Raw genomic sequence first — 112,516 nt, 5'->3', positions numbered from 1 at the left:
GCGCGTGCTGACCGGCGAGGAGGAGGCGCGGCTGGCCTACGTGGCCGCCCGCCAGTGGGCCGGCCCGACGGCCGGGCCGCTGCTGGTCCTGGACATCGGCGGCGGCACCGTGGAGATCGCCTCCGGCACCGGAGACCAGCCCCGCGTCGTGCACTCGCTGCCGCTGGGCGCCCGCAGGATCACCCGGGACTGGCTTCCCGGCGGCGCCGCACCGTCCCGACGCCGCCTCGCCGAGGTCCTGCAGTACCTCCGCCGGTCCCTGGAGGCCGTCCCCGACCTGCCGCAGGCCGTGCGGGGAGGGCGGGTGCTGGCCGGCTCGAAGACCTTCGAGCAGCTCGCCCGGCTCGCCGCCGCCCAGAGCAGGACACCGCGCACCAGACGACGACTGACGTCGGCCCAACTGCACACGGCCGCCTCCCTGCTGGCCGACGCGAAACCGTCCCACCGGGCCAAGCTGCCGGGCATCTCCCGGCACCGCGCCGAACAGTCCCTGGCCGGAGCCCTGATCGCGCAGGCCCTCATGGAAGCCTGCGGGGCCAAGAGCGTCGAGATCTGCCCGTGGTCCACCCGCGAGGGGCTCCTGCTCGAACACCTCGGCGTGGCCCCCACCCCCGCCGGCCGCCCCCGCCTCGCCGGCTGAGCCCGACGGACCTGGTCTGCGAGTGGCTCTGCCCTGCTGCTGGTGGTGCAGGTCTTACACGTCGTCGACCCGATTCCGGCTCCGCAAGCGAGGGCGTAGCCGGCCTTCGGGTCGCCCTGACGGCAAGGCCGTCGTCGAAGCCGAGCTTGCGGGCGACGGCCGGCGGCAGGGCGCCGACGGAGGCGGACCGGTCGACGATGACGAGCACAGTGCCCTGCTCGGCCTGCAGTCTGCCGAATACCTCACGGAATCAGAGCTCGTTGTCGGGCGGTTGCGTCACGAGGAACCGGGCGGTGAAATCCCGGCTCCGTTCGCCGGTGTGAGGGGTACGTCAAGGCGTGCTGCGAGCACGTCGTACGGGATACCGAAGGTTTCGAGGACGGTGGCTCCTCCAGGGCCGACACAGAACGTCGCGAGGTCGGTGTAGACGCGGTCGACGCACCCCAGTCCGGTCAGCGGGCAACTGCATTCCCGCACCAGTTTGGGCGAGCCGTCCTTCGCGAAGAGCGTCATCATGACGAACACCTTCTTGGCGCCGATCGCGAGGTCCATGGCACCCCCGACGGCAGGGATCGCGTGGGGCGCACCGGTGTGCCAGTTGGCCAGGTCGCCGACAGCGGAGACCTGGAAGGCGCCGAGCACGCAGATGTCGAGGTGGCCGCCGCGCATCATCGCGAAGGAGTCGGCGTGATGGAAGTAGGCCGCCCCGGGTAGCTCCGTGACGGGGATCTTTCCGGCGTTGGTGAGATCGGGGTCCACCTGGCCGGGCGTGGCTGCCGGGCCCATGTTGAGCATGCCGTTCTCGGTGTGCAGCACCACCCCGGATCCTTCGGGTAGGTGGTCGGCGACGAGCGTCGGCTGTCCGATACCCAGGTTGACGTAGGAGCCGTGCGGGATGTCGCGCGCCACCAGGGCGGCCATCTCGTCCTTGCTCAGTGGCCCCCGGTCGAGGTTCTCCACCAGCGAGGTCGCGTTCATGCGGGCACCCCCGCCTGCACTACGCGGTCGACGTAGATGCTCGGTGTCACGACGACCTCCGGGTCGATCGCACCGACCTCGACGATCTCGCGGACCTGGGCCACCACTGTGCCCGCGGCGGTGGCCATGACCGGTCCGAAGTTGCGGGCGGTCCTGCGATAGACGAGGTTGCCCATGCGGTCGGCCCTGTGGGCGGCGATCAGTGCCACGTCGCCCTTGATCGGGTGCTCCAGGACGTAGGTGCGGCCGTGTATCTCGCGGGTCTCCTTCCCCTCCGCCAGGGGTGTACCGACGCCCGTGGGTGAGAAGAACGCGCCTATGCCCGCACCGGCCGCGCGCATCCGTTCGGCGAGGGTGCCCTGGGGCACCACTTCGAGCTCGATCCGTCCCTCGCGGTAGAGCTGGTCGAAGACCCACGAGTCGGACTGGCGGGGGAAGGAGCACACGATCCTTCGTACCCGCCCCTTGGCCAGGAGCGCGGCCAGGCCGGTGTCGCCGTTGCCGGCGTTGTTCGACACCACGGTCAGTTCGGTCGCTCCCTGCCGGATGAGCGCGTCGATCAACTCGACCGGCATGCCGGCCATGCCGAACCCTCCGACCAGCACGGTCGAGCCGTCCCTGATGCCGGTCACGGCCTCATCGGCATCCGTACATACCCGAACAGTCATCGGGCTCCCTCCGTCACGTTCTCCAGGACGACCGCGAGGGCCTGTCCGACACCGATACAGATCGCGGCGACGCCCCACCGCTTTCCCGACGCGCGCAAACGTGCGGCGAGGGTGCCGAGGATCCGGCCGCCGGAGGCGCCGAGCGGATGGCCGATCGCGATCGCACCCCCCTTGGTGTTGACGATGGCCGGATCGATGTTCCAGGCATCCACGCAGGCCAGCGACTGAACGGCGAAGGCTTCGTTGAGTTCGACCGCAGACACGTCCGACCAGGAGATCCCCGCCCGTTTCAGCGCCCGCTCGGCTGCCTCGACCGGCGCGAACCCGAACATCTGCGGCTCAAGTGCCGATACTCCGCGGCCCGCTATGCGCGCCAGCGGCGCGAGGCCGATGCGGGACGAGGCCTCCTCCGACCCGATCAGCACGGCGGACGCGCCGTCGTTCAGGGGTGAGGCGTTGCCGGCGGTGATGACTCCGTCGGGGCGGAACGCCGGTTTGAGGCCGGCCAGCTTCTGCGGCGAGGCCGCCGGCCGGATGCCCTCGTCGCGGGAGAGACGGACCTCGCCGTCCAGCACGACGGGAACCACCAGGTCGTCGTAGAAACCCGAGTTCCAGGCATCGTCCGCGAGCTGGTGCGAGTGGGCGGCGAACTCGTCCTGCCGTTCGCGGGTGATGGCGAACCGCTCGGCCAGCTGTTCGTTCGCCTCGCCCAGGGGGACGGTCCACTCCTTGGGCATGCGCTCGTTGACCAGCCGCCACCCCAGGGTGGTCGACACGGCCGGCAGGTCGCCGGCGGGGAAGGCCCGTGACGGCTTGGGCAGGACCCACGGCGCACGCGTCATCGACTCCACCCCGCCGGTGAGGACGATGTCGGCGTCCCCGCTCTCGACGGCCCGCGAGCCGATGATCGCCGCGTCGAGCGAGGAGCCGCAGAGCCGGTTGACGGTCGTGGCCGGCACCGACGTCGGCAGCCCGGCCAGCAGGACCGCCATCCGGCCGACGTTCCGGTTGTCCTCGCCCGCGCCGTTGGCGTTGCCCCAGTACACGTCGCCGATGAGCGCGGGGTCGAGCGCCGGTGACTTGGCCAGGACTCCTGAGACGGCGACGGCGGCGAGGTCGTCGGGTCGGACCTCGGCGAGGGCTCCACCGAGCCGTCCGAAGGGGGTTCTCACTGTGGTGTAAACGAAGCTGGCAACCATGGGGCTCAACGTAGGTTCGCTGATTGATCTCGTCCAATACACAGTTCTGCTTGATTAATCAGTGGAGGAGATAAGGTGTGGTCATGGAGCTCCGACAGGTCCGTTACTTCCTCGCTCTCGCCGAGGAGTGCCACTTCGGCCGCGCCGCGCAGCGCCTGCACGTGGCCCAGTCGGCCCTCTCCCAGCAGCTCAAGCAGCTGGAGCGACAGCTGGGCACGCAGCTGTTCACCCGGTCCACACGGCGCGTGGAGCTCACCGAGGCCGGCCGCCATCTGGTCAGCCATGTGCGATCGATCCTGGCCGAGGTGGAGCGGGCGGAGGAGCAGATGGCTCTGCTCGCCACCGGCCGTACCGGACGTGTCTCCATCGGGTTCGTTGGCACCGCCACCTACGACGTCCTGCCACGGATCGCCCGCACGGTACGCGCGCAACTGCCGGGCGTGTCCCTGGAACTGCGCGGTGAGCTGCTCAATCCCGAACTGGTCGACGGCCTGCTCGCAGGCAGCTACGACCTGGCCCTCCTGCGCACCGACACTCCGGTGGACGCCGCCGTCGAGGTCACCACCCTCCGGTCCGAACGGCTGGTGGCCGTCCTGCCCACCGGCCATCCGCTGGCAGGCCGCCGTGAGATCCCCCTCGCGGCACTCGCCGACGAGCCGATCGTCGTCCACCCCTCCCGTGACCGTTCCTCCATGCACGGCCGGGTCCTCGCAGCGTGCGCCCGGGCCGGCTTCGAACCCTCCGCTCTGGTCGAGGTCGGCGAGACCGCGACGCTGGTCGTGTTCGTCGCCGCGGGCCACGGAGTCGCCCTGGTCCCGGAGTCGGTGCAGAGTCTCCGCCTCGACGGTGTGACGTACCTGCCGCTCGTCGAGACAGAAACCGTCGACCTGGGTCTGGCGCGTCGAGCGGGCCCGAACTCACCGGCCGCGGAACAGGTCGCAGCGGTCATCGAGGCATGCGTGAGGCGGTGAGCAGCCGATCGAGCCTCGACGGCGGCGGCCCGGAGAGCAGGGCAGCAGGGCCTCATTTTGAGGCCCTGCTGCCCACTGCGCGGCTCTATCGGTGGCGAGGAGGGTCGGGCGACTGTACGGGCGTCACCCCGGGCGCGTTTCTCACGTCTGCCCCGCGAGGGGACGCGCGGTCCCGCCGACACCCTCGTGACCTGGGGCCACTGCCGCTTCCGGTGTGTGGGGAACCAGCCCGACCAGCAGGGCGCCGATGACGCCGGGTACGGCGAGTGCGTAGAAGTTCCACTGGAACGCCAGCCCGGCTCCGATGATGAGCCCGAGCAGCGGAGGGGCGAGCATCGAGCCGAGGCGGCCGAACCCCAGCGTCCAGCCCATCGCTGTGGCGCCCATACGTACCGGATAGTGCTTGGAGACATAGGCGAGGACGAACGACTGTGTGCCCATCGCCCCGACGCCACCCAGTGCGACGGCCGCGTACAGCACCGTCGTGGGCAGTCGCAGGCTGAGCAGTATGACGGCCACGCTGGACACGAGGTAGGTCGTGGTGATGATCGGTTTGGAGCCGAATCGGTCCGCCGCCAGGGAAATGACGATCGTGCCGACGACGGCTCCGATGTTGAACACGAGGAGGAAGCCGAGCGAGGAGCCCGCGGAGTAGCCGGCGCGACGCATGATCTCCGGGAGCCAGGTGTTGAAGCCGTAGATCATGAAGAGGCACAGGCATGTCATCACGAGGAAGCACGCCGTCGCTCCGACGTAGCTGCGTGAGAAGAGTGCCCGTACCGGCGACATGCTGTCCGAGTCCCTACCGCCGGACGGGCTCTGCTCGGGCGCCGGTACGCCTTGCTGCGTGTCGTCCGAGGTGATGTTCCAGCGGTCCGCGATCCTGTCGGCCTCGGCGTGCCGCCCCTTCGCCCGGAGGAACGTGATCGACTCCGGCAGAAACCTGATGGCCAGCGGCAGGACGAGGAGCAGCGGGAGGAGGCCGAGGAGGAACATCACCTGCCAGCCGAACCGGGGCAGCACGAAGATTCCGGTGAGGGCGGCGATGATGCCGCCTACGGGGAAGCCGCTGAAGAGGGTCGCGAAGACCAGGTTGCGCGTCCTGGGGTGCGAGTACTCGCCGACCAGCGCGCTCGCGGTCGGCAGCACGCCGCCGAGACCGAGGCCGGCGAGGAAGCGGAAGAGGCCGAACACCTCCGGGGAGGTGGCCGTCGCACACAGGCCTGTCATCACCGAGAACCAGATCAGGCAGCCGATCAGCATCTTGCGTCGGCCCAGAGTGTCGGTGAGCGTGCCGACCGTCGTGGCTCCGATGAGCATCCCGACGAGAGCGAATGAACCGATCAGACCGGCACCGGCGGGAGTGAGGCCCCACCCGGGTTCGTGGAGCAGGGACGGAATCACCGCGCCGTAGACGACGACGTCGTACCCGTCGGCTACCACGGTGATCCCACAGATCGCGAGTACCAGCAGTGTCACTGGGGGCCAGGTGGTGTTGCCACGACTTCCTCTGCGGCTGTCTTCGTGCATGACGGTTCCTCTCACATGGCTCTGCTGTTGCGGTGAGGGTTCTCTCGCTCGGGCGAGGACGGCGGCTCTTCCCGATGTTCTGGCGGCGTCGTGTGTTACTCGCCTCGCACCGCTAAGTGTGCACACTGCTACAGGCATGTAAAGAGTTACGTGCAGGAAATCGCTCTACGCCCTCACATTGGTGCGATGTGACGAACGTGAGTGTATGCACATCTAGAGTTCACACCGGGCTGCTCAGGGCGAACACCTCACGCCTCGGCGCCGGCCCCCCGGGCTCGCGAGATACCGCGGCCGGCCAGGACGACCGCCGGCACCAGCAGGTGGGTCCGGGCATCGGCACCCACGACGGACAGGGCCGCGATGACGCGGCCTTTTGAGTCGGTGATCGGTGCCGCCACCGAGTAGGCGTCCGGGCTCATCTCCTCGCGCACGACGGCGACGCCGGTCCGCCGGCATTCCGCCAACGCCGCACGCAGTGCGGCGGGATCGGTGATGGTCCTGGGTGTGAAGCCGGTGAGGCCGTGCCGTACGACCTCGCCGAACAGCTCCTCGCCGGCGTGGGCCAGCAGCATCTGCCCGACGGCGGACGCGTGCAGGGGCAGCCGTCCTCCGACCCCGGAGACCACCGGAACCGCTCCTGTCGTGGAGATCCGTTCGACGACGAGGGCGTCGGTGCCGTCGAGGACGGCCAGCTGTACGTGCTGGTGCGTGGCGGCGTGCAGGTCCTCCATCACCGGCATCGCCCGGACGCGCAGCGGTAGCCCCCGTGGGTTGAGGCTGCCCAGCTCCCACAGGCGCAGGCCGATGACGTAGGCGCCACTGGGGACACGTTCCAGTGCTCCCCACGCGGTCAGTTCGCCGGCCAGCCGGTGCGCGGTGGCGTGGCTGAGGCCGGTGATCCGGCATATCTGGGCGAGCGTCAGCTCCGGGCGTTCCGGCGTGTACGCCCCCAGGATCGCCAGGGCCCGAGAGGTGACCGTGCGCCCGCGGTCGTTGCTGTTGGCCGTTTTGGCTCCCTACTCGATGTCCATTCAGCGGACATCGTACTGACTCGGGCGAGGCCGATCGCGGAATCTCACCACCAGGCGGCGAGGCCCTCCACGGGATGACGCGAGGGAGACGCCGCTGCCGTCGGCTGCGGAGGTCGCCGCCGGTCCCACTCACCGATGAAAGGAGGCCGGGCATGCGCATGACCGTGACGCCGCGGGACCGCGGCGGTCATGACACCGACTCGGCAGACAGGCCGTTGATGCGTTTCGAGCACGAGACGCTGCCTCAGAGGGTGTGTTTCGCCTCGGGCGAGGCGGCGTCGACGCTACGGGCCGAGGTGGCGCGGCTCGGCGCCACGCGGGTGATGGTGATCGCGGCAGCGGCGGAAGAGGAGCTTGCGCAGCAGGTCACCGCCGGCCTTCCGGTCGCGCTGCGGTGGAGCGAGGTGGTGATGCACGTTCCCGTGGAGGTCGCCGAGCGGGCACGTGCCGCCGCGGCCGTGCACGAGGTGGACTGCCTGGTCAGTGTCGGTGGGGGCTCCACCACCGGACTGGCGAAGGCGATCGCGTTGACCGCGGACGTGCCCATAGTGGCCGTCCCCACCACCTACGCGGGCTCGGAGGCCACGAGTGTGTGGGGTCTGACCGAGCGAGCGCGCAAGACCACGGGGGTGGACGCGCGAGTCCTGCCCCGCTCGGTGGTGTACGACGCGACGCTGACCGTGTCCTTGCCGGTGCCGATGAGTGTCGCCTCGGGGCTGAACGCGCTGGCGCACTGCGTCGACGCGATGTGGGGCCCACGCGTCGATCCGATCGACCGGGCGCTGGCAGGGGAGGGGATCCACGCGTTGGCGACCGGGCTGCCCGCGGTGATGGCCGACCCGGCCGGCCTTCCGGGCCGCGAGCGGACGCTGTACGGGACGTATCTGTCGGCCGTGGCGTTCTCGTCGGCGGGATCGGGGCTGCACCACAAGATCTGCCACGTCCTCGGCGGCAGGTACGACCTGCCTCACGCCCAGACCCACGCGGTGGTGCTGCCGTACGTGCTGGCCTTCAACGCACGCCGCGCCCCGGAGGCCGAGCGGCGGATCGCGGCCGCGTTCGGAGCGCGGTCGGCGATCGAAGGGCTCCAGCGCCTTCGGCACGCCGTGGACGCGCCGAAGGCGCTGCGCGACTACGGGCTGAAGGAGTCCGATGTCGACGACGCGGTGCAGGCGGTCCTGGACGTGGTGCCGGCCGGCAATCCGCGTCCGGTGACGGCCGGCTCTCTCCAGCGCCTGCTGCGTTCCGCCTGGCGGGGGGCGGACCCGAGCGCGATGACCGATGGCATGGAGGACTGATGTTGACGAGTGAGCAGAACCGGACTGCCGAGCAGCAGGAGCGTGAGCAGGCCCTGGTCGAGCAGGTCGTGGCCTCGTTCGAGACCGCGAAGGACCCGCGCCTGAAGCAGCTGACGCAGGCGCTGACCCGGCACCTGCACGCGTTCCTGCGCGAGGTGCGGCTGACCGAGGCGGAATGGGCGTCCGCGATCGAGTTCCTCACCGCGGCAGGGCACATCACCGACGACAAACGGCAGGAGTTCATTCTGCTGTCGGACGTGCTGGGGGCGTCCATGCAGACGATCGCGATCAACAACGAGGCCTACGCGAACGCGACGGAGGCGACCGTGCTCGGGCCGTTCTTCGTCGAGGGCTCACCCGAGATCCCGCTGGGCGGGGACATCTCCTTCGGCGCCGCCGGGCAGCCGTGCTGGGTCGAGGGCACGGTCACCGGAACCGACGGCGAACCCGTGCCAGGTGCGCGCATCGAGGTGTGGGAAGCCGACGAGGACGGTTTCTACGACGTGCAGTACGACGACGACCGCGTGGCGGCTCGGGGTCACCTCGTCGCCGACGAGAGGGGCCACTACCGGTTCTGGGCGATCACCCCGACGCCGTACCCGATCCCGCACGACGGACCCGTCGGTGCGCTGCTGGCCGCGGTCGGCCGTTCCCCCATGCGCGCCTCGCACCTGCACTTCGACGTCCGTGCCGACGGCAAGCGGACCCTGATCACCCACATCTTCGTCCGGGGCGACGAACTCCTCACCTCCGACTCCGTGTTCGGCGTCAAGGACTCGCTCGTCCACGACTTCGTGGAGCATCCCGCGGCGACCCCCACCCCCGACAGACGCGACGTGGCAGGCCGTGCCTGGTCCAGCGTCCGCTTCGACATCGTCCTCGCTCCCGCACAGACAGGAGTCTGCGAATGAACAGACACGACAACCAGCACACGCCCGACCTGCGCGTAGCCGTGATCGGCGGAGGAATCGGCGGTCTCGCGACCGCGGCCTTCCTGCACCGGGCGGGGATCGGGGCGACCGTGTACGAGCAGGCTCCCGCCCTGACCGCGGTCGGTGCCGGTCTGGTCGTCTCTCCCAACGCCGTGCGGCTGCTGGGCAGCCTCGGTCGACTGGATCTCTTCCGGGAACGCGCGGTGCCGCTGCGGGCCGGATGGGAGTTCCGGCGCTGGGAGGACGGGCGCGTGCTCTTCTCCCAGGACCTCGGCGAGGAATGCGAACGGCGCTTCGGTGAGCAGAGCTACGTCGCGCACCGCGCCGATCTCCTCGACGCGGTGCGGTCGGCCGTCCCCGAGGCGTCGCTGCGTCTGGGCCTGCGGCTCGCCGGTCTCCACCGGCTGGACGAAGGCGTCGAGCTGACCTTCACCGACGGATCACGGGAGGTCGCCGACGTCGTCATCGGTGCCGACGGCGTGCACACCACCGTCGGTCGGTTCGTGGCCGAAGCGGAAGCACCGCGTTTCTCGGGCATGTGCGCCTACCGCTCCCTCGTACCGGCCCAGAGCGCGCCGGCTTTCGCACGCCGTCCGGTACAGACCCTGTGGCTCGGCCCGGACCGCCACCTCGTGCACTACCCGATCTCCGCGGGCACACAGATCAACATCGTCGCGTTCGGGCCCGCACACGACTGGACGACGGAGTCCTGGTCGGCCGAGGGCCGGATCGAGGACCTGCGCGCCGAGTTCGCCGGATGGTCCGAGGGTCTGACGGAGCTGCTCGCGGCGGCGGAGCGCGTGGGGCGGTGGGCGCTGCTCGACCGGGATCCGCTGCCCCGCTGGACGAACGGGCCCGTCGCGTTGCTGGGCGATGCGGCGCACCCGATGTTCCCCTTCTTCGCGCAGGGGGCGGCGCAGGCGATGGAGGACGCCGCCGTCCTGGCCGGCTGCCTCGCCGACCAGCCGGAAGACCCCTCTGCCGCGCTGCGCCGCTACGAGGACGTCCGTCGTCCGCGGGCCACCCGGGTGCAGCTGATGAGCCGGGGCAGGGCGGAGAGCAACCACCTGCCCGACGGGCCTGCACAGCGGGCCAGGGACGCGTCGTTCGCGAACGAGGATCCCTTGGCGCACAACGGCTGGATCTACGGGCACGACGCGGAGCTGGCCCTGCGAGAAGCACCGGTGTGAGTGCTCGGTCCGCGTCGCCGGAGTGGGGACGCCGGGCCCGGGCCGAGGCGGCCTGCTGGTGAGTGAACTGGTGGGTAAACGTCGTACGCCATGCCAAGGGCTCCGTACGCCTCCGCGTGGAGGAACTGATTCTCGACCAGCCATCAACGTCCTGGCAGTCGCCGACTCGCCGCTGAGTTTCACCGCCGGTGCAACGGAGGTCTTCAATGCCGACAATCGAGACGGATCACTTGGAGATCCGTCAACTCGTCGAGAGCTGGGCGCTGTGGCGTGACGCAGGCGACTGGGAACGGTTCGCCACCGTCTGGCACCCGGCAGACGGCTGGATGACAGCCACCTGGTTCCAGGGCCCGGCGACGGACTTCATCGCCGTGAGCCGGGAGGGATTCGACAACGGGGTCAGCATCCTGCACTTCCTCGGCGGACACACCGCCGACGTAGTGGGTGACCGCGCCATCGCCCAGACCAAGATGACCATCAACCAGCGGGCCATGGTCGACGGGGTGGAGGTCGACGTCGTCTGCACGGGACGTTTCTACGACTTCTGCGCCCGCCACGAGGGCGCGTGGAAGATCGTGCGCCGACAGCCGATCTACGAGAAGGACCGCCTCGACGTGGTCGATCCTTCCGCGTCGCTCAACCTGGACCCGCAGTTGCTGCGCCGCTTCCCGGTCGGCTACCGCCACCTCGGTTACCTGCAGACCAAGGCCGGCTTCACGGTGAAGGCCGGGCTGCCGGGCCTGACCGGTGACGTCGTCCAGCGTCTCTACCGTGAAGGGGCGCAGTGGCTGGCCGGTGCCGGCACTCCAGGCGATCCCCACTGACCCCAAGGAACGGTCCGCATGCAACGCTCAGAAAACTCCGTCGCCCGACGCCTGACCGTGGGTATCTTCCCCGGCGCGGGCGCCGTCCATCTCTACCACGCCCTCGACTCCGGGTACTTCCAGAAGGCAGGACTGGAGGTGGACCTCGTCCAGGTCGTCTCCTCCGACCAGCAGATGGCCGGCTGGAACGACGGCGACTACGACATCATGCACACCTCCCCCGACCACCTCCTGCGCGGACTGCTGACGCGGGACCCGGTTGCCGTCCAGGCCGAGGGTATGGGCGAACTCGCCGTGCACCGGCGTCCCGGCTCACCGTTGCCGACGGACCGGTGGGCGGTCGACAACGCGCAAAGCGCCTTCGCGTTCGTCCTGCGTGCCGTACTCGCCGATGTCGTCGGCGCGCCGGTCACCGACGCGCAACTCGTTTCGGTGGGCGGCACTCTGCAGAGGTTCCAGGCACTGCCGACAGGCGCTGTGGACGGGACCACTCTCCATCCGCCCTTCGACGTCCTTGCCGCGGAGAAGGGATACCCGCGTCTCGGCGGCCACCTTCAGGTGGCACCCGACATCCTCACCGGTGTGGTGGTGGTGCCGCGCACAGCCGCCACCACGCCGCACATCCGCGCCTACCTCGACGTCTGCCGCGCGAGCACGGCAGAGCTTGTGACCTCCGGGGCGTCGGGCACAGAAGCTGCTCTGGTGCGACACGGCTTGCCGAAGTCCGCCGCCCAGGCTGCGGCACCCGGCCTCCTCGGGCCCGCAGGATTGTCCACCTCACCCGACGTGACCCTGCGCGGCATCGAGGCGGTGGCCGACCTGCGCCGCCGTTTCACTCCGGCCTGGCAGCCCTCCTGCCCGCTCCAGTCGCTGATCGGCCCCGGAGCGGAGCGCTGAGCTTCCCGACGGCACGGCGACCGCGACCACGTTCGGGTAGTGGATACAGTGCAGCCCCGCCCTTGGGGCGGTCATAGAGGGAAGAACCGGCAGGGAATGCTCCCTGCCGGTTTCGGCGTACCACCACTGCATACACCTGGGTAGACTCCGGGTATGAGCAGGAGGAGGGGCGAGACCCCTGAGGAACCACGGTCGGCGGACAACGGAAGCAATGCGTCGCAGGTCCCGTTCGAGTCGACGGGCGGGATGCCCGGGCCGGCCGTGGGCGGACGCCGACTCGCCCTTGACGTCCACGGACGCCTGCGGCAGATGATCCTCAGCGGTGAACTGCCGCCGGGGTCTGCGCTGCTCCAGGCCGAGATGGCACGGAAACTGGGCGTCAGCCGCACGCCGATGCGCGAGGCGTTCCGGCTCCTCCAGGAAGAGGGGCTCATCGACGCGCAGCCCGACCAGCGGGCGAGGGTGCGGGCGGTGGACCCGGAGGACCTCGACGGCGTCTATGGGGCCCGCATCATGCTCGAAGCGCTCGCAGTGAGCGTGACGGCCAAGTCGCTTGCGCCCGGGGACCTCCAGCGCATGGCGGAAGCACTGAAGCGCATGCAGGAACTGGCGGGGGACGACCGGCTGGACGAGTGGCATGCGGCGCACAGGGAATTCCACCGCATTCCGACGCAGGCTGTGGGACCGCATCTGCAGCGAATGCTCGAGTCGCTCGGCGAGCACAGCGAGCGCTACATCCGGCTGGCCCAACTGGGCGTACCCAGCTCATGGGCACGGGCGCACACAGAGCACGAAGCACTGCTGGAGGCGCTGCGACTGAGCGACCAGGACGAAGCGGTGCGTGTGATGGCTCGCCATCTCGCGCGCACCGCCTTGAACGTGCTGGCGGACGTCGCCCCGGAGTACGAACCCGCGGCCACGCGCACTGCGCTGGGGATCGCGGGCAACGGGCAGTCCTGACGTCAGGTCTGCCCGGCGGGCGGGCGGTGGCTGACGGTGCCTTCCGGTGCCCTGCTTCTTGAACCGACCCGCCCGGCCCGGTACTGCTGGTCGCCTGGCCTCGCTATGGGGGGTGACGACATTTCATCGTCACCCGGAGGCCCCCGTCGGACCGACCGGGGCCGGGTTTCTATGCGTCCCAGTCGCCGGGGCCCAGAGTGAGTGCGACCCGCCCGAGGCTGCTGTCGTCCTCCATGTAGCGGTGGGCGTCGGCGGCCCGGGCGATGGGGAAGGTGCGGTCGACGACAGCGCGGAAGCCGCGCTCGACCTCGGTCCACAGCGCGTCGACCGCGGCGGCGTTTCCGGTGCGTACGCCGATGATGCGGTGGCAGTCGGAGTACAGGCGCCGCAGATCGACCTGGACCTTGCCGCCGAGGAACGCACCGGAGGTGACCACGGTGCCGCCGCGGGCCAGTGTGTCGAGGGTGGCGTCCCAGATCGCCGGGTCACCGAGGTTGTCGACGGCGATGTCCACGCCGTGACCGCCGGTGGCCTCGCGCACGCGGTCGACGAGGTCGGGGGCGGTGGTGTCGAGTACGACTTCGGCGCCGCCCGCGGCCAGAGCCTTGCGCTTCTCCGCCGAGCGGGAGGTGGCGATGATCCTCGCGCCGAGGTGCTGGGCGTAGGCGGCGGTGGTGGAGCCGAGGGCGGAGGCGGCGCCCTGGACCAGTACCCACTGCCCGGGGCGCAGCCCCGCCTGGGCCAGCTGGTTGGCGGCCACCGCGCCGACGAGTGCCAGGGATGCCGCCATCGCGGCGGGAATGTCGTGCGGCACCCGGTGAACGTTGCGCGCGGGCACCGCGCAGTACTCGGCGTACGCACCGGGGCGATGGGTGCCTATCACGCCCAGGTCTGGACAGACTTCCTCGCGGCCCTCCACGCAGAAGGCGCAGCTGCCGCAGGCGACTGCGGGAAACACCGCCACGCGGTCCCCGACCCGGACGGAGTCCACACCGTCTCCCACAGCGGCGACGACGCCCGCATGGTCGGCGCCCAGCACGTGGGGCGGCTCGATCTTGGCGTAGGGATGGTTGCCCGCGCGGGCCGTGAGGTCGAGCAGGCGGCCGATGCCGACTGCAGCGACCTGGACGAGGACCTCGCCCGGGCCGGGCCGGGGCGTCACGATCGTGGCCTGCTCCAGCACGTCGGGTGGTCCGAATTGACGGAACACCATGGCCCGCATCACGTCGGGCACGGGCAGCAGGTCCGGCCAGCCCAGTTCAGTAGCCGTGTTGTTCATGACGTCACCACCGTGTTCTCCAGGCGGCCGATCCGCTCGATCTCGACGACGACCTCGTCCCCGGCGGCCAGGAACTCCCCGCGCGGCGCTCCGACGCCGGCCGGTGTGCCGGTGAGGATGACGTCCCCGGGCTCGAGTCGGGTGAGGCGGCTCGCCGCCGCGACTACTTCGGCTGTCGGCACCATCATCTGCGCCGTCGAGGAGTCCTGCTTCACCACACCGTTGACACTCAACCGGATCCGCAGGTTCTGCGGGTCGGGGATCTGCCAGGCGGGCACGACTCCCGGGCCGAGCGGGCAGAAGCCGTCCTGGCCCTTGTGGCCGACCCAGTCGTAGGTGAACGGTTTGCCCACCGGCTTGGGGGCGGTGAGCCGGTCTCTGGCCGAGATGTCGTTCGCCGCCAGGTAGCCGGCCACGTGATCGAGGGCCTGCTCGGGCGAGAGGTTGCGGCCGGTGCGGCCGATGACGACGGCGAGTTCCGCCTCCCAGTCGACACGGGCGCCCGGGTAGGAGGGCAGCGGTACAGGGTCTCCCGGTCCGGTCACGGTCGTCGTGGGCGGCTTGAGGAAGAAGAACGGATCACCCAGCTCGTCCGGCGGCTCCACGCCCATCTCGGCACAGTGGTCCCAGTAGTTGGCGCCCGCGCAGAGCACCTTGCCCGGGTAGGTGAGCGGGGGAGCGAGCCGGGCACCGGCGATGACGTCCGAAGCCGCCGGGGTCCATTCCCGCAGCAGCGGTGCGAGAGAGTCCCATCGGCTCAGCACCTCCATCAGCGACCGGCCTTCCGTCCCGGGCGGCCCTTGGACGATGCTCCCTCCGACGCTCACGCCGACGGCGAGCTTCTCCGAGTCGTCCATCCGGTACTGCACCAGCGACCATTCAGGAAATTGCATGATTCCTCCGACACGCGGCTCTCTCAGGGAAACAGAACCATAGTGGATACACATTGGTCGCGGAAGGGAGGGTTGCGCGATACATGACGAGTGCTGACGGGGGGTGATTGCGCGATCAATGGGTTGAGGTGTAAAAGATTCCGCCCGGTACTAGACGTTCCGCTCTGTAGGTGTACACACTTGTCGTGGTGTGGCGCGTGAGTGACGCGGATCCACCGGAACCATGAGGAGTACACAATGTTGCGTGTCAAAGGCCTCCTGCACTACGGACTCCAAGTGCCTTCGCTGGATGCGGGTGCGAGCTTTTACCACGCGTTCGGGCTGGAGACGGCGGAGCGCGGCAGCGCGGTGGTGATTCGTTGCGACGGCCGGGAGCAGGATCAGACGGTGCTGATGGAAGGGCCGGTCAAGAGGCTCCATCACGTGGCCTTCGCGGTGGAACCGGATTCCCTGCCGGAGTGGCAGCGCCACATCGAGGGCATGGGGCTGAAGCTGCTGGACGCGCCGGCCGAGGTGCCCGGCGGGCTGTGGCTGCGGGATCACGAGGGCAACCTGATCAACCTCCGTGACGAGGGGATCGCCTCCTGGCGCGAGTTCGGCACCACGGACGCGCAGGACGCCAACGTCGGCGACCGCGTCCGGCGGGTCGACCAGGCCCGCTGGCTGAACGCGGACGCGAAGCCGCGCCCCCAGCGCCTCGGGCACATGCTGATCTTCAGCTCCGATCTGGTCGCCTCCGAGGCCTTCTACACCCGCACGCTCGGGCTCCGTCTGTCGGATCGCATCCCCGGTATCGCCACCTTCCTGAACTCGGGCCCCGGCGATCACCATGTCTTCGGTTTCGTCCCGGCGGCCCACCCCGGCCTGCACCACTCCAGTTGGATGGTGTCCGACATCGACCAGATCGCCATGGGCGCGCAGAACATGTCCGCGGCGGGCTACTCCAAGGGCTGGGGGCTGGGACGCCACACCCTCGGCTCGAACCTGTTCCACTACATCCAGGACCCCTGGGGCAGTTGGATCGAGTACTCCGGCGACATGGACCGCATCACCGAGAACTGGAAGCCGAACGACTGGGACTGCCCGGCCGCCGTCTGGAGCCCCGAGATGCCGGCCGAATTCATCACCAACCAGGAAGAGAAGCCTGCCTGAGTTTCGCCGTTCCCGACCGCCGGACGCCCCGGGCATGCAACAGGGTTCCTCGCAGCCTTCTTGGCCGCCGCCACCGCGCCGTCGATCCTCGACCTCGTAGGGGCCGGACGGAGTTCAGTCGCTGTCGTCGATCGGCGGGGTGAGGTGCGCGGTGACGAGTTCGGTGTCGGCCTCTATGGGGCCGGTGTCCGTCGCTCCTCCGGGGTGTCCGAGCGGTTCGGTGTGGCCCGGCAGCGGTTCGGCGAAGAAGCGGGGGTTGTCGGTCACGTGGGCCTGTCGGTCGTCGGCCGGACGGACAGGACTGTCACGGGGACTCTTTGACGAGTTGGCTCCGGGCTCCTGACGTGTTCATCTGGGCCCAGATGCTCGGTCTGCAGCCGTAGCGTCCAGGGTGTCGGTCGACACGGGCCCGCAGTGCTCCTTGGTGCCCCGCGCGGTGTGGCACGGCAGAGGCATGAACATCATGGTGACGCTGTGACTTCAAGTCAGGATGCCCACCGCACTCCCTTCCCCGTCTCAGCGAGTGCGAGGCCAGGCTGTGATCCTGATCGGTGTCGGTCCCCACAAGTCGTCCCACACCGCTGTAGCGGTCGACCCTGTCGGCCACCAGGTGGCCCAGCGGCGGTTCGTCGTCAACGCCGGCACCTTCCGCCGGCTGCTGCGCCCAGTGGTCCGAATGCCGCTTCGCCATCGAAGGCGCCCGGGGTCTGGGCCGTACGCTCGCGCGCTGCGAAACCTACGCCACCTTGAACTCGATCTGGGTGATGGCTGGTCCGTCGCCGGTGACCTGGCCTTCGCTGATGGACTCTGTCCAGGAGCCATCCTTTTGGAGCTTCGCCAAGACCGTGGGGGAAAGGCTGACCGTGATCTGGATGCCGCCCCCGGAGGACGGGGCACGGTCTATGCGGATGTCGTTGCTCATACTGGCGAAGTTACATCCAACGCGCCGGTCAGCATGGGTAGTTGGCGTTTTACCCAAGGTCGCGAGGTTACGGGCTGGTAGGTCCTGTCAACAGGATATCGGTCGTCCGGCACGGCCAAACTCCAGCATCAGCCGACCAGTTCACGGCATACGGCCGCGACAGCAGTGTCGGTTGAATCCGGCTTCTTGGCGCGGACCGGAGGCATCGTGCCGAAGCGGTGGAGTATGTGCTCAGAAGAAGCCTGCTCTGTTGCCGCTCTGCGGCACGGCGTGGCTGTGAACAGGAACTGAGCGTCACGCGAGGGCCTAGAGCCAGTCCCGCCGCTTGAAAATCACGTACAGACTCACGCAGACGACCCCCATCAAGCCGATCGCGAAGGGGTATCCGAAGCTCCACCCCAACTCGGGCATGTCCTCGAAGTTCATGCCGTAGATGGTTCCGACCAGCGTCGGAGCGAAGAGGATCGCCGCCCAGGACGAGATTTTCTTGATCTCCTCGTTCTGCTCGAACCCCGCCTCCGCCAACGCCCGCATCTCCGCGTTCTGTTGCTGGGTGACCAGCGTGGCGTTCACCGTCAGGATGTCCGTCAGGGCCTGGCGGAAGCCGTCGACGCGTTCGCTGGTGTGGGTGACGTGGTCGGCCACGTCACGCAGGTAGCGCTGGAGTTCCTCGTCCGTGCCGTACTTCGCGAAGCCTGCCATCAGGCTGTGCAGCATGCCGACCAGGGGGCGGGTGGCGCGCTGGAACTCGACCATCTCGCGGGAGAGTTCGTAGATACGGCGGGAGACTTCCGGGTCGCCCCGGAAGACCTCGGTCTCGATCTCGTCGACGTCGTTCTGGACGCCCTCGACGACCGGTGCGTAACCGTCGACGACCGCGTCCAGGATCGCGTACAGCACCGCCTCCGGGCCCAGCTTCAGCAGCTCCGGGGTCTCCTCCATACGGCGGCGTACGGCCGACAGGTCCGGGGCAGCGCCGTGGCGGACCGTGATCAGGAAGTCGGGGCCGATGAAGACGTGCAGCTCGCCGAAGTCGACCTCCTCGACCGCGTCCAGATAGCGGGCGGCGCTCAGGACGACGAAGAGTGTGTCGCCGTAGCGTTCCAGCTTCGGGCGCTGGTGTGCCTCCAGCGCGTCCTCGACGGCGAGTGGATGCAGGTCGAACTCGGCGGCCAGGGAGAGGAGTTCGGCCTCTGTCGGGCGGGCCAGGCCGATCCACGCCATGCCGTCAGGTTCGTCGCGCAGCTCGCGGAAGGTGTCGGCGAGGGTGGCGGGCGTCGAGACGCGCACGCCGTCGCGGTAGAGGGCCGCGTGCACGATGCTGTCGGCCGGTTCGTCCGGCGCCGGGGGAAGCGGGCCGCTGCGCGGGACGGCGGACTGCGCGGGCGGTGCGGAGGGCGGCGTCAGGGCGCGCCGCCAGGCGGACTTCCGCCCGTTCTTCGAGGCTTGGCGGGCACGTCGCTCGGACATCGCGGCTGCTCCTGTCTCGACGGTGCTCGAACGTGCGTTCAGGTGCGGCTGGGTGGATCACGGAGCAGGATATACGGGTCAAATGACGTGGGCTCCCCGGGCCGGGTAGACGTTCGGACGGGGTGCGGTAAGGATTGCGGACCGAAACTGTCCGCAAGTAGGGCTAGCGTACGAAACATGCGGAACACGACGAAGGCAACCTCGACGGCCCCGGACACCGCTCTGGAGGAGCCCCCGAGGGCGGCTCGGAAGGCGGCTCCGAAGCCTGGCCCGGAGACGACTCCGAAGTCCGGCCGGACGAGGGACTCGGCAACAATCGCGGCCCAGGCTCCCGTTACCCCCGGTTCCGGCCCCGCCACCCCCGCCCCTCTCCTCGGCCCTCGTGCCCTGAACCGTGCCACCCTTGCTCGGCAGTTGCTTCTCGACCGGTCGTCGATGTCCGCCAAGGACGCGCTCGCGCACCTTCTCGGGCTCCAGGCGCAGAACGTGAAGCCGCCGTACTACGCGCTCGCCGCCCGTCTCGACGGGTTCGGGCCCGAGGAGCTGTCCCGGCTCATGGCCGACCGGGAGGCCGTCCGCATCGTCACCATGCGTTCGACCATCCACACCCACACCGCCGACGACTGCCTCACCCTGCGACCGCTCGTCCAGCCTGCCCGGGACCGCGAACTCGCCTACTTCCGCAAGGGACTTGTGGGCGTAGACCTCGACCGGCTCACCACCCTCGCCCGCGACCTCGTCGAGGGCGAGGACGGGCCGCGCACGATGAAGCAGCTGCGCGAGGCGCTCCTCGCCGAGTGGCCGGACGCCGACCCGCAGGCTCTGGGCGTCGCTGCCCGTTGCCGGCTCCCGCTCGTTCAGGTCACCCCGCGTGGCCTGTGGGGCCGCAGTGGACAGGTCGCCCTCACCACCGCCGAGCACTGGCTGGGCCGGCCGGCCGAGGAGACCCCGGCCCCGGACGCGACCGTGCTGCGCTACCTCGCCGCCTTCGGTCCGGCCTCCGTGAAGGACATGCAGACCTGGGCCGGTCTGACCCGGCTGCGCGACGCCTTCGAACGGCTCCGCCCGCGGCTGCTCACCTTCCGCGACGAGCACGGCACCGAGCTCTTCGACCTGCCCGACGCTCCCCGCCCCGACCCGGACACCCCCGCCCCGCCGCGCTTCCTGCCCGAGTTCGACAACCTGCTCCTCTCCCACTCCGACCGCACCCGCGTCGTCCCCGCCGACCTCAAGGGCCGTACCTGGACGGGAAATCAGGCGCACTGCACCCTGCTCGTCGACGGCTTCCTGGCGGGCCTGTGGCGGCTGGCGGACGGCACGCTCACCATCGAGTCCTTCGGCAGGCTCACAAAGGACCAGCGGGCGGCGGTAGTTGGGGAGGCGGAACGGATGCTGGGGGTGCTGCACCCGGATGCCGCGTACGGCATCCGGTTCGGGACCGTCGTACGAGGATGACGGCCGGAAACGTGGATAGGGGGCGCTGCGGACCGCTCGTGGCCGGTCCGCAACGCCCCCTGGCATTCACCTGAGGGGTACTCAGGAGACTGTGGTGGCTGTACCTCTGGTGGTTACGACGCGACCTCGGCCGCTACCAGGTTCGAGAAGGTGGTCAGCCGGGTGTAGACCCCGGGGTAGCCGGCCGCGGCGCAGCCCTCGCCCCAGGAAGTGATGCCGGCCAGGACGCCGCCGATCATGAACGGGCCGCCGCTGTCGCCCTGGCAGGTGTCGGTGCCGCCGGCGGTGTATCCGGCGCAGACCATGTCGCTCGCGATGTAGCTGGAGCCGTACGAGCTGGTGCAGCTGGCGTTGGAGACGGTCGGGACCGTCGCCGTGCGCAGCTGGTTGGAGGAGCTGCCGTTCGAGGAGGTGGTGCCCCAGCCGATGATGCGGGCGGTGGTGCCGGCCGCGTACACGCTCGTCTGGGACGAGGTGACGTAGGACGCCGTGGTGTACGGCATCGAGGTGGCGAGGGTCAGCACGGCCACGTCGTCGCCGTTGGTGGCGTCGGTGTAGCTCGGGTGGATCCAGATGTCGGTGACCCGGCTGACCGTGCCGTTCGTGCCGTTGCGGTAGGTGCGGCCGCCGACGACTCTGACGCTGCTCGTGGTCTCGTCGACCATACAGTGGGCGGCGGTCACGACCTTGGTGGCCGAGACGAGGGTGCCACCGCAGAACTGGTTCTGCGAGGAGTCCGTGATCTGCATGACGTAGGGGTACGCCGACGCGGTGGTCGTGGTACCGCCGACGATGGGCTGGGGAGCGGCGACTGCGCTGGGGGAGGCGATCAGTGCGGTCGTGGCGGCGGCAGCGGTGGCCACCATGACAGCGGCGGCCTTCTTGGCCTGGGCGAGCCCGAACATGGGGTTCTCCTCTTGGGGATTGCACCGGTGGGGGGACGCGCGGGTGTGGGGGGTGCTGCACGGGGCGTTGGTGCTGACCCGTGTGCCCGGCGAGCGGCACAACCACAAGGTAGGAGCCGGATAAGGTCCCTCCCAATGAGGGAACCCCCTAGGCGAGTTGGGGGAGGGAAAACCCTCGGTCGTACGGGGTGGACGGCGCGGTACGGTGAGACCACAAGGTGGGATTCCGCGCAGGCGCACGGCCGTACGGCGTCCACGCGGGAGCAGTTGTCACCCGTGTGCGGGGAAGCGGTACGGCCGTGCGTGGGCGTCAGTTGGGGTGGCGTCCCGCTGCCAGCCGGACGATGTCCACCCGAGACCGGATCCCCAGCTTCCGGTACACCCGGGTGAGCGTCGCCTCGACCGTCTTGACGCTGATGAAGAGACGGCCGGCGATCTCGCGGTTGGTCGCGCCCTCCATCACGAGCGCCGCGACCTGACGCTCCATCGCGGCGAGCCCGTCGAGCGCGGCGACGGCCTGCGGCTGCTGCATCAGCGGCTGGGGTGCCGGGTTGGGCACGGTGGCCGCGTCCACCCGGCGCAGCCAGGGCAGCGCGCGGGAGCGTCTGAACAGCCGCGCCGCTTCGTCGTACGACGTCGGGGCCGGGATGGGCGCGGAGGTGGGCCCCGCCAGTCCGGCGCGCAGTTCGGCCAGGGCGAGGGCGGCGCGCGCCTCCTCAAGTCCGTAGCCCAGCTTGGCCAGTCGGTCCTGGGCGGACGTCAACTGGGCGAGGGCCGCCTCGTGTTCGCCGCGCGCGGCACGCACCTGTGCCTCGGCCCGGTCGAGCACGGCGAGCACGCTCTCCCGCCCGAGTCGCAGCGCGTGGGCGCGGGACACATCGATGACCTCCTGCGCCTCGTCCGTCTCGCCGACGCGGACGAGAGCCTCCGCGAGGTCGCCCTGCCAGCGCCCCCGGGCCGGGTCGTCGACGCCGAGATCGTGCTCCAACTCCCGTGCCCGGCGCAGCGACTGCACGGCGCCCGGTGCGTCCCCGGCGACCAACCGGGCGTATCCCAGGGCGGCTTGGCCCCGGGAGAGGTAGAGCAGGTCGCCGTTCTCCTCGGCGTGCTCGACCGCCTCCTGGGCCAGCGCCAGCGCCCGGTCCACGTCGCCGCCGGACGCCTCGGCCAGCGCGGCCAGCATCGCGGAGGCCACCTCGCCGATGCCGGTGTCCCGGGCCAGCCGCAGGCTCTCCCGGGCCAGGTCGAGCGCCCGGCCGCAGTGCCCGCAGCGCAGCTCGGTCTCGGCGAGGCCGCGCAGGAAGTGGACCTCGCTCTCGACCGACCCGCGCCGGCGCACCTCGCGCAGCAGGGTGGTGGCCGTGGCCCGTGCCTCGGGCAGCTGGTCGCTCATGATCAGCCAGCGGAACCGGGCCGAACCGATGCCGTTGTGATGGACGGTCACCTGCGGGTCCTGGGGCTCCTTCAGCGCGCGCTTGATGGTCGCGGGCGCCTCCGGGTGGCCCATCAGGGTCTCGGTCTGGGCCTGGAAGGCGAGCGACATCAGCTCGGTGTGCCGGTCGCCGCCCCGCGCTGCGAGCTCCGCCGCGCGCGCCGCCTCCTCGCGGCACTCGGCGAAGTCGCCCTGCACGAGCAGCGCCCGCCAGGCCAGTTGGTAGTGGATCAGGCCGAGCAGCCGTGGGTCGTCGCCCGCGTCGGCCAGCGCCTGCGGGAAGACGGCGTCGACCTCCGTCATGGCGTGGCCCGCCGTGTCGATCACGATCATCCAGGCCCGCACCCGTTCCTCGGGCACCGCGGTCCGGGCGAGCACCTGGCGGGCGATCTCCCGTGCGAGGTCCAGGTCACCGGCGGTGATCGCGTCCTCGGCGGCCCGCAACCGGTGCTCGTCCGGGCTCGGCACGCTGTCCGCCGGAGTGTGCCGGACGGCGAGCAGTCCGAGTGAGGAGGCCACCGAGGGCGCTCCGCGGTCCCTGGCCAGCGCGGCGGCCTCGGCGAGCCGGGCGGCCACCTCCGGATCCGTGCCCTCGGTGGCCAGGGCGAGGTGCCGGGCCCGCTCGATGGGGTCGGAGGCGGCGGTGGACAGCGCGGCGTGCGCGGCCCGGCGCTCCTGGGCGCTCGCCTCCGCGTACAGCGCGGCCGAGACGAGGGGATGCGCGAACCGTACGGCCGACCCCTCGGGCTCGGTCGCCAGCAGTCCGAGCGCGGTGGCCTGGGCGGTCTCGGCCTCGGCGTTCTCGCGGCCGGCCTCGTGCAGCAGGGCCAGGGTGGGGCGGGCGCCGGCGCTCACCACGAGGAGGGTGCGGCGGGCGTCGTCCGACAGCATCTCCAGGCGGCTGAGGACCAGGGCGCGCAGCGAGGTCGGCACCGGCAGCGGTTCGCCCGGGCGCGGGGGAGTGGGGTTCTCGGCCAGGGCGCGGCCCAGTTCGAGGGCGTACAGCGGGTTGCCGGCGCTGGTGCGGTGGATCTCCCGCACGGTCGAACGCGGCAGGCCCGTGTAGCCCCGGACGTCGAGGAGCGCGGACACCTGGGTGCGGGTCAGCGGGTTCACCCGGACCGCGAGGGTGTCGGGAGTAGACGCGCGTAGATAGCGGTCGTACTCCTGTCCGTCCGTCCGCCCGGCGAACACCATCCGGACGGGGTCGTCGCCCAGCCGGCGGGCGGCGAAGCCGAGCAGTTCGGTGCTCGCGGTGTCCAGCCACTGGAGGTCGTCGGCGACGACGAGGACGGGGCCCTTGGCGGCCAGCGCGCGCAGCGCGGACAGTACGGCCAGACGCAGCGCGAGGCCGTCGCGCTGGAGTGTGGACTCGCCCCGGCCGGTGAGCGCCGACTCCAGGGCGACACGCTGCGCTACGGGCAGCCGGCCGGACACCTCGTCGAGGGCGAGACCGAGAAGATCGGCCAACGCGAGGAAGGGGAGATGGGATTCGGACTCGGTGGCGGAGCAGCGCAGCACGGTCCGTGCCGATTCGCCGTACTCCGCGGCCAATGTCCGCAGGACGGTCGACTTTCCTATTCCGGCCGGTCCGTGCACCAGCACGCTTCCGCCCCGCGAAAGCTGCTCGCGCGCTCCGATGAGTGCTTCGTCCCGGCCTATGAGCAGGTCAGAGCGGCATCGGGCAGACTCCTGGAGGTCCCGTCGCACGGTCACCGCTCCCCTCCTGTGTCGTGTGGGCCCCAATATTAGGCAACAGATCTTTGAAAATCGGACCGGCAGCGTGGTGAAGCACGTAACAGGACGGTTGAGGCATGGGGAAATTCACCTCACTTGCAAGTGAATAACCCGTATGCGTGTGCGGAGCGTGACGGGCTGGGTCGGGTCGAGTCTCAGGGCAGCAGCCCCGCCCGCCGGGCCGCCACGACCGCCTCCCAGCGTGAGTGGGCGCCCAGTCTGCGCATCGCCGAGCGCAGATAGCCCTTCACCGTCTCCGGGCGCAGCCCCAGCCGGTCCGCGGTGACCGCGTTGGTCGCCCCCGAGGCGATACACGTGAGGACGTCCAGTTCACGGGGCGCGAGCCCGACCTCGCCCGGAGGCGGCCCGGGGGACAGCAGCCCGCACGCGTCGAGCAACTCGCTCCGCAGTGTCGGGTCGGCGATACGCGAGGCCAGCGCACGCAGCGCCGCGTGCGCCTCCCGCACCTGCTCCCACGCCCCGTCGCCCGGCGTCCGGTCACCGACGGGCTCCCGCCGCACCGTCGCCAGCAGCTCCCGCGCCTCGTCCCGTACGACGAGCGCCTGCTCCACGTCCCGGGCCGCCTCGACCGCCGCGTTGATCGTGCGGTCGCCGAGGGGCTGGGCGGTGCGCAGGGCGCCGTACAGGACTCCGCGCACCCGGCGCCGTACGACGACGGGGACCGCGACCACGGAGCGCAGGCCCTCGGCGGCGACCGGGATGTCGTACTCGTGGCTGATCTGCCGGGAGACGGAGTAGTCCGTCACCACGCACGGGCGGGCCATGGCCACCGCCTTACCGCCCAGACCGTTGCCGGAGATCACCGCGAGTGCGCGCAGCGACTGGGTGGAGTTGCCGCTCAGTTCGCTGATGCGCATGTGCCGGCGCCCGGACTCCACCAGGCCGCCGAAGGCGACCGGTAGCCCCGTCGCCCGTCGTAGCCGGGTCAGAGCCCGCTGGACCTCTACTGCCTCGGCTGTGTCTGCTGCCACGTCATCGCCCCTTCGTCGCGGCCCGCTCGTGGTGTGTATGCCGGTCCTACGTGGCGCTCACCCCCTTTCGGGGGTAGTGAGACCAGCATCACGGATTACACGATGTCAGAGTGCCGCCCGGCAATGGTCCGGGACCGAGGAGGACGGATGACCACGGTGACCGACAGCTTCCGCGAGGCGCGGGACTTCCTGCTGGCCCACCGGGAGGACTACGCCGCCGCGTACGAGGGGTTCGACTGGCCCCGCCCGGAGCGCTTCAACTGGGCCCTGGACTGGTTCGACGTCATCGCGGACGGGAACGAGCGCACCGCCCTGCACATCGTCGAGGAGGACGGCTCCGAGGCCAGGCTGTCCTTCGCCGAGATGTCCGCCCGCTCCCACCGGGTCGCCAACTGGCTGCGCGGGCGCGGTGTCCGCCGCGAGGACCGCGTCCTCGTCATGCTCGGCAACCAGACGGAGCTGTGGGAGACGGCCCTCGCCGCGATGAAGATCGGGGCCGTCGTCATCCCCGCCACCCCGCTGCTCGGCCCCGCCGACCTGCGCGACCGCGTGGAGCGCGGCCGGGTCGCGCACGTCCTGGTCCGCGCCGAGGACACCGGCAAGTTCGACGAGGTGCCCGGCCGCTACACCCGGATCGCGGTGGGCGGTGCCGGCGAGGGCTGGCAGTCGTACGAGGACGCGTACGACGCGCCCGCGGAGTTCACGCCGGACGGGCCCACCCACAGCGACGACCCCCTGATGCTCTACTTCACCTCGGGCACGACAGCCCGCCCCAAACTGGTCGAGCACACCCACGCGTCGTACCCCGTCGGGCATCTGGCGACCATGTACTGGATCGGCCTCAAGCCCGGCGACGTGCACCTGAACATCTCCTCGCCCGGCTGGGCCAAGCACGCCTGGTCCAACCTCTTCGCGCCCTGGATCGCCGAGGCGACCGTCTTCATCCACAACTACACCCGCTTCGACCCGGCCCGTCTGATGGCGGAGATGGACCGCGCGGGCGTCACCACGTTCTGCGCCCCGCCGACCGTCTGGCGCATGCTCATCCAGGCCGACCTGACCCAGCTGCGCACCCCGCCCCGCGAGGTCGTGGCCGCCGGTGAACCGCTCAACCCCGAGGTCATCGAACAGGTGCGCCGCTTCTGGGGTGTCACGATCCGGGACGGCTTCGGCCAGACGGAGACCGCCGTCCAGGTCTCCAACAGCCCCGGCCAGCCGCTGAAGACGGGCTCCATGGGCCGCCCGAGCCCCGGCTACAAGGTCGTTCTCCTCGACCCGGTCTCGGGTGAACCGGGCGTGGGCGAGGGCGAGATCGCGCTCGACCTGTCCGACCGCCCGGTGGGTCTGATGACCGGCTACCACGGCGACGCGGACCTCACGGCGGAGGCGATGGCCGGCGGCTTCTACCGCACCGGGGACATCGGTTCGCGCGACGAGGACGGCTACATCACGTACGTCGGCCGGGCCGACGACGTCTTCAAGGCCTCCGACTACAAGATCTCCCCCTTCGAGCTGGAGAGCGCCCTGCTGGAGCACGAGGCGGTGGCCGAGGCGGCGGTGGTGCCCGCGCCGGACGCACTGCGCCTCGCCGTACCGAAGGCGTACGTCGTCCTGGCGGCGGGCTGGGAACCGGGACCCGACACCGCGAAGGTGCTGTTCGAGCACTCGCGTGAGGTTCTCGCCCCCTACAAACGCCTGCGCCGCCTGGAGTTCGGCGAGCTGCCCAAGACCGTGTCCGGCAAGATCCGCCGCATCGAGCTGCGCGAGGCGACGGCGGCGGGTTCGGCGGACGAGTACCGCGAGGAGGACTTCCGGTGAGCGACCTTTCCTACACGCACGGGACGAGCGGAACCGTCCTCCTCGGCGACACGATCGGCGCCAACCTGGACCGGGCGGTCGCCACCTGGCCGGAGCGCGAGGCACTCGTCGACGTGCCCTCGGGGCGGCGCTGGACGTACGCTCAATTCGGCGCGGATATCGACGAGTTGGCGCGGGCGCTGGTGGCCGGCGGGGTGGCCAAGGGCGACCGGGTGGGGATCTGGGCGATCAACTGCCCCGAGTGGGTGCTCGTCCAGTACGCCACCGCACGCATCGGCGCGATCATGGTGAACATCAACCCGGCGTACCGCACGCACGAGGTCGAGTACGTCCTCAAGCAGGCCGGCGTTTCGGTGCTCTTCGCCTCGCTCCGCCACAAGAGCAGTGACTACCAGGCAATGGTGGGGCAAGTACGCGGCAGGTGCCCGGAGTTGCGTGAGGTCGTGTACATCGGCGACCCGAGCTGGGAGGCGCTGCTCGGGCGCGGGAACCCGGACCACGGTCCCTACGAGGACCTGTCCTGCGACGACCCGATCAACATCCAGTACACGTCCGGGACGACGGGCTTCCCGAAAGGGGCCACGCTCTCCCACCACAACATCCTCAACAACGGTTATTTCGTCGGGGAGTTGATCGGCTACACCGAGCAGGACCGGGTGTGTGTTCCGGTGCCCTTCTACCACTGCTTCGGCATGGTGATGGGCAACCTCGCGGCCACTTCGCACGGTGCGTGCATCGTGATCCCGGCCCCGTCCTTCGAACCGGCGGCCACACTACGGGCGGTGGCGCAGGAACGCTGCACCTCGCTGTACGGCGTCCCGACCATGTTCATCGCGGAGCTGAACCTCCCCGACTTCGCGACATACGACCTCTCCTCCCTGCGCACCGGCATCATGGCGGGCTCGCCCTGCCCGGTCGAGGTGATGAAACGGGTGGTTGCCGAGATGCACATGGCCGAGGTGTCCATCTGCTACGGCATGACGGAGACCTCCCCGGTCTCCCTCCAGACCCGCCGGGACGACGACCTGGAACACCGCACGGGCACGGTCGGCCGGGTCCTCCCGCACGTCGAGGTCAAGGTCGTCGACCCGGCGAACGGCGCGACCCAACCACGCGGCGTGGCAGGGGAGTTGTGCACCCGCGGCTACAGCGTGATGCTCGGCTACTGGCAGCAGCCCGAGAAGACGGCCGAGTCGGTCGACGCCGGCCGCTGGATGCACACGGGTGACCTGGCGGTGATGCGCGAGGACGGCTACGTCGAGATCGTCGGCCGCATCAAGGACATGATCATCCGGGGTGGCGAGAACATCTACCCGCGCGAGATCGAGGAGTTCCTGTACGGCCATCCGAAGATCGCCGACGTCCAGGTGGTCGGCGTGCCGCACGAGCGGTACGGCGAGGAGGTCCTCGCCTGTGTCATCCCGCACGACGCGACGGCCGAACCGCTCACCCTGGCCGAGCTGCGCGCCTTCTGCGAGGGGCGGTTGGCCCACTACAAGATCCCGAGCCGCTTGCAGGTGCTGGACGCCTTCCCGATGACGGTGTCGGGGAAGGTGCGCAAGGTGGAGCTGCGGGAGCGGTACGCCGTCGCCGTGGAGGACGCGTGACGGTGGTGCTTCAGGGCCTGCGCATACAGACGCGGGGCCAGCGGTCCAGGCCGGCCTCGGCCTCCGCGGCGCGGATCTTCCGCAGCCCCGGGGTGAGTTCGGCTTCGCCGAGGGGGTGAAAGCCCAGGCGGGCGTAGTAGGGCGCGTTCCACGGGACGTCGGTGAACGTGGTCAGGGTGAGACCGCTCAGGCACTCGTCAGCGGCGCGCTCGGCGGCGTACGCGAGGAGGGCCTCGCCGATGCGCCGGTGCGCGAAGTCGGGGTGGACGGAGACCTGTTCGACGTGGAGGGCGCCGTCCACCGGTTCGGCGATCAGATAGGCGACGGGACGGTTCTGGTCGTCCACCGCGACCCAGGCGTGACCTGCCTGCCGGTGTCTCTCCAGCACGTCGAGGGCGGGCGGCTCGTCGTCCGAGATCTCCGCGATGCCGGGCAGGTCGAGGTCGCGGAAGGGAGAGCCGGCGGCGCGTTCGAGGGCGCGGAGCACGGGGAGTTCGTCGGATGTCGCGGGGCGGATGCGCATCCGCCGAGTATCCGACGGAGGTGACCCCCGGGCACCTGGATATCCGGGTGGGTACGGCCGTTCAGGCGCCCGTGGCGTCGAGGTCGTCGGCCGGGCTGTTGACGGGTTGCGGGGTGCCGGTGAGGTCGAGGACGAAGAGGGGGACGCCGAGGGAGTCGGCGCGCAGGCGGGCCTCGCTCTCGTACCCGGCGAGGGAGAAGTAGACGCAGTCCGAGGACTCCGTCATGGCCGTCAGCCACAGGCACTCCACGTCCCGCAGGGACGCCGGGCGCACGCTCGGGTCGACCTGGGCCAGGACTCCGCGGGCGGCGAGCCCGACACCGGACGGGGGCCGCTGGTCCGCGCGGCGGATGTCCTCGTAGCCGAGCCAGCGCAGATAGAGGGCGGCGGCGGTGACGGCGTCGCGTGCGGTGCGGATGGTGACGGGCTGGAAGGCGCGCCGGGGGCGGGCGGCGGAGTGGGGGACGCGCAGGGCGCCGGGGAGCCGCGCGGCGCCGGGCGCGGGCCGTCTGTCCTTCGCCGGACCGTCCTTTGCCGACTGCGCGTCGCTCGCCGGGGTGTCCGTCGCCAGGGGGTCCGGGGCCGGCCGCGTCACTGGGATGCGCAGGACCGTGCCGCAGGAGCAGCCCAGTTCGGGGTGGGGCCACTGGTCTCCCCGGCCGCAGGAGGCGCAGTGGACGGTGACCCACTGCTCGTCCCAGACGCGGTGGGTGACGGCTGTCGCGGTCGCCCCCTCGTCGAGCGACGGCCGGACCGGCTCTCCGCAGGTGCACGGATAGGACGGCGCCGCGTACAGATGCTCGCGCAGGCAGGCCGGGCATCGCACCGGCATGCTCTCGGCCATGGCCCACTCCACTAGGTGATGTCGGGGTCAGCGGTCCCATCGTGCTCCACCCGACCCCCGCTTGTCCGTCTCTTGACGACGTTTGGCAGCCCACCTACATTGTTTCCAGATAGTAGAAAGTAAATTCCATCATACGGAAAAATCAGAGACGAATTCCACTCTCCGCGGGGCGCGACGGGAGTACGAATCCGAGGAGTTGCTCTATGGCTCGTATGACCGCTGCCCGCGCGGCAGTCGAGATCCTCAAGCGCGAGGGCGTCACCCACGCGTTCGGTGTTCCCGGCGCGGCGATCAACCCCTTCTACGCGGCCCTCCAGGCCTCCGGCGGCATCAGCCACACCCTCGCCCGTCATGTCGAGGGCGCCTCGCACATGGCCGAGGGCTACACCCGCACCCACCCCGGCAACATCGGTGTGTGCGTGGGTACTTCGGGGCCGGCCGGCACCGACATGATCACCGGGCTGTACTCCGCGACCGGCGACTCGATCCCGATCCTCTGCATCACCGGCCAGGCACCCACCGCGGTGATCCACAAGGAGGACTTCCAGGCCGTCGACATCGCCTCCATCGCCCGGCCGGTCACGAAGATGGCCGTCACCGTGCTGGAGGCGGGCCAGGTCCCCGGCGTCCTCCAGCAGGCCTTCCATCTGATGCGGTCGGGCCGCCCGGGGCCGGTGCTGGTCGACCTGCCGGTCGACGTCCAGCAGACGGAGATCGAGTTCGATCCGGAGACGTACGCACCGCTGCCCGTCCACAAGCCGACCGCGACCCGCCCCCAGATCGAGCGGGCGCTCGCGCTGCTGAACGCGTCGCAGCGGCCCCTCATCGTGGCGGGCGGCGGGATCATCAACGCCGACGCCTGCGAACTCCTCGTCGAGTTCGCCGAGTTGACGGGCATTCCGGTCGTCCCCACCCTCATGGGCTGGGGCGCACTGCCGGACGACCACGCTCTGAACGCCGGCATGGTCGGCCTCCAGACCTCGCACCGCTACGGCAACGCCACCTTCCTGGACTCCGACTTCGTCCTCGGCATCGGCAACCGCTGGGCCAACCGCCACACCGGCAGGCTGGACGTCTACACGGCCGGCCGCACCTTCGTCCACGTCGACATCGACCCCACCCAGATCGGCCGCATCTTCGCCCCCGACTACGGCATCGCCTCCGACGCGAAGGCCGCGCTGGAGCTTTTCGTCACGGTGGCAAGGGAGTTGAGGGAGGCGGGCAGCCTCCCCGACCGCTCCGACTGGGCGGCGGCCACCCAGGAGCGAAGGGCCCGCCTCCAGCGCCGTACGCACTTCGACGACATCCCGATCAAGCCGCAGCGCGTGTACGAGGAGATGAACAAGGCCTTCGGCCCTGAGACGCGGTACGTGACGACGATCGGCCTCTCGCAGATCGCGGGCGCCCAGATGCTGCACGTCTACCGCCCCCGGCACTGGATCAACTGCGGCCAGGCGGGCCCTCTCGGCTGGACGATCCCGGCCGCACTGGGCGTCGCCGTCGCCGACCCGGAGGCGTCCGTGGTCGCGCTCTCCGGGGACTACGACTTCCAGTTCATGATCGAGGAGTTGGCCGTCGGCGCCCAGCACCGCATCCCGTACGTCCACGTCCTGGTCAACAACTCCTACCTCGGCCTGATCCGGCAGGCGCAGCGGGCCTTCGACATCGACTTCCAGGTCAACCTGGAGTTCGAGAACCTCAACTCGCCCGAGTTGGGCGCCTATGGCGTCGACCACGTCAAGGTCGCCGAGGGCCTCGGCTGCAAGGCGATCCGCGTGACGGACCCGGGCGAACTGGGCACGGCCTTCGAGCAGGCCAAGAAGCTCGCGGCCGAACACCGGGTGCCGGTGGTCGTCGAAGCGATCCTGGAACGCGTCACGAACATCTCCATGTCGACGACCAACGACATAGGAAACGTGGTGGAGTTCGAGGACATCGCGACCGAGCCGGGCCACGCGCCGACGTCGATCAGGGCGCTGCGGATCTGACGCCGAGGGCTGGTTGCCGAGGGTGGCTGAGAGAAACGAAGTGAGGGAGTGCCCGATGGGCACTCCCTCACTTCGTTTCCCCCGTGGTTCCCCCGATTTTCCCCCGTTCACACCGGACCCGCCGCCCCCGTGCCGGCGGGCCCCGTGTGCTCACAATGTGCCCGCACCCGGGGGTGGTTGAAGCCCCGGGAGCCGTCTTCAGAGCTTGATTTGAGGGTTGCGTAGGCGCCCGTACGCAGACGGCCGTACGGGCGCACGAGACGGGGTGGGATTCCGGGCGGCGCCAACGCCTGGGCGCGACAGGACAGTTGTCAGCGGTGGCGCCGCCCGGAAGCGTGGGGTACGGGCGGTCAGACCTCGGCGCCCGACAGCCGTTCCACGGCCCGTAGCAGGGCCGAGTGGTCCAGGCCCCCGTCGCCCTGCGTACGCAGGGACGCGACGAGTTGGGCCACCACCGCGCCGACCGGCAGCACGGCGCCGACCGCACGGGCCGCGTCCGTGACGATGCCCATGTCCTTGTGGTGGAGGTCGATACGGAAACCCGGTGCGAAGTCGCGGTTGAGGAAGTTGTCCTTCTTGCGTGCCAGCACGGTCGAGCCGGCCAGCCCGCCGCCCAGCACGTCCAGCGCAGCCTTCAGGTCCACGCCCGACTTCTCCAGGAAGACCACGGCCTCGGCGCACGCCTGGATGTTCACCGCGACGATCAGTTGGTTCGCGGCCTTCACCGTCTGGCCCGAGCCGTGCGGGCCGCACAGCACAACGGTCTTGCCGAGCGCCTCGAAGACCGGCTTCGCGGCGCTGAAGTCGGCCTGTTCGCCGCCGACCATGATGGACAGCACGGCCTCGACCGCGCCCGCCTCGCCGCCCGAGACGGGGGCGTCCAGGACGCGGATGCCCTTCGTCGCCGCCGCCTTCGCCAGGTCCACCGACGTCTGCGGGGTGATCGACGACATGTCGATGAGCAGGGTGCCGGGCCGCGCGTTCTCCAGGATGCCGCCGGGCCCGTACGCGACCGCCTCGACCTGGGGCGACGCGGGCACCATCGTGATCACGACGTCGGCGTCGCGCACGGCCGCGGCGATCGAACCGGCCGCGGTGCCGCCGGCGGCGGCGAGGCGGTCGAGCTTGTCCTGTTCCAGGGTGAAGCCGGTGACGTCGTAACCCGCCTTGAGCAGGTGCTCGGACATGGGGGAGCCCATGATGCCGAGGCCTATCCAGGCGACCTTGGGAAGATTGCTCATCATGAAGTACCTCTCTGCTGCCTACTGACTGCTGCCTGCTGCTCCGCGATGTCAGGGGGCTCGGCGCGCTTCGCGCGGCAGCCACTCGAAGGCCTCGGCGCTCGGACGGTCGCCCGGCTTGTACTCCAGGCCGACCCAGCCCTCGTAACCCGCCTTCGTCAGCAGGCCGAGGAGCTCCTCCAGGGGGAGGGAGCCCGTGCCCGGCGCACCGCGTCCGGGGCTGTCGGCGATCTGGACATGCCCCGTCCGGTCGGCGTACCGCTGGATCACCGACGGGAGGTCCTCGCCGTTCATGGACAGGTGGTAGAGGTCCATCAGGAAGCGGGCGTTGCCGAGGCCGGTCGCCTCGTTGACCCTGTCGACGACCTCCACGGCGGCCGGGGCGCTCACCAGCGGGTACCGGGGCGACTCCGGCTTGTTGAGTGCCTCGACGAGGAGGATCGCGCCGATGCGGCTCGCGGCCCGGGCCGCGAGCGCCAGGTTCTCCAGCGCCAGCGCGTCCTGCTCCGCCGGGTCCACACCCTCGACGCGGTTGCCGTACAACGCGTTGAGCGCGCCGCAGCCGAGCGACTCGGCGAGATCCGCGGCCACCTCGATGTTGGCGCGGAACCGCTCGGACTCGTCCCCGGGCAGAGACAGGGCGCCCCGGTCCGGGCCCGGCAGCTGTCCGGCGTAGAAGTTCAGGCCGGTGAGGCGGACGCCCGCGTCCTCGATCGCGCGCCTCAGCGAGTCGATCTCGGAGCGCGCGGGTGCGGGGGAGTCGGGCCAGGGCCACCACAGCTCGACCGCGGTGAAACCGGCCGCTCGGGCCGCCGCCGGGCGCTCCAGGAGCGGGAGTTCGGTGAAGAGGATCGACAGGTTGACGTTGAAGCGCTGTTCAGTGAATCCCATGGCCGTCGGCGCCTCCTCGTGCCGCTGCTGACTGCTGTTACCGCACCGGGCGGCTAATTCCGCATTGTGGAATATAGTTTCTGATTACTGGAAGATTGCCGCTGGGTGTCCGGGCTTGTCAAGAGGGGCTCCGGGGCTGCGGCGGGACGGGCCGGTTGTTCAGGTCCACGGACAGGAAGATGTCGTTGGCGACGGGGTTGCGCATCTCCTCGGCGAGCTGGCCGATGAGTCCGGCCGTGCGGGCGAGCAGGGCGAAGGCGCGGAGCAGTTCCAGCGGAAGACCGAGGTCGGCGAGTGCGGCACCGCACACCCCGGCGCCGTTGAGCGGCAGCGTGCGGCCCAGCACCTGGGGGTGGACCCGGCCGATGGCCGCGAACAGCGCCAGGTGCGGGCCGAACAGCCCTTCCTCCGTGGTGAGTTGGAACAGCCTCGGAGTGCGGGGATCACCTTGTTTGTGGACGTGGTGCCCGAGGCCGGGGATGATTCCCCGGACTTCTCTTCGTGCGCGTACGGTGGCCAGGGCGAGTTCGTCCCAGCCGGCCTCGTCGGTCGGGTGGCCGTCCTCCAGCGTCGCAAGGGCGTCGTGCAGGAAGCGGCCGCAGTCCTCGGTCACGCCGAGGAAACGGGAGCCGCCGCCGAGAAGCCCTGCGGCGATGGCTCCCTGGATCGAATCGGGGGCCGACAGGTAGGTCAACCGGGCCGTTATGGCGGTCGGGGTGAAGCCATGGTCGGCGAGCGCGGCGAGCACCGCCTCGAACACCCGTGTCTCCCCGGAGGTGGGGCGGCGCTGCGTGGCCAGCCAGAACGCCAGCTCGCCGAATCCCACCTCGCCCATCACATCGGCCGCGAGGTCCTGCCCGAGCAGGGTGATGCTGTCCAGGGAGGACGCACCGAGGGCGGTCGGATACTCGGGCGGATACCCGGGGTTGCTCGGCTTCTCAGGCATCCTCGTCCTCCGGATCGTCCCCCGCTGCGTCCCCTGCGTTCTCCACTCCGTTCTCCAGCCACTTGCGGAGTTCGGTCCCGTGCTCGTCCAACTCGGGTGGGGGCAGGCGGTAGGCGGCGGGGGTCTCGGAGAAGCGGATCGGGTGCCGGGTCGTGGGCACCGCCCGGTCTCCCTCCCCGACCTCGACGACCGGGTCGAGCCCGAAGCGTTCCGCCATCGCGAACCCGCCCTCGATGGTGTTGATCGGTCCGCACGGGACGCCGGCGTCGACGAGTAGCTCGAACCACTCCAGGGCGGACCTCGTCCTCAGCCGTTCGAGCAGGAGCGGCCGGAGTTCCTCCCGTCGCTCGGTACGGTCGGCGTTGTGCCGGAAGCGGGGATCGTCGGCGGTCCCGGGGATCCCGAGCACCTCGCAGAGCTTGCGGAACTGCCCGTCGTTGGCGGCGGTGACGATCAGGTCCTGGTCGGCCGTCGGCAGCGGTTCGTAGGGGAAGACGCTGGGGTGCGCGTTGCCCATCCGGAAGGGCACGGTGTCGCCGGCGACGTAGGAGGAGCTGTGGTTGACCAGCCCGGTCAGCGCCGACGACAGCAGGTTCACCTCGACGAGCTGGCCCCGGCCGGTGGCGTCGCGGTGCCGCAGCGCGGCGAGGATGCCGATGACGGCGTGGTTGCCCGCCATCACGTCGAAGACCGAGATCCCCGCCCGGTACGGCGGTCCGTCCGGATCACCGGTCAGGCTCATCAGTCCGGAGATCGCCTGCACCATCAGGTCGTAGCCGGGTACGTTCCGGCCGGGTCCGGCTCCGAAGCCGCTGATCGACGCGTACACCACCCCCGGGTTCCCGGCGCTCACCGAGGAGTGGTCGAGGCCGTACCGGGCCAGTCCGCCCGGTTTGAAGTTCTCGATCACGACGTCCGCACGCCCGGCGAGCTCCCTGGCCAGCCGCGCGTCCACCTCGTCACGGAAGTCGAGGGCGATCGACCGCTTCCCGCGGTTGATCCCCAGGTAGTAGGTCGACACGCCGTCGCGCACCGGCGGCGTCCATGTGCGGGTGTCGTCCCCCTTAGGGCCTTCGACCTTCACCACGTCGGCCCCGAGATCGGCGAGCAGCATCGTCGCGTAGGGACCGGCGAGGATGCGGGAGAAGTCCGCCACCAGCAGTCCGTCGAGCGGTCCGCGGGAGTCGCCCGATCCGCTGCTCATGGGCTACGCCCCCTCGTTCTGCACGGCGACGCCCTCGCCGCGGTACTCGCTGTAGGTGTACGGGTTCGAGATCGGCTCGTTGGCCGGGATCTCCGGCTCCACCGCCTCGCGCCAGGCGTCCTCACCCATCGTGGTCCGCGCGTACTCCACGGTCGCGGCGACGGCGGTGCGGGCCCGCTCCAGGTCCACGCCGATCAGGTCGTGCGCGTACTTCACCACGGTTCCGTTGACGAGCACGGTGTGCACGTCGGCGCGGGTGGCCTGGTAGACCACGTGCCCGTAGGGGTGCAGGATCGGGTACATCGCCGGGGACCGGTCGTTCTTGAGCAGGACGAGGTCGGCCTTCTTGCCCGGGGTCAGGGAGCCGATGGTGTCGCCGAGGCCGAGCACTTCGGCGCCGCCGATCGTGGCCCACTCCACGACGTCCCGGGCCCGCAGGCTGTGGTGGACCACCGTCTCCCCGGCCGCGTGGGCCCGCATGTGCTCGCGCGTCCGGTCGGCCGACAGCGTGGCGCGCATCGCCGAGAACAGATCGGCGCTGAACCACACGCTGGTGTCCATCGACAGCGACACGGGGATGCCGTGGCGCCGCAGCCGCCAGGTGGGCGGGTATCCCTGGCCCGCGTTGTGCTCGCTCTCCGCCGACACCGAGACCGTGCCGCCGGACGCGGCGATCCGCTGGTACGAGTCGTCGCTGAGCGTTGCCGAGTGGACATAGGTGACGTCGGGCGTCATGAACCCGTGATCCCACATCAGCCGGATTCCGCTGTCGCCGGTCGCGCCCCACACTCCGGCATGGGTGGTGACCGGCAGGCCGAGTTCACGGGCCGCCTCGAACGCCGCCTTCTCGGGGAACGCGGCGTCCCCCGTGACGTCGAAGGCGAGTTGCAGGCCGAGCATGTCGTCCCGCGAGGCGAAGTTGCGGTCGACGAACGACCGGAACTCCGGTGCGGTGGTCCACTCCCAGGGCGCACCCAGCAGGTTGCCGTAGGCCAGTACGAAGCGGCCCGGTACCGAGCGCAGGGATTCGACGGCCGCGTCCCCGTGCTCGGGGGTCTGCAGTCCGTGCGACCAGTCCACCGTCGTCGTCACACCGGCGTCGAGAGCCTCGATGCCGGACAGCAGGTTGCCGGCGTGGATGTCCTCGGGGCGGAAGATCTTGCCCCAGGTGAGGTAGTAGAAGACGAAGTACTGCGACAGGGTCCAGTCGGCGCCGAGGCCGCGCAGCGCCGTCTGCCACATGTGGCGGTGCGTGTCGACCATGCCGGGCATGAGGATGCCGCCGGCGCAGTCCACCACCACGGCGTCGTCCGGTGCCCGAAGGTCCCGTCCGACCTGCTCGATCCGCTCGCCGCGGACCAGGACGTCGCCGCGGTCGAGCAGGCCGATCGCGGGGTCCATGGACAGTACGGTCGCGTCGCGGAACAGGACCGGGCGGCCCGGGGCGAAATCTTCGGGGCGCGGTTCTTCGATCGTCATGCGGTCACCTCGTTGTGGATGGTGGTGGCGTCCGGGCGCTGAGGACCCGCGAGCGGGCGATGAGCGGTACGGACGCGGCGGCCGGGCCAACGGCCCCCGGGTTCATGGCCGGGGCTGGAGCACGAAGTCGAACTCGGCGCGCAGATAGGGCTCGTCGACCGTGCCGCCGTCGGGGGAGGCACCGGCGGGCTCCTCGGTGAAGCGCACGATCAGCTCGTCCTTCGTGCCGAACACGACGTCGGTGTCGAGGAATTCGGAGCCCTGCCGGAACAGGTGGGTGATGAGCTTCTCGTGGCCGGGGTGGTCGATCAGGAAGTGGATGTGTGCGGGACGGAAGTAGCTGATGTCGGTCCCGCTGATCAGGTCACCGACCGGGCCGTCCATCGGGATCGCGTAGCCGCGCGGGGCGATGGTGCGCACGCAGTACGTGCCGTCCGTCCGCGTCCGGTACTTCGCGCGCAGCCGCGCCTCGTCGATCTCCGGGAGCTGTGCCTCGTACGTACCGTCGGCGTCGGCCTGCCACACGTCCAGGACGACGTCCGGGAGCGGTGTGCCGTCGAGGTCCAGCACGCGGCCGGTGACGAACAGCGGGGTGCCCGGGATGCCGTCGGACAGGTCGGCTCCGAACGCCGCCGTGGGCGAGCCGTCGATGTGGAACGGGCCGAGCACCGTCGCCGGCGTCGCGCCTGCCGGGAAGCGGTGGTTGAGCTGGACGACGAGCGTGCTCAGGCCGAGGACGTCGGAGGCGAGGATGAACTCCTGACGCTTGTCGTCGCTGATCCGGCCGGTGGCGGTGAGCCATTCGACGGCCGCCGCCCACTCCTCCTCGGTGAGTCCGACCTCGCGGGCGTACGCATGGAGGTGCCGCACCAACGCCGTCATCAACTCGGCGAGCCGGGGCGAGTGGGCGGTGGCCCACCGTTTCACCGCGAGGTCGGTGAGATTGTCCTCCGTCACGAAGGCCATGGAATCCTCCTTGATTCATTCCGGCCTGACCGCTGTACGGACAATCGTCCGTACAGCGGTCACCCTGGCGCATGGTTGATGCCTAAATCAAGTCCTCGTAGCGGGATTGGCTCAGAACGGATGGGCTCAGAACATGGTGTTGTCGTTGGCGGAGGTCGCCGGCACGTCCTGCAGCACGTCCCAGTGCTCGACGATCCTCAGCTGTCCGTTCTTCTGCTTCTTGACGCGGAAGAGGTCCACGACGGACTGGCCACGGTCTTCGGGGGTGAGGCGGTAGTGGGCGTGGACGGCCACCATGTCGCCCTCGGCGATGACGCGCTTGCGTTCGACGACCAGCCCCGGGAACTGCTGGAAGAACTGGGTGAACTGCTCGCGCAGACCGGCCGAGCCGCTGGGGATGGTGGGGTTGTGCTGGTGGTACTCCGGGGCCAGGTACCTGACCGCGTCCGGGTTCTTGTCGACCAGGAGCGTGTCGAAGTAGCCGGTCGCCACCTTCTCGCTGAGGGCCGTCTGCCAACGCGGGCCGGGCTGGTTCGTCTGCGGCCGGCTGACCGTGCCGAACATGTCGTTGCCGTTGACGGTGGTCGCCGGCACGTCCTGCAGGATGTCCCAGTGCTCGGCGATCAGGTGGCTCTTCGGGTCGAAGCGGAACATGTCGACCAGGGCTGTGCCGCGGGTGCCGGGCTCGTTGACCACGTTGGCGTGGACGATGACCATGTCGCCCTGGGCGAGGACCCGCTTGACGTTGTACTTCAGGTCCGGGTACCGCGCGGTCTCGAAGCGGACGAAGTCCTTGAGCGCCTCGGTGCCGTCGGCCGCGTTGGGGTTGTGCTGGATGTAGTCCGGGCGGATGTAGCAGTCGGCGGCCGACAGGTCGCCGTGCTCGAAGAGCCGCTTGAGCACGTGGACGGCGACGCGCTTGTTGCGCTCCTGCGTGTGAGGGCTCGTCTGCCACTCGCCCGCGGAGGCCGCGCCCTGTGACGGTGCGGAGGCGGTGGCGACGGGGGCGAAGCCGGCCATGGCTCCGACGGTCGCCGCGGCCACCAGGGTGGCGACGGTCCTACGGGACAAGAGGGTGCTGCGCATGACGGTGTTCTCCAATGCTGTGCGGGGAAGAGGGCGGTGCGGATCGGCGGTTCGGATCACGCGGAGGTGAAGGTGAGGAGGAACTCGATGGATCCCTCGTCCTCGACAGTGATCCCGCCGAAGTTCGGTGCGTCGATGCCGTAGTCGGCGAAGGTGAGGGGGATGGATCCGTTGGTGCGGAAACCGTCGGCGGTGCGCTGGGCGGTGAGCTCGAAGGTGACGGAGTTCGTCTCGCCGTGGATGGTCAGATCGCCCGTGGCTTCTGCGGTGACCTGCTCGTTCACGGCCGGCGCCGAACCGAAGTCGGCGGGTTCCGTGAGCTCGAAGGTGGCCGCCGGGAACTGCTCGGTGTTCATGATCCGGCCGCGGAACTGGCCGTCACGCTCGGCGGAGTCGCTTTCCACCGAGGCCAGGTCGACGGTGATGGTTCCGCTGACGGCGCTGTCACCCTCGATCTCCAGGTCTCCGGTGACCTCCTCGGTGCGGCCCACGGCCGTGACGTTCTGCCCGAAGAGGACCTCGTCGACGCGGTAGCCGGCCTGTGAACCGCTGCCGACCCGCCACGCGCCCTCGACGCTCCCACTCGCCTGCTCTCCGGAACCGGAGGAGTTGCCGGAGGAGGTGTCCGACGCCGATGGCGGGCTGTCCAGGGAGAGTGCGGCCGGTGGTTCGTCCTGGATGTAGTTGATGTAGAGGTACGGACCGGCCGTGGTCAGTACGGCGACGGTCACCACGCCGGCGATCAGCCAGCGCTTCCAGTGCCTGCGGATTCTGCCTGCCATCGCGTTCTCCCTAAGGTGTTGGAAATTCAACTGAAGTTTCAAGTACTGGGCTATGGGTTGCCCCGGGTGGTGAGCATGGTGCGGGGCCTGAGGGGGCTCAGCCGTGGGCGGCGAGCGAGACGTGCTCCCACTCCGCCCAGGTGGCCAGCTTGCGCGCGTACAGGTCCTTGACCATCGCGATCGGCGGCCTGCCGAAGAACACCCGCAGCGGCGGGTTCTCGGCGTCGACGATGCTCAGCAGCGCGGGGCCGACGGCCTTGGGGTTCCCCAGGTCGGACAGGTCCAGGCCCTCGGCCAGCGCCTTGCGGACCCCGTCGTAGAGCGGGTCGGGCTCGGAGTTGGCCGCGGACGCGCCCGGCCAGTCGGTGGGGTAGGGGCCCGGCTCGACCATGGTGACCTTGATGTTCTGTCCGGCGACCTCCGCGGCCAGCGACTCGGAGAGCCCCTCCACGGCCCACTTGGAGGCGTGGTAGGCGCCGAGGCTGGGGAAGGCGAGCACGCCACCGACGGAGGTGACCTGCACGATGTGGCCGCCTCCCTGTGCGCGCAGCACCGGCAGGGCGGCCTGGGTCACCCACAGGACGCCGTAGAAGTTGGTCTCGAACTGATTGCGTACCTCGGCCTCGGTCAGTTCCTCGACCATGCCGAAGTGGCCGTAGCCGGCGTTGTTGACGACGACGTCCAGCCGGCCGAAGTGGGTGTGGGCCTTCTCGACCGCGGCCGACACGGCGGTCTTGTCGGTGACGTCCAGCGGCAGCGCGAGCAGCCGCTCACCGTATGCGGTTGCCAGGTCCGCCAGGGACTCGGTGTTCCGGGCGGTCGCCGCGACCTTGTCGCCGCGCTCCAGTGCGGCCTCGACGAACGAGCGGCCCAGGCCGCGGGACGAACCGGTGACAAACCAGGTCTTGGACATCGGAATCCTTCGAATGGAATGGGGGTGGATCGGAAAAGGGAGAGGAAAGGGAAAGTCAGGGCAGGAGTCGCTCGGAGACGTCCCAGAGCCGCGCGGCCGCTTCCGGGTCCAGGGCGTACGGCGCGACCCCCGTGTTGGTGCCGGGCCGGTGCGGGGGAGCCTCGTCGCAGTCCTCGAAGTACCGGCCGCTGATGCCGTCGAGTGCGGGTGACGAGGCCAGCAGCACGGAGGTAGCGGCGCCCTGTTCGACCGTCTTGAGGGACAGCTCGGGCGGCTGGGTTCCTTCACCGATGAGGGCCTGGAGGTGGGCCCCGAACCGCGCCATCTCGGCGTCCCCGACGTGGCGCATCAGGTTGGTCCGGATCCCTCCGGGCATCAGCGCGTTGACCGTGATCCCGTCGTCGGACCAGCGCCGGCCGGCCTCGACCGCGAACAGCACGTTGGCCGTCTTGGACTGTGCGTACGCCAGCCACGTGTCGTAGGGCCGGTCGATGAAGTGCAGGTCGTCGAAGAGAACCGGCGAGAAGAGATGCCCGCTGGAGCTCACCGACACCACGCGGGCACCGTCGGCCGCGGCGAGCGCACTGTGCAGGCCGGTGGCCAGAGCGAAATGCCCGAGGTGGTTGGTGGCGAACTGCAGTTCCCAGCCCTGCGGCGTCCGGATCTCCGGAGTCGCCATCACTCCCGCGTTGTTGACGAGCATGTGGAGCGGCCCCTGCCACTCGGCCACGAACCTGCGCACGGATGCCGGATCGGCGAGGTCCAGCGGGATGACCCGCACGTTTTCGGCGCCCGTGGTGGCCCTGATGCCCTCCGCGGTGCGATGGCCGGCGGTCGTGTCGCGCACGGCCAGGGTGACCTCGGCCCCGGCGCCGGCGAGCGCGCGGGCGGTCTCCACACCGATGCCGGACGCGCCTCCGGTGATGACGGCACGGCGGCCCGTGAGGTCAATGCCCGTGATGACCTCGGCGGCCGTGGACCGGGCGGTGAACGATGTGCTGATACGTGCACTCGTGGCCATGTCTCGCGGTACTCCCCGTTTGCTAAGCTCCGAACCGGAGGGGCCTCCGATTGTGGCTCGACTCTAAACGGAGGGTCCTCCGATTGTCCAGAAGGAAGGAAAGCTGTGACCGCCAACACACGCGGACCACGCGCCGACGCGTTGCGCAACCGGCAGCGATTGCTCGACGCCGCGGTGCACGCTTTCTCCGAGCGGGGCTCGGACGCGTCACTCGAAGCCATCGCCAAGGCGGCCGGTGTGGGCATCGGTACGCTCTACCGGCACTTCCCCACCCGTGAGGCACTGGTCGAGGCCGCCTACCGCAACGAAGTCGCCCGGGTCTGCGACAGCGCCACGGAGTTGCTCGCGCAGTTCCCGCCGGACAAGGCGATGCGGCTGTGGATGGACAGGTTCTTCGACTACCTGGCCACCAAGGACGGCATGGCGGAGGCGTTGCGGGCGGTCGTCGCCTCCGGCGCGGATCCGTTCGCCGAGAGCCTCGACCGGATCAGCACGGCCATCAGCACGCTGCTGGAGGCCGGAGCCGAGGCGGGCGTCCTGCGCTCGGACGTGGACCCCCTCGACGTCGGGTTCAGCCTCGGGGGCGTCCTGCTGATCACCAGCGACAAAGGGCTGCGCGACCGGGCGGGCCGCATGCTCGACCTGCTGTTCGACGGGCTCCGGTATCGCGCCGGCTGACGCGTGTGCGGTCGGCCGATGCGTGCGCGGACGGGGCGGCTCAGGGGACCTGGTTGTCGAACAGCACCATCCCGGCCGCCGTGTTCGAGGCGGGCACATGGTAGGTCTCGTGCACGCGGCGTAGCCGGGGGCCCAGCGCGCCGCGCATGATCAGCCACATGATCAGCTCGATGCCCTCGGAGCCGGCCTCACGGATGTACTCCTCGCGGGTCAGCGCGGCCAGTTTCCCGGGGTCGTGCTCGATCGCGTCGAGGAACATCCGGTCGAAGTCCTGGTTGATCAGTCCCGCGCGGGCGCCCGCGAGCTGGTGGGACATGCCTCCGGTGCCGAAGACGGCGACCTTCAGGTCCTCGGGGAAGGACCGGATCGCCTCACCGAGCGCACGGCCGAGGGCCAGGCATCGCGCGGCGGTGGGCTGCGGGTACTGGATGACGTTCACCAGGAGGGGAACGACCGCGCACGGCCAACTCTCCCCGGGATCGGGGCAGTACACCGACAGGGGCACGGTCAGCCCGTGGTCGACGTCGAGTTCCTGGAAGACGGTGAGGTCGAAGGAGGCGTCCATCAGGCTCTCGACGAGGTGGTCGGAGAACTCCGGGGCGCCGCGGACGACCGGAACAGGGCGGCTGCCCCATCCCTCGTCGGCCACTCGGTACGACTGGGCCGTCCCGAGCGCGAAGGTCGGGGTGATGTTCAGGTCCAGGGCGTTGGCGTGGTCGTTGTAGATGACGACCGCGACATCGGGGGTGTGCCGGGCCATCCACTCCCGCGCCGGCGCGTATCCGTCGAACAGGGGCTTCCAGTACGGGTCTTCCGTCTTCCCGTGGTCCATGGCCGCACCGATCGACGGTACGTGCGAGGTGGCCAGTCCCCAGATCACCTCAGCCAAAGTTCCGCCCTCCCGCTCTCAACGCGTCCGCGAACTCCTCGGTGGTCATACCGGTGAACACCCCGCCGAGGTACTGCATGGACTTCTGGTCGAGCACGGCGAGCTTGAAGACGTAGAAGATGGAGCCGCCCAGCTCCATCATCCGCGTCCAGTCCCGTCCCAGGACGGCGTCGCGTTGCTGTGCGTCAAGCCCGTACGCATCGCAGTACGCGGCTTCGTCGGCCTGGAACCGCGTGCGGTTCCCGGCGTCCTTGAGGGACCCGCAGAGCCGGTTCAGCGCTCGGCCGCGGCGGCTCTCGGCGGCGTCGAAGACGTAGGTGCCGGGGACCTGGGGTGTGGTGCTGGACATCCCGTTTCTCTCCCTTCCCTTTGCCTTGTTCTGCCGTGCCGGTGATGAAGGCGCACCCCGGCACGGCCGTTCGTACCGTCCGGTCCGGCGGGACGGTCATGGCGCCTTCTCCTGCGGGTGGGTCGCGAGCGCCTCCACGGTGATGTCCATCCACTTCCACATCGGCAGCGAGACCAGCGCGTCGTGCAGCTCCGCCGGATCGGCAGCCTCGTACAGGCCGATGGTGGCGTTGCGTCCTGGAACCCGCCAGAGCCGCTTGAGGATTCCGGCCTCGCGGAGCTGCATGGCCCGTTCCCGCTCGCCCTTGCGCAGGGCCTCGCGGACGTCGTCGGGGGTGTCCGGGGGCAGGGTGTTCTCGGTGCGGACCAGGAATTCCATACGGCGTCCTCTCAACGGTCGGGTCACGCTGCCGCGATCCGCAGCAGCAGTTCGGCCAGTTCGACGGGGGCCGTGACCATGGCCTCGTGTCCCGTGGCGATCTCGTGGACCGGCCAGCCGCGGGCGGCGGCCCGCTCGGCGTGCGGGGTGAACACCCGCATCCAGTCGGTGCATTCGATGAAGACACCGGGGACCTGGTCCGCCTTGCCCGTGAGCCGCAGCGGCTCGGTGTAGGTCAGCCACGGGTGCGGAGTCAGCCGGGGGCCGAGCCAGTCGAGGTCCGACTGCTCCTCGACTCCGAGCACACTCAGCGAGCGCACCGGAATCAGCCAGCCGAAGCCGGGTCCGGACACGGACTCCCGGTAGTGCCCGGCGATGCGGGCGGGCAGCAGGTCGATCGCCGCGTCGCCGTCGTCGCCGACGAAGGCGTCGAGGTGGACCCGCTTCGCCAGCCGCTCCGGGATCCGGTCCGCGACCCCGGTGACGACCTGGCCGGCGTAACTGTGCCCGACGAGCACCACGTCCCGGGCGTCGTGGGCCTCGATCAGCGCCACGACGTCCTGGACGTGCGTGCCGAGCCCGACCTGCGGACAGAGCAGATGGGCACGGTCGCTCACCCCGGTCAGCGTGGGGGAGTGCACCTCGTGTCCGGCAGCACGCAGCAGCGGTGCCACGCGCTGCCACACCCAGCCGCCGTGCCAGGCTCCGTGGAGCAGGACGAAAACGCTCATACGGACTCCTTGGGGCGGGCGGTACGGTCGCCCTGCTGTCCGCGCTGTTCGCGGGCGAGCATCTTCATCAGCGCGCGGCGACCGCGGAGCGCCGCGAGGTCGGATTTGATGCTGGACTCCGCGGTGCCGCCCGGGTCGGTGGCGTACATCAACTCCTGTGCCTCCAGGGCGTCTACGTCCTCCTGCATCACGGCGAGCTGCTGCTCGTGCTGGAACGCCGTCAGCTCCTCGTCGTCGATGAGGTAGTCGCGGCCCAGGGCGTAGAAGTCGTGCGTCTCGTTGCCGCGCGCGGGCGTCATCCCGTACAGCACCCGCATGTGGAAGCCCTCCGGTTCCTCGGTGCCGGTGGCCGCCACGCGGATGTGGAGGATGAAGACCCCCGGGGGGTGGAACTCGCCGTCCTGCCAGCGGTCCACCGGCGAGGTCAGGCCGCAGGACTTCTCGTAGAAGGGAGGAGCCTCGATGCCGACCATGCGGCGGCTGAAGCCGACCCGGTCGCCGTCCACGGTCACGTCGATCGGGGTGGCGGCGACGGCGGCGTTGCCGATGCTCGTCGGGTGCAGGAACGTCTCGTGGGTCAGGTCGAGCAGGTTCTCCAGGAGCAGCACGTGCCGTGCTTTCAGCGGTACGACGCCGTGCACATGGGTCCACTCCGGGTCGTTCAGCCACGACGTGTCGGGCAGCAGGCTCTCGTCGGCCAGCTCCGGGTCGCCGGGCCAGATCCAGATGGCGCCGTCCCGCTCGACCAGCGGGAACCGGCGCAGCGCCGCCTTGGGCCGGTCGGTCTGCTCGGCGACCCCGACGCACACGCCCCGGCCGTCGAAGCGGTAGCCGTGGTAGTCGCACTGGAGTGTGCCCTCGTCGTCCAGGTGCCCCAGCGACAAGGGGTACTTGCGGTGGGGGCAGCGGTCCTCGACGGCGGTGACGGTTTGGTCGGGCAGCCGGTAGAAGCAGACCGGCAGGTCCGTGATCCAGCGTTGCTTGAGCGTCCGGCCGATTTCGTCGGACCAGGCTCCCAAGTACCAGCCGTTGCGCACATGTGGGGACATGGCAGCAGTTCCTCTCTCTTCAGTCAGAGGTCCAGGACGAGACGTCCGCCGCGCGCACGGGAGACGCAGATCAGCATCGTGTCGCCCGCGGCCCGCTCGTCCTCGGTGAGCAGGGAGTCGCGGTGGTCGATCTCGCCCTCGATGACAGCGGTCTCGCAGGAACCGCAGATGCCTTCCTCGCAGGAGGACAGCACCGAAACGCCCGCCTCCTCCACCGCCTTGAGGACCGACAGCTGCGGCGGAACGGTCAGCGTCATTCCGGATGCCCGCAGCTCGACCTCGATCGGTGGGTCGCTCTCGCCGCCGACGGGCTGCTGCCCGGTCACCGCGGCGAACCGCTCCACGTTCAGGGACCCCGCCGGCCAGCTCGCGCAGCGTGCCTCGACCGCGTCGATCAGCCCGGCCGGGCCGCAGCAGTAGACGAGGGCGGAAGGGTCGGGATCACCGAGGAAGCCGGCGAGATCGGGCAGACCGTGCTGGTCCTGCGGCCGTACGTCGACGCGCTCGCCGTACGGCTCCAGTTCGGGCAGGAACGCCATGGACGCCCGCGTCCGGCCGCCGTAGAGCAGGGACCAGTCGGCCCCCGCCGCCTCGGCCTCGGCGATCATCGGGAGCAGCGGGGTGATGCCGATGCCGCCGCCGATGAACAGGTAGCGCGCCGCGGGCCGCAGCGCGAAGTTGTTGCGCGGACCGCGCACCCGGAGTTCGCCGCCCGCACGGACGTTGTCGTGGATCCACTGCGATCCGCCGCGTCCGTCGGGCTCCCGCAGCACCGCGATCCGCCAGCGCGAGGTGTGCTCCGTCGGCCCGCAGAGCGAGTACTGCCGGGTGAGGCCCGTGGGTAGGACGACGTCGATGTGCGCTCCCGGCTGCCAGACCGGCAGAGGTCCGCTTTCGCCCTCGCCTTCGCCGGAGCGCGGCCCGAGTTCGAGCGACACGACTCCGTCCGCCACGTTCCGCCGGGACTGCACGACAAGGGTGCCGTCGAATCCGGCTTCGGTGGTGGTGAGCGTGTCCAGGACAGCGGCTGACGGGTCCGTCATCGATCATCTCCTCAGGGGTACGCGATCGACGCTATGCGCTGTGAAACGCGGGGTCGTCGCTCGGATGACCGGAGCCCGGCGGCACATGGTCGTGTCCGGGATACGTCATCCGTCGCGGGTCAGCCGGCCGTGCGGTCCGCGGGGGACTGGTCGAGGTGGATCCGCACCGGACGGCCGGTGCTCCACAGGGCCTCGACCACGGCGTGCAGGTCACGGGCGTCGACGCGCCACATCGCCTCGCCGTAGAGGGCATCGCGGGTGACGTCACCCCGCGACAGGGCACCGGCCAACAGGACGTGCCGGCCCGGCGTTCCGTCGTCCCCGTCCGGGAAGGCCACGTAGAGGGACGTGTCGCGGAAGGGAACCCAGACCTGGATCACCCCGGGCTGCTTCACGGTGCTCACCGTTGCCTCCGGGCTCGCTGCCGCCTCCGCCGTCACGCCAGGGTCCCTGTCGTCTCCGGGTAGAGCCGTACGTACGCCTCGGCCATGGTCGCGTGCGTCAGGCCCAGGTTCGGGCCGGCGTTCCGCTTCAGCTGTACGCCCCGGCGCTTGGCGAGGTCGGTGTAGTAGTCCCACATGTGCTGCTGGGCGGCCAGGCACTCCATCGCCTTGCGCTTCTTGTCGAAGACGGAGGTGATGTCCAGCAGGACGTTCGGCTTGAAGTCGCACTGCTCCGGCTGGTGCGGCTCGAAGAAGAACACCGGGGGAGCGCCGAGGGGTTCACCGGGCGCCTCGTAGCCGATCGCCTGGGCGAGCACACGCGCCTGGAGCGCCATCCGGGAGGCCGCCGGGTGGTCGCCGTTGTACGGGTCGGCCGGCGGGTGGGTGAGCACGACGGTGGGGTCGGCCTCGCGGTAGACCCGGACGATGCGGTCCACCAGCTCCGGCGTCTCGATGAGCGGATAGTCCCCGGCGTCCAGGAACTCGATCTCCGCACCCAGCGCCGCGGCGGCGCTCGAAGCCTCCGCCCGGCGCAGCTCCTTGATCTCGTCGAGGCCGAGGCCGTCCCGCCAGGCGCGGGCCGACTCCCCGCGCTCACCGAAGCTCAGGCACAGCACCTTGGCACGCTGCCCGCGTTCGGCGGCCAGGGCGATGGCGCCGCCGGCCCGCCAGACGAAGTCGCCGGCGTGGGCGCTGATCACCAGCAGTGACCCTTCGGACGGGCTGGAGGTGTTGGGGGGCATCGGGGCTCCTTGGGCTTGCGGAATGAGAGTGTGACCGTCAGGTTCCGGCCGCGTCGGAGTCCTGGGCCGTCTTCCTGGCCCAGGCGACTTCGAGCTTGCCGGTCGGGGTCCGTGGCAGGGCATCCGTGAGGACGACGGAACGCGGCACCTTGTAGCCGGCGAGGCTCCGGCGGGCCCAGTCGCGCAGTTCCTCGCCGGTGACGGCGGTGCCCGGCGGGACCGCGACGACGGCTGCCACCCGCTCGCCCCAGGTCTCGTCGGGGACGCCGACGACGACGCAGTCCGTCACACCGGGGTGCGTGAGCAGGACGCTCTCCACTTCCTGGGGGTGCACCTTCTCCCCGCCCGTGTTGATCACGCCGGAACCGCGTCCGAGGAAACGGATGGCGCCGTCGGCCTCGATGCGAGCCAGGTCGCCGGGGATCGCGTACCGGACCCCCTCGATGGTGCGGTAGGCCTTCGCGCTCTTGTCGGTGTCCTTGTAGTAGCCGAGCGGCATGGGCCCGCAGTAGGCGAGGACACCCGTCTCGTCGCTGCCGGGCTCGAGGAAGCGGTCATCGGAGCCGATCACCCGCGTCGCGGGAACGGGGCGGAAACGCGAGGGCAGATCCTCTACCGAGGAGGTGATCGCGAAGGCGAAAGGGCCTCCTTCGCTCGATGCGATGGCTTCGGTGATCGTGACGTCGGCACGCTCGTGCAGCGCTCTTTTGAGGGGATCGCTGAGCGCGGTGCCGGAGCTGATCATCCCGCGCAACGAGCGCAGGTCGTGCGGCGTCCCGGCTTTCTCAGCCCGCAGGAGTTCGTCGACGAGTGGGCGGCACACCGCGTTGCCCGCGATGATCGCCGTGTCCACCTGCTGCTCGGCGATCATGTGCCAGACATGTTCCGGGTCGAGGCCGCCCGATCGTGCGGTGACCGCCCGGCCTCCTGTCATCAGGGCGCCCATGGTGTTGAACAGCCCGGTGGCGTGCATCAGGGGTACGACGGGCATGGTGGTCGGCGCGCGGCCTTCGTGGCGTGCCTTGACGGCGATGGCCACGGCTTCGTCGAGGGTCGCGGGGAGTTCGGTGACTCCGAGCGGGTGGTAGTACGGGACCACGTGCGCGCGCAGCAGATCGCTCAGCTGCCACATGACGCCCTTGGGCTTGCCCGTGGTCCCGCCGGTGTACATGAACAGCTGGTCCGTTCCGGGCCGTCGCTGCGGCTCGCGCGGCGCGTGCGCCGTCAATAGCTCCTCCAGTTCGGGCACGACGGGCCCGCCCGGACCGTCCGCGGGCGGCTCGCCCACCCTCACCAGCAGCTTCAGTGTGCGCACATGCTTCGCGGCATGCGTGACCCGGTCGGCCAGGGCACCGTTGAAGACGACCGCGGCCGCGTCGGCGTCGGTCAGGAGTTCGGAGAGTTCCTCGCCCGTGTAGCGGTAGTTGGCGTTCACCGGCACGGCGCCGAGTTTGAAGGCGGCGAAGACGGTCTCCAGGTAGGCGGCGCCGTTGTACAGGTAGCAGGCCACGGTGTCGCCCTCGCCCACCCCGGCCGATTCCAGTGCGGCGGCCAGCCGTGACGCGCGCTCGTCGAACTCCCGGTACGTGGTTTCACGACCGGGCTCCGTGATGGCGACGGCATCGGGCAGCGCGCGGCAGACCGCCTCCCAGATCGTGCCGATGGACACGTCCACGTCTCGGACCTCCTCGTCCTCGATGGCTTGCGCGAAGCGCACGGCCGAACAGGCCGCTCGTACGGCCCCGTGGATCCTTCGGGGGAGTAACGATCCACGGGGCTCCCCCTCAACCTAGGCAGGCGGCCTCACCGTGGGGAACGCGCGCAATGACTGAACCGGCTCGGCCCTTCGACCTGCCGATGAACAGGTCGAATGACGTAGACCCGCCCCGAATCCACCGGGCTACGATGCAGCGGGGCTGGGTTCGCCGCTCGTCAACGACGACGATACTGAGGAGATCGGTCATGTCCGGATCGCCGTCGCCGTCGCCGCTCGTGGGCTGGGACGATGTCGCCGCCGTCGCACCGGACGGTCTCGCGGTCCTCGACTGCGCGGGCCGCTTCGTCCGGCTGAACCCGGCGGCGGTCGCGTTGTGCGGCGCGGGCGAGGAGGCCGAACTGCTCGGTACGCCGGCCCCGTTCGCGCTGGTGGCGGGGGGCGCCACGTGTCAGGCGGGGCTGCTGGAGTACCAGTCGGACGAGCAGGTGGCCCACTGGATGCCCGCCTCCGGAACCCGGCGCGAGTTCGCCTACCGGGCCCGTCGCCTGCCGGCCGACCCCACGTTCACGATTGTGTCGTTCCGCGACGTGACCGACGAACGGCATCGGCAGCGCAGGATCGCGGCGATCGCCCAGACGTCGATCGCACTGGCCGCGGAGGGGTCGCTCGGCTCGACCCTGGACGCCGTGGCCCAGCAGATCGTCCAGGCCGACGGCCTGGCCGGCGCGCAGATCCTCATCCTGGACGGCACGGGCCGGGAACTGCGGCTGATGGGTTCCGCGGGGCTGCGGCACTGGGACGCGTTCCTCGACCGTCTGCTGGAGTGCCAGGACCGGGGCGCCCGGCTGAGCATGCTGGACGCCTTGAGGGAGCGCGAGCCGATCGTCGTCCCTCACCGGTGGGCCCAGATCCTCGCGGACCCGGCCTGGGCACCGCTGCACGCCTACCTCGGCGAGCTGAACTGGGACTCCTTCGTCAGCGTCCCGCTGATGGCCCGCGGCCGTCCCGAAGGCGTGCTGAACGCGTACTTCGCGCCCGGGCAGGAGATCGGCGGCCGGACCCTGGAGTTCCTCGCCGCCATGGCGGAACAGGCCGCCCTCGCCGTCGACTACGCCGCGCTGCTGCAGCGCGAGCGCGAAGGGGCCCGTCGCAACGAACGCCAGCGCCTCGCCCGCGATCTGCACGACTCGATCGTCCAGCAGGTCTTCTCCATCGGCATGCAGGCCAACGCCGTCGGAGTACTGGGCGCGCGCGGCGGACCGGTTCCCGCGGAGGCCGTCCGCGCCTTCGCGGAGGAGATCGGAGCGCTCTCGCAGACCGTCCGCGCCGACCTCCGCGCGATGGTGCACGAACTGCGCCCGTCCTCCTCCACCCGGCTCGGCCTGGAAGACGCGGTGAGCGCGCTCGTCAAGAGCACCGAGAACCGGACAGGTCTCGCCATCCGGCTCCTGTACGGAAAGGAAGTGACCGACGTCGAACCGGAACTGGCCGAGGACATGTACCGGATCGTCGCGGAGGCCATCCACAACGTGGTCAAGCACGCGGAGGCCACCACGGTCACCATCCGCCTCGGTGTACGCGACCACACCCTGACCGCGAGCGTCCGCGACGACGGTCGCGGACTGCCGGAACCCGGCGGGGAGGGCCGCCGGACGGCCGGTACTGGCTGGGACCACGGCTACGGACTGACGACCATGCGGGAGAGGGCGGAGCGATGGGGCGGCACCATGAGGATCAGAGCCGGCACGAAGAGCGGCACGACCGTGCGGATCGTCATACCCCTCCCCGTACGGGTGCCGGAGCTGCCTCCCACGGCCTCGGACGGCTCCCGGAGCAACCCACCGGCGGTGCCGCTCCGGCAGGCGCCGGGCCCCGCGCCGTCCGCGTGCTGATCGTCGACGACCATGCCGTCGTACGCCGCGGAATCCGCGCCTATCTGGAGGTCCTGGACGACATGGAGGTGGCCGCGGAAGCCGCGGACGGGCAGGAGGCGCTCACCAGGCTGGACTCGATGGCAGCGCATCGGGAACTTCCGGACGTGGTGCTGATCGACCTGCTGATGCCGAAGCTGGACGGGGTGACGGCGATCGGGATGATCAAGAAGCGCCACCCTGATGTCCGGGTCGTGGTGCTGACCAGTTTCGGCGAGATGGAACGTGTCCACGCCGCGCTGGAGCAGGGCGCCGCCGGCTACCTGCTCAAGGACGCCGAAGCGGGTGAAGTGGTCGCCGCGATCCGCGCGGCCGCCTGCGGCGAGGTCTACCTCGATCCCGCGGTGGCCAGGGGACTCACCCGGGAGATCGTCTCTCCGCCGACCGGCCTGGCCTCGCTCACCGGCCGGGAACGCGATGTCCTCGTCCTTGTTGCCGAAGGACGGTCGAACCAGCAGATCGCCGACGAACTGGTGATCAGTGAGCGCACCGCCCGCACCCACGTGAGCAACGTGCTGCGCAAACTCCGGCTCACGTCACGGACCCAGGCCGCACTCCTCGCCGTACGACAGGGACTGGTACCGCCGCGCGGCTGACTGCCGCAGAGGGGCGGTGCCGCGACGGATGTCCCGGAGCGGCCGGGACACAGGTCGGCGGCAGGTGCCGTCATCGGCGGGATTCCCGCGGGCCCGGGCGTTCCTACGCTCAGGGAGTTCGCTGTACCGGCTTCCAGCTCAGGAGGACATCATGCTCGACGGCCGAGTCGCCATCGTGACGGGAGCGGGCCGGGGCCTGGGACGGGCCTACGCCCGTGCGCTGGGGGCGGCGGGTGCCGCCGTCGTGGTGAACGACCTGGACGCCGAGGTGGCCGAGGAGACGGCCGACGCGATCACGGGCGCGGGCGGGGCGGCCGTCGCCCAGGTCGGCGCGGTCGGCGGTGCCGAGTTCGCCGACGCGCTGGTGCGGCGCGCGGTCGACGAGTTCGGCCGCCTCGACGTGATGATCAGCAACGCCGGCGCGTTGCGCGACAGGACCCTGCGCAACACCACCGACGACGACTTCGACCTCGTCGTCACCAGTCACTTGCGCGGTACGTTCACCTGCGGCCGCGCCGCGGCGGCCCGCTTTCGCGAACAGGGCGAGGGCGGCCGGCTCATCCTGGTGGGATCGCCCGCCGGACAGCGCGCCAGCTTCGGCCAGACCGCCTACTCGGCGTCCAAGGGAGCGATCGTCGCCATGACGCGTACCTGGGCGGTCGAGCTCGCGAAGATCGGCGTCACCGTCAACGCCATCGTGCCGACCGCGCTGACCCGCATGGTCGCGACCATCCCCACCCTCGGGGACCTGGTCGCCAAGGTCGAAGCGGGGGAGCCGGTTCCCGAGGCGGCCCGACGGCAGGGCCTGGGGTCGCCGGACGACGTCGCACCGGTCATCGTGTACCTGGCGTCGAAGGAGTCGGCCCACATCACCGGACAGGCCATCGCGGCCGGGGGCGACCGGATCGCCCTGTGGACGCACCCCGGCGAGGTCGACGAGCAGTTCCGGCCGGGCGGCTGGACCACCGAGTCGGTCGGTGAGCTGTTCGCCGGTGCCTATGCGGACCGGCTGCAGGAGTTCAGGCCCACGCCGCTCGATCTCGAAGCCATCGAGCACGCGTGAGGGCCGGCGAGCATGCGTGACGCGCACCGGACGGGTGTCCGTTCACGGTCTGTCGTCTCAGGCGTGCGGTACTGCGGAGACACGGGCGAAGTCCGCGCTGATGTCTCCCGCGGTCTGCAGCAGCAGCGGCAGATGCGCCTCCACGAGCCGCTCGACCGAAGTCTCGGCCGCATGGCAGTTCACGTTGAGGGCCGCGATGACCCGGCCGGAGCCGTCCCGCAGCGGGGCCGCGACCGACCGGATGCCGAGCGCCAACTGTTCATCGGTCAGCGCCCAGCCACGGGCCCGCACCTCCCGCAGGACCGCGTCGCGTTCCTCCCGGTCGGGCTGCCGGCGCGGCGTCACCCCCGAGCGCGAGGGTTCGGCGAGCACCCGCGTCAGTTCATCGGCCGACAGGGCCGCGAGCAGCACTTTGCCCAAGGAGGTCTGCAATGCCGGGAAGCGCGTTCCGATCCGCACCGACAGGGTCACCAGCTTGGGGACGGCCACCCGGGCGACGTAGATGATGTCCGATCCGTCCAGTTGGGCCACGGAGCACGACTCGTCGGTCCGCTCCACCAGCCGCTCCATATGGGGTCGCGCGATGTCCCACAAACCCATGGACTGCACGTAGGCGACCCCGAGTTCGAGCACTCTCGGCGTCAGTGCGAACCCCGTCTCGCCCGAACGGACATAGCCGAGTTCTTCGAGGGTGAGCAGAATCCGGCGGGCGGTCGGCCTGGCGAGTCCGGTCGCGCCGGCGACCTGGGACAGCGACATCTGGGGTTGTCCGGGCCGGAACGCGGCGATGACCTCCAGGCCCCGGGCCAGCGCCTCGATGAAGTCCGGTCCTGCTCCCTGGCGTGGCACGTGACTCCTCGGCTGCCGTCCGGCTGGGGTATCTGCTTCAGCCTAGCGGGCGTCCGTGGTGCGGATAACTGTCCGTTGATCAGAACCCGGACGGTCCTCAGCCTTTCTTCCACTTGATCCCTTGGAGAGCCGCATGTCCGAGAAACTCGCAACAGAACCAGCACAGACCCGGGCGGACGCCGTTCGGACCGGGCTGTTCATCGACGGCAAAACCGTCGAGACCGACAGCTGGTCAGCCGTCCACGACCCGGCCGCCCCCGACCGGATCGTCGGCCATGCCGCCGCGGCGACCCCCGGCCAGGCCCGCGCGGCGGTGGCGGCCGCGGACGCGGCGTTCCCCGCCTGGGCCGCGATGCCCGCCCGCCGACGAGCGGAGATCATCGGCCAGGCGCTCACCCTGCTCGACGACAGCGCGGCCGATCGTGCGGCCCTGATGACCCGCGAGAACGGCAAGATCGCCTTCGAGAGCCAGATCGAGATGGGGGTCTTCGTCGCGCGGACCCGGGCGGCGATGGAACTGGTCGACTCCCTCGACCGGGTACGGCACCTCGACGGCCCGCCGCTGACCTCGCGCATCCACCGGCTGCCCATGGGCGTGGTCACCATCATCGTGCCGTTCAACTGGCCGATCGCGATCCTCGGAGCGAGCCTGCCGTACGCGCTGCTGGCCGGGAACACCGTCGTGGTCAAGCCGCCGCCCACCGTGCCGCTGGCCATGGTCCGCACCCTGGAACTGTTCGCCGCGGGACTCCCCGCCGGAGTGCTGAACGTCGTGACCGGCACGAACGAAGCGGTCGCCCCCCTGCTCACCGATCCCCGGGTCCGGAAGATCGTGTTCACCGGCAGCACGGCCGCAGGCAAGAACATCATGACCGCCGCCGCACAGAACCTGGCTTCGGTGACGCTCGAACTCGGCGGCAACGACCCCGCGATCGTCCTGGACGACGCCGACCTCGACCAGGAGCACATCGGACGGCTCGTCCAGGGCGTGTTCCTGACGAGCGGCCAGGTCTGCATGGCAGTGAAGCGGCTGTACGTCCACCGGTCCCGCTACGACGAACTCGTCGACGCGCTCGCCGCGGCCCTCGACACCCAGCGGGTGGGCCCCGGCGCAGATCCCGCCTCGACCATGGGCCCGCTCAACAGTGCCGCCCAGCGCGACAAGGTCACCGCCATGCTGGCCGAGGCGGCCGACGCCGGAGCCGAGATCCGTGAACTGGGCACCCTGGCCCCCGGCGCCGCCTCCTCCGGAGGACACTTCCTGCGTCCCGCCCTCGTCCTCGATCCCGACCCCGGCCTGCGGATCGTCACCGAGGAGCAGTTCGGCCCCGCCCTGCCGATCCTGCCTTTCGACGACGTCGATTCCGTACTGGACCGGGTCAACAACGACTGGTCGGGGCTGTGCTCCTCGGTCTGGAGCACCGACCCCGCCCGCGCGGCGGCCCTCGCCGAGCGGTTGCGCACCGGCACCACCTGGATCAACCACGCCAACGCCGTCGCGTGCGACGACCGGGCTCCCTTCGGCGGCTTCCGCCAGAGCGGCATCGGACGCGAAATGGGCCCGGAGGGCCTGCTCTCCTTCACCGAACCGCACACCATCACCGTGCAGGGCTAGGACGGTCCGGGCTTGGCCACGTGCAGGGCGGAGGGATGCCCTGGTCGGTTAGGGTCGCCTCGTAGCGGACCGAGCGGCTCCGTCCCGGTGAAATCGATTGGCCTGGAGTGCAGGTCAGAGGCGTGTTCTGGGGGCACAGTGCGATTGAGAGTGGAGTTCACGACCGAGCCCTTCGATCTGGACGAGGCGCCCGAACACGCGCTGGTCGCCCGCGAGGTCATCGAGGCGGCCGAGCTGGACGCGGTGGACGTCGGCCCGTTCGGCAACACCGCCGAGGGGCGCGCCGACGCCGTGCTCACCGCCCTGGACGCGCTGCTGCGCAGGACCCTGGAGGCGGGCGCGACCCGGATCTCGCTCCAGGTCAACGTGATCGACGGGGAGGGCGGCAAGTGACCGGCGCGGGGGGCGGGTCCGCCGACATGGCCTTCATCGCGGCCGTGAAGCCGCTGGTCGACGCCATGGGCGGCGAGCTGGTCCCGCCCGACGAGGCCGGTCCCGACGACGTCGTGCTCGCCTGGGAGGGTGCCGACGTGGTCGCCGTACGCCTGCCGCAGCTCGCCGACTCGCTCGATCACATCCTGGCCGCCCTGGAGCGCAAGCGCGGCAAACCGCTGGCCGAGCTGGACCGCAAGGCCAAGCAGGAGGTCGTACGGATACTTGAGGCGCGCGGCGCCTTCTCCGTGCGGCACGGGGTCGAGACCGTGGCGGGCGCCCTCGGGGTGAGCCGCTTCACGGTCTACAACTACCTGAACCGCGAGAAAGAGGCCTGACGGCCTTGATGCGGGGGCTTCGTAACCCGGAATTTTCAACAAAGTGTTGACGCCTTGTCGCCGGAAGGCGTTAGCTGTGCGAAGCCCGTCCAGCACGCACAAGGCCACGGAGGCTTGCCGTGACGTCGAGTACGTCGAGTACGACCCCCGGCGGCCTCGCCCGGTTCAACGCCCTGGCGGAGTCCGCGGCCCGCGCCGCCCTCCACGAGGCCTGCGCCTCGACGGCCTGGGGACGGCACCTGCTCGCCGGGCGCCCGTACGCCACCGCCGAGGACCTGTACGAGGCGAGTGATGCCGCGATGGCAGAACTGACCGCCGACGACCTCGCCGAGGCGATGGCCGGCCACCCGCCGATCGGCCGCCCGAAGCCCGGTGACCCGACCTCGGCCCGCGAGCAGCGCGGGATGGCCGGCGTCTCCGAGGAGCTGAAGGCGGAGATGCTCGAACTGAACCTGGCCTACCAGGAGCGCTTCGGCCATGTCTTCCTGATCTGCGCGACCGGCCGGACCGGCGAACAGATGCGCGACGCGGTCAGGGAACGGATCGGGAACACGCCGGAGGAGGAGCGGGAGATCGTCCGCACCGAACTGGGCAAGATCAACCGCATCCGGCTCGGCACCCTCGTACAGGAAGATCGATAAGAGACATGAGCACCGACCCCACCGCCTTCGTCGCCTCCGTGTCCACGCACATCCTGGACACCAGCGTCGGCCGTCCGGCCGCGGGCGTCGCCGTCCGGCTGGCCGCGCGCACCGGTCGGAAGGCGGACTGGCGGGCGCTCGGCGGGTCCGCGACCGACGCGGACGGGCGGTGCAAGGACCTGCCGGCGCTGCCGGAGGGCACGACCCACGTGCGGCTCGACTTCGAGGTCGAGCCGTACCTGGAGAAGAAACAGGCCGATGCGCAGCAGGACGCCCCCGCGAATCGGGACAGCGGTGCGGCGGGAGCGTTCTTCCCGGAGGTGACGATCACGTTCGCCGTCGTACCGGGCGAGCACTTCCACGTACCGCTGCTGCTCAACCCGTTCGGCTACTCCGTATACCGAGGGAGCTAGCAGCACCATGACCGATTACCCGAACCCGGCCCGGCCCGTCTTTCTCGGCCAGAACCAGTACGGCAAGGCCGAGAACCGCGTCGTGCGCGTCACCCGCGACGGCGCCACCCACCACATCAAGGACCTCAACGTGTCCGTGTCGCTCTCCGGCGACATGGACGAGGTCCACCTCTCCGGCTCGAACGCGAACGTCCTGCCGACGGACACCACGAAGAACACGGTGTACGCCTTCGCCAAGGAACACGGCATCGACTCCGCCGAGCAGTTCGGCATCCACCTGGCCCGCCACTTCGTGAGCAGCCAGGAGCCGATCAAGAAGGCGCGCATCCGGATCGAGGAGTACTCCTGGGACCGGATCGCGACGGACGGCGAGGGCGAGCACTCCTTCGTCCGGCAGGGCCAGGAGACCCGGGTCGCGCAGATCACGTACGACGGCTCGTCGTGGGAGGTCGTGTCGGGGCTCAAGGACCTCACCGTGCTGAACTCGACGGACTCCGAGTTCTGGGGCTACGTCAAGGACAAGTACACGACGCTCCCCGAGGCGTACGACCGCGTCCTGGCGACCCAGGTGTCCGCGCGCTGGCGCTTCAACTGGTCCGACGAGGCACAGGAGATGCCGGACTGGGAGGAGTCGTACGAGCAGACCCGGAAGCACCTGCTGGCGGCCTTCGCGGAGACCTACTCGCTCTCGCTCCAGCAGACCCTCTTCCAGATGGGCGCGCGGATCATCGAGCGGCGGGAGGAGATCGACGAGGTTCGTTTCGCTCTCCCCAACAAGCACCATTTCCTTGTGGACTTGAAGCCGTTCGGGTTGAAGAACGACAACGAGGTGTACTTCGCCGCCGACCGGCCCTACGGCCTGATCGAGGGCACGATCCTGCGTGACGGCGCCGACGCACGCATCCCCGCCGACCTCACCAACCTCTGAGACCTCTAAGGACGTTCGTACGATGGTTCAGCGCACCGTCATCGAGAACTGCGCGATCGCGACCGTGGACGCCACCGACACCGAGTACGCGTCCGGTCATGTGGTGATCGCGGGCAACCGCATCGAGTCGCTCGGCGCGGGCAAAGCCCCCGAGGGACTGGCGGACGTGGTCCGGCGCATCGACGCGAGCGGTCACCTCGTGACCCCCGGCCTGGTCAACTCGCATCACCACTTCTACCAGTGGATCACCCGGGGCCTGGCCACCGACCACAACCTCTTCAACTGGCTGGTGGCGCTGTACCCGACGTGGGCACGCATCGACGAGCCGATGGTCCGCGCGGCGGCGCAGGGCTCGCTCGCCATGATGGCCCGCGGCGGCGTCACGATGGCCACGGACCACCACTACGTCTTCCCGAAGGACTCCGGCGACCTGTCCGGGGCGATCATTGGCGCGGCCCGCGAGATGGGCGTCCGCTTCACCCTCGCCCGCGGCTCGATGGACCGCAGCGAGAAGGACGGCGGCCTGCCCCCGGACTTCGCCGTCGAGACCCTGGAGGGCGCGCTCGCCGCCACCGAGGCCACGGTCGACGAGCACCACGATCCGTCCTTCGACTCCATGACCCACGTTGCCGTGGCCCCCTGCTCGCCGTTCTCCGTCTCGACCGAACTGATGCGAGAGGGCGCGGAGTTGGCGCGGCGCAAGGGCGTTCGGCTGCACACGCACGGATCGGAGACGGTCGAGGAGGAGCAGTTCTGCAAGGAGCTGTTCGGCATGGGCCCGACCGACTACTTCGAGTCCACCGGCTGGCTCGGCGAGGACGTGTGGATGGCGCACTGCGTCCACATGAACGACTCGGACATCGCCGCCTTCGCCCGTACGAAGACGGGTGTGGCCCACTGTCCGTCCTCCAACGCCCGCCTGGCGGCAGGGATCGCACGCGTCCCCGACATGCTCGCGGCCGGCGTCCCGGTCGGCCTCGGTGTCGACGGCACCGCGTCCAACGAGTCAGGCGAACTCCATACCGAACTGCGCAACGCCCTCCTCATCAACCGCCTCGGAGCGCACCGGGAAGCGGCTCTGAACGCCCGTCAGGCGCTGCGCCTCGGGACGTACGGCGGCGCCCAAGTGCTGGGCAGGGCGCGGGAGACGGGCTCGCTGGAGCCGGGCAAACTCGCCGACCTGGTCCTCTGGAACCTGGACACCCTGGCCCACGCGTCGATCGCCGACCCGGTCACCGCCCTCGTCTTCGGCGCGGCGGCCCCGGTCACCGCGTCCTTCGTGAACGGCGAACAGATCGTCGAGAACGGGCGGTTGCTGCACGTCGACGAGGACGAGATCGCCCGCTCGACGAGGGCGGAGGCCCGGCGGCTGGCCGCGATCGCGGCGGGAGCCTGAAACAGGGGGGCCAGGGGGCCAGTGGGGCCGAAAATACCTCCGGCCGAGGGGGACGGCCCTCGGCCGGAGTCCTGCCGTCACAGTTGATCAGCCGATGCGGTAGCCGATCAGCTGATCAGCCGATGTAGTAGCTGTCCCCGTACACCTTCCAGTCGAGCGGCGGATCCAGGTCCAGATTCCCCTGGTCGAGGAAGACGCGCTGGGCGGTGTCCACGCGGCTGGTGTCCTCGTGGGCGGCTTCCTGTTCCATCGCCCACACACGGGCGTCGAGGAAGGCGTTCAGGTACGTCGTCTCGTTGCCGCCGGCGGCCGGGACGGCCGCGTTCGCGCGGGCCCGCTCGCAGATCCCGCCGAAGGCGAGGCCGTCCGTGCCGGGGCCGTGCATGACCATGGCGTCGTAGTACGCGAACTGGCCCAGCGTGCCGACGCCGTCCTGCTTGGCGCGGGCGACGGCCGGGGCGAAGTAGGCACGGTCGCGCTCGTCGTCCTGGGCCTTCCGGAACACGGACGTCTTGGCGGCCTCGCGCCAGGAGGCGGCGAACCCCGGGTCGAGGCCGTCGTGCGAGTCCGTCCCGTCCACCGCGCGCAGCGCGGGCAGATAGGCGGCCAGCACGTTGTCCGGGTCCCGCTCGGTGTACAGCTCGACGAGGGCGAGCATGTCGCTCGTACCGGAGCAGAAGCCGATGATCCCGGCGGTGTAGCCGCGCCCGTCGCCGATGTCCTGGATGAACGCGTACTGCGCCCGCCAGTCCAGGGACGAGTTCTCCGCGCTGCACACCAGCCGCATCGCGATGTCCTTCTTGGCCGGATCGTCGAGTCCGCTGCCGGTCGCGCCACTCGCCCCCGTCGACTCGGCCGTCTCGCCGAACGCGACACGCTGGGTGGTCACAATCGCGGTGGCGCCGAGCGCGGCCAGCAACGTACGACGGGCGGCGGCTCTGTGCAGTATCGGCACGTGGTCTCCAAACAGGGCGCGACGGGAAGAGGTCGAGGGTCGCGCGCCAAGTGGGGAATGCCGTGGGGTGAGGGTAGGAGGCCGCTGTGAGTACCGGTCAGAGGCCGAACAGCTCCGGCTCCGAGGCCAGCGTGCGGAAGTACTCCTTCGGGTCCGCGACCAGCTTGCGCGCCCTGAGGTCCATCAGCCCGGCGACCGCCGTGATCTCCGCGGCGACCGTGCCGTCGGTCTTGCGGATCGTCTGGCGGATACGGAACGTCTTGCCCTCGCCCCAGGTGAAGTCGCACGTCACCTCGACCTCGTCGCCGGCGCGCAACTCGCGCTGGAAACGGATGTTCGTCTCCAGGGCCACCGGACCCACGCCCTCGGACATCAGCCCGGCCTGGCTGACCCCGGCCGCGTGGAGCAACGACCAGCGGGCGTGCTCCGCGTAGTTGACGTACACGCTCTGGTTGAGGTGTCCCTGCACATCGGTCTCGTACCCGCGGACGGTCACCGGGACGGAAAACGGTTCGGCCACGACTTCCCCTTCATGACGGACAGCTCTGCGGCGGACAGGATGGCCGCAAGCGTACTGAGCGGTTGCTCACGGCCGTCAACTGCCCCTGCCCCAGCCGGTGTTCCGCTCCCCGAGCCGTCACGCCCGCCGTGGCGACGCCAGCAGATAGCGGGCGCCGGTCCGCGGCTCGGTGTGCTCGCCGGCCTGCCAGCCCGCCTTCTCCAGCGTGGCCGCGCAGGCCCGCAGCGCGTCACCGTCGGGCTCGCGCACGGCGACGGCCTCCGGCTGCGGGGTCGCCCGCACCCGGTAACCACCGCCGCTCCCGCTCCCGCCCCCGTTCGCCGGGTGGTGGCCGGCCGCCTCCAGTGCCAGCGCGGCGGCCTGCACCAGATGCGTACGCTCCCAGCCGCAGGGACGGTCCGTGGCCCCGTCCCTGTTGGTCATCCGGCGCAGCTCCAGCAGCCCCTGCCAGGCACTGTGCACCTCGCGCGTCCGGGCGGGCCCGGCAGCCGGTATCTCCTCCTCGCCGCCCACCCGCGCCGTGAACACCCCGGCGGCCCCGGAAGCGGTGGCCGCGGTGGACGTGGGGACAGCCTCGGGGGCGGTCTGTGTGACCGGGCGCTGCCCTTCCTCCCGTATGCGGTGGCCGGTCGGCGTCAGGAAGTGATCGTGCGGGGGTCGCGGGTGCCGGAAGGCGAGCCCGCGCTTCACCAGTGCGGCGAGCTGGAACTCCGTACCCCGCAGCCGTCCGGTGACGGGGTCGGCGGCGTCGATGACGCGTCGCTGGGCGGCGGTCGGCGGTCGTGTCATGGGCGCACTCCTCCCCGGGGCAGGCTGTCCGAACGGGTCGAATTGATCGATTCGACCCGTTCGAAGACTACGACCCGGGTCTGACATCGCGGGCCCAGCGCTCCAGCTCAGCGAACTCGCGCTCCCGCAGACCCTTGCGCGGGTCGATCCGCAGGAGCAGCGCCTGTCCTGCGTGATGCTCGGCCACATGGCGGACGTCGAGGTCGGTGATCATGTCGTCGACCCAGGCGAAGGGGCGCCCGTCGGCCCACTCCACGACGCGTCGCGTCTTCCAGTAGAGCCCGTCGGGTTCCTCGGCGAACAGGTTGGTGAACTCGATGACCGGCAGGTCGGTCGGCAGCCCGATCACCGGGCCGATCATCTTGTTCGCGCCGTGCATCCAGGTCGTGGCCCACGCCAGGTCGTACGGCAGGGCGAGCAGCCGGGCGCCGTGCCCCGGGTGCAGCCGTATCCGCAGACCCCGGCGCAGCCGCCGGGAGCCCGGTTTCTGCCGGGCGGACCAGTTCACGGGGTGCATCCGGCGGGTCACATAGCCGCGCGGGCGCAGGAGCCGGGCGCGGAACGGGTTGAGGGGGCCGTCGACGTCGAGGAGGAGCAGCGGTCGCTCTGTCATGAGGACGGGATACCCATGACGGACGGCGGTCGACCACCGCCCCGCCGGCCGCTACTGCCGATAACCGCTCAGGAACCGCCCGATCCTGCTGATCGCCACGTCCAGGTCGTCCGCGTACGGGAGGGTGAGGATGCGGAAGTGGTCGGGGGACGGCCAGTTGAAGCCCGTACCCTGCACGACCTGGATCTTCTCCTGGAGGAGCAGGTCCAGGACGAACTTCTCGTCGTCGTGGATCTTGTGCACCTTGGGGTCCAGGCGCGGGAACGCGTACAGCGAGCCCTTCGGCTTCACGCACGACACCCCCGGGATCTCGTTGAGCTTCTCCCAGGCCACGGTGCGCTGTTCGTACAGGCGCCCACCCGGGGCGGTCAGCTCGTGGATGGACTGGCGGCCGCCGAGCGCGGCCTGGATGGCGTACTGCGCGGGCGCGTTGGCGCACAGCCGCATGGAGGCCAGCATGGTGAGGCCCTCGATGTAGTTCTTCGCGTGCTGCTTCGGACCGGTGATCACCAGCCAGCCCGAGCGGAAGCCGGCCACCCGGTACGTCTTCGACAGACCGCAGAAGGTCAGGACGACCAGGTCGGGGGCGAGCGCGGCGACCGAGTGGTGCACGGCGTCGTCGTACAGGATCTGGTCGTAGATCTCGTCGGCGAAGACCATCAGGCCGTGCCGGCGGGCCAGGTCGAGGATGCCCTCGATGATCTCCTTCGGGTAGACGGCGCCGGTGGGGTTGTTCGGGTTGATGATGACCACGGCCTTGGTGCGGTCGGTGATCTTCGAGGCCATGTCGTCCAGGTCCGGATACCAGTCGGCCTGTTCGTCGCAGAGGTAGTGGACCGCCTTGCCGCCCGCGAGGGTCGTGACGGCCGTCCAGAGGGGGAAGTCCGGGGCGGGGATGAGGATTTCGTCGCCGTCTTCGACCAGCGCCTGTACGGACATCGAGATCAGCTCGGAGATGCCGTTGCCGAGGAAGACGTCGTCGACGCCGACCTCCAGGCCGAGCGTCTGGTAGCGCTGGGCGACCGCCCGGCGGGCGGAGAGGATGCCGCGCGAGTCGGTGTACCCGTGCGCCTGCGGCAGCATGCGGATCATGTCCTGGAGGATCTCCTCCGGCGCCTCGAAGCCGAACAGCGCGGGGTTGCCGGTGTTCAGGCGCAGTACACTGTGGCCCGCCTTCTCCAGCGCGTCCGCGTGCTCGATCACCGGGCCGCGGATCTCGTAACAGACCTCGCTGAGCTTGTTCGACTGCCGGAACTCCATGCGCTTACGCCCCTCCGGTTTGTGTGTTGCTTGGTTTTACCAAGTTCGAGCTTGGAAAGTCCAACGACATGTCTAGACTGCGTCGCATGTCACCACGCCGAAGCTACGACCAGTACTGTTCCGCCGCTCGCGCCCTCGACGTCGTCGGCGACCGCTGGACTCTCCTGATCGTCCGGGAGCTGCTGGCCGGTCCGCGCCGCTACACCGACCTCCACGCGGATCTGCCGGGCGTCAGCACGGACGTACTCGCCTCCCGGCTGAAGGACATGGAGCGCGACGGCCTCGCGAGCCGGCGCAGGCTGCCCCCGCCGGGCGCCGTGTACGTGTACGAACTCACCGGCCGGGGACGGGAGTTGCTGCCGGTGCTCCAGGCGCTGGGGGAGTGGGGCGCGCCCGAGCTGGGCGAGCGACGGGCCACGGACGCCGTACGCGCACACTGGTTCGCGCTGCCGCTGCTGCGCGGACTCGGTGACGTGGCTGGGGTGAGCGGCACTGGACTCGTCGAAGTCCGGCTGGAGGAGGGCGAGTTCCACCTGTACGTCGGCGCCGAGGACGTGCCGGTGTACGGGGCAGGGCCCGCCCCCGAGGAGCCCGACGCCCGCCTGTCGATGGACACCGGCACCTGTGCGGCGGTCGGCCGGGGGGACGTGAGCGTGCTGGACGCGGTCCGGAGCGGGCGTGTCGAGGTGACCGGCGAGGGGACGCTCGCCAAGGCCCTGCGGGAGGCCTGAGCGGGAGGCCTGAGCGTAGGCCCTGATACGGGACATGCCCGCCGCGCGACCGTGCGCGGCAGGCATGTTGACGGGCCGTCAGAGACTGGTCAGGCGCCCGGCGGAACCCGCCTCGGCCTGCCCGAGCCGCGGGTCAGGGCGTAACCGCCGACGCCCGCGAGGGCGGCCAGCGCACCGCCGATCGCCGTCCAGACCCAGCGGTCGGACCACCAGCCGGAGGACCAGCCGTCGTCGGGCTCGATGCTGGACAGCACCGCGGAGGTCGTCGAACTGTCCTCCGTGGCCTCGGACTTGACCGCGATCCCGGGCACCAGCGGCTCGGCCAGCGAGCCGTCCACGGCCGCCGAACCGCCGATGTCCAAGGAGTCGGCCCGCACTTCGGCGTCGACCGGCAGGCCGAGGTCGGAGGTCGCGAGGTTCACGGCCGTCAGCCGGACGTAGTACGTGCCCGGCAGCGGGTCGTTGGCCCACTGCTCCGACCAGGCGCGGACCGTGCGCAGGGTGCACGCCAGCTCCACGGACGCGGTGTTCGAGGCGGCGGTGCGGGTCTGGGCGCCGTACTGGCAGGCCTGGCGGCGCCGCAGACCGTCGTACACGTCGAGCTGCCAGGTCTCGGACGCGTGGGTGTCCGGCAGCTTCACCGTCGCCCTGACGGTGGGACGCTGGCCGGCGTCCGCGGGGAACGACCAGTACAGGTAGTCGCCCGCCGAGCCGCTCGCGGTGGCCTGCTCACCCTGGTCGATCTCCGTCGCCGTACGGAACGACGTGCCGGCCGAGGTGGGGGCCGAGCTGTCGTCCGAGGGGCTCGCGGAGGGCGTGGAGTCGGCGACGGCAGGGGTGGCCGCCAGCCCGAGCATCAGCACGGCCGTCCCCAACACGCGGGTACCGCTCATCAGTTGATCCTTGAGAGCTCTCATCACTCGCATCAGCTGGTCCTCCATACCGAGACCCGCAGACGCGAGATCCAGCCCCACAGGACACCCGTGAGGAAGCCGAACAGGATGAGCGCGCCGAGCAGCCACCAGCCGCGGCCGAGGCCGAAGGAGGCCACATCGCTCGCCTGGCTCGGGCCGTCGACGACGTCGACGGTCAGTTCGAGCGGCAGACCGGGCGTGGACGCCACGCCACCGGCCGCCGAGAAGGAGTTGGTGACCTGGAGACATACCGTCTCGGCGGCCGGCTTGTCCTCGTCGTCGGCCTCCGCCTTCGCATAGCGCAGACCGGTCGAGATGACATCGGTACGCCCGGTGCCGTTGCCCTCACCGCGGACGATCTCGCGTCCGTGCGCGGTCACCGCCCGCAGCAGCACCCCGTAGTCGGGGTTCACGGCCCGGTCCGCCGACACGCTGACGGAGGCGCGCAGTTCCTGCCCCGGCAGGACATCGACGCGGTACCAGCGCTGCTGGCCGAACTCCTCGCGGTCCGTGTAGAGACCGGACTTCACCGCCGGGGCGTCCGTGCATCCGGCGGCGCCCTCGACGGCCACCGGCGTCACCACCGGGTCGGCGGCGCGGACGACCAACTGGTTGACCTTGTCGGCGAGTTCGTCGGTGTGCTCGACCGACGTGTACGTTCCGCCGGTCGCCTCCGCGATACAGCTCAACTGCTGCCGCATCTTGGTGTTGGGGACCAGACCGAGGGTGTCGATGGTGAGACCGATGCCCTTGGCCGCGATCTCCCGGGCCACCTCGCACGGGTCGAGCGGCGCACAGGTGTCCTCGCCGTCACTGATCAGCACGATGCGCTTGGTGCCCTCGCCGCCGTCGAGGTCGTCGGCTGCCTTCAGCAGGGCGGGGCCGATCGGCGTCCACCCGGTGGGCGTGAGCGTCGCGACCGCCGTCTTGGCCTCGGTACGGTCGAGCGGGCCGACCGGGTAGAGCTGCGCGGTGTCCTTGCAGCCCTCCTTGCGGTCGTCGCCCGGGTAGTTGGCGCCCAGCGTGCGGATACCGAGCTGGACCTCCTCGGGGGTCGCGTCGAGCACCTCGTTGAACGCCTGCTTCGCCGCGGCCATCCGCGACTGGCCGTCGATGTCCTTCGCCCGCATCGAACCGCTGACGTCGAGAAGGAGGTTGACCTTGGGCGCGAGTGCGGTGGTTTCGTCGGCGACGGCTCCGGCCGGGACCGCGATCCCGGCCGCCAGGGCGGCGAGCAGGACGCAGGCGCCCGCCGCCAGCCGTTGTCTTGTGATCATCGGCGGATCCTATTGACCCGAGGTGCCCGGCTCCAAAGCGGGCCCCGTCAGCCACCCTCCCGCTTCATCTCTCCGAGCGGGTTGGGGAGTTCGGCCCACAGGTCCCCGGGCGTCCGAGGCGACAGCCGCATCAGCGTCAACGCCTTGGTGGGCAGGGGCTGTTCGAGCAGCGCGACAAGATCGGGCGTGCGCGGCAGGCCTCGTACGGCCGTCTCGAGGGCCTCTCGCAGTGCCGCCTCCGAACCGGCGGTGGCGCCCAGCGCGCCCGCCACCAGGGAACCGAACAGCTTGCGGCGCAGGGTGGGTTCGTCGTCGGTGACGATCCGTCCGGTCAGGTCCGGCGCCGGGATGCCGTGCCGGGCCAGCCGGGCCGGACTGACGCGGATGTCGGCGAGGTCGCGGTAGACCAGGCGCAGCGGGTCGTTGTCCGCCGACAGCACCACGAGCAGGTTCTGTCCGTGCGCCTCCAGGGCCACGCCCAGATCGAGCAGCCGCAGACCGACGGTGAGGGCGAGACGCGTGAACCCGGCCAGCCAGGAGGGGGATCGGGCGAGTTCCGTGGCGGCGAGGGCCCCCACAGGAACGACTCGCTCGCCGGCCGCCGCGTCCGCGTACAGATCCGGTGGCTCCCTCAACACCGCTGCCAGATCGGGGGAGTCGGCGGTGACCGCGCCGAGCGTGCGGGTGATGTGCAGCAGCCCGTCCAGACGCGCGGCCATCGACTCCATGAACGCCGAGACCGTCGCCGCCGTCTCGATCGAGTACGGCGAGATGTCCCGTACCGAGGAGGTGAGGCGGGCGCTCAACGCCGTCTTGAGGTGCGGGCCCCCGGCAGGGAGGGCGAGGCTGCGCAGGGACATCAAAGGATGCGCCGACAGCGCACCCGCACTCGGCAGGTCGAGCACATGCTCCGCCTGCCAGGGATGCACCGGAATGAGCGGACGCCCCCTGTCCCGCAGCCACTCGGGCCACTCGCCCCGCACGGCACGGTCGTCCGCCGCCACCAGCGCCAGCTCCACGACAGGCCGGTGCTCGGGCCCGTACGCGAGCTGCTCGGCCACCGAGAACCCGGGCCGGGAACGGCAGTTGGGGTGGAAGGGATGCCCGTCGACAACCCGCTGCTCCCACTCCCAGCTCGCCACCGGTGTCCGTACGTCAGTCGCCCGGCCGGCGCGCGACAGGGCCAACGAGGCGACGCTGTGGCCGAGTTCGGCCGCGAAGGCGGCACCGTGCGGGACGGCCAGATCCGTCATCAGCCGCGCCGGATCGTCGTACGACACCCGCCCGAGCCGTACGGCGGTGACACGGCCGTCGGTGGCGTACGGATCGGCGTGCGGGCCCTCCAGACGGCGGCCGTCCGCCAGCAGGAACCCCGGGCCGGGCTCGCGTCGCGCGATCCAGGGCAGCGGCTCATGGGCGAGCGCCCGCCACAGCCGGGTCAGTACGGCGGCCCGTGCGCCGGGCAGCTCGGCCGCGTACCGCGACCCGAGATCGGGGCGTACGGCGGCCAGTTGGCCGGCGACCTCGGCCTCGGCGGTGGAGGGACGGTGCACGGGCGGGCTCCTCGGGTACGGGTAGGGAGACGGGTGCGGGGACGGGCACGAGCGCCGGTGAGCGGGGCGGGACGACGACAGACATACTGATCGCCAGCGCACCGTAAGAAACCGCACCGCACCGTGAAGAACCGCACGGTAAGGAATCGAAGAGAACGCGTGGACCCCACCATGCCTCCGAGCGGCCCTCCGACCAGGCCTCCCACGGACGACGCCGGAGCGCGCGCCGACGCGTACGCGACCGCGCCCCTGCTCAACTGCCTGCTGCGGGAGGTGGCCCAGCCGCTCGACGGCACCGACGAGCCACGGGTGTACCGGCTGCCGAGCGGGGAACGGCTGCTGCGGGTACGAGGTGTACGGCGGCCCGCCCGGCCCGAGGTGTCCGTGGACGGCGACTGGCGTCCGGTCGGGCACGCCGAACTCGTCAAGCTCGTGGCCGAGGAACTCCAGGCGCACACCGGGCTGTCCAACCCCGAGCTGCCCGCCGAGATGACCGACAGCCGGGACGCGGTCGCCGCGCTGCTCACCGCCCGGGACGGCGCCACCTCGCCCGAGGATCCGTACCGGCGCTCCGAGCAGTCTCTCCTCACCGGGCACCCCTACCACCCGGCGCCCAAGGCGCGCGGCGGCGGCCCGGTCGCGCGCTGGCTGCCGTACGCGCCCGAGGCGTACGCCGCCTTCCCGCTGGCGCTGCTCGGCGTGCGCGAGGACGCGGTCGCCGAGGAGGGCGACGTATCCGCCCTGGACGCCTTCGGCACGGCCCCGCCCGGCTACCGGCTGCTGCCGGCCCACCCCTGGCAGCTCGACCTCGTCGGCCCGGGCCTGACGGAGGCCTTCGCGGACGGCCGGCTGATCCGACTCGGTACGACCACGTCCGACACCTGGCCCACGGCGGCGATCCGCACGCTGTACGCGCCCGAGCACGACCTCTTCGTCAAGTTCAGCCTCGACGTCCGCATCACGAACGACGTACGGCGGCTCTGGCGCCACGACCTGCTGAGCCTGCGCCGCACGGACAGCGTGGTGGCAGCTGCGGCAGCCGCTCTGCGGACCCCCGGCGCCTGGCTGAGCGACCGCGGCTACCGCACCGCCGACTTCGCCTTCGAGGAACTGGCGGTGCTGGTCCGGGACGGCCTGCACGACCACCTCGTCCCCGGCGCCACGCCCCTGCTCGCCGCCGCCCTCGTGGAGGACTTCGACGGCACTCTGCCGGCCGGTCTCCGGGACCCCGACGCCTGGTGGACGGCGTATCTGGGCGCGGTCGTCCCTCCGGCCCTCGAACTGTTCGCACGTTCCGGCGTCGTCGTCGAGGCCCACCTCCAGAACTGCGTGATCGCCGTGGACGCCGCCGGAACGCCCGTACAGGCGCTGTTCCGGGACGCGGAGGGCGTGAAACTGCTGCCGGAGGTGAGCCGGGCGGCCGGGTGGGAGCGGCTGGTGTACTGCCTGGTCGTCAACCACCTCGTCGAGATCGCCGAGGCGTTGCGCGAGAGCCACCCGGGCCTCGACCCGTGGCCCGCCGTGCGTGGTGTGTTCGCACACGAGAGCCACCGCCTCGACCTCCCCGAGGCCGCCGCCCTGCTCAGCGCACCCACCCTCCCCGGCAAGACGAACCTCCTGCTGCGCTGGACCGGCGCGAACGGCGCGGACGCCCGCTATCTCCCGCTGTGGAATCCGCTGGCGGGGTGAACCGGCGGGGTGAACCGGTGGGGCGAAAGGGAACCGTTCCGGACCCGATGACGTCATGAGCGGAGCACCTAGACTGTGGCCGGTAATGGGGCCTCGCGGCTGATTACGGCCGCTCGACGGGGACGGGGGTCGGAGCGATGAGTTCCCACAGCCACGCCGGAGAGGCGAGATGGGGGAGTCATGAAACCGCTCGGAGCAGGTGATCCCGCCTCTGTCGGGGACGGCAGGTACCGGCTGGTCGGACGGCTCGGCCAGGGCGGAATGGGCGTCGTCTACTTCGGCCGTTCGCGGTCCGGCCGGGCGGTGGCCGTCAAGGTCGTACGGCCCGAACTGAGCACGGAACCGGGCTTCCGGCGCAGATTCGCCGACGAGGTGGCCGCGGCCCGCCGTGTCGGCGGCTTCCACACCGCGCCGGTCGTGGACGCCGACCCGGAGGGCGAGCCGGCCTGGCTGGTGACGGCCTACGTACCCGGCCCCACCTTGCGGGACCTGCTCGACCAGGTGGGCCCCCTTCCCGTGGACACGCTCACCGTGCTGGCCGCCGGCCTCGCCGAGGCGCTGGCCGCCATTCACCAGGCCGGGGTCATCCACCGCGACCTGAAACCCGCCAACATCATCGTCGCGGAGGACGGCCCCCGGGTCATCGACTTCGGCATCGCACGGGCCCTCGACGGCACGGCCCTCACCCAGACCGGGTTCCAGATCGGCACGCTCGGCTTCCTCGCGCCGGAGCAGCTCACCGGCGGCACGCTCACTCCCGCGGTGGACATGTTCGCCCTGGGCGTGGTGCTCAGCCAGGCGGCGGGCTGTGCTCCCTTCGGCGACGGGGGGTCGGCCGCCTGGCCCTACCGCGTCGTCCACGAACAGCCGGATCTCACGGACGTGCCCGACCTGCTGCGCGGACTCGTCGCGGCCTGTCTGGCCAAGGACCCGCTCGACCGCCCCGGCCCGTCGGAGTTCCTCGACCAGCTCACGGTCCGGCATCCGTCGGACGCCTGGCTGCCCGCCGAGGCGACCGCGCTCCTACGGAGGCAGGCCCCGGCGACGTACCCCGCGGCGGCGGACCACCCGTCGGCCGCGCCCACCGATCCGCGCACGACCGGGGTCGCGCCTCCGGTCGGCGAAGCACAGGCCTTGGCCATCGATCCGCGTACGACGGTGTCCGTGCCGCCGCCGGTCGCCGATGGACAGGCCCTGGCCAATGACCAGCGCAACGACCAGCGTGCGAGCGCGTCCGCGCTGCCGTCGGTAGCCGGTGGCCAGGCCCGTGCCATGGACCAGCGTGCGACGGTGTCCGCGCTGCCGCCGGTAGCCGATGGCCCGGCCCGCGCCACGGACCCGCGTGCGACGGTGTCCGTGCCGCCGCCGGTCGCCGAAGGGCAGGCCCGTGCCATGGACCAGCGTGCGACGGTGTCCGCGCTGCCGCCGGTAGCCGATGGCCCGGCCCGCGCCACGGACCCGCGTGCGACGGTGTCCGTGCCGCCGCCGGTCGCCGAAGGGCAGGCCCTGGCCAGTGACCAGCGTGCGACGGTGTCCGCGCTGCCGCCGGTAGCCGATGGCCAGCCCCGCGCCACGGACCCGCGCGCGACTGTGTCCGCGCCGCCGCCGGTCGCCGAAGGGCAGGCCCTGGCCGCCGACCCGCGCCCCGCCACGCACGCCCCGTCGGCGCCTGCCGATGGCCAGGCCGTGGACTCCCAGCCCTTGACCGTCCAGTCGCCGCCCGGCCCCGGCTTCGGGCCCCCGCCGGTCCTCGTACCGGACTCGGTCCCGTCCGGCGACTCGGGGGAACGGAGGGGCCGCCGAGGGACGGTCGCCGTAGGGGCGCTGCTGGTCGCGGCTGCCGTCGCGGGGCTGCTCGTGTGGCAGCATCCCTGGACCGGTTCCGGCGAGCCCGGAGCCGACAAGGCCGGCGGACCCTCACCGTCGCCCAGGCGATCGACCCCCGCCGTGTTCCCCGACGCCCCGCTGCTGGTGCGGCTGGACATGGACCCCGGATCGTCGGAATGCCACAGCGTGATCGGCCGTCGCGACTCCACCACGGACAACCCCGAACGGCTGATCGACGGGACCTGCGACGCCCTCCCGCAGTGGTCCCCCGACCACGAGTCGTTCGCGTTCACCCGTAAGACGGCGGAAGGGGCGGCCGTGTGGACGGCGAACGCGGACGGTACCGGCGTCCGCCGGATCGGCGCCATCTCGGGCGGCCGGGTCTCCTGGTCCCCGGACGGCAAGCGACTGGCCGTCCTGCGCCGCGACGCGGACGGTGTGCAACAGCTGTTCGCCGTGAACGTCTCGGACGGCTCCGCGCAGCAACTGACCACCGGCTCCGGGAAGGTGGACGACCCGGCCTGGTCGCCCGACGGCAAGCTCATCGCCGTCTGCCTGCAGAAGACGTCGGGCTGGCAGGTCCACGTCGTCGATCCGGCACAGCCGGGCGCCGAACCCCGGCAGGTGACCGACCAGCCCCGGCGGGCGCTGGACCCCGTCTGGTCCCCGGACGGCCGCTACTTCGCGTACACCGCCGGAGCACCCGGCAAGGGGACGGGCGGAGACATTCGCATCGCCAAGACCGACGGCAGCGACGGCAGCGACGACAGGACACTGGTGCAGACGGCCGCCCAGGAGATGGACCCGGTCTGGTCACCGGACGGCAAATGGGTGGCCTTCGTCCGGGGGCCCTTCGACCGGCCGGCGATCTGGGCGGTCCGCGCGGACGGCACGGGTGTCCGCCGGCTCACCACCGGCAGCACACCGGAGGGGCATCCCTCTTGGAGCTGAGATCGGGGCTGAGGTCGGCGCCGAGAAACGCCGTACCGGCCGTCACACCTGATCACTATGCTCGCGGCATGAGAGAGGTCACGGCAACCCGCTACGTCGAGCCCCTGAGATCGGGCGGTTCCGTCCCAGGGGTGGTCGAGGCCGACGACCTCGGCACCTACGTCGTGAAGTTCACCGGCTCCGCGCAGGGCCGCAAGGCGCTGGTCGCCGAAGTGATCGTCGGAGAGCTGGCCCGCGCCCTGGGACTGCGCTTCCCCGAACTCGTCCTCGTGCACTTCGACCCGGAGATCGCCGACGAGGAGCCCCACCAGGAAGTACGGGACCTGCACAGCGCCAGCGCCGGCGTGAACCTCGGCATGGACTACTTGCCGGGCGCGCGGGACTTCACCCCGGAGGTCGCCGAGCGCTGCACGGTCGACCCGCTGGAGGCCGGAAAGATCATCTGGCTCGACGCGCTGACCGTCAACGTCGACCGTACGGTCCACAGCTCCAACCTGATGATCTGGCCGACGCTCGGCATCGCGCACCCGCGCCTGTGGCTCATCGACCACGGCGCCGCCCTCGTCTTCCACCACCGCTGGGACGGCGCCGACCCCGGGAAGGCCTACGATTTCCGCCACCACGCCCTCGGCCACTACACCCCGGACACCCGGGCCGCCGACGCCGAACTGGCTCCCCGGGTGACCGAGGACCTGCTGCGTGGCATCGCGGCCGAGGTGCCGGACGCCTGGCTGGCCGGCGAACCGGGTTTCGCGACACCGGACGACGTCAGGGAGGCGTACGTCGGGTACCTGCACGCGCGTGTGCGGGCCTCGGCCGCCTGGCTGCCCACCGACTTCCCCACCCGGGAGGAACTCGCCGCCGAGGAGGCCCTCCGGGCGGCGAAGACACAGCGAGGCCGCCCGAGTTGGCTCAAGCGGGTCCCCGACCTGCATGGCAAGCCGGCGGCGGAACACGATTGGTCGGTACACCTCGGATGACTCAACTGACCCAGCTGACCCAGCGCGTCCAGATCGAGTACTGCACCCAGTGCAGCTGGCTGCCCCGCGCGGCCTGGCTGGCGCAGGAACTCCTCACCACCTTCGAGACCGAGCTGACGGAACTGTCCCTGAAGCCCGGCACCGGCGGTGTCTTCGTCGTCCGCGTCAACGACGAGGTGGTGTGGGACCGCCGCGAACAGGGCTTCCCGGAGCCCACGGCCGTGAAGAGGCTCGTACGCGACCGAGTGGCCCCGGGAAGGTCCCTGGGCCACTCGGACAAGCGTCTCTGATTGGCTTAGTGATCCCCAGTGTTGCTCAGGGATGTGAGCCAATCGCATTCGTGCCCTGGTGCCGAACGGCGGAAGCCGTCAGCCCTCGTGGCACGCCCCTCCGGACGCTGGTCGGTGAGGTCTCGCGAACTCACCGAGGGTGCCCGACGTCGCCTGGGCGCCGGGCGTGTGCGTAACACTCTGCCACGGGGTCGCTACGGATCGCTAATCCGACTGGTGGGCCTGCGGAGTGAGCTGACCGGAACGTGTCAGCCGCGCAGCTGCTCGTACGCCGGCAGGGTCAGGAAGTCCGCGTAGTCGGCGTCGAGGGCGACGGTGAGGAGCAGGTCGTGGGCCTGCTGCCAGTGGCCGGCCGTGAAGGCCTCCTCGCCGATCTCGGCGCGGACCGCGGCGAGTTCCTCGGCGGCGATCTCGCGGGCCAGCTCCGGGGTGGCCTTCACGGTGCTTCCCGCGTGCTCGAACTCGACGCCCGCGTTGATCCACTGCCAGATCTGGGAGCGTGAGATCTCGGCGGTGGCCGCGTCCTCCATGAGGTTGAAGATGGCGACCGCGCCGAGCCCGCGCAACCACGCCTCGATGTAACGGATGCCGACCTGCACGGCGTTGACGAGTCCGTCGTACGTCGGCGTGGCCTTCAGCGAGTCGACGGCGATCAGGTCGGCGGCCTCGACGTGGACGTCCTCGCGGAGGCGGTCCTTCTGGTTCGGCTTGTCGCCGAGGACCGCGTCGAAGGAGGCCATGGCGATCGGGACCAGGTCGGGGTGGGCGACCCAGGAACCGTCGAAACCGTCGCCGGCCTCACGGTCCTTGTCGGCCTTGACCTTCTCGAAGGCGACCTTGTTGACCTCTTCGTCGCGCCGGGACGGGATGAACGCCGCCATGCCGCCGATCGCGTGCGCACCGCGCTTGTGGCAGGTGCGGACGAGGAGTTCGGTGTAGGCGCGCATGAACGGGGCCGTCATCGTCACGGCGTTGCGGTCCGGGAGGACGAACTTGGCGCCGCCGTCACGGAAGTTCTTGACGATGGAGAAGAGGTAGTCCCAGCGGCCCGCGTTCAACCCCGAGGCGTGGTCGCGGAGTTCGTAGAGGATCTCCTCCATCTCGTACGCGGCCGTGATCGTCTCGATGAGGACGGTCGCACGGACCGTGCCCTGCGGGATGCCGACGTAGTCCTGCGCGAAGACGAACACCTCGTTCCACAGGCGGGCTTCGAGGTGCGACTCGGTCTTGGGGAGGTAGAAGTACGGGCCCTTGCCGAGGTCGAGGAGGCGCTGCGCGTTGTGGAAGAAGTAGAGGCCGAAGTCGACCAGGGCGCCGGGGACTTGCTGTCCGGCGACCTGGAGGTGGCGCTCGTTCAGGTGCCAGCCGCGGGGCCGCATGACGACGGTGGCGAGTTCGGCGTCGGCCTTGAGGGCGTACGACTTGCCGCTCCTCGGGTCCGTGAAGTCGATGTTCCGGGTGTACGCGTCGGCCAGGTTGACCTGACCGAGGACCACGTTCTCCCAGGTCGGCGCGGAGGCGTCCTCGAAGTCCGCGAGCCAGATCTTCGCACCCGAGTTGAGGGCGTTGATCGTCATCTTGCGGTCGGTGGGGCCGGTGATCTCGACGCGCCGGTCGTTCAGGGCCGCGGGGGACGGGGCCACCCGCCAGGAGTCGTCGGCGCGGATCGCGGCCGTCTCGGGGAGGAAGTCGAGGGTCGAGGTGCGGGCGATCTCGGCGCGGCGCTCCGCACGGCGCGCGAGGAGGTCGTCACGCCGGAACGTGAACCGCCGGTGCAGCTCGGCCACGAAGGCGAGCGCCGCGTCGGTGAGCACCTCCTCCTGCCGGGGCAGGGGCTCGGCGTCGACGATGGCCAGCGGGGACGGCGCTGGTGCGGACATGAGCGGTCACTTCCTTCAGCGGGCTGATACGGGCTGTTCTGGACTACATGGCACAGATGTTTCTGATCAGTGGATGCTAGTTTCCTCATCGTGGAAGTTCAATAATTTGTTGATATCGAGATTCTTCGTGCCGAGAAGCCGTCACCCGAGGCGGTCCAGGTCGACCGGCGTGTCGATGTCGTACGGCTGCGCCACATCTCCGCACTCGACGAGCGTGATCGCGTCGTCATGGGCCTTGAGATAGTCGCGGGCCCCGCGATCCCCGACCGCGGCCGCCGCGACGCCCGCCCAGTGCGCGGCGCCGAACAGGACCGGATGGCCGCGCATCCCGTCGTACGAGGCCGCCACGAGGGACTCCGTGGAGGTGTACGCGGCCAGGACGCGGGCCATGGCCTGTGGCCCGATGCCCGGCTGGTCGACGAGGGAGACGAGCGCGGCGGAGGCGGGGCGGGCCTCCGGGTCGCGCAGGGACGCCAGACCGGCCCGCAGCGAGGAACCCATGCCCTCCGCCCACTCCGGGTTGTCCACCAGCACGCACCCGGGCAGGACCGCCCGTTTCCGGACGTCCTCCGCCCGCGCTCCGAGGACGACGTGGACGGGGGCGCAGCCGGCCGTGCGCAGGGCGTCGGCCGCGTGCTCGACCAGGAGGCGCCCCCGGTGTTCGAGCAGTGCCTTGGGCCGCCCGCCGAGCCGCCGCCCCCCGCCTGCCGCGAGCAGCAGCCCCGCCACCTGGTCCGGTTCATCCGTCATGCCTCCTGCATACCGGACCCGGAGGCGCACCGGCGGCGTTCACGGGCTGAATTTCGGTCCTTGGTGTGGCGTCTGTCGCGCGGGTGGCGTTTACTTGCCCGCGTCCCCGGCGCCCGACCAGTGCCATGGGGGCGTGCGAGGCGCACGTGGGGGCGGGCGGGGAAGCTGTGTTGCGGAGCTTGGGGCAGAGGTCGGTGACCGGCAGCGACGAGGATCCGAGAGTGGCGGCGTTGCGGACCGCGGTGTCCCGGCTGCGCCGTGAACTCGCCGCGCACCCGGCCGAGTTCCCCGACCGTGGCATCGCCGAGGACGAACTGGCCTCCCTGGCCGCGATGGTGATCAGCGGCATCCCCGAAATCCGGCGCCTGCGCCGCTCGTTGCTCCTGGTCGCAGGCGCGATCGGCTCGGTCAGTGCACTCGCCCGGGGCCTGTCGGACGTACGCGCGGCGGTGGAGCTGTTCGGGGACGCGCCGCGTCGCTGAGCAGGGGAGGGGTCTAAGCGGTCCGGGTGAAGTCGGGTGCGCAACCCGCGTCCCAAAGGGGCGCGGGGCTGTATCGAACTGCGGCTCCGCCGCGATGGGGGTCCCCCCCCGGTCGAGCGAAGTCGAGAGTGGGGGAGCGACCAGCCCCCACCGGCCCGCGGCAAACGAACCGCATATCCCGCGGAGCGCTTAGTGGCCGGGGCTGCCCGAGCTGGCCAGTGCCACCGACAGTTCGGCGGCGACCTGCTTCAGTATGGGCACGATCTTCTCCGTCGCCTCGTCCGTGACCCGGCCCGCCGGGCCCGAGATCGAGATCGCGGCGGAGGTGGGGGAGTTGGGCACGGAGACCGCGAGGCAGCGGACGCCGATCTCCTGCTCGTTGTCGTCGACCGCGTAGCCGAGGCGCCGTACGTCCTCCAGGGCGGTCAGGAAGCCGTCCGCCGTGGTGATCGTCTTCTCCGTCGCGGCCGGCATGCCCGTACGGGCGAGCAGGGAACGCACCTCGTCCGGCGGCACGTTGGCGAGGAGGGCCTTGCCGACGCCGGTGGAGTGCGGCAGGACGCGCCGGCCCACCTCCGTGAACATGCGCATCGAGTGCTTGGACGGGACCTGCGCCACGTACACGATCTCGTCGCCGTCCAGGAGCGCCATGTTGGCCGTCTCGCCGGTCTCCTCGACCAGCCGGGCCAGGTAGGGGCGGGCCCAGGTGCCGAGCAGCCGGGACGCGGACTCGCCGAGGCGGATCAGGCGCGGGCCCAGCGCGTACCGGCGGTTGGGCTGCTGTCGTACGTAACCGCAGACCACGAGCGTGCGCATGAGCCGGTGGATGGTGGGCAGCGGCAGTCCGCTGCTCACGGACAGTTCGCTGAGGCCGACCTCGCCACCCGCGTCCGCCATGCGCTCCAGCAGATCGAAGGCGCGCTCCAGGGACTGGACGCCACCGCTGGCGGCGGCGGGTTTGGCGGCGTCGGTGGAACTGGCGCTGGGCGTGGGCACGGCGCGGTCCTTTCACGGCTGACAGGCGGAAGTGCAGCCTACCGGTCGGTTGCTTGACGGCTTGCTTGTGTGTAGCTACGTTCTGTTTTCTGGAACTATTGTTCCGTCTTGTGGAAACGTCCAGCTCGCCGCACGGTTGGCGCGCGGTCGGGCGGGTCGGCAGGGTGGCTCTTGACGGTATGACGTGGTCGGTGAAGACTCCTTCAACAGAACGTTGAATTCCGTTACGTGGAAGTTAACGGCGGGATTCACCGGTGACAGAGAGGGGTCCGGGTGTCCGACATCGAACTGGTGTTGCGCTCGACGCGCGTCATCACGCCCGAGGGGACGCGCGCGGCCACGGTCGCGGTCGCCGACGGCCGGATCACGGCCGTACTCCCGTACGAGGCCGCCGTACCGCCCGGCGCGCGCCTGGAGGACTTCGGCGACGACGTCCTGCTGCCCGGCCTGGTCGACACCCACGTACACGTGAACGACCCTGGACGGACGGAGTGGGAAGGCTTCTGGACCGCCACCCGCGCCGCGGCGGCCGGTGGCATCACCACCCTCGTCGACATGCCGCTGAACTCCCTCCCGCCGACGACGACGGTCGACCACCTCCGTACGAAGAAGGAGGTGGCGGCAGGCAAGGCGCACGTCGACGTCGGCTTCTGGGGCGGCGCGCTGCCCGACAACGTCAAGGACCTGCGCCCGCTGCACGACGCCGGTGTCTTCGGCTTCAAGGCCTTCCTGTCGCCGTCCGGCGTGGACGAGTTCCCGCACCTCGACCAGGAGCAGCTCACCCGGTCGCTGGCTGAGATCGCCGGATTCGACGGACTGCTCATCGTGCACGCCGAGGACCCGCACCACCTCGACGCGGCCCCGCAGCAGGGCGGTCCCGAGTACGCCCACTTCCTCGCCTCGCGCCCGCGCGGCGCCGAGGACACCGCGATCGCGAACCTGATCGCCCAGGCGAAGCGCCTGCACGCGCGCGTGCACGTCCTGCACCTGTCGTCGAGCGACGCCCTGCCGCTGATCGCCCAGGCGAAGGCGGAGGGCGTGCGGATCACGGTGGAGACGTGCCCCCACTACCTGACCCTCACCGCCGAGGAAGTCCCGGACGGGGCCAGCGAGTTCAAGTGCTGCCCGCCCATCCGCGAGGCCGCCAACCAGGACCTGCTGTGGCAGGCGCTGGCCGACGGCACCATCGACTGCGTGGTCACCGACCACTCGCCGTCCACGGCCGACCTCAAGACCGCCGACTTCGCGACGGCGTGGGGCGGCATCTCCGGCCTGCAACTGAGCCTCGCCGCGGTGTGGTCGGCGGCACGGACGAGGGGCCACTCCCTGGAGGACGTCGTGCGCTGGATGTCCACGCGTACGGCGGCACTGGCCGGGCTCGGGCAGAAGGGCGCGATCGAGGCGGGCCGCGACGCCGACTTCGCCGTACTCGCGCCCGACGAGACGTTCACCGTGGACCCGGCGGCGCTGCACCACCGCAACCGCGTGACGGCGTACGCGGGCAGGACGCTCAGCGGAGTCGTGAAGTCGACCTGGCTGCGCGGCGAACGCATCGTGGCGGACGGCGAGTTCACCGAGCCGAAGGGACAACTCCTCACCCGCCCCCTCTGATCCAGCCCGCTCCCCCTGCTCCCGCACCCGCAGCGGCCGACTCCGAAAGGCAGAACTGATCACCGTGACCGCGATTCCGAGCTTCACCGGCGACGCGAACCCCTACGGAGGCGGTGACCCGTACGCGGACTACCGCACCGCGGACTTCCCCTTCACCCGGTACGCCAACCTGGCCGACCGGCACCTCGGCGCCGGAGTCGTCGCCGCCAACGACGAGTTCTTCGCCGACCGCGAGAACATGCTCGTGCCCGGACCCGCCGAGTTCGTGCCCGAGAACTTCGGTCACAAGGGCAAGATCATGGACGGCTGGGAGAGCCGGCGCCGGCGCGGCGCGTCGGCCGAACACCCGTGGCCCACGGCGGAGGACCACGACTGGGCGCTGGTACGGCTCGGCGCGCCGGGCGTCGTACGCGGCATCGTGGTGGACACCGCCCACTTCCGCGGCAACTATCCGCAGGCCGTGTCGGTGGAGGGCGTGTCGCTGCCCGGCTCCCCGTCCCCCGAGGAACTGCTGGCGGACGACGTGAAGTGGACGACGCTGGTACCGCGCACGAAGGTCGGCGGACACGCGGCGAACGGCTTCGCGGTGTCGCTCGAACAGCGCTTCACACACCTGCGGGTCAACCAGCATCCCGACGGGGGCATCGCACGCCTGCGGGTGTACGGCGAGGTGGTGCCGGACCCGAAGTGGCTGGCGGTGCTGGGCACCTTCGACGTGGTCGCCCTGGAGAACGGCGGCCGGGCCGAGGACGCGTCCGACTTCTTCTACTCACCGGCCTCGAACACCATCCAGCCGGGCCGCTCCCGCAAGATGGACGACGGCTGGGAGACGCGGCGCCGCCGCGACCAGGGCAACGACTGGATCAGCTACCGGCTGGTCGCCCGGTCGGAGATCCGGGCGATCGAGATCGACACGGCGTATCTGAAGGGCAACAGCGCCGGATGGGCCACCGTGTCGGTCAGGGACGGTGAGGACGGCGAGTGGACGGAGATTCTCCCGCGCACCCGCCTCCAGCCCGACACCAACCACCGCTTCGTCCTGCCGGCGCCCGCGGTGGGCACGCACGCGCGCGTGGACATCTATCCCGACGGCGGGATCTCCCGCCTGCGACTCTTCGGCTCCCTGACGGAGACGGGCGCCGCGGAGCTGGCCGCCCGCCACCAGGAACTCGGCGGCTGAAAGACCGGACCGCGTGAACACCCCGGCACATACGGGGTGTTCACGCGGTGGGCGGCAGCAGGGCGTACGGGCTTTACCGTGGCCGGCGGACGGTGACCGTCACGCCGCGTGCCCGCCGTCCACGGCGAACTCGGCGCCCGTGACGTACGCCGCTCCCGTCAGATACGCGACCATCTCCGCCACCTCGTCCGCCACACCGAACCGGCCGAGCGCGGTGAGCGCCGCCTGGTCGGCCGCGTACGGTCCGTCGGCCGGGTTCATGTCGGTGTCGACCGGGCCGGGGTGCACGATGTTCGCCGTGATCCCGCGCGCGCCCAGCTCCCGGGCCAGTGCCTTCGTCAGACCGGTCAGCGCCGACTTGCTCATCGCGTAGAGCGTGCCGCCGGGCCCCGGGACGCGCTGTGCCATACAGCTGCCGATCGTGACGATCCGCCCGCCGGAGGGCATCCGCGCGGCGGCGGCCTGCGAGGCCAGGAACACCCCGCGCACATTCACCGCCAGCACGCGGTCGACATCGGCGAGGGCCAGGTTCTCCAGCGGTCCGAGGACGCCGACGCCCGCGTTGTTCACCAGCACGTCCAGCCCACCGAGCGCCTCCGCCGTACGCTCCACCGCCCCGGCGGCCTCCGCCGAGTCCGCCGAGTCCGCGCGCAGGGCCACCGCACGGCGCCCCAGCGCCTCGACGGCCCGTACGACGTCCTGGGCCGCCTCCTTGCCGTTCACATAGGTGACGGCCACGTCAGCGCCCTCCCGGGCGAGCCGCAGCGCCGTCGCCGCTCCGATGCCGCGGCTGCCGCCGGTCACCAGGGCCACCTTGCCGTTCAGGGTTGCCGAAATCGTTCCTTGAGAAGTCATGCGTCCATCACAGCCGCCGGGCCACCCCGACGCTGGCGGTGAACAGACATCGACGTCGACCGATGAGTTGCGGGCGCCGGTGGGGTCTGAGCTGATGACAAGAGACCCCTTCAGAGAGAGCAGGCACCCGCCATGGGCACCCTCACCCTCACGTCCTTCGTCAGCCTCGACGGCGTCCACCAGGCCCCCGGCGGCCCCCACGAGGACCCGCGTGGCGGCTTCGAGCAGGGCGGCTGGAGCGTTCCGTACGGGGACGAGGACTTCGGCCGGTTCATCACCGAGGTCTTCGAGCGCGTCGAGGCCTTCCTCCTGGGCCGCCGTACGTACGACATCTTCGCCTCGTACTGGCCCAAGGTCACCGACCCCGCCGACCCGGTCGCGTCCCGGCTCAACGGCCTGCCGAAGTACGTCGCCTCGTCGAGCCTCAGGGATCCCGAGTGGGCCGGCACGACCGTGCTGAGCGGTGATCTCGGCAAGGAGGTCGCCGCCCTCAAGGAGCGCACCGACGGTGAGCTCCAGGTGCACGGCAGCGGCGCTCTCGCCCAGTCCCTGTTCGCCCTCGACCTGGTCGACAAGGTCCACCTGCTGACCTTCCCCGTCGTCCTCGGCGCCGGCCGCCGCCTCTTCGCCGAGGGCGCCGTCCCGACCGCCTTCCGGCACGTGGGAGGCCGTACGACAGGGGCTGGCGTCTCCATCCAGACGTACGAGCTCGCGGGCCGCCCGGAGTACGGCACGTACGAGCTACCGGAAACCGCGTAACGCGGCGCCCGGACGACGCCGGCGCGTGGAGCATTCCTGTCAGAAGGCGGCGATGCCCTCCATGCCGGCCTCGGCGAAGACGGGCAGGCCCTCAGCTGTCGTGACCTTGGTGAGGGCGCCGTCGGCCTCGACGCGGAAACCGTCGACGGTTCCGGAGACGGCGTTCTGGACATAGACGAACCTCTCGTCCTCCGTCACGGCGAGGTCGATCACGCCCTGCGAGTTGGCGGAGGGCGGGGTGGCGACGCCCACGTCGTTGGTCAGGGCCAGCTTGCCTTGCTCGTCCATGCGGTACCCGGTGACGGTGGAGTTGCCGGTGTTGCCGCCGTAGAAGTACTTGCCCGCGCGCTCCAGCCAGCACAGGGTCTCCTGGCCGTTGGCCAGCGGCTGCTGAAGGACCTTCAGCTTGCCGTCGCCCTTCACCTGGTACGTCGTGACCGTGGACTTCTCGGCCTCGGCGACCAGCATCCGCTTCCCGGTCCCGTCGAAGCTGATCGCGAACGGGAACCCGCCGGCCGACTTGTTGACGACGGGTTCTGTCACGGCCGGGAGACCGTTCCGCTTCATCGGGAAGACCTCGACGGTGTTGTTGGACTTGGTGGTGACGACCAGGTTGCGACCGTCCGGGGTGAACTCGACCTCGCCGGGCGAGCTGGAGAACAGCGGGATGTCCTCGTTGTCCAGGCCGAGGGAACGGTGGGACCCCTGCAACGGCTTGAGCCCCTTGCCGGTGATCCTGAAGCCCTGGACGCTGCCCTCGCCGCCCGCGTTCATGACGTACGCGATCCCGCCGTGCACCGCGATGCTCGCCGGGAACTCCCCACCGGACTCCACGACGCGCCTGTCCTTCAGCTGCTGCCCGTCGACCCGGAAGGAGGTCACCGTGCCGCTGCCCGCGTTGACGGCCAGCAGCATGCCCGAAGCGTCGTCGTAGACGAGTGAGCCCTGGGAGGCGAGCGAGTCGGTGGGTGCGTCGATCTGGTCACCGCCCTTGCCACCGGTCGTGTAGGTCCCCGAGGGACTCAACTTGCCGTCGTCGGCCCGAGCGAACACATGGACGGTGTTGCCCTCCAGCTCGTTGCCCTGGACGAAGACGGCGTGGTCGGCCCCGGCACCGCTCCCGGAGTACTGACTGGCCGAGGCCAGGGACACGGCCACGGTGGCCGCCGTCGCGGAGGCGAGGGCTCCGCCGCCGATCATGATGCGCCGCGTCCTGGACTTCGCTCGGTGGGTTTTGTGGCTGCTGTTCATGTTCACGTCCCGGTCCTCTGTGTCTGCGCGGTGCGGTCCACGGCTGTGGACGGCACCAGAGTGGGCCGTGGGAGCGGTGTGCCGGCGGGGAACGGAGATCGCGTCAGACTCTCGTAAGAGTCCTGGTGACGGAGCGACAGGGCTTCCTGCATACGGCAGGTGACGAATCCCCGAGTCATCCGGCCCGAGGACGGCCAAGGTCTTACGGAACCCTTACGCGACCGCATCGGCGGACCCTCACGGGCCTACGCTCGCAGGCGTGTTGACCATCCGAAGCATCGCCCTCGTCACTGCCGCCCCGCTTGTGCTGGCTGCGGCGGGCATCGCGCATCCGCACGGGCTGTCCAGAGCGACGGCCTCGGACTGGACACAGTTGCACATCGCGCTTTTGCCGGTCTTTCCGCTGCTCACGGTCGGCCTCCTGGTTCCTTTGTGGCATCGGCCCCGACGAGGCCTCGTGGGCTTCGCCACCGTGGTGGCCTGGGCGGGTGCCCTCATCTACGCGGCCTTCTACACCGGTCTCGACGCGGTCGCCGGTATCGCGGCCGGAACCGCGGTCGAGCACGCCGGCGGGACAGCGAGCCTCGGGCCGATCAAGGATCCGCTCTACGACATGGGTGAGGCGCTCGGGCAGGCCGGCGCCTACGCCCTCATCGGCGCCGTCGCGGCCACGGCGGTCGCGCTGCTCCCGAAGTACGGCGTCCGGATCCTTCCCGGCACGATGGTGCTCCTCGTGGCCGGCTGGTCCTTCGTCGACAGCCACATCTTCTGGCCGCACGGCGTATGGACGATGCTCGGCTTCGCCCTGGGCTTCGCGCTGCTCGCCTGGGGGACCGGGAGCAGCGCCCCCACCGGCGAGGCCGGCGTGCTTCCCCGCCGCCAAGGGGGCGATCACGGGACTGGACGATGACCCGCGCCGACCACCTCGGCTGCACCATCCCGCCGGAGGCGGACGCGGGTTGGATCGGCGCCGCGGGGCCCGACCCGTCGTACCTGGCCCCTGGTTCGGGCGGCCCTGCTGAGCCGGACCGGGAGCCCAGCGCTTCCGACCTCTGTGTGTGACGGTGCGTCGTAAGGACTCCGTCATCGCCTGCGGGGTGGGGGACGGCAGCCCCACTCCGTTGAATGGGAGAGCAACAAGCAAACTCCCAAGAGTCGAGGCATGGATGAGGCGCGTGCGCAGGGTATTGACCGGGCCGTTGGCCATCGCGGTGCTGGTGGTGGCGGTCGGCGGAGTCGGCTTCGGGCTGTACTGGTTCCAGCCGTGGAAGCTGTGGCAGGACGAGACCGTCCAGGAGGCACTGCCAGCGGTGGTGGAGACGTCCGCTCCTCCTGCCGCGGCGCCCTCGGACGAGCCCTCCGCGCCGCCCTCCCCGGCCGGCGGTCCGCAGACGGTGGCGAGTGGTGAGCTGATCAGCCACGAGCACGCGACATCGGGCACGGTGAAACTCGTACGGCTGGCCGACGGCTCCCATGTCGTCCGGCTGGAGAACCTGGACACCAGTAACGGGCCGGACCTGCGTGTCTGGCTGACCGACGCTCCGGTGAAGCAGGGGCAGGCCGGATGGCATGTGTTCGACGACGGGAAGTACGTCAGTCTCGGCAAGCTGAAGGGCAACAAGGGAAGCCAGAACTACGTCCTGCCCAGTGAGGTCGATCCGTCGGGCTACAGCAGTGTGAGCATCTGGTGCGACCGTTTCGACGTCTCGTTCGGCGCCGCCGAGTTCGCCCGAGGGGGCGCTGTGGTTCGGGAGGGGTGACGTGAGACCCGGCAAGCCCGTAGCGAAAGATCATGAGGTCGCTCGTGAAGCCGGCGGTCGAACGTGCCTCGCCCCGCGGCGGTTGGGCGTGGGGGGACCGCGGGGCGAGGAGTTCACGTCAGACGATGGTGAAGGACTCGGCTTCGTCTGTTCGGCGCACGGACGGCCATGACCTGCTGCGCACAGACTTCACGAAGAGGGCTGCGCGGTTCAGGTCCCGCCCGGTGGACGGACTTCTCCGACGGCTACCCGATCGGAGCGTACGTCGCGTGTTCCTGTTGAGGACCTGGGATGTCAGCAGCCGTAGTCGACGAGGTCGAAGGTGGCGTAGTGGTCGGACGTGTAGTAGTCCTCCTGGGTTTCCTCGCCGGTGACGATGCGGCGGGCGCCGCGGGTTGAGGAGCCGGGGGTCTTGACCGTGTACTCGTGGTAGTAGCCGGTGCTCTGACTGGGCAGGACACCCTCCCTGTTCTGGAAGACGCCGCCGTCCTGCGAGTACGGGTAGGGGCCGCCCTGCGCAATCAGGTTGAGCGTGGTGTAGGCCTGCGACGGCAGGTCGCCGTAGCAGATGCTGCCGACCGCCGAGGTGGCGGCACCCGCGGTGCCGGCGGTGACGGTACCGCCGACGAGGAGGGCTGACAGGACGGCGGCCGCGGCGCCGATACGAGTGATCCGTGGGGGGAATCTCATGCCCTCATGATGACGCGCGTAGATAGTGGCATGTCAATGACAACTCCGGAGATTTTCCCGTCAAGTCCGATGAGTTTTCGGGAAGTTAACCTGGCGCACCGTGCCTCCATGCGGTCTGCACGCCAGGAACCCCGGAGGCTTCGGCGCTAGCTTCCCGTCTCGTCGCGCCGGCAGTGCAGGAAGAGGTGGGGCTCGGGCTCGGCGGTGGGGTGGTCCGGGGTGAAGAGGCTGCTGTTCCGGTCCAGCACCGTCAGACCGGCCGCCTCCACCATGCCGACGAAGTCCTCCTCGGCGAAGCTCGTCGCGCGGACGGGCTGCCCCATGAAGACGAACTCGACGTCTTCCGCGTCCACGGGCACGGTGGCCAGCACCAGATGCCCGCCGGGCCTCAGGGCCAGGGTCAGTCGCCGCATCAGAGCCGACTGCTCGGCGCGGGCCATCTGCAGCAGCGAGAAGAACACGCACACGCCGTCGAACGAGTCCGCCTCCAGCGGGAGCTCCCGGATGTCGACGCAGTGGAACTCGGCCTCGGGGACCTGGCGGACGGCGAGTTCGACCATGACGGGGGAGATGTCGACGCCCAGCACCGAGTGCCCCGCCCCGACGAGCGCCGCCGCGGTGGGCCGCCCGGTGCCGCTGCCCACGTCCAGTGTCCGCGCGGCGGACGGCAGCCGCTCGATCAGCCACTCCAGCGCGGACAGGTGCGCGGGGGCATGGGCGAACGCCTTCTCGTAGTCGGGGCCCAGCGCGTCGAACAGCACGGCAGCGGGCGGCCGTTGGTCCTCGTGCGTCACGTCAGTGTCCCTTCGTTCGCCGACCCGCATCGTCGCACCCGCCGGGCGCGTGCCACAACGGCCCACCGGTACGCGTCCCGGTGGGCCGGGCAGGGGAGAATGGGGGGCGTACCCACTGGTCGACCTTGCGGAGGAGCGGGACATGCAGAACGTGCGAGCGGGGCAGGTCGCCGGGTCCGAGGACCTCATCGATGTAGCCCGACTGGTCACGGCGTACTACGCGCTGCATCCCGACCCGGCGGAGCCAGGGCAGCGGGTGGCGTTCGGCACCTCGGGACACCGTGGTTCGTCACTCAACGCGGCGTTCAACGAGGACCACATCGCGGCCACCAGCCAGGCCATCTGCGAGTACCGCGACGCCCAGGGCACCGACGGCCCCCTCTTCCTCGGGGCCGACACCCACGCCCTGTCGGAGCCCGCGCGGATCACGGCACTTGAGGTGTTCGCCGCCAACGAGGTGACCGTCCTCATCGACCAGGCCGACGGCTACACGCCCACCCCGGCCGTCTCGCACGCCATCCTCGCCCACAACCGCGGCCGCACGTCCGGTCTCGCCGACGGCGTCGTGGTCACCCCCTCGCACAACCCGCCCGCGGACGGCGGCTTCAAGTACAACCCGCCGAGCGGCGGCCCCGCCGGTTCCGAGGCGACCTCCTGGATCCAGGACCGCGCCAACGAGATCATCACCGGCGGCCTGAAGGACGTACGGCGCATCCCCTACGCCCGTGCCCTGGCCGCACCCGGCACCGGCCGTTACGACTTCCTCGGCACCTACGTGGCCGACCTGCCGAACGTGCTGGACCTGGAGGCGATCCGGGCCGCCGGCGTGCGCATCGGCGCCGATCCGCTGGGCGGCGCGTCCGTCGCCTACTGGGGCCGTATCGGCGAACAGCACGGGCTCGACCTGACAGTGGTGAACCCGCTCACCGACCCCACCTGGCGCTTCATGACGCTGGACTGGGACGGCAAGATCCGCATGGACTGCTCCTCGCCGTACGCCATGGCCTCGCTCATCGAGCAGCGCGACCGGTTCGACATCGCCACCGGCAACGACGCCGACGCCGACCGGCACGGCATCGTCACGCCCGACGGGGGCCTGATGAACCCCAACCACTATCTGGCCGTGGCGATCTCGTACCTCTTCTCGCACCGGGAGCAGTGGCCCGCGGGCGCCGGGATCGGCAAGACCCTGGTGTCGTCCAGCATGATCGACCGGGCCGCGGCGGACCTCGGCCGCCCGTTGGTCGAAGTCCCGGTCGGCTTCAAGTGGTTCGTGGACGGCCTGTCCGACGGCTCGCTCGGATTCGGCGGTGAGGAGTCGGCCGGCGCGTCCTTCCTGCGCCACGACGGCTCGGTGTGGACCACCGACAAGGACGGCATCACCCTGGCCCTGCTCGCCTCCGAGATCACGGCCGTCACCGGAAAGACCCCGTCGCAGCACTACGCCCGGCTCACCGAGCGCTTCGGCGCCCCCGCCTACGCGCGCGTCGACGCCCCGGCCTCCCGCGAGGAGAAGGCGCTGCTCGCGAAGCTCTCCCCGAGCCAGGTCACCGCCGCCACCCTCGCCGGCGAGCCGGTCACCACGGTGCTCACCGAGGCCCCCGGCAACGGCGCCGCCCTCGGCGGCATCAAGGTCGCCACCGCCAACGCCTGGTTCGCGGCCCGCCCTTCGGGCACCGAGGACGTCTACAAGATCTACGGGGAGTCGTTCCTCGGCCCGGACCATCTGCGCCAGGTCCAGGAGGAGGCCAGGTCGGTGGTGCTGGCGGCGCTCGGCGCCTGACGCCGGTCATCAGGACTTCTGGCTCTCGGCGGCCGCGAACAGCGCGACCGACAGCACGAGCAGTGCCACGCTCGCGTAGATCTCGTAGCCGTCGAGGACACCGACCCGTTGTACGAGGCCCCAGTGCAGGTCGGTGAACTCGTGCAGCAGGCCCGCCGCGCCCTGCAGCAGGGCGAGAAGACCAGCGCCTTCCAGTAACTGCTTCATGCCAGGATCCTCGCCCCGCGGACCCTCCGCTTCCATCGGCCGCAGGGCGAGGCCTGTCCCTCCGAAGTCGCCGGTTGCCCGTCGCGGCGGCGCCGAAAGTCTGCGGCGGCGCGACTTTGGTCGACGATCACGTCTTCGCGGTGGGTGGGGCGGGCTGTCACTGCGTAGATTTGTCGACCGTGAGCAATGACCGGCCGACGCCAGCGCCCGACGGCGTTCCCCGGGCGGCGGTGGCTCTTCCCCTCGGCCGTCCTCGACGGACTCGACCCCGCCCCGGTTCCCGCCCCCGCTCCCGGCTCCGACCGGAAGCAGGCCGGACGGTTCGGAATGTCCGTACGGCCCCGGCGCACCGCACGCGACTGGGTCGTCGACTTCACCTGCTTCCTGCTGGCCGTCGTCATCGGCGTGCTGGGCGCGGACGCCCTGGCCGACGACCCGAACACCCCGCACGCCCTCGCCGTCGTCGACCAGTGGATCGGCGCTTTCTCCTGCGCCGCCGTCTGGCTGCGCCGCCGCTGGCCGCTGGGCCTCGCCGTCGCGATGCTCGCCGTCAGCCTCGTCTCGACCACCGCGGGCGGCGCCGGCCTGGTCGCGCTCTTCTCCCTCGCCGTGCACCGCCCCTTCCGGTACGTCGGCCCGGTCAGCGGTTTCTCCGTCGCAGTGATCCCGTTCTTCTACTGGCTGCGCCCCGACCCGGACCTGTCCTACTTCGTCTCGGTGGTCCTCAGCGTCCTGCTGACCGCGACCGCGGTCGGCTGGGGCATGTTCGTGCGGTCCAAGCGGCAGCTCATGCTGAGCCTGCGGGACCGGCTGCGGCGGGCCGAGACGGAGGCGGCGCTGCGGGCCGAGCAGGCACAGCGGCTCGCCCGCGAGGCCATCGCGCGCGAGATGCACGACGTGCTCGCCCATCGGCTCACCCTGCTGAGCGTCCACGCGGGCGCCCTGGAGTTCCGGCCCGACGCGCCCCAGGAGGAGGTGGCCCGGGCGGCCGGGGTCATCCGGGAGAGCGCCCACGAGGCCCTCCAGGACCTGCGGGAGATCATCGGCGTCCTGCGGGCCGGCGACTCGGAGGAGGCGGGACGCCCGCAGCCGACGCTGGCCGCGCTCGACACCCTGGTGACGGAGTCCCGCGAGGCCGGAATGAAGATCGTGCTGGACAGCCGGGTGACGGCACCGGCCGCCGTCCCCGCCTCCGTCGGCCGCACCGCCTACCGGATCGTCCAGGAGTGCCTCACGAACGCCCGCAAACACGCCCCCGGCGCCGAGGTCACGGTCTCCCTCGCGGGCGGCCCGGGCGACGGCCTGACCATCTCCGTACGCAATCCGGCGCCCCCGGGGGAGGTCCCGCCGGTCCCTGGCTCCGGACAGGGCCTCATCGGCCTGACCGAGCGCGCGACCCTGGCGGGCGGCCGGCTGGAGCACGGCGAGGAGAGGGACGGCGACGGGGGAAGGGTCGGGGGATTCGCGGTACGGGCCTGGCTGCCGTGGGGAGCGTGACGGGACCGTCAGCCGCGTAGGACGAGACCTCTTTAAGAAGAAGCCCCTTTCAGTCGCGCACCGTACGCGGTACCACCCGCTGCCCCGCCTCCCCGTACACCCATGCCGAGGTCTCCTCGATGAACTCGGTGGGGAAGCCCGGCCGGAATCCGGTCGTCTCGTCCAGCGTGTCCACGAGGTCGGCGGGGAGCGTCAGTTCGGCCGCGCCGAGGTTGTCCATGAGCTGCCCGACCCGGCGCGCACCCACGATCGGATGCACCGCGGGAGAGCGCGCCATGGTCCACGCGATGGCCACCTGCGCCGGGGACGCGCCGAGTTCGTCCGCCGCCGACTGCACGGCCCGCGCCACCGCGTGCTCGCGCTCACCGATCGCGTCCGCGGCCAGCCGTACCGACTCGTCGGGGGCGATGCCCCGCGCGCGCGTGTACTTGCCGGACAGGATGCCGTTCTGGAGCGGACTCCACGCCGCCACCGACATCCCGAACGCCTCGGCCATCGGCAGCAGTTCACGCTCGATGTCCCGGTTCAGCAGGCTGTACGGCACCTGGAGCGCGGCGAACTCCGACCAACCCCGCCACTGGGCCAGGGTGTTGGCCCGGGACACCACCCAGGCCGGCGCGTCCGAGATACCGACGTACAGCACCTTCCCGGAGCGCACGGCGTCGTCGAGGGCGCGCATGGTCTCCTCGACGGGCGTGGCACGGTCCCAGATGTGCACCCAGTACACGTCGACGTAGTCCGTACCGAGCCGGCGCAGGCTCGTCTCCAGGGACAGCGTGAGGTTCTTGCGGTGGTTGCCGGCGGCGTTCGGATCGGCGCCGTCGCGCGAGATCGTGTACTTCGTGGACAGTACGAGCCGGTCGCGCCGCCCCCTGAGGAGTTCGCCCAGGATCGTCTCGCTGGCGCCACCACGGTAGTTGATCGCGGTGTCGACGACGTTCCCGCCGGCGTCCTCGTACGCGCCGAGGATGCGCGCGCACTCCTCCTTGGGCGCCCCCACCCCGCCCTGCTCACCGAAAGTCATGGCCCCCAGGAAGAGTTCGGAGACACGGAGGCCGGTCCGGCCCAGCAGTCGGTAGCGCACGAAAGGCCCCTCATTTCACGGGAGTTCAGGTCGGCAATGTATCTGTGCGCCGCCCGTGTACGTCCAGGCGCCGCCCAACCGTGATTACGTAGGGCCATGACCGTGATCAGACTGCTCCTCGTCGACGACGACCCGCTGGTACGGGCAGGCCTGTCCTTCATGATGGGCGGCGCCGACGACATCGAGATCGTCGGCGAGGCGGCCGACGGCAGCGAGGTCGAGGAACTCGTCGGCCGCACCGGCCCGGACGTCGTGCTCATGGACATCCGGATGCCGACGGTGGACGGACTCGTCGCCACCGAGCGCCTGCGGGCTCGCAAGGACGCCCCGCAGGTCGTGGTCCTCACCACCTTCCACGCCGACGACCAGGTGCTGCGCGCCCTGCGCGCGGGCGCCGCCGGGTTCGTCCTCAAGGACACCCCGCCCGCCGAGATCCTGGCGGCGGTACGCCGTGTAGCGGCCGGCGACCCCGTTCTCTCGCCCGCCGTGACCCGCCAGTTGATGGCCCACGCGGCGGGCGGCACGGCGGACACCCGGCGGGCCGGCGCCCGGGGGCGGATCGGCGCGCTGAACGACCGTGAACGCGAGGTCGCCGTCGCCGTCGGCGAGGGCCGGTCGAACGCCGAGATCGCCGCCGCGCTGTTCATGAGCGTCGCCACCGTCAAGACGCATGTCTCCCGCATCCTCGCCAAGCTCGACCTCAACAACCGGGTTCAGATCGCCCTGTTGGCCTACGACGCCGGCCTCCTGGAAGAGAACGGGCAGGACGGGCACTGAGGGCTCCGCCGGACATGCGGTTGGTCTGCGCGGGTCGGTGGGGGCTGGCCGCGCCCCGCGGCGGAGCCGCAGGTCGATACAGCCCCGCGCCCCTTTGGGGCGCGGGTCGCGCACCCGACTTCACCAGGCCGCTCAGCGGGCGGCGCCGCGCGTTCTCATGACACTGGGCGGGACCGCGCCCCGGCCCGGCCCGGCGGCCGGCTGCCGCGGGGTACGGAGCCTGCCGCTGCGGCGGCGGCTCATCGGCCCGGGCTCGCCGGGGGATCTGGATGCTGCGCCGCCGCGATGCTCCTCAGTCCCGTCCGCCCGGGATCTCCGCGAGGTGTACGGGTCTGCGCTCCCGTCTCGACAGTTCGCAGGCCTCGGCGACGCGCAGCGCCTGGAGCGCCTCACGGCCGTCACAGGGGTTGGCCCGCTCTCCGCGCACCACTTCGACGAAGGCCGACAGTTCGGCCTCGTAAGCGGGGCCGAAGCGCTCCAGGAAGCCTGTCCAGGGCTTGCTCGCGGCCGGCGGTCCGGCCGGTTCGGTGGACGTGATGGGCGTACGGTCGTCCAGGCCGACGCCGACCTGGTCCAGTTCGCCGGCCAGCTCCATGCGCACGTCGTAGCCCGCGCCGTTCATGCGCGTCGCCGTCGCCGTGACCAGCGTGCCGTCGTCCAGGGTGAGGACCGCGGCGGCCGTACCGATGTCGCCCGCCTCGCGGAACATCGGGGGTCCGGTGTCCGACCCGGTCGCGTACACCTCGACGATCTCGCGCCCCGTCACCCAGCGCAGGATGTCGAAGTCGTGGATGAGGGTGTCCCGGTACAGCCCGCCGGACAACGGCAGGTACTCGGGCGGGGGCGGTGTCTGGTCCGACGTCATCATGCGGACGGTGTGCAGACGGCCGAGCTTCCCGGAGTGCACGGCCTCACGGGCGCCCGTGTAGCCGGTGTCGAAGCGGCGCTGGAAGCCCATCTGAAGGATCGTGCCGGCCGCCTCCACCTCGGCGATCGCGGCCAGGGTCGCGGGCAGATCGAGCGCTATGGGCTTCTCGCAGAACACCGGGAGACCCGAGCGTGCTGCCCGACCGATCAGTTCGGCGTGGGCAGAAGTGGCCGCGGTGATCACCACGGCGTCCACGCCCCAGGTGAAGATCTCGTCGACGCCCGGCGCGGCCGTCGCCCCTAAGCGGTGCGCGAGATCCTGTGCCCGCCCGCTGTCCGCGTCCGTGACGATGAGGGATCCGCCGACTTCGCGGTGCTGACTGAGGGTGTTCGCGTGGAATGTGCCGATACGGCCCGTCCCGATGACTCCGATGCGCATGAGAACCAAACTGGGGTCCGACCAGGCAAGCTGTCAATGCGTATGTCCGGACAATCGAACTACACGACTTCCCGTCAACAACGCCCGGAGCTACGCTCGGCCCGTGCCGAAACCAGATGTGGATCCGACAGTGCCGCTGGAGCTCAGAGTGGACCGGAGCAGTCCGGTACCGCTCTACTTCCAGCTGTCCCAGCAGCTCGAAGCCGCCATCGAACACGGAGCGCTCACCCCCGGCAGCCTGCTGGGCAACGAGATCGAGCTGGCCGGGCGGCTCGGCCTGTCCCGCCCCACGGTGCGCCAGGCCATCCAGTCCCTCGTGGAGAAGGGCCTGCTCGTACGCCGCCGGGGCGTCGGTACGCAGGTCGTGCACAGCCAGGTCAAGCGCCCGCTTGAGTTGAGCAGCCTGTACGACGACCTGGAGGCGGCGGGCCAGCGCCCCGCGACCAAGGTCCTCGTCAACACGGTCGTGCCGGCCTCCGCCGAGATCGCCGCCGCGCTCAACGTGGCCGAGGGCAGCGACGTACACCGCGTGGAACGGCTGCGGATGGCCCACGGCGAGCCGATGGCGTACCTCTGCAACTACCTGCCGCCCGGCCTGTTCGACCTGGACACCGGCCAGTTGGAGGCCACCGGGCTGTACCGCCTGATGCGCGCCGCCGGGATAACGCTGCACAGCGCCCGGCAGTCGATCGGCGCGCGGGAGGCCACGTCCGCGGAGGCGGAACGGCTCAGCGAGCACGCGGGGGCCCCGCTGCTCACCATGCAGCGCACGACCTTCGACGACACCGGCCGCGCCGTCGAGTTCGGCACCCACACGTACAGACCCACGCGCTATTCGTTCGAGTTCCAACTCCTCGTACGCCCCTGACGGAGGGCGCAGCCCTCCCGTCAGGGGCGCGGGGAACTGCGCGAGCAACCACAACGCACCCGCACCCGGCAAACAACGCACACCGCCCCATTGCTCCCCCGCGCGGCAACGACTCCTACGGTGAGGCAGAATCGCCGCAATGAGCACCTACCGCGACCTCGCACTCCCTCGGGCTCTCAGCGCAGCCACTGGGGGCGGCGCCCCCATAGGCTCCCGCCGGGCACCGGCGCTGCGCACCGTCGGCACGCGTGAGCGCCGTTCCCACCTCACGGCCCCCCGCGTGCCCACCGTCGGCATCGACATCGGCGGCACGAAGGTGATGGCGGGAGTCGTCGACGCCGACGGCAACATCCTGGAGAAGCTCCGCACGGAGACGCCCGACAAGTCCAAGAGCCCCAAAGTCGTCGAGGACACCATCGTCGAGCTGGTCCTGGACCTGTCCGACCGGCACGACGTGCACGCGGTCGGCATCGGCGCGGCCGGCTGGGTCGACGCCGACCGCAACCGGGTCCTGTTCGCGCCCCACCTGTCGTGGCGCAACGAGCCCCTGAGGGACCGTATCTCCAGCCGCCTCGCCGTCCCCGTCCTCGTGGACAACGACGCCAACACCGCGGCCTGGGCCGAGTGGCGCTTCGGTGCCGGGCGCGGCGAGGACGACCTCGTCATGATCACGCTCGGCACCGGCATCGGCGGCGCGATCCTGGAGGACGGCCACGTCAAGCGCGGCAAGTTCGGCGTCGCCGGCGAGTTCGGCCATATGCAGGTCGTGCCAGGCGGCCACCGCTGCCCCTGCGGCAACCGCGGCTGCTGGGAGCAGTACAGCTCGGGCAACGCACTGGTCCGCGAGGCCCGTGAACTCGCCGCCGCCGACTCCCCGGTGGCGTACGGGATCATCGAGCACGTCAAGGGCGACATCTCCGAGATCACCGGCCCGATGATCACCGAGCTGGCCCGCGAGGGCGACGCCATGTGCATCGAGCTGCTCCAGGACATCGGTCAGTGGCTCGGCGTCGGCATCGCCAACCTGGCCGCCGCCCTGGACCCCTCCTGCTTCGTCATCGGCGGCGGCGTCTCCGCGGCCGACGACCTCCTGATCGGCCCCGCCCGGGAAGCCTTCCGCCGCCACCTCACCGGCCGCGGCTACCGCCCCGAGGCCCGCATCGCCCGCGCCCAGCTCGGTCCCGAGGCCGGCATGGTGGGCGCCGCCGACCTCGCCCGCCTGGTCGCCCGCCGCTTCCGGCGCGCCAACCGGCGCCGCGTCGAGCGGTACGAGCGCTACGAGAAGTTCGTCGAGACCCGCCGCACCACCCAGGGGCCGCTGTGACCGCCTCCCTGCCCCGCCAGGCCATGACCCCGGACGAGCCGCCGCCCGAGGACCGCGGTCACCGGATCCGCCGTCGCGCCCTGACCCTGCTGATCATCGTGCTGCTCATCGGTGTCCCGGCCGGCTATCTGGTGATCTCCGCCGAACAGAGCCGCGACAGCGGCAAGGACAAGGAACGCAAGTGGGCGGCGCGAGGCCTCACCGAGGCCTGGCCCTCGAAGGTCCAGCGCCACATCTACGAGGTGCCCGTCCCGCGTCAGGCCGACGGCGAGGGAATCCTGTCGACGAAGGTCGCGTACTACGAGACGAACAACTGGCGCACCAGCCGCCTGTACGTCCAGTTCATGACCACGAACGCGGGGCTGGACTACTTCTTCAAGGCCATGGGCGTCCCCCGCACCAGCCTGCAGAAGGACACGTTCCCCATCAGCGCCCGCGACCAGAAGATCGTCGGCTGGGAGTTCAAGGACCCGGGCCCGTGGTGGGGCCTCGCCCACGCACAGAAGAACCCGGCGCCCACCCAGCACCTCGTCGTGAAGTGGTCGCACCCCAACCACTACATGGTGTACGTCGTCTCCCGCACCACCCCCTGACCGGCCGAGCGACCTGTCCCGGGTAGGTCGCCGGGACCGATTGTCAGACCCCGCCCGTACAGTCGAAGACGTCCGACTCGACGGACACGACACGAGGGCGGGAGGTGACGTACGGATGAGCGACGAGGCGTCGGTGACAGCGGTGGCGGACGTGTCCGTGCGCCTCGCGGCCGTCTTCCTCCCCGCCCCGCTCCCGCGCGAGGGCCGCATCGCCTTCTGGGACCCGACGGGGGACACCGGCCTGCCCGCCGAGGCAGCCGGACACGACGGGCCTACGGAACTGACGGTCGTACGACGACACGGCGCCGGAGTCCGCCGCCGGACCACCCCCGCGCTGTCGTTGCCCGTCGACACGGCACTGCCGCTGCTCGTGCGGGCCCGCCGCGACCCCGCCGCCCACCCCGCCACGGCCTGCTGGGGCGCCGCCGCGCTGCACGCCCTGCGCCTCACGGCCCGCGGCAGGCTGCTGCCCGGACTCACGCCCACCGGCCACGACGCGTGGCGTGCGGGCCCCCTGGACCCCGACGACATAGCCCACCTCAGGGCCATCGCCGCGGCCCTGCCGTACGAGGGCCACGCGGTGCCCCTTCCCGGCCCCGGCCCCTTGCTGCTGCCCGAGCCCGAGGCGCTGCTGCGGGCCTTCCTGGACGCCGTCGCGGACACCCTCCCGCGCACCCCGGCGGCGCCCTACGCCGCGGGACTGCCCTTCGCCGCCCGCCAGGCACAGCGCCTGCCGGGCGCCCAGGACTGGGCGGCCGAGGTCGCCGCGGGCATGGACGCGGGCGTGCGGATCTCACTCCGCCTCGACCTGTCGGCGTACGAGCTGTTCGACGACCCCGACCGGGCGCCCACCGCGGGCGCCGCGATCGTCCAGGTGCACAGCCTCGCCGACCCCACCCTCGTGACCGACGCGGCGGCCCTGTGGGCGGGCACCGCGGACGATGCCTTCGGAGCACGCGCCCGCGTGGACGCCGCCCTGGCGGTGCGCCGCGCGGCCCGCGTCTGGCCCCCGCTCGACCGCCTCACCGAGCGGGACGAGCCCGACGTCATGGCACTCTCCGAGGAGGAGCTGTACGACCTGCTCGGGGTGGCCGCGACCCGGCTCGCCGCGGCCGGCGTCGCCGTGCACTGGCCCCGGGACCTCGCCCAGGACCTCACCGCCCAGGCGGTCGTACGCCCGGCGCCCGGCTCGGCGAAGGACGGCACCGGCTTCTTCGACAGCGAGGAACTCCTCCAGTTCCGCTGGCAGTTGGCGCTCGGCGGAGATCCGCTCACCGAGGCCGAGATGGACCAGCTGGCCGAGGCCCACCGGCCCGTCGTACGCCTCAAGGACCAGTGGGTGCTCGTCGACCCGGCCCTGGTCCGCAAGGCCCGCAAGCGTGAACTGGGGCTGCTCGACCCGGTCGACGCCCTCTCGGCGGCGCTCACCGGCCGCGTGGAGGTCGACGGCGAGAGCGTCGAGGCGGTCCCTGTCGGGGCGCTGGCGGCCCTGCGGGACCGGCTGACGGCGGGCGTGGCCCCGGTGGAGCCGCCGCCGGAACTGCAGGCCCGCCTCCGCGACTACCAACTCCGGGGGCTGGCCTGGCTGGACCTCATGACCTCCCTCGGCCTGGGCGGCTGCCTCGCCGACGACATGGGGCTCGGCAAGACGATCACCCTCATCGCCCTGCATCTGCGGCGGGCCCGCAGCGAACCGACGCTGGTGGTCTGCCCGGCCTCCCTGCTCGGCAACTGGCAGCGCGAGATCAACCGCTTCGCGCCCGGCGTCCCCGTCCGCCGCTACCACGGCCCCGACCGCACCCTGGAGGACATGCAGGGCGGCTTCGTCCTCACGACGTACGGCACCATGCGGTCGACGGCACCCCGGCTGGCCGAACAGCCGTGGGGAATGGTCGTCGCGGACGAGGCACAGCACGTCAAGAACCCCTACTCGGCGACGGCGAAGGCCCTGCGCACGATCCCGTCCCCCGCGCGCGTGGCACTCACCGGCACCCCCGTCGAGAACAACCTCTCCGAACTCTGGGCCCTGCTCGACTGGACGACTCCCGGTCTCCTGGGCCCCCTGAAGTCCTTCCGCGCCCGGCACGCGCGCGCGGTGGAGACCGGCGAGGACGAGGAGGCGGTGGCCCGACTCGCCCGTCTGGTCCGCCCGTTCCTGCTGCGCCGCAAGAAGTCCGACCCGGGCATCGTCCCGGAACTGCCACCGAAGACGGAGACGGACCATCCGGTCCCGCTGACCCGCGAACAGGCCGCGCTGTACGAGGCGGTGGTGCGTGAGTCGCTGCTCGCCATCGAAACGGCGGAGGGCATCGGACGCCGGGGCCTCGTACTGAAGCTGCTGACCTCCCTCAAGCAGATCTGCGACCATCCCGCGTTGTATCTCAAGGAGGAGGCTCCCGGACCCGCCGCGAGCGACCGGCTGGCCGCCCGCTCCGGCAAACTCGCCCTGCTGGACGAGCTGTTGGACACCCTGCTGGCCGAGGACGGCTCGGCACTGGTGTTCACGCAGTACGTCGGGATGGCCCGCCTGATCACCTCCCATCTCGCGGCCCGTGCGGTCCCGGTGGAGCTGCTCCACGGTGGCACACCGGTCCTGGAACGGGAACGCATGGTGGACCGCTTCCAGAGCGGCCGGACCCCGATCCTGATCCTCTCCCTGAAGGCCGCCGGCACGGGCCTGAACCTCACACGCGCCGGCCATGTCATCCACTTCGACCGCTGGTGGAACCCGGCGGTCGAGGAACAGGCCACGGACCGCGCGTACCGCATCGGCCAGACCCAGCCGGTCCAGGTGCACCGTCTGATCACCGAGGGCACGGTCGAGGACCGCATCGCGGAGATGCTCGAGTCCAAGCGGGCCCTGGCCGACGCGATCCTGACCTCCGGCGAGTCGTCCTTCACGGAACTGACCGCCCGGGAGCTGTCCGACCTGGTCTCGCTGCGGAGGGAGGTGTGATGCCGGCCGAGGAGAGGTCGACAGAGCACGTTCCGGTGGGGGAGGACCCGGTGCGGCCCGGGGACCCGCCGGCGGGCGAGCCCGAGCAGGACCGGCCCGCCGACGTCGCGCGCAGGGCCCTGCGGGCCGCTCGGGAGCGCGCGGGCCAGGAGACGACAGGGACGCGTGGCACGGCGCCGGACGAGGACCGCGCGGGAGCTGAGAGGCCCGCGGAGCCGGAGAGGTCTGGCGAGCACAGGAGGCCCGAGAAGCCCGCGGAGACCGCGGGGCTTGAGGTGCGGCCGGCGGACCTGGCCCGTGCGGCACTGCGGGGCGCGACGACGCCGGCCGTGGGCGAGCGCCCGACGGGTGCCTCGACCGGGTCGGACCCGGAGACTCCGGATGGTTCGCAGGCGTCCAGCGACATCGGCGACCGCCGGGGCGGGCGTCCCGGTGATGTCGCCCGTGAGGCCCTGCGTGCCGCGCGTGGGGAGGCACGCCGGGCCCGGATCGACGCGGAGACCGCGGGAGCCGAGGCCGCCCGGCGGTCTGTCCGGCCCGCCCCTGGGCGGAGCGCACGTGACCTGAGTCCCGGGGACCAGAAGCACGACGTACGGCACCTGCGTGCCGCTGCTTTCGAGTTGCCCGCCGACGAGCCCCCCGCGACTCCGCTCACGGGTCCGGAGACGCCGGACCACGAGCCGCGCGCGGACATCTCGGCGCCGGTGGCCCTCGGGGACGTTCTGCGTGCCGTTGCCCCGCGGGTCTCACCGGTCGGAGCCTTGGCCGGCGAGGCGCCGGAAGCGTCACCGTACGAGCCGCGGGACACCCCGAGCACTCCGAACGGCCTGGGCACCGCGGGCACCGCCCGGTTCCGGCAGGCGCCGCCCACCCCACCGCCCCCCAACGACTCACGCCTCGCCCCCTCCTCCATGGCCGCCCCCGGCCGTGACGGTGAGCTGCGCCGCACCTTCCCCGCCCTGCGGGCCTCGGGGGACCGGGCGGCGTCCCCAGGCGCAGGCCTCGCGGAGAGCTGGTGGGGGAACGCCTGGGTGGCCGCCCTGGAGGAGGGCGCGCTGGACGCGGCCCGGCTGGTGCGGGGGCGCGGGTATGCCGAGAAGGGGCATGTCGACGCCATCACCGTGACACCGGGGCTCGTGCTCGCGTACGTCCAGGGCTCCAGGCCGCGGCCGTACCGCGTGCAGGTGGGGCTGCGGACGCTCGGCGACCAGGAGTGGGAGCGGTTCCTGGACGCCGCCGTGGAGCGGCCCGGGCACATCGCCGCGCTGCTCGACAAGGAGATGCCCCACTCCCTCGCCGACTGCGGGGTTCCGCTGCTGCCGGGCCCCGGCGACCTCGAACCCCGGTGCAGCTGCCCCGACTCCGGTCACCCCTGCAAGCACGCCGCCGCACTCTGCTACCAGACCGCCCGCCTCCTCGACGCCGACCCCTTCGTCCTGCTTCTCCTACGGGGCCGGAGCGAGCGGGAGGTGCTCGACGAGCTGTCCCGGCGCAACGCCGCCCGTGCTGCCCGCGCCGCCCAGGAACAGCAGCCGGCGCCCTTCCCCGGGGTCCGGGCCTCCGACTCCCTCGCCCCGCGCACCCTTCCGCTGCTCCCGGCCCCGTTGCCGCCCCGCCCGCATCCCGAGCCGCCCCCGGCCTACCCGGCGGCCCTTGGCGGCCCGGACCCCTTCGCGCTGGACCAGTTGGCGACCGACGCGGCCGCCCGCGCCCACACGCTGCTCACCGCCGGCCACGACCCGGTCGGCGAGCTGACCCTGTGGCAGGACGCCGTACGTCTCGCCGCCGCCCGCCCCGGCTCCGGGCTCACCGCAGGCACTCGCGCCCTCTACGCGTCGCTCGCCCGGGCCGCCGGCCGCACCCCGGCCGAACTGGCGCGCGCGGTGGCCGCCTGGCGGCAGGGCGGGCTCGACGGACTCGCCGTCCTGGAGGAGGCCTGGGACCCGCCGGCGGGACGGTTCGACCGTGCCCGCCCCCTCCTCCTCGCCGCCGACCTCCCCGCCTTCAGACCCCGGCGCAACCACCTCACCCACCCGCGCGGCCACATACAGCTGCGCCTGGGCCGAGACGGTCTCTGGTACGCGTACGAGTCCGAACCGGGCCACGACGACTGGTGGCCCCGCGGCACCCCTGACCTCGACCCGGTCGGCGCCCTGACCGGCCTCGGCAGCCCGGCCGAAGGCTGACCGGAGCCCGATCCGGCGGTCGGGCCGTCCGGCGACCGCCCCGGATCCGGCCGACCGGCTGCCTACGACGGGCCCGGTTCTGTCCTGGCCACGTAGACGGTGTTGGTCGAGGTGCCGCCCTGCAGGGGGTTGTCGAAGTCGACGACATGGGCCGCCGACCGCGGGAAGACCTCTGTGAGCGCGGCCATGAACTGGTCGTCCGGCGGGTCGTTGGACCACAGGGCGAAGACCCCGTCGGGGTGGAGGTGTTCGGCGAGAGCGCGGAGCCCGGCAGGCTGGTAGAGCGCCGCGTGGCGCGGGTGGAGCACATGGCGCGGCGAATGGTCGACGTCCAGCAGAACGGCGTGGAAGCGGCGGCCCGGCTCCGTCGGGTCCAGACCGCGCGAATCGGCCGCCATCGCGAAGAAGTCGCCCTGAACCAGACGGCAGCGGGCGTCCGAGGTCAGCCGGGTGCCGAGCGGGACCAGGCCCCGCTGATGCCAGTCGATGACTTCGGCGAGCGTGTCGATCACGGCCAGCGAGCGCACCCGGGGGTCGTCCAGCACAGCCTGGGCGGTGTATCCCAGTCCGAGTCCGCCGACGACGACGTCCAGTTCGGTACCGGGCAGTTCCGCCAGTCCGAGTTCCGCGAGCGCGATCTCGCCTGCGGTGAAGAGGCTGGACATCAGGAACTCGTCGCCGAGCTTCACCTCGTACACATCGGCACCCGAGACCGGGTCGCGTCGGCGGCGCAGGCTGATGTCGCCCATCGCTGTCGGGCGCCAGTCGATCTCCTGGAAACGCGCGCTCATCCGATTACCTTTCTGACGCACCGACGCTGCCCGAAGCCGGTGCCTGGAAGCCCGCTCTGCACAGGTGTGGGCGGCAGGCGCGAAACCGTGCCTGCCGCCCACTGTCGGCAGAGCGGGAGAGGGGAAGGGGGCTACCGGTCAGGCGTCGATGATGACGGGGATGATGAGGGGCCTGCGGCGGTGGGTACGGAAGGCCCAGTTCGCCACGGCACGGGCGATGAGCTGCTCCAGCTGGTGGGCGTCGCCGACGCCTTCCTGGGCTGCGGTCGCCAGAGTCTTCTCGATGACAGGGATGACCGGTTCGAACGTGGTGTCGTCGTGGACGAACCCGCGCGCCAGGAAGTCCGGAGTCTCGGCCAGGGCACCCGTGTCGGCGTCGACGATCGCCACCACGGTGACCACGCCTTCCTCCGCGAGGGTGACGCGGTCCTTCAGGGACGCCTCGGTGGCGCCGCCGACCTCCATGCCGTCCACGTAGACGTTGCCCGCGGGCACCTTGCCGGTGATCGACGCCCGCCCGTCCACGAGGTCGACGACCACACCGTCCTCGGCGATGACCACCCGGTCGGGATCGACCCCCGTACGGATGGCGAGGTCGGCGTTGGCCCGCAGGTGGCGCCATTCACCGTGCACGGGCATGACGTTGCGGGGCTTGACGATGTTGTAGCAGTACACAAGCTCACCGGCGCTGGCGTGCCCGGAGACGTGCACCTTGGCGTTGCCCTTGTGGACGACATGGGCGCCCCACCGGGTCAGCCCGTTGATCACCCGGTAGATGGCGTTCTCGTTGCCGGGGATGAGGGAGCTGGCGAGCAGGACGGTGTCGCCCTTGCCGATGCGGATCACATGGTCGCGGTTGGCCATCCGGGACAGCGCCGCCATCGGCTCGCCCTGGGATCCGGTGCACACCAGAGCGATCTTGTGGTCGGCCAGCTTCTCCATTTCCTTGGTGCTCACGATCAGGCCGCTGGGAACCTTCAGGTACCCGAGGTCGCGGGCGATGCCCATGTTGCGGACCATGGAGCGGCCCACGAAGGCCACCTTGCGGCCGTGCTGGTGGGCGGCGTCCAGGACCTGCTGGATGCGGTGCACATGGCTGGCGAAGCTGGAGACGATCACCCGGCGCGGGGCGGTACGCATCACCTGCTCGATCGCCGGGTTCAGTTCGCGCTCGGAGGTGGTGAAGCCGGGGACCTCGGCGTTGGTGGAGTCGGTGAGGAAGAGATCGACCCCTTCCTCGCCGAGGCGGGCGAAGGCGCGCAGGTCGGTGATGCGGTCGTCCAGCGGGAACTGGTCCATCTTGAAGTCGCCGGTGTGCAGCACCATCCCGGCCGCGGTGCGGATCGCGACCGCGAGACTGTCCGGGATGGAGTGGTTGACCGCCACGAACTCGCAGTTGAAGGGGCCGAAACCGCGCCGGTCGCCCTCACGTACCCGCACCGAGCGCGGCCGGATTCCGTGCTCCTTGAGCTTGGCCTCCAGGAACGCCAGTGTCAGCTTCGAGCCCACTACAGGGATGTCGGAGCGCTCGCGCAGCAGATACGGCACACCACCGATGTGGTCCTCGTGGCCGTGGGTGAGCACCACGGCCACGATGTCGTCCAGACGATCACGGATCGAGGTGAAGTCCGGCAGGATCACGTCCACGCCGGGCTGGGTCTCTTCGGGGAACAGCACGCCGCAGTCGACGATGAGCAGCTTGCCGGCATGCTCGAAGACGGTCATGTTGCGGCCGATCTCGCCCAGACCGCCCAGGGCGGTGACCCTCAGCCCTCCTTCAGGCAGGGGAGGGGCGGCTTTCAGTTCGGGATGCGGATGACTCATATTCCGACGTTACCGGAGACTCTGCCGAGGTGATCCACTGGCTGCCCAACCAGAGGGTTCAGCACGGCGTGGCCGAGGCGGCCGGCGGGTGGACCGGGAGCCGGTCTCTAGCTGCTTTCCGGTCCGTCGTCTCCCGTCCGCCCGCCGTCCGCGGGGCGCGCGGCTGCCCGGTGCATGCGGATCACCGCGTAGGTCTCTCCGTCCCTGGGCGGCCGCGTCCAGGAGCGGCTGGTGAAGGTGTGCAGCCGCCCGGTCACGAGGGCATGACGCGGCAGTGCCACACCGAACTCCCCGGCCACAGCTTCCAGCAGCGACCGTTCCACCTCGGCGTCGTCCTCCAGGGCGCCGAAGAACCGGCTCGGGTCCAGCGTCTCCGATATCTCCCCGCTCGACCGGACTTCCCCGTCCGCATACGTGAATGCGTACTGCTCGACACCGTCCCGCGCCACCGAGAGGTGGAAGAACGGCTCCCCGTGCCATGCCCGCAGGCCGCACCACACCACCACCGCACGGGTGCCCTCTGCGGCGGCCGTGGCCGCCGGGGAGACGAACCGCCGCCGGTCGAACGCAGAAGGATCGCCGTCGAAGGCGAAGCTCCAACCGGGACCGGCCCGCCCGACCGCCATCAGAGCCCTGTCGTCGTAGGACGAGAACTCCCCCTGACTGTGCGGCGGCCCGTAGCGCGCCTCCCAGAAGGTCATGGGTTTGCCCAGCACGGCGCCCTCCCCGTCCGTGAGACGTCCGGGCACCTCCTCCGGCTCCGCACCTTCCACCAGGACGAACCGGTAGGACGTGCGGTTGTTGCCCGGGTCCGGCTGCGCGAGCCACGCCAGGTCGCCCGGGTCGAGCCCGGCCGACGGGCTCGGTGCCTCACCCGCCTGCCCGCCCCGTGGAGTGGACAGCAGCTCCCGGCCCCGCTCCGGGGTCAGCAGCGTCCCGAGCAGCGGGTCGGCCACCCACCCCAGTGGCGCCAGGTGGTCCGGTCCCAGCGGCTCCCACAGCGGCAGAGCATCCATCAGGGTCCGCCACGCACCGTCGGTGTCTCCCCACCGCGCCAGCTCCCGCGCCCGCTCGACGGCTTCCCCGAACGGTCCGGCCGCCGTGTACCGGTACGTGCCGTTCCGCACCTGATCCAGCGTCGCGTACGCCAGGGACACCAGGTCGTCGTCGGCGCCCCGCAGAGGGAACGTCAGCGTGGAGTCGTCCCGGTACGCGTGCGCCGCGTGCTCGGCGACCAGGGGCGGCAGCAGCTCGGGAGCATACTGAGGGTCCGTCACCAGCCCGTCGAAATACGCCGCGGAGGCCTGTCCGAGCAGGCGGCGTATCTGGTCACCCAGCCCGGCGGCCCGCGCTCTGCCGTACCCCTTGGCCTCGTCCAGCGCTTTTTCGGCCCGCTCCCAGTCGCCGCGCAGAGCCGTCAGCCTGGCCTCCTCCACCAGGGCGTCCAGCGTTCGCGTCGTGTCGTTGGCGAACACCGGCTGCCTGTCGCTCCGGTGCGCCCGGAGGCTGTGGAACTCCCGGTGCATGTCCTGCATGAACTCAAGGAAGTTCGCGTACCGTTCGGGTGCAGAGGCCCGCCAGCTCGCCCACGTGTACACGGCCCACTCACCGTCCTCGTCCACGTCCTCGGGATCCATGAGGACGTAGGTGCTGTCGGACTCGACGTCGAGCTGCAGCCCGTGCCGCCAGAGGTCCACCTCCTGCCGCTCCTCGGGCCCGGCGTCCTCGTCCAGGTATTCCTCGAACATCTCCGCGAGTTCCGACTCGTTGTTGTGCCAGCGCGCTTCCGCGGTCCCCGCCAGCAGCGACACGAACCCGCCCGCGTGCCGCCACCCGTCGCTGACCTTGAGAAACTCCCGGTACGACGGTGCCATCCGTCGGCCGAGACGCTCCTCCATGGCTGCGATCCGCTCCTCCGGCGCGGACGGGAACCCCAGCCAGCGCGCCCGCCGCGCGGCCTCGTCGTCCTCGCCCTGTGTCTCGCCGTCCGGCAGGGAATCCGCCCACTCCCCGCTCCACCTGAGCAGGAACGACCGCCAGTCGAATGCCGTGATGTCCGTCATACGCCCGATGCTGCCACCAACCACTGACAGTGCTCCGCTGCTTGCTGCCGCCTGCCAGGTCCCTCGCGCAGCGCCCTGATGTACGAGGAGTCGACTACGCCCTGGGAAGGCTGGACGCGCGCTCGCTCGCCGGTGGAATGCTGCCAGGCCCTTGCCTGGCAGGGCGCTCGCGAACATGCGGCATGTCCTGGAAGCTCGCCCCGGACGCGTGGCTCCGCCTGACGGTGAGAGGGAGGGGCGAAAGCAGCGATCCCCGCGCCGGCCGGTCAGCGTCCGCGCGGTCCGGCGCCTCGGCGTCGCCGGGCCGCGAAGACAATCGCCCCATCCAGGCAGGGCCACGACTGGGCAGGGGTCCGAGCTGCGGGCCACCGGCAGCGGGCGCACGATGGAAGGGCGAGGGCGCGGTTTGGTTGCCACGGAGGGCTGTGGGATGACGTTGCGTGGACGGGTGGCGGCTGCGGGCGCATTCCTCAGCGGCCTCGCGTTCGTTCTGGCGCCGGTGCGGTCCGACTGGATCGAGGCCCTCTTCGGAGTCGCCCCCGACGCAGGCAGCGGTGCTTTGGAGGCAGCCGTCGCCGTCCTGGCGCTGTCTGTCACGGTCTGCCACTGTCACGTTCTCCCTGTCGGCTCCGTTGGAATGGAGCAAGGCGCGGTCCAGCCACACACGCTGACGGCACGTCGGCAGTGAGTTCGCGAGTTGACGGTCTGTCCGCGACGGACCCGTGATTCTGCATTCCGCATCCGCATTCCTGCGATGTCCCACCTGGGGGCCGGATGGCGAGAGTTCCGCGCGGCGTGGTCGATGCGCGCGGCCGACAAGCCGTCGTGCACGATCACGAAGGCGCTCTGATGGCATTGGACCTGGAGAGCGGCGTGCTGCTGTGGCGCCACGGGCCCAGTCTGCGGCCGTGTGCTCTGCTCGCGGGCTTGGTCGTGGCCCTGAGGATCGGTCCGTCGCCGACGCTGGTGGTCGTGGTGCTCGATGCCGAGACCGGTGAAGACCGCTGGGCGTCGGAGCCGGTCGACCTGCCGCCATGGGCGCGCTGCTCCCTCGACGACACCCGCGATTTCACCCTGCGCACCGAGACGGACGAAGACGCCGTGGTGATCCACTGGGTTGCCCGGACCTGGTACGGCGGTGGCGCGGCGCCGAGCGCACAGGTCCTGGAGGAGTCCCGGCGCGAGGCGCACGGCACCCTGCGGGTCGATCCGGCGGGCCCTCCGGTGGAGGTACTGCCGGAGGCGGGGGCACCGCCGGAGCCGGCCGACGTCGATGCGCCATCCCTCGTACCACCGGCGGCTCCCTCGCCACAGCCGGCCGCCGATGTGCTGGACCAGAGCCTGGTCGGCGACGTACGCGTGGAACTCGTCCTTCGCTCCGGCTCCGGCGCCATAGTTCTGAGGGCGATGGATCCCCTCACCGGCACGGTCAAGTGGGAGGTGGAACTGGACCATGCGACCACAAGGCGGGCGCCCAGGCTTCCGCCCTAGCCACACCCCGTACGTCCTCATCCCAGTCAGGGGTGCACCATGACCATCTCGGACGAAGAAGTCGCCCAGTCGAAGCACATCAGCGTCGAGCAGGTGCAGTTGCTGTGCCGAGCTCGGGGCACGACGAACGAGACGCTTGAGGCCCTTCCCGAATCCGCAGTGCGGCGGGCCCTGCTCCGTCTCGACTTTCCCGACCTGCCCACAGCCCGTGGGGTCTTCCGCCTCAAGCAGGAGCGCAGCGACGACGGCAACGTCCGACCGCACGCCCTGGGCACGGCCTACGAGCAGGTGCAGGCTCTGCTGAGCCGCGAGGCCCCACCGGCGACCGCGGGCGTACCGACCGGTCCGAACGGTCATGGGACCCGGGGAGGGCCGGCCCCGATGGGCGGTCTCCAACTGGCCAACTGGGTGTGGCTCGGCCCCGGAAACATCGGTGGGCGCACGCGCGGCATCGTGATCCACCCGGTGCAGCCGGACAGGATGTGGGCCGTGAGCGCCGGCGGCGGCGTTTGGCACACCGAGGACGGTGGCGTCCAGTGGGAGCCCGTCGACGACTTCCTGGAGAACCTCGCGTGCGGCTGCATCGCGGCGGATCCGTCCGACGAGTCCACGATGTACGTGGGGACCGGCGAGGCGTTCCACAATCTCGACGCCATCCGGGGCAACGGCATCTTCGTCACCACGGACGAGGCCAACTGGACTCCGATCGCGGCCACCCAGACCCCGGACTTCCAGTTCGTGAGCCGGATCTCGGTGTCACAATCCGGGGACGTTGTCCTCGCCGCCACCTCCACCGGCCTCTTCCGCAGCGCCGATGCCGCGCGGGCTACCTGGACCCAGGTCCTGGACACCCCTCTCGGCGACGTCAGATTCGATCCGCAGGACAGCAGCAAGGCGGTCGCCGGCGCGCTGCGGGACGGTGCGGCCTGGTTCAGCCGGGACGGCGGTCTCACCTGGGATCTTGCGGTTCACGGTCCGTGGAACGGCAGGGTGGAGCTCGCGTACGCGGAGCAGGACCCGGCGATCGTCTATGCGTCGGTTCAGATGACCACCGGCCAGATCTGGCGGTCGCGGGACGGCGGTGCGACCTACCAGAAGAGGAGGACACAGACCCCGGACGGCCTCCCGTCGGACTACCTGGGCGGGCAAGGCTGGTACGACAACGCCATCTGGGCCGGGGACCCGACCGACGCCGACCTGGTGCTGGTCGGCGGCGTCAACCTGTACCGCAGCACGGACGGCGGCGATCACCTGGCCGAGATCAGCACGTGGTGGGATCCCCGCTCGGCCCACGCCGACCAGCACGCCATCGTCTCGCACCCCTCCTACGACGGGGTCACCAACCGAACGGTCTTCTTCGGTAACGACGGTGGGGTGTTCAAGGCCGATGACCTGGCGGACGTCGGAAGTGAGCCCGAGCCTCCGTTCGTGAACGGCTGGACCGAGTTGGTGAACAACTACGGCGTGACCCAGTTCTACGCCGGGGCGGGCCACACCGGCAGCGGGAAGATCATCGGCGGTGCACAGGACAACGGCTCGCTCACCTTCGACCCGGCCCTCGGCACCGAGGACTGGCGGCCGTTCTTCGGCGGTGACGGCGGCTGGTGCGCCTCCGACCCGACCGACCCCGACGTCTTCTACGGTGAGTACGTCTTCCTGAACATCCACCGCAACACCGACGGTGCCACCACCGACGACACACAGGGTGACCGCTACATCAGCGGCCAGTTCTTCAACGTCGCGACAGGCGACTGGGACTGGAAGCAGGTGCCCTTCCGCATCACGGACGCGAAGAACGAGAACGCGCTCTTCATCGCGCCGTTCGTGCTCGATCCGAACAACGAGAACCGGATCCTGGCAGGCGGGGTGTCGCTCTGGCGGACGGACAATGCCAAGCAGCCGAACACCGCCACCACCGGGCCCACCTGGAAGGCGGTCAAGCCCAACGCCGGCACGATGATCAGCGCGATCGCGGTGGCGCGCGGTGACTCGAACGCGGTGTGGGTGGGCCACGAGGACGGCATGATCTTCCGTACCGCCAACGGCACCGCGACGACGCCCACTTGGGAGCGCGTCGGTGCGACCGGCCCGAGCCCGCTGACACCACGGCGCTTCTGCACCTGCATCACCCTGCACCCGACGGACCATGACACCGCCTACGTCGCGTTCGGCGGATACGAGCAGGGCAACCTGTGGGTGACCACGGACGGCGGCGAGCAATGGACCGACCTCGCCACCGCTCTGCCGCGCGCTCCGATCCGCGCCGTGGCGGTGCATCCGCGGCGGACGAAGCTGCTCTACTGCGGTACCGAGGTCGGGCTGTTCGCCAGCGAGAACGCCGGCGCGAGCTGGTCGCCGACGAACGAGGGCCCGACCAACTGCTCGGTCGACGACCTGTTCTGGATGGACGAGACCCTGGTCTGTGTGACCCACGGCCGCGGGATGTTCCGCATCGACCTGTCGACGGTCCCGTAGGACGGCCGCTCGTAGGTGGCCTGCCGCACGACCGAGGACGGCCGCCGAGGGCCCGTCGAACGCATCAGGCAATCATGCCCCCGGCCCCGTTCACCGGAGCCGGGTGGCAGATCCCGTCGGGCTACTTCATCGTGGAAGTGGCGGGCATCGTTGCTGACTTCGCGGTCCGACAGACTGAGGAGCACTGATGGAGCCATTTCTGCTTCCAGTTGTGTTCTTGGCTGTGGCGGCCGCATTCACGCTGTCCGCTTCGGCGGGGTTCGGTGGCAGCCTGATTCTTGTTCCCACTCTGGCGCTCGTACTCGGCACCAAGTCCGGGGTGGCGTTGGCAGCACTGCTTCTTGGCGCCAACAACGTGGTCAAGGTCTTCGCCTATCGAGCGACCCTCCCATTCCGTAAGGCCGTCGTCGTGATCGCCCTGATCGCCGTAGGGTCGTTCCTGGGGGCCAAGTTGCTGGTTTCCGCGTCCGAACGGGTTGTGACTCTCGCGGTCCTTGTCAGCTTTGCTGCCGCGTTTCTGATCGAAACGCTCGATCTCAGCCGCTGGCGGCGGAGCGGTTCCCCGGTGATGGCGTTCGCCGCGGGTGCGACGTCCGGATTCAGCGGTACGTCCGGACCCCTCAAAGGGCTTGCGATCCGCGGACTTGCCCTGGACCGCCTCCACCTCGTCGGCGCACTCTCCATGGCCTCACTCGTCGGGGACGCCACGAAAACCGCCGTCTGGACGGATGCCGCGCTGCTTACGGGCGGGGATTATCTCGTCGCTTTGGCGTGTCTGCCGCTGATGTTCTTCGCGACGTTTCTGGGCCGGCGCTTCAACGCCAGAATCGGTGAGCGCGGATATACAGGCCTGTTCTGGACCGTCATGGTGGGCTACACCGGGCGACTATTGGCCGGCCTGTAAGGTCAAGTGGACACCGAGTCGATTTGTCCTTTGACGGTCGCTCGGCATGAGAGGTCGTTTTATCCCGTTGTTTCATCCCGGGATGCGAATTTGATCCGGTGATGTCGGGTCGCGCCAGGAGATGGTGTTCTCGCCGGTGAGGCG

General features: G+C 70.7%; 102 protein-coding genes and 3 pseudogenes (1 of these 105 cut by a window edge). 47 read left to right on the top strand and 58 right to left on the bottom strand.

Going from position 1 to position 112,516, the window contains the following annotated elements; all coding sequences use genetic code 11:
- Window positions 1-640 carry the 3' portion of a Ppx/GppA phosphatase family protein gene (locus ACH4TV_RS23015; protein ID WP_398400942.1) on the top strand. It extends 314 nt beyond the left edge of the window, so the window shows 640 of its 954 coding nt (coding positions 315-954); its start codon lies beyond the left edge, outside the window; it ends in the stop codon at window positions 638-640.
- A 115-nt stretch (window positions 641-755) separates the two neighbouring features.
- Here the strand turns inward: ACH4TV_RS23015 and ACH4TV_RS23010 are convergent.
- The 4 genes and pseudogenes from ACH4TV_RS23010 to ACH4TV_RS22995 form a co-directional block, all read right to left on the bottom strand.
- Window positions 756-887: pseudogene (locus ACH4TV_RS23010) on the bottom strand (IS110 family transposase); the annotation flags it as partial.
- A 29-nt stretch (window positions 888-916) separates the two neighbouring features.
- Window positions 917-1,618, bottom strand: a complete 702-nt coding sequence (locus ACH4TV_RS23005; RefSeq protein WP_398400940.1) for a 3-oxoacid CoA-transferase subunit B — start codon at window positions 1,616-1,618, stop codon at window positions 917-919.
- Window positions 1,615-2,286 (bottom strand): 3-oxoacid CoA-transferase subunit A, encoded by a 672-nt coding sequence (locus tag ACH4TV_RS23000; RefSeq protein ID WP_398400938.1) that lies wholly within the window; start codon window positions 2,284-2,286, stop codon window positions 1,615-1,617. The genes ACH4TV_RS23005 and ACH4TV_RS23000 overlap by 4 nt, the downstream gene beginning before the upstream one ends.
- Window positions 2,283-3,485: a thiolase family protein gene (locus tag ACH4TV_RS22995; protein WP_398400936.1), complete on the bottom strand. Its 1,203-nt coding sequence runs from the start codon at window positions 3,483-3,485 to the stop codon at window positions 2,283-2,285. The genes ACH4TV_RS23000 and ACH4TV_RS22995 overlap by 4 nt, the downstream gene beginning before the upstream one ends.
- 83 nt (window positions 3,486-3,568) lie before the next feature.
- Here ACH4TV_RS22995 and ACH4TV_RS22990 point away from each other — a divergent pair, with 83 nt between their 5' ends.
- Window positions 3,569-4,456, top strand: coding sequence for a LysR substrate-binding domain-containing protein (locus ACH4TV_RS22990; protein ID WP_398400934.1), 888 nt, complete (start codon window positions 3,569-3,571; stop codon window positions 4,454-4,456).
- A gap of 141 nt (window positions 4,457-4,597) precedes the next feature.
- On the opposite strand, the gene ACH4TV_RS22985 is transcribed toward ACH4TV_RS22990, so the two are convergent.
- The 3 genes and pseudogenes from ACH4TV_RS22985 to ACH4TV_RS22975 all read right to left on the bottom strand — a co-directional run.
- On the bottom strand, window positions 4,598-5,986 hold the full coding sequence (locus tag ACH4TV_RS22985) for an MFS transporter (RefSeq protein WP_398400932.1): 1,389 nt from the start codon (window positions 5,984-5,986) through the stop codon (window positions 4,598-4,600).
- A gap of 248 nt (window positions 5,987-6,234) precedes the next feature.
- Window positions 6,235-6,726, bottom strand: a complete 492-nt coding sequence (locus tag ACH4TV_RS22980; protein WP_398400930.1) for an IclR family transcriptional regulator — start codon at window positions 6,724-6,726, stop codon at window positions 6,235-6,237.
- An 87-nt stretch (window positions 6,727-6,813) separates the two neighbouring features.
- A pseudogene (locus ACH4TV_RS22975) lies at window positions 6,814-6,948 on the bottom strand (helix-turn-helix domain-containing protein); the annotation flags it as partial.
- 287 nt (window positions 6,949-7,235) lie between these two features.
- Here ACH4TV_RS22975 and ACH4TV_RS22970 point away from each other — a divergent pair.
- The 6 genes from ACH4TV_RS22970 (at window position 7,236) to ACH4TV_RS22945 (ending at window position 13,118) form a co-directional block, all read left to right on the top strand.
- The gene (locus ACH4TV_RS22970; protein WP_398401608.1) at window positions 7,236-8,315 is read left to right on the top strand and encodes a maleylacetate reductase; all 1,080 of its coding nucleotides are present in this window, start codon (window positions 7,236-7,238) and stop codon (window positions 8,313-8,315) included.
- Window positions 8,315-9,226: a dioxygenase gene (locus tag ACH4TV_RS22965; protein ID WP_398400928.1), complete on the top strand. Its 912-nt coding sequence runs from the start codon at window positions 8,315-8,317 to the stop codon at window positions 9,224-9,226. The genes ACH4TV_RS22970 and ACH4TV_RS22965 overlap by 1 nt, the downstream gene beginning before the upstream one ends.
- Window positions 9,223-10,437 carry an FAD-dependent monooxygenase gene (locus tag ACH4TV_RS22960; protein WP_398400926.1) on the top strand — a complete coding sequence of 405 codons (1,215 nt, stop codon included), beginning with the start codon at window positions 9,223-9,225 and terminating at the stop codon, window positions 10,435-10,437. Before ACH4TV_RS22965 ends, ACH4TV_RS22960 begins: the two co-directional genes overlap by 4 nt.
- A 206-nt stretch (window positions 10,438-10,643) precedes the next feature.
- Window positions 10,644-11,261: a nuclear transport factor 2 family protein gene (locus tag ACH4TV_RS22955; RefSeq protein WP_398400924.1), complete on the top strand. Its 618-nt coding sequence runs from the start codon at window positions 10,644-10,646 to the stop codon at window positions 11,259-11,261.
- An 18-nt stretch (window positions 11,262-11,279) separates the two neighbouring features.
- Window positions 11,280-12,158, top strand: coding sequence for an ABC transporter substrate-binding protein (locus tag ACH4TV_RS22950; RefSeq protein ID WP_398400922.1), 879 nt, complete (start codon window positions 11,280-11,282; stop codon window positions 12,156-12,158).
- A gap of 153 nt (window positions 12,159-12,311) precedes the next feature.
- Window positions 12,312-13,118 carry a GntR family transcriptional regulator gene (locus ACH4TV_RS22945; protein ID WP_398400920.1) on the top strand — a complete coding sequence of 269 codons (807 nt, stop codon included), beginning with the start codon at window positions 12,312-12,314 and terminating at the stop codon, window positions 13,116-13,118.
- A gap of 169 nt (window positions 13,119-13,287) precedes the next feature.
- Here ACH4TV_RS22945 and ACH4TV_RS22940 read toward each other — a convergent pair whose 3' ends face one another.
- Together ACH4TV_RS22940 and ACH4TV_RS22935 are read right to left on the bottom strand one after the other, a co-directional pair.
- Window positions 13,288-14,397, bottom strand: a complete 1,110-nt coding sequence (locus ACH4TV_RS22940) for an alcohol dehydrogenase catalytic domain-containing protein (protein WP_398400918.1) — start codon at window positions 14,395-14,397, stop codon at window positions 13,288-13,290.
- Window positions 14,394-15,290: a fumarylacetoacetate hydrolase family protein gene (locus ACH4TV_RS22935; protein WP_398400916.1), complete on the bottom strand. Its 897-nt coding sequence runs from the start codon at window positions 15,288-15,290 to the stop codon at window positions 14,394-14,396. Before ACH4TV_RS22935 ends, ACH4TV_RS22940 begins: the two co-directional genes overlap by 4 nt.
- A 237-nt stretch (window positions 15,291-15,527) precedes the next feature.
- Here ACH4TV_RS22935 and ACH4TV_RS22930 point away from each other — a divergent pair, with 237 nt between their 5' ends.
- Window positions 15,528-16,442: a VOC family protein gene (locus ACH4TV_RS22930; protein WP_398400915.1), complete on the top strand. Its 915-nt coding sequence runs from the start codon at window positions 15,528-15,530 to the stop codon at window positions 16,440-16,442.
- 114 nt (window positions 16,443-16,556) lie between these two features.
- On the opposite strand, the gene ACH4TV_RS22925 is transcribed toward ACH4TV_RS22930, so the two are convergent.
- From ACH4TV_RS22925 to ACH4TV_RS22915, 3 genes are all read right to left on the bottom strand, one after another.
- Window positions 16,557-16,709, bottom strand: coding sequence for a hypothetical protein (locus ACH4TV_RS22925; RefSeq protein WP_398400913.1), 153 nt, complete (start codon window positions 16,707-16,709; stop codon window positions 16,557-16,559).
- A gap of 469 nt (window positions 16,710-17,178) precedes the next feature.
- On the bottom strand, window positions 17,179-17,364 hold the full coding sequence (locus ACH4TV_RS22920; RefSeq protein WP_398400911.1) for a hypothetical protein: 186 nt from the start codon (window positions 17,362-17,364) through the stop codon (window positions 17,179-17,181).
- 306 nt (window positions 17,365-17,670) lie between these two features.
- On the bottom strand, window positions 17,671-18,834 hold the full coding sequence (locus tag ACH4TV_RS22915) for a magnesium and cobalt transport protein CorA (RefSeq protein ID WP_398400909.1): 1,164 nt from the start codon (window positions 18,832-18,834) through the stop codon (window positions 17,671-17,673).
- Window positions 18,835-19,011: 177 nt separating this feature from the next.
- Between ACH4TV_RS22915 and ACH4TV_RS22910 the strand changes: the two genes are divergently transcribed.
- The gene (locus ACH4TV_RS22910; protein WP_398400908.1) at window positions 19,012-20,289 is read left to right on the top strand and encodes a winged helix DNA-binding domain-containing protein; all 1,278 of its coding nucleotides are present in this window, start codon (window positions 19,012-19,014) and stop codon (window positions 20,287-20,289) included.
- Window positions 20,290-20,402: 113 nt separating this feature from the next.
- Here ACH4TV_RS22910 and ACH4TV_RS22905 read toward each other — a convergent pair whose 3' ends face one another.
- From ACH4TV_RS22905 to ACH4TV_RS22895, 3 genes are all read right to left on the bottom strand, one after another.
- On the bottom strand, window positions 20,403-21,194 hold the full coding sequence (locus ACH4TV_RS22905; RefSeq protein WP_398400906.1) for a S1 family serine peptidase: 792 nt from the start codon (window positions 21,192-21,194) through the stop codon (window positions 20,403-20,405).
- A gap of 310 nt (window positions 21,195-21,504) precedes the next feature.
- Entirely contained in the window at window positions 21,505-24,342 is a 2,838-nt protein-coding gene (locus ACH4TV_RS22900; RefSeq protein WP_398400904.1) for an AAA family ATPase, read from the bottom strand.
- A gap of 176 nt (window positions 24,343-24,518) precedes the next feature.
- The gene (locus ACH4TV_RS22895; RefSeq protein WP_398400902.1) at window positions 24,519-25,355 is read right to left on the bottom strand and encodes a response regulator transcription factor; all 837 of its coding nucleotides are present in this window, start codon (window positions 25,353-25,355) and stop codon (window positions 24,519-24,521) included.
- A 147-nt stretch (window positions 25,356-25,502) separates the two neighbouring features.
- On the opposite strand from ACH4TV_RS22895, the gene ACH4TV_RS22890 reads away from it, so the two are divergent.
- Complete coding sequence (locus tag ACH4TV_RS22890; protein ID WP_398400900.1) at window positions 25,503-27,173, top strand: AMP-binding protein; 1,671 nt, start codon at window positions 25,503-25,505, stop codon at window positions 27,171-27,173.
- Window positions 27,170-28,780, top strand: coding sequence for an AMP-binding protein (locus ACH4TV_RS22885; protein WP_398400898.1), 1,611 nt, complete (start codon window positions 27,170-27,172; stop codon window positions 28,778-28,780). Before ACH4TV_RS22890 ends, ACH4TV_RS22885 begins: the two co-directional genes overlap by 4 nt.
- Before the next feature lie 10 nt (window positions 28,781-28,790).
- Here ACH4TV_RS22885 and ACH4TV_RS22880 read toward each other — a convergent pair whose 3' ends face one another.
- Both ACH4TV_RS22880 and ACH4TV_RS22875 read right to left on the bottom strand, forming a co-directional pair.
- Entirely contained in the window at window positions 28,791-29,303 is a 513-nt protein-coding gene (locus ACH4TV_RS22880; protein ID WP_398400896.1) for a GNAT family N-acetyltransferase, read from the bottom strand.
- 61 nt (window positions 29,304-29,364) lie between these two features.
- Window positions 29,365-30,147: a hypothetical protein gene (locus ACH4TV_RS22875; RefSeq protein WP_398400894.1), complete on the bottom strand. Its 783-nt coding sequence runs from the start codon at window positions 30,145-30,147 to the stop codon at window positions 29,365-29,367.
- Window positions 30,148-30,350: 203 nt separating this feature from the next.
- Here ACH4TV_RS22875 and gcl point away from each other — a divergent pair, with 203 nt between their 5' ends.
- Window positions 30,351-32,135: a glyoxylate carboligase gene (gcl, locus tag ACH4TV_RS22870; RefSeq protein WP_398400892.1), complete on the top strand. Its 1,785-nt coding sequence runs from the start codon at window positions 30,351-30,353 to the stop codon at window positions 32,133-32,135.
- A 350-nt stretch (window positions 32,136-32,485) separates the two neighbouring features.
- On the opposite strand, the gene ACH4TV_RS22865 is transcribed toward gcl, so the two are convergent.
- The 10 genes from ACH4TV_RS22865 to ACH4TV_RS22820 form a co-directional block, all read right to left on the bottom strand.
- On the bottom strand, window positions 32,486-33,376 hold the full coding sequence (locus ACH4TV_RS22865) for a 2-hydroxy-3-oxopropionate reductase (RefSeq protein ID WP_398401606.1): 891 nt from the start codon (window positions 33,374-33,376) through the stop codon (window positions 32,486-32,488).
- A gap of 51 nt (window positions 33,377-33,427) precedes the next feature.
- Complete coding sequence (locus ACH4TV_RS22860; protein WP_398400890.1) at window positions 33,428-34,267, bottom strand: TIM barrel protein; 840 nt, start codon at window positions 34,265-34,267, stop codon at window positions 33,428-33,430.
- Between the two features lie 118 nt (window positions 34,268-34,385).
- The gene (locus ACH4TV_RS22855) at window positions 34,386-35,213 is read right to left on the bottom strand and encodes a citryl-CoA lyase (protein WP_398400888.1); all 828 of its coding nucleotides are present in this window, start codon (window positions 35,211-35,213) and stop codon (window positions 34,386-34,388) included.
- Window positions 35,206-36,417, bottom strand: coding sequence for a CaiB/BaiF CoA transferase family protein (locus tag ACH4TV_RS22850; protein WP_398400886.1), 1,212 nt, complete (start codon window positions 36,415-36,417; stop codon window positions 35,206-35,208). Before ACH4TV_RS22850 ends, ACH4TV_RS22855 begins: the two co-directional genes overlap by 8 nt.
- Before the next feature lie 3 nt (window positions 36,418-36,420).
- On the bottom strand, window positions 36,421-37,896 hold the full coding sequence (locus tag ACH4TV_RS22845; RefSeq protein WP_398400884.1) for an amidohydrolase family protein: 1,476 nt from the start codon (window positions 37,894-37,896) through the stop codon (window positions 36,421-36,423).
- Between the two features lie 102 nt (window positions 37,897-37,998).
- Complete coding sequence (locus ACH4TV_RS22840) at window positions 37,999-38,862, bottom strand: dioxygenase (RefSeq protein WP_398400882.1); 864 nt, start codon at window positions 38,860-38,862, stop codon at window positions 37,999-38,001.
- Between the two features lie 126 nt (window positions 38,863-38,988).
- Window positions 38,989-39,948 (bottom strand): nuclear transport factor 2 family protein, encoded by a 960-nt coding sequence (locus ACH4TV_RS22835; RefSeq protein ID WP_398400880.1) that lies wholly within the window; start codon window positions 39,946-39,948, stop codon window positions 38,989-38,991.
- A 56-nt stretch (window positions 39,949-40,004) separates the two neighbouring features.
- Window positions 40,005-40,730, bottom strand: coding sequence for a YceI family protein (locus ACH4TV_RS22830; RefSeq protein ID WP_398400878.1), 726 nt, complete (start codon window positions 40,728-40,730; stop codon window positions 40,005-40,007).
- A 97-nt stretch (window positions 40,731-40,827) separates the two neighbouring features.
- Window positions 40,828-41,643 (bottom strand): SDR family oxidoreductase, encoded by an 816-nt coding sequence (locus ACH4TV_RS22825; RefSeq protein WP_398400876.1) that lies wholly within the window; start codon window positions 41,641-41,643, stop codon window positions 40,828-40,830.
- Between the two features lie 55 nt (window positions 41,644-41,698).
- Window positions 41,699-42,664, bottom strand: a complete 966-nt coding sequence (locus tag ACH4TV_RS22820; protein WP_398400874.1) for an SDR family NAD(P)-dependent oxidoreductase — start codon at window positions 42,662-42,664, stop codon at window positions 41,699-41,701.
- 105 nt (window positions 42,665-42,769) lie between these two features.
- On the opposite strand from ACH4TV_RS22820, the gene ACH4TV_RS22815 reads away from it, so the two are divergent.
- Window positions 42,770-43,342 (top strand): TetR/AcrR family transcriptional regulator, encoded by a 573-nt coding sequence (locus ACH4TV_RS22815; protein ID WP_398400872.1) that lies wholly within the window; start codon window positions 42,770-42,772, stop codon window positions 43,340-43,342.
- Between the two features lie 40 nt (window positions 43,343-43,382).
- Here the strand turns inward: ACH4TV_RS22815 and ACH4TV_RS22810 are convergent, their stop codons facing one another.
- The 9 genes from ACH4TV_RS22810 to ACH4TV_RS22770 form a co-directional block, all read right to left on the bottom strand.
- A complete protein-coding gene (locus ACH4TV_RS22810; protein WP_398401604.1) occupies window positions 43,383-44,222 on the bottom strand; it encodes a class III extradiol dioxygenase subunit beta in 840 nt (279 codons plus the stop codon).
- 1 nt (window position 44,223) lies between these two features.
- Window positions 44,224-44,580 carry a protocatechuate 4,5-dioxygenase subunit alpha gene (ligA, locus tag ACH4TV_RS22805; protein WP_398400870.1) on the bottom strand — a complete coding sequence of 119 codons (357 nt, stop codon included), beginning with the start codon at window positions 44,578-44,580 and terminating at the stop codon, window positions 44,224-44,226.
- A gap of 96 nt (window positions 44,581-44,676) precedes the next feature.
- Entirely contained in the window at window positions 44,677-44,958 is a 282-nt protein-coding gene (locus ACH4TV_RS22800; RefSeq protein WP_398400868.1) for a muconolactone Delta-isomerase family protein, read from the bottom strand.
- A 23-nt stretch (window positions 44,959-44,981) separates the two neighbouring features.
- Window positions 44,982-45,689 (bottom strand): alpha/beta hydrolase, encoded by a 708-nt coding sequence (locus tag ACH4TV_RS22795; RefSeq protein ID WP_398400866.1) that lies wholly within the window; start codon window positions 45,687-45,689, stop codon window positions 44,982-44,984.
- Window positions 45,686-46,738, bottom strand: coding sequence for a Rieske 2Fe-2S domain-containing protein (locus ACH4TV_RS22790; protein WP_398400864.1), 1,053 nt, complete (start codon window positions 46,736-46,738; stop codon window positions 45,686-45,688). The genes ACH4TV_RS22795 and ACH4TV_RS22790 overlap by 4 nt, the downstream gene beginning before the upstream one ends.
- A 23-nt stretch (window positions 46,739-46,761) precedes the next feature.
- Window positions 46,762-47,781 carry a PDR/VanB family oxidoreductase gene (locus tag ACH4TV_RS22785; RefSeq protein WP_398400862.1) on the bottom strand — a complete coding sequence of 340 codons (1,020 nt, stop codon included), beginning with the start codon at window positions 47,779-47,781 and terminating at the stop codon, window positions 46,762-46,764.
- A 119-nt stretch (window positions 47,782-47,900) separates the two neighbouring features.
- Complete coding sequence (locus tag ACH4TV_RS22780; protein ID WP_398400860.1) at window positions 47,901-48,185, bottom strand: hypothetical protein; 285 nt, start codon at window positions 48,183-48,185, stop codon at window positions 47,901-47,903.
- Between the two features lie 32 nt (window positions 48,186-48,217).
- Window positions 48,218-48,967 (bottom strand): PIG-L deacetylase family protein, encoded by a 750-nt coding sequence (locus tag ACH4TV_RS22775; protein WP_398400858.1) that lies wholly within the window; start codon window positions 48,965-48,967, stop codon window positions 48,218-48,220.
- Window positions 48,968-49,004: 37 nt separating this feature from the next.
- Window positions 49,005-50,684, bottom strand: coding sequence for an AMP-binding protein (locus tag ACH4TV_RS22770; RefSeq protein WP_398400856.1), 1,680 nt, complete (start codon window positions 50,682-50,684; stop codon window positions 49,005-49,007).
- 245 nt (window positions 50,685-50,929) lie between these two features.
- On the opposite strand from ACH4TV_RS22770, the gene ACH4TV_RS22765 reads away from it, so the two are divergent.
- The 3 genes from ACH4TV_RS22765 (at window position 50,930) to ACH4TV_RS22755 (ending at window position 54,274) form a co-directional block, all read left to right on the top strand.
- A complete protein-coding gene (locus tag ACH4TV_RS22765) occupies window positions 50,930-52,576 on the top strand; it encodes an ATP-binding protein (protein ID WP_398400854.1) in 1,647 nt (548 codons plus the stop codon).
- Window positions 52,570-53,211: a response regulator gene (locus ACH4TV_RS22760; RefSeq protein WP_398400852.1), complete on the top strand. Its 642-nt coding sequence runs from the start codon at window positions 52,570-52,572 to the stop codon at window positions 53,209-53,211. Before ACH4TV_RS22765 ends, ACH4TV_RS22760 begins: the two co-directional genes overlap by 7 nt.
- A 151-nt stretch (window positions 53,212-53,362) precedes the next feature.
- Window positions 53,363-54,274 (top strand): SDR family NAD(P)-dependent oxidoreductase, encoded by a 912-nt coding sequence (locus tag ACH4TV_RS22755; RefSeq protein WP_398400850.1) that lies wholly within the window; start codon window positions 53,363-53,365, stop codon window positions 54,272-54,274.
- A 57-nt stretch (window positions 54,275-54,331) separates the two neighbouring features.
- Here ACH4TV_RS22755 and ACH4TV_RS22750 read toward each other — a convergent pair whose 3' ends face one another.
- Window positions 54,332-55,123: an IclR family transcriptional regulator C-terminal domain-containing protein gene (locus ACH4TV_RS22750; RefSeq protein ID WP_398400848.1), complete on the bottom strand. Its 792-nt coding sequence runs from the start codon at window positions 55,121-55,123 to the stop codon at window positions 54,332-54,334.
- A 133-nt stretch (window positions 55,124-55,256) separates the two neighbouring features.
- Here ACH4TV_RS22750 and ACH4TV_RS22745 point away from each other — a divergent pair, with 133 nt between their 5' ends.
- The 7 genes from ACH4TV_RS22745 to ACH4TV_RS22715 all read left to right on the top strand — a co-directional run bounded on the left by ACH4TV_RS22745 (window position 55,257) and on the right by ACH4TV_RS22715 (window position 60,886).
- The gene (locus ACH4TV_RS22745; protein WP_398400846.1) at window positions 55,257-56,738 is read left to right on the top strand and encodes an aldehyde dehydrogenase family protein; all 1,482 of its coding nucleotides are present in this window, start codon (window positions 55,257-55,259) and stop codon (window positions 56,736-56,738) included.
- Window positions 56,739-56,876: 138 nt separating this feature from the next.
- Window positions 56,877-57,131: a hypothetical protein gene (locus ACH4TV_RS22740; RefSeq protein WP_398400844.1), complete on the top strand. Its 255-nt coding sequence runs from the start codon at window positions 56,877-56,879 to the stop codon at window positions 57,129-57,131.
- Between the two features lie 26 nt (window positions 57,132-57,157).
- A complete protein-coding gene (locus tag ACH4TV_RS22735; RefSeq protein ID WP_398401602.1) occupies window positions 57,158-57,508 on the top strand; it encodes a helix-turn-helix domain-containing protein in 351 nt (116 codons plus the stop codon).
- Window positions 57,509-57,627: 119 nt separating this feature from the next.
- The gene (gene uraD, locus ACH4TV_RS22730; protein ID WP_398400842.1) at window positions 57,628-58,149 is read left to right on the top strand and encodes a 2-oxo-4-hydroxy-4-carboxy-5-ureidoimidazoline decarboxylase; all 522 of its coding nucleotides are present in this window, start codon (window positions 57,628-57,630) and stop codon (window positions 58,147-58,149) included.
- A gap of 5 nt (window positions 58,150-58,154) precedes the next feature.
- Complete coding sequence (gene uraH / locus ACH4TV_RS22725; protein ID WP_398400840.1) at window positions 58,155-58,562, top strand: hydroxyisourate hydrolase; 408 nt, start codon at window positions 58,155-58,157, stop codon at window positions 58,560-58,562.
- A 7-nt stretch (window positions 58,563-58,569) separates the two neighbouring features.
- Complete coding sequence (gene pucL, locus ACH4TV_RS22720; protein ID WP_398400838.1) at window positions 58,570-59,490, top strand: factor-independent urate hydroxylase; 921 nt, start codon at window positions 58,570-58,572, stop codon at window positions 59,488-59,490.
- A gap of 22 nt (window positions 59,491-59,512) precedes the next feature.
- Window positions 59,513-60,886, top strand: a complete 1,374-nt coding sequence (locus ACH4TV_RS22715; RefSeq protein ID WP_398400836.1) for an 8-oxoguanine deaminase — start codon at window positions 59,513-59,515, stop codon at window positions 60,884-60,886.
- A gap of 115 nt (window positions 60,887-61,001) precedes the next feature.
- Here the strand turns inward: ACH4TV_RS22715 and ACH4TV_RS22710 are convergent, their stop codons facing one another.
- The 5 genes from ACH4TV_RS22710 to ACH4TV_RS22690 form a co-directional block, all read right to left on the bottom strand.
- The gene (locus tag ACH4TV_RS22710) at window positions 61,002-61,841 is read right to left on the bottom strand and encodes a chitosanase (protein WP_398400834.1); all 840 of its coding nucleotides are present in this window, start codon (window positions 61,839-61,841) and stop codon (window positions 61,002-61,004) included.
- A gap of 97 nt (window positions 61,842-61,938) precedes the next feature.
- Window positions 61,939-62,361, bottom strand: a complete 423-nt coding sequence (locus ACH4TV_RS22705; protein ID WP_398400833.1) for an acyl-CoA thioesterase — start codon at window positions 62,359-62,361, stop codon at window positions 61,939-61,941.
- A 117-nt stretch (window positions 62,362-62,478) separates the two neighbouring features.
- Window positions 62,479-63,150, bottom strand: a complete 672-nt coding sequence (locus tag ACH4TV_RS22700) for a hypothetical protein (protein WP_398400831.1) — start codon at window positions 63,148-63,150, stop codon at window positions 62,479-62,481.
- Window positions 63,151-63,217: 67 nt separating this feature from the next.
- Entirely contained in the window at window positions 63,218-63,763 is a 546-nt protein-coding gene (locus ACH4TV_RS22695) for a hypothetical protein (protein ID WP_398400829.1), read from the bottom strand.
- 51 nt (window positions 63,764-63,814) lie between these two features.
- Window positions 63,815-65,023 carry a pyridoxal phosphate-dependent aminotransferase gene (locus ACH4TV_RS22690; RefSeq protein WP_398400827.1) on the bottom strand — a complete coding sequence of 403 codons (1,209 nt, stop codon included), beginning with the start codon at window positions 65,021-65,023 and terminating at the stop codon, window positions 63,815-63,817.
- Window positions 65,024-65,109: 86 nt separating this feature from the next.
- Here ACH4TV_RS22690 and ACH4TV_RS22685 point away from each other — a divergent pair, with 86 nt between their 5' ends.
- Window positions 65,110-65,754 carry a winged helix-turn-helix transcriptional regulator gene (locus ACH4TV_RS22685; RefSeq protein WP_398400825.1) on the top strand — a complete coding sequence of 215 codons (645 nt, stop codon included), beginning with the start codon at window positions 65,110-65,112 and terminating at the stop codon, window positions 65,752-65,754.
- A gap of 89 nt (window positions 65,755-65,843) precedes the next feature.
- Here ACH4TV_RS22685 and ACH4TV_RS22680 read toward each other — a convergent pair whose 3' ends face one another.
- From ACH4TV_RS22680 to ACH4TV_RS22670, 3 genes are read right to left on the bottom strand one after another with little or no spacing between them, the layout of a single operon-like run.
- Window positions 65,844-66,647, bottom strand: a complete 804-nt coding sequence (locus ACH4TV_RS22680; RefSeq protein ID WP_398400823.1) for a hypothetical protein — start codon at window positions 66,645-66,647, stop codon at window positions 65,844-65,846.
- Between the two features lie 32 nt (window positions 66,648-66,679).
- The gene (locus ACH4TV_RS22675) at window positions 66,680-67,945 is read right to left on the bottom strand and encodes a VWA domain-containing protein (protein WP_398400821.1); all 1,266 of its coding nucleotides are present in this window, start codon (window positions 67,943-67,945) and stop codon (window positions 66,680-66,682) included.
- 47 nt (window positions 67,946-67,992) lie between these two features.
- Window positions 67,993-69,498, bottom strand: a complete 1,506-nt coding sequence (locus tag ACH4TV_RS22670; protein WP_398400819.1) for an IucA/IucC family protein — start codon at window positions 69,496-69,498, stop codon at window positions 67,993-67,995.
- Window positions 69,499-69,669: 171 nt separating this feature from the next.
- On the opposite strand from ACH4TV_RS22670, the gene ACH4TV_RS22665 reads away from it, so the two are divergent.
- The 4 genes from ACH4TV_RS22665 to ACH4TV_RS22650 all read left to right on the top strand — a co-directional run bounded on the left by ACH4TV_RS22665 (window position 69,670) and on the right by ACH4TV_RS22650 (window position 75,235).
- On the top strand, window positions 69,670-71,187 hold the full coding sequence (locus ACH4TV_RS22665) for an IucA/IucC family protein (protein WP_398401600.1): 1,518 nt from the start codon (window positions 69,670-69,672) through the stop codon (window positions 71,185-71,187).
- 180 nt (window positions 71,188-71,367) lie between these two features.
- Window positions 71,368-73,965, top strand: coding sequence for a protein kinase (locus ACH4TV_RS22660; protein ID WP_398400817.1), 2,598 nt, complete (start codon window positions 71,368-71,370; stop codon window positions 73,963-73,965).
- Between the two features lie 68 nt (window positions 73,966-74,033).
- Window positions 74,034-74,945 (top strand): HipA family kinase, encoded by a 912-nt coding sequence (locus tag ACH4TV_RS22655; protein ID WP_398400815.1) that lies wholly within the window; start codon window positions 74,034-74,036, stop codon window positions 74,943-74,945.
- Window positions 74,946-74,959: 14 nt separating this feature from the next.
- Window positions 74,960-75,235 (top strand): SelT/SelW/SelH family protein, encoded by a 276-nt coding sequence (locus ACH4TV_RS22650; protein WP_398401598.1) that lies wholly within the window; start codon window positions 74,960-74,962, stop codon window positions 75,233-75,235.
- A 248-nt stretch (window positions 75,236-75,483) separates the two neighbouring features.
- On the opposite strand, the gene aceB is transcribed toward ACH4TV_RS22650, so the two are convergent.
- On the bottom strand, window positions 75,484-77,115 hold the full coding sequence (gene aceB, locus ACH4TV_RS22645; protein ID WP_398400813.1) for a malate synthase A: 1,632 nt from the start codon (window positions 77,113-77,115) through the stop codon (window positions 75,484-75,486).
- 141 nt (window positions 77,116-77,256) lie between these two features.
- Window positions 77,257-77,865: an NTP transferase domain-containing protein gene (locus ACH4TV_RS22640; protein ID WP_398400811.1), complete on the bottom strand. Its 609-nt coding sequence runs from the start codon at window positions 77,863-77,865 to the stop codon at window positions 77,257-77,259.
- Between the two features lie 167 nt (window positions 77,866-78,032).
- On the opposite strand from ACH4TV_RS22640, the gene ACH4TV_RS22635 reads away from it, so the two are divergent.
- Window positions 78,033-78,347 (top strand): DUF5955 family protein, encoded by a 315-nt coding sequence (locus ACH4TV_RS22635; RefSeq protein ID WP_398400809.1) that lies wholly within the window; start codon window positions 78,033-78,035, stop codon window positions 78,345-78,347.
- A gap of 189 nt (window positions 78,348-78,536) precedes the next feature.
- Here ACH4TV_RS22635 and ACH4TV_RS22630 read toward each other — a convergent pair whose 3' ends face one another.
- The gene (locus tag ACH4TV_RS22630) at window positions 78,537-79,343 is read right to left on the bottom strand and encodes an IclR family transcriptional regulator (protein ID WP_398400807.1); all 807 of its coding nucleotides are present in this window, start codon (window positions 79,341-79,343) and stop codon (window positions 78,537-78,539) included.
- Window positions 79,344-79,616: 273 nt separating this feature from the next.
- On the opposite strand from ACH4TV_RS22630, the gene allB reads away from it, so the two are divergent.
- Window positions 79,617-80,954 carry an allantoinase AllB gene (gene allB / locus ACH4TV_RS22625; protein ID WP_398400805.1) on the top strand — a complete coding sequence of 446 codons (1,338 nt, stop codon included), beginning with the start codon at window positions 79,617-79,619 and terminating at the stop codon, window positions 80,952-80,954.
- Between the two features lie 64 nt (window positions 80,955-81,018).
- Window positions 81,019-82,134: an allantoicase gene (alc, locus tag ACH4TV_RS22620; RefSeq protein ID WP_398400803.1), complete on the top strand. Its 1,116-nt coding sequence runs from the start codon at window positions 81,019-81,021 to the stop codon at window positions 82,132-82,134.
- 99 nt (window positions 82,135-82,233) lie between these two features.
- Here the strand turns inward: alc and ACH4TV_RS22615 are convergent, their stop codons facing one another.
- A complete protein-coding gene (locus ACH4TV_RS22615; RefSeq protein ID WP_398400801.1) occupies window positions 82,234-82,989 on the bottom strand; it encodes an SDR family oxidoreductase in 756 nt (251 codons plus the stop codon).
- 132 nt (window positions 82,990-83,121) lie between these two features.
- On the opposite strand from ACH4TV_RS22615, the gene ACH4TV_RS22610 reads away from it, so the two are divergent.
- On the top strand, window positions 83,122-83,748 hold the full coding sequence (locus tag ACH4TV_RS22610; protein ID WP_398400799.1) for a dihydrofolate reductase family protein: 627 nt from the start codon (window positions 83,122-83,124) through the stop codon (window positions 83,746-83,748).
- A gap of 39 nt (window positions 83,749-83,787) precedes the next feature.
- Here the strand turns inward: ACH4TV_RS22610 and ACH4TV_RS22605 are convergent, their stop codons facing one another.
- Complete coding sequence (locus ACH4TV_RS22605; protein WP_398401596.1) at window positions 83,788-84,999, bottom strand: lactonase family protein; 1,212 nt, start codon at window positions 84,997-84,999, stop codon at window positions 83,788-83,790.
- Window positions 85,000-85,258: 259 nt separating this feature from the next.
- Here ACH4TV_RS22605 and ACH4TV_RS22600 point away from each other — a divergent pair, with 259 nt between their 5' ends.
- The 3 genes and pseudogenes from ACH4TV_RS22600 (at window position 85,259) to ACH4TV_RS22590 (ending at window position 86,759) form a co-directional block, all read left to right on the top strand.
- Window positions 85,259-85,909, top strand: a complete 651-nt coding sequence (locus ACH4TV_RS22600; protein ID WP_398400797.1) for a hypothetical protein — start codon at window positions 85,259-85,261, stop codon at window positions 85,907-85,909.
- 11 nt (window positions 85,910-85,920) lie between these two features.
- Window positions 85,921-86,016, top strand: a pseudogene (locus ACH4TV_RS22595) (flavodoxin family protein); the annotation flags it as partial.
- 149 nt (window positions 86,017-86,165) lie between these two features.
- Entirely contained in the window at window positions 86,166-86,759 is a 594-nt protein-coding gene (locus tag ACH4TV_RS22590; protein ID WP_398400795.1) for a DM13 domain-containing protein, read from the top strand.
- 294 nt (window positions 86,760-87,053) lie between these two features.
- Here the strand turns inward: ACH4TV_RS22590 and ACH4TV_RS22585 are convergent, their stop codons facing one another.
- Window positions 87,054-87,449: a ribonuclease domain-containing protein gene (locus ACH4TV_RS22585; RefSeq protein ID WP_398400793.1), complete on the bottom strand. Its 396-nt coding sequence runs from the start codon at window positions 87,447-87,449 to the stop codon at window positions 87,054-87,056.
- A gap of 146 nt (window positions 87,450-87,595) precedes the next feature.
- Window positions 87,596-88,273 carry a class I SAM-dependent methyltransferase gene (locus tag ACH4TV_RS22580; RefSeq protein ID WP_398400791.1) on the bottom strand — a complete coding sequence of 226 codons (678 nt, stop codon included), beginning with the start codon at window positions 88,271-88,273 and terminating at the stop codon, window positions 87,596-87,598.
- Between the two features lie 112 nt (window positions 88,274-88,385).
- Here ACH4TV_RS22580 and pgm point away from each other — a divergent pair, with 112 nt between their 5' ends.
- The gene (gene pgm / locus ACH4TV_RS22575) at window positions 88,386-90,026 is read left to right on the top strand and encodes a phosphoglucomutase (alpha-D-glucose-1,6-bisphosphate-dependent) (protein WP_398400789.1); all 1,641 of its coding nucleotides are present in this window, start codon (window positions 88,386-88,388) and stop codon (window positions 90,024-90,026) included.
- 9 nt (window positions 90,027-90,035) lie between these two features.
- Here pgm and ACH4TV_RS22570 read toward each other — a convergent pair whose 3' ends face one another.
- Window positions 90,036-90,233, bottom strand: a complete 198-nt coding sequence (locus tag ACH4TV_RS22570; protein ID WP_398400787.1) for a hypothetical protein — start codon at window positions 90,231-90,233, stop codon at window positions 90,036-90,038.
- Between the two features lie 186 nt (window positions 90,234-90,419).
- Here ACH4TV_RS22570 and ACH4TV_RS22565 point away from each other — a divergent pair, with 186 nt between their 5' ends.
- The gene (locus tag ACH4TV_RS22565) at window positions 90,420-91,730 is read left to right on the top strand and encodes a histidine kinase (protein ID WP_398400785.1); all 1,311 of its coding nucleotides are present in this window, start codon (window positions 90,420-90,422) and stop codon (window positions 91,728-91,730) included.
- A 49-nt stretch (window positions 91,731-91,779) separates the two neighbouring features.
- Here the strand turns inward: ACH4TV_RS22565 and ACH4TV_RS22560 are convergent, their stop codons facing one another.
- Complete coding sequence (locus tag ACH4TV_RS22560; protein WP_398400783.1) at window positions 91,780-92,814, bottom strand: aldo/keto reductase; 1,035 nt, start codon at window positions 92,812-92,814, stop codon at window positions 91,780-91,782.
- Between the two features lie 96 nt (window positions 92,815-92,910).
- Here ACH4TV_RS22560 and ACH4TV_RS22555 point away from each other — a divergent pair, with 96 nt between their 5' ends.
- Window positions 92,911-93,591, top strand: coding sequence for a response regulator (locus ACH4TV_RS22555; protein ID WP_398400781.1), 681 nt, complete (start codon window positions 92,911-92,913; stop codon window positions 93,589-93,591).
- Window positions 93,592-93,883: 292 nt separating this feature from the next.
- On the opposite strand, the gene ACH4TV_RS22550 is transcribed toward ACH4TV_RS22555, so the two are convergent.
- Window positions 93,884-94,897: a Gfo/Idh/MocA family oxidoreductase gene (locus tag ACH4TV_RS22550; protein WP_398400779.1), complete on the bottom strand. Its 1,014-nt coding sequence runs from the start codon at window positions 94,895-94,897 to the stop codon at window positions 93,884-93,886.
- Window positions 94,898-95,027: 130 nt separating this feature from the next.
- Here ACH4TV_RS22550 and ACH4TV_RS22545 point away from each other — a divergent pair, with 130 nt between their 5' ends.
- The 5 genes from ACH4TV_RS22545 (at window position 95,028) to ACH4TV_RS22525 (ending at window position 102,824) form a co-directional block, all read left to right on the top strand.
- On the top strand, window positions 95,028-95,765 hold the full coding sequence (locus tag ACH4TV_RS22545; RefSeq protein WP_398401594.1) for a GntR family transcriptional regulator: 738 nt from the start codon (window positions 95,028-95,030) through the stop codon (window positions 95,763-95,765).
- Between the two features lie 139 nt (window positions 95,766-95,904).
- Window positions 95,905-97,089, top strand: coding sequence for an ROK family glucokinase (locus ACH4TV_RS22540; protein WP_398400777.1), 1,185 nt, complete (start codon window positions 95,905-95,907; stop codon window positions 97,087-97,089).
- Window positions 97,086-97,682: a sugar kinase gene (locus ACH4TV_RS22535; RefSeq protein ID WP_398400775.1), complete on the top strand. Its 597-nt coding sequence runs from the start codon at window positions 97,086-97,088 to the stop codon at window positions 97,680-97,682. The genes ACH4TV_RS22540 and ACH4TV_RS22535 overlap by 4 nt, the downstream gene beginning before the upstream one ends.
- 115 nt (window positions 97,683-97,797) lie before the next feature.
- Window positions 97,798-100,638 carry a DEAD/DEAH box helicase gene (locus ACH4TV_RS22530; protein WP_398400773.1) on the top strand — a complete coding sequence of 947 codons (2,841 nt, stop codon included), beginning with the start codon at window positions 97,798-97,800 and terminating at the stop codon, window positions 100,636-100,638.
- Window positions 100,638-102,824 carry an SWIM zinc finger family protein gene (locus tag ACH4TV_RS22525; RefSeq protein WP_398400771.1) on the top strand — a complete coding sequence of 729 codons (2,187 nt, stop codon included), beginning with the start codon at window positions 100,638-100,640 and terminating at the stop codon, window positions 102,822-102,824. Before ACH4TV_RS22530 ends, ACH4TV_RS22525 begins: the two co-directional genes overlap by 1 nt.
- A gap of 62 nt (window positions 102,825-102,886) precedes the next feature.
- On the opposite strand, the gene ACH4TV_RS22520 is transcribed toward ACH4TV_RS22525, so the two are convergent.
- The 3 genes from ACH4TV_RS22520 to ACH4TV_RS22510 form a co-directional block, all read right to left on the bottom strand.
- Window positions 102,887-103,615 (bottom strand): spermidine synthase, encoded by a 729-nt coding sequence (locus ACH4TV_RS22520; RefSeq protein WP_398400769.1) that lies wholly within the window; start codon window positions 103,613-103,615, stop codon window positions 102,887-102,889.
- 138 nt (window positions 103,616-103,753) lie between these two features.
- Window positions 103,754-105,439 (bottom strand): ribonuclease J, encoded by a 1,686-nt coding sequence (locus ACH4TV_RS22515; RefSeq protein ID WP_398400767.1) that lies wholly within the window; start codon window positions 105,437-105,439, stop codon window positions 103,754-103,756.
- A 107-nt stretch (window positions 105,440-105,546) separates the two neighbouring features.
- Entirely contained in the window at window positions 105,547-107,502 is a 1,956-nt protein-coding gene (locus ACH4TV_RS22510; protein ID WP_398400765.1) for an SMI1/KNR4 family protein, read from the bottom strand.
- A gap of 849 nt (window positions 107,503-108,351) precedes the next feature.
- Here ACH4TV_RS22510 and ACH4TV_RS22505 point away from each other — a divergent pair.
- The 3 genes from ACH4TV_RS22505 (at window position 108,352) to ACH4TV_RS22495 (ending at window position 112,372) form a co-directional block, all read left to right on the top strand.
- Window positions 108,352-108,993: a hypothetical protein gene (locus ACH4TV_RS22505; RefSeq protein WP_398400763.1), complete on the top strand. Its 642-nt coding sequence runs from the start codon at window positions 108,352-108,354 to the stop codon at window positions 108,991-108,993.
- Window positions 108,994-109,032: 39 nt separating this feature from the next.
- Window positions 109,033-111,468: a WD40/YVTN/BNR-like repeat-containing protein gene (locus ACH4TV_RS22500; RefSeq protein WP_398400761.1), complete on the top strand. Its 2,436-nt coding sequence runs from the start codon at window positions 109,033-109,035 to the stop codon at window positions 111,466-111,468.
- Window positions 111,469-111,655: 187 nt separating this feature from the next.
- Window positions 111,656-112,372, top strand: a complete 717-nt coding sequence (locus tag ACH4TV_RS22495) for a TSUP family transporter (protein ID WP_398400759.1) — start codon at window positions 111,656-111,658, stop codon at window positions 112,370-112,372.
- Window positions 112,373-112,516: the final 144 nt, after the last annotated feature.

Origin of the sequence: Streptomyces sp. NPDC020898, assembly GCF_044333925.1 — a bacterium.
Taxonomy (GTDB): domain Bacteria; phylum Actinomycetota; class Actinomycetes; order Streptomycetales; family Streptomycetaceae; genus Streptomyces.
Note: the sequence above shows the minus strand (reverse complement) of the source record. Positions and strands in the feature narration are given on the sequence as shown.

Coding starts and splice junctions, on each gene's coding strand:
- ACH4TV_RS23005 (WP_398400940.1), bottom strand. CDS start 1,618: ATGAACGCGACCTCGCTGGTGGAGAACCTCGACCGGGGGCCACTGAGC.
- ACH4TV_RS23000 (WP_398400938.1), bottom strand. CDS start 2,286: ATGACTGTTCGGGTATGTACGGATGCCGATGAGGCCGTGACCGGCATC.
- ACH4TV_RS22995 (WP_398400936.1), bottom strand. CDS start 3,485: ATGGTTGCCAGCTTCGTTTACACCACAGTGAGAACCCCCTTCGGACGG.
- ACH4TV_RS22990 (WP_398400934.1), top strand. CDS start 3,569: ATGGAGCTCCGACAGGTCCGTTACTTCCTCGCTCTCGCCGAGGAGTGC.
- ACH4TV_RS22985 (WP_398400932.1), bottom strand. CDS start 5,986: ATGCACGAAGACAGCCGCAGAGGAAGTCGTGGCAACACCACCTGGCCC.
- ACH4TV_RS22980 (WP_398400930.1), bottom strand. CDS start 6,726: ATGCCGGTGATGGAGGACCTGCACGCCGCCACGCACCAGCACGTACAG.
- ACH4TV_RS22970 (WP_398401608.1), top strand. CDS start 7,236: ATGCGTTTCGAGCACGAGACGCTGCCTCAGAGGGTGTGTTTCGCCTCG.
- ACH4TV_RS22965 (WP_398400928.1), top strand. CDS start 8,315: ATGTTGACGAGTGAGCAGAACCGGACTGCCGAGCAGCAGGAGCGTGAG.
- ACH4TV_RS22960 (WP_398400926.1), top strand. CDS start 9,223: ATGAACAGACACGACAACCAGCACACGCCCGACCTGCGCGTAGCCGTG.
- ACH4TV_RS22955 (WP_398400924.1), top strand. CDS start 10,644: ATGCCGACAATCGAGACGGATCACTTGGAGATCCGTCAACTCGTCGAG.
- ACH4TV_RS22950 (WP_398400922.1), top strand. CDS start 11,280: ATGCAACGCTCAGAAAACTCCGTCGCCCGACGCCTGACCGTGGGTATC.
- ACH4TV_RS22945 (WP_398400920.1), top strand. CDS start 12,312: ATGAGCAGGAGGAGGGGCGAGACCCCTGAGGAACCACGGTCGGCGGAC.
- ACH4TV_RS22940 (WP_398400918.1), bottom strand. CDS start 14,397: ATGAACAACACGGCTACTGAACTGGGCTGGCCGGACCTGCTGCCCGTG.
- ACH4TV_RS22935 (WP_398400916.1), bottom strand. CDS start 15,290: ATGCAATTTCCTGAATGGTCGCTGGTGCAGTACCGGATGGACGACTCG.
- ACH4TV_RS22930 (WP_398400915.1), top strand. CDS start 15,528: ATGTTGCGTGTCAAAGGCCTCCTGCACTACGGACTCCAAGTGCCTTCG.
- ACH4TV_RS22920 (WP_398400911.1), bottom strand. CDS start 17,364: ATGAGCAACGACATCCGCATAGACCGTGCCCCGTCCTCCGGGGGCGGC.
- ACH4TV_RS22915 (WP_398400909.1), bottom strand. CDS start 18,834: ATGTCCGAGCGACGTGCCCGCCAAGCCTCGAAGAACGGGCGGAAGTCC.
- ACH4TV_RS22910 (WP_398400908.1), top strand. CDS start 19,012: ATGCGGAACACGACGAAGGCAACCTCGACGGCCCCGGACACCGCTCTG.
- ACH4TV_RS22905 (WP_398400906.1), bottom strand. CDS start 21,194: ATGTTCGGGCTCGCCCAGGCCAAGAAGGCCGCCGCTGTCATGGTGGCC.
- ACH4TV_RS22890 (WP_398400900.1), top strand. CDS start 25,503: ATGACCACGGTGACCGACAGCTTCCGCGAGGCGCGGGACTTCCTGCTG.
- ACH4TV_RS22880 (WP_398400896.1), bottom strand. CDS start 29,303: ATGCGCATCCGCCCCGCGACATCCGACGAACTCCCCGTGCTCCGCGCC.
- ACH4TV_RS22875 (WP_398400894.1), bottom strand. CDS start 30,147: ATGGCCGAGAGCATGCCGGTGCGATGCCCGGCCTGCCTGCGCGAGCAT.
- gcl (WP_398400892.1), top strand. CDS start 30,351: ATGGCTCGTATGACCGCTGCCCGCGCGGCAGTCGAGATCCTCAAGCGC.
- ACH4TV_RS22865 (WP_398401606.1), bottom strand. CDS start 33,376: ATGAGCAATCTTCCCAAGGTCGCCTGGATAGGCCTCGGCATCATGGGC.
- ACH4TV_RS22860 (WP_398400890.1), bottom strand. CDS start 34,267: ATGGGATTCACTGAACAGCGCTTCAACGTCAACCTGTCGATCCTCTTC.
- ACH4TV_RS22855 (WP_398400888.1), bottom strand. CDS start 35,213: ATGCCTGAGAAGCCGAGCAACCCCGGGTATCCGCCCGAGTATCCGACC.
- ACH4TV_RS22850 (WP_398400886.1), bottom strand. CDS start 36,417: ATGAGCAGCGGATCGGGCGACTCCCGCGGACCGCTCGACGGACTGCTG.
- ACH4TV_RS22845 (WP_398400884.1), bottom strand. CDS start 37,896: ATGACGATCGAAGAACCGCGCCCCGAAGATTTCGCCCCGGGCCGCCCG.
- ACH4TV_RS22840 (WP_398400882.1), bottom strand. CDS start 38,862: ATGGCCTTCGTGACGGAGGACAATCTCACCGACCTCGCGGTGAAACGG.
- ACH4TV_RS22835 (WP_398400880.1), bottom strand. CDS start 39,948: ATGCGCAGCACCCTCTTGTCCCGTAGGACCGTCGCCACCCTGGTGGCC.
- ACH4TV_RS22830 (WP_398400878.1), bottom strand. CDS start 40,730: ATGGCAGGCAGAATCCGCAGGCACTGGAAGCGCTGGCTGATCGCCGGC.
- ACH4TV_RS22825 (WP_398400876.1), bottom strand. CDS start 41,643: ATGTCCAAGACCTGGTTTGTCACCGGTTCGTCCCGCGGCCTGGGCCGC.
- ACH4TV_RS22820 (WP_398400874.1), bottom strand. CDS start 42,664: ATGGCCACGAGTGCACGTATCAGCACATCGTTCACCGCCCGGTCCACG.
- ligA (WP_398400870.1), bottom strand. CDS start 44,580: ATGTCCAGCACCACACCCCAGGTCCCCGGCACCTACGTCTTCGACGCC.
- ACH4TV_RS22800 (WP_398400868.1), bottom strand. CDS start 44,958: ATGGAATTCCTGGTCCGCACCGAGAACACCCTGCCCCCGGACACCCCC.
- ACH4TV_RS22795 (WP_398400866.1), bottom strand. CDS start 45,689: ATGAGCGTTTTCGTCCTGCTCCACGGAGCCTGGCACGGCGGCTGGGTG.
- ACH4TV_RS22790 (WP_398400864.1), bottom strand. CDS start 46,738: ATGTCCCCACATGTGCGCAACGGCTGGTACTTGGGAGCCTGGTCCGAC.
- ACH4TV_RS22785 (WP_398400862.1), bottom strand. CDS start 47,781: ATGACGGACCCGTCAGCCGCTGTCCTGGACACGCTCACCACCACCGAA.
- ACH4TV_RS22775 (WP_398400858.1), bottom strand. CDS start 48,967: ATGCCCCCCAACACCTCCAGCCCGTCCGAAGGGTCACTGCTGGTGATC.
- ACH4TV_RS22765 (WP_398400854.1), top strand. CDS start 50,930: ATGTCCGGATCGCCGTCGCCGTCGCCGCTCGTGGGCTGGGACGATGTC.
- ACH4TV_RS22755 (WP_398400850.1), top strand. CDS start 53,363: ATGCTCGACGGCCGAGTCGCCATCGTGACGGGAGCGGGCCGGGGCCTG.
- ACH4TV_RS22745 (WP_398400846.1), top strand. CDS start 55,257: ATGTCCGAGAAACTCGCAACAGAACCAGCACAGACCCGGGCGGACGCC.
- ACH4TV_RS22735 (WP_398401602.1), top strand. CDS start 57,158: ATGGCCTTCATCGCGGCCGTGAAGCCGCTGGTCGACGCCATGGGCGGC.
- uraH (WP_398400840.1), top strand. CDS start 58,155: ATGAGCACCGACCCCACCGCCTTCGTCGCCTCCGTGTCCACGCACATC.
- pucL (WP_398400838.1), top strand. CDS start 58,570: ATGACCGATTACCCGAACCCGGCCCGGCCCGTCTTTCTCGGCCAGAAC.
- ACH4TV_RS22715 (WP_398400836.1), top strand. CDS start 59,513: ATGGTTCAGCGCACCGTCATCGAGAACTGCGCGATCGCGACCGTGGAC.
- ACH4TV_RS22700 (WP_398400831.1), bottom strand. CDS start 63,150: ATGACACGACCGCCGACCGCCGCCCAGCGACGCGTCATCGACGCCGCC.
- ACH4TV_RS22695 (WP_398400829.1), bottom strand. CDS start 63,763: ATGACAGAGCGACCGCTGCTCCTCCTCGACGTCGACGGCCCCCTCAAC.
- ACH4TV_RS22690 (WP_398400827.1), bottom strand. CDS start 65,023: ATGGAGTTCCGGCAGTCGAACAAGCTCAGCGAGGTCTGTTACGAGATC.
- ACH4TV_RS22685 (WP_398400825.1), top strand. CDS start 65,110: ATGTCACCACGCCGAAGCTACGACCAGTACTGTTCCGCCGCTCGCGCC.
- ACH4TV_RS22680 (WP_398400823.1), bottom strand. CDS start 66,647: ATGAGCGGTACCCGCGTGTTGGGGACGGCCGTGCTGATGCTCGGGCTG.
- ACH4TV_RS22675 (WP_398400821.1), bottom strand. CDS start 67,945: ATGATCACAAGACAACGGCTGGCGGCGGGCGCCTGCGTCCTGCTCGCC.
- ACH4TV_RS22665 (WP_398401600.1), top strand. CDS start 69,670: ATGCCTCCGAGCGGCCCTCCGACCAGGCCTCCCACGGACGACGCCGGA.
- ACH4TV_RS22660 (WP_398400817.1), top strand. CDS start 71,368: ATGAAACCGCTCGGAGCAGGTGATCCCGCCTCTGTCGGGGACGGCAGG.
- ACH4TV_RS22655 (WP_398400815.1), top strand. CDS start 74,034: ATGAGAGAGGTCACGGCAACCCGCTACGTCGAGCCCCTGAGATCGGGC.
- aceB (WP_398400813.1), bottom strand. CDS start 77,115: ATGTCCGCACCAGCGCCGTCCCCGCTGGCCATCGTCGACGCCGAGCCC.
- ACH4TV_RS22640 (WP_398400811.1), bottom strand. CDS start 77,865: ATGACGGATGAACCGGACCAGGTGGCGGGGCTGCTGCTCGCGGCAGGC.
- ACH4TV_RS22615 (WP_398400801.1), bottom strand. CDS start 82,989: ATGACTTCTCAAGGAACGATTTCGGCAACCCTGAACGGCAAGGTGGCC.
- ACH4TV_RS22610 (WP_398400799.1), top strand. CDS start 83,122: ATGGGCACCCTCACCCTCACGTCCTTCGTCAGCCTCGACGGCGTCCAC.
- ACH4TV_RS22605 (WP_398401596.1), bottom strand. CDS start 84,999: ATGAACAGCAGCCACAAAACCCACCGAGCGAAGTCCAGGACGCGGCGC.
- ACH4TV_RS22590 (WP_398400795.1), top strand. CDS start 86,166: ATGAGGCGCGTGCGCAGGGTATTGACCGGGCCGTTGGCCATCGCGGTG.
- ACH4TV_RS22585 (WP_398400793.1), bottom strand. CDS start 87,449: ATGAGATTCCCCCCACGGATCACTCGTATCGGCGCCGCGGCCGCCGTC.
- ACH4TV_RS22580 (WP_398400791.1), bottom strand. CDS start 88,273: ATGCGGGTCGGCGAACGAAGGGACACTGACGTGACGCACGAGGACCAA.
- pgm (WP_398400789.1), top strand. CDS start 88,386: ATGCAGAACGTGCGAGCGGGGCAGGTCGCCGGGTCCGAGGACCTCATC.
- ACH4TV_RS22570 (WP_398400787.1), bottom strand. CDS start 90,233: ATGAAGCAGTTACTGGAAGGCGCTGGTCTTCTCGCCCTGCTGCAGGGC.
- ACH4TV_RS22565 (WP_398400785.1), top strand. CDS start 90,420: ATGACCGGCCGACGCCAGCGCCCGACGGCGTTCCCCGGGCGGCGGTGG.
- ACH4TV_RS22555 (WP_398400781.1), top strand. CDS start 92,911: ATGACCGTGATCAGACTGCTCCTCGTCGACGACGACCCGCTGGTACGG.
- ACH4TV_RS22550 (WP_398400779.1), bottom strand. CDS start 94,897: ATGCGCATCGGAGTCATCGGGACGGGCCGTATCGGCACATTCCACGCG.
- ACH4TV_RS22540 (WP_398400777.1), top strand. CDS start 95,905: ATGAGCACCTACCGCGACCTCGCACTCCCTCGGGCTCTCAGCGCAGCC.
- ACH4TV_RS22530 (WP_398400773.1), top strand. CDS start 97,798: ATGAGCGACGAGGCGTCGGTGACAGCGGTGGCGGACGTGTCCGTGCGC.
- ACH4TV_RS22525 (WP_398400771.1), top strand. CDS start 100,638: ATGCCGGCCGAGGAGAGGTCGACAGAGCACGTTCCGGTGGGGGAGGAC.
- ACH4TV_RS22520 (WP_398400769.1), bottom strand. CDS start 103,615: ATGAGCGCGCGTTTCCAGGAGATCGACTGGCGCCCGACAGCGATGGGC.
- ACH4TV_RS22515 (WP_398400767.1), bottom strand. CDS start 105,439: ATGAGTCATCCGCATCCCGAACTGAAAGCCGCCCCTCCCCTGCCTGAA.
- ACH4TV_RS22510 (WP_398400765.1), bottom strand. CDS start 107,502: ATGACGGACATCACGGCATTCGACTGGCGGTCGTTCCTGCTCAGGTGG.
- ACH4TV_RS22505 (WP_398400763.1), top strand. CDS start 108,352: ATGGCATTGGACCTGGAGAGCGGCGTGCTGCTGTGGCGCCACGGGCCC.
- ACH4TV_RS22500 (WP_398400761.1), top strand. CDS start 109,033: ATGACCATCTCGGACGAAGAAGTCGCCCAGTCGAAGCACATCAGCGTC.
- ACH4TV_RS22495 (WP_398400759.1), top strand. CDS start 111,656: ATGGAGCCATTTCTGCTTCCAGTTGTGTTCTTGGCTGTGGCGGCCGCA.